Origin of the sequence: Pectobacterium polonicum (assembly GCF_005497185.1) — a bacterium.
In the GTDB taxonomy this organism is placed as follows: Bacteria; Pseudomonadota; Gammaproteobacteria; order Enterobacterales; family Enterobacteriaceae; genus Pectobacterium; species Pectobacterium polonicum.
In genome coordinates this window covers 130,953-220,400 of the sequence record NZ_RJTN01000005.1, presented here as the reverse complement: position 1 = coordinate 220,400, position 89,448 = coordinate 130,953, and the positions used below count along the sequence as shown (strand labels likewise).

At 51.9% G+C, this 89,448-nt stretch carries 89 protein-coding genes and 1 pseudogene; 56 read left to right on the top strand and 34 right to left on the bottom strand.

Annotated features, from left to right (window positions below):
• Positions 1 to 172: 172 nt before the first annotated feature.
• From EDI29_RS22730 to hlyD, 5 genes are all read right to left on the bottom strand, one after another.
• Complete coding sequence (locus tag EDI29_RS22730) at positions 173 to 340, bottom strand: hypothetical protein (RefSeq protein WP_167494493.1); 168 nt, start codon at positions 338 to 340, stop codon at positions 173 to 175.
• Positions 341 to 615: 275 nt separating this feature from the next.
• On the bottom strand, positions 616 to 1,752 hold the full coding sequence (locus EDI29_RS08665; RefSeq protein ID WP_137740571.1) for an ABC transporter permease: 1,137 nt from the start codon (positions 1,750 to 1,752) through the stop codon (positions 616 to 618).
• A gap of 9 nt (positions 1,753 to 1,761) precedes the next feature.
• Entirely contained in the window at positions 1,762 to 2,937 is a 1,176-nt protein-coding gene (locus EDI29_RS08660) for an ABC transporter permease (RefSeq protein ID WP_137740570.1), read from the bottom strand.
• A complete protein-coding gene (locus EDI29_RS08655; RefSeq protein WP_137740582.1) occupies positions 2,930 to 4,672 on the bottom strand; it encodes an ATP-binding cassette domain-containing protein in 1,743 nt (580 codons plus the stop codon). The genes EDI29_RS08660 and EDI29_RS08655 overlap by 8 nt, the downstream gene beginning before the upstream one ends.
• Positions 4,665 to 5,693 (bottom strand): secretion protein HlyD, encoded by a 1,029-nt coding sequence (hlyD, locus tag EDI29_RS08650; RefSeq protein ID WP_137740569.1) that lies wholly within the window; start codon positions 5,691 to 5,693, stop codon positions 4,665 to 4,667. Before hlyD ends, EDI29_RS08655 begins: the two co-directional genes overlap by 8 nt.
• A gap of 536 nt (positions 5,694 to 6,229) precedes the next feature.
• On the opposite strand from hlyD, the gene EDI29_RS08645 reads away from it, so the two are divergent.
• The 7 genes from EDI29_RS08645 to rhlE all read left to right on the top strand — a co-directional run bounded on the left by EDI29_RS08645 (position 6,230) and on the right by rhlE (position 14,679).
• Positions 6,230 to 8,335, top strand: a complete 2,106-nt coding sequence (locus EDI29_RS08645) for a TonB-dependent receptor (RefSeq protein WP_137740568.1) — start codon at positions 6,230 to 6,232, stop codon at positions 8,333 to 8,335.
• Positions 8,325 to 9,344 carry an ABC transporter substrate-binding protein gene (locus EDI29_RS08640; protein ID WP_137740567.1) on the top strand — a complete coding sequence of 340 codons (1,020 nt, stop codon included), beginning with the start codon at positions 8,325 to 8,327 and terminating at the stop codon, positions 9,342 to 9,344. Before EDI29_RS08645 ends, EDI29_RS08640 begins: the two co-directional genes overlap by 11 nt.
• Complete coding sequence (locus tag EDI29_RS08635) at positions 9,341 to 10,330, top strand: FecCD family ABC transporter permease (RefSeq protein WP_137740566.1); 990 nt, start codon at positions 9,341 to 9,343, stop codon at positions 10,328 to 10,330. The genes EDI29_RS08640 and EDI29_RS08635 overlap by 4 nt, the downstream gene beginning before the upstream one ends.
• The gene (locus EDI29_RS08630; RefSeq protein ID WP_137740565.1) at positions 10,323 to 11,354 is read left to right on the top strand and encodes a FecCD family ABC transporter permease; all 1,032 of its coding nucleotides are present in this window, start codon (positions 10,323 to 10,325) and stop codon (positions 11,352 to 11,354) included. Before EDI29_RS08635 ends, EDI29_RS08630 begins: the two co-directional genes overlap by 8 nt.
• 12 nt (positions 11,355 to 11,366) lie before the next feature.
• Complete coding sequence (locus EDI29_RS08625) at positions 11,367 to 12,218, top strand: ABC transporter ATP-binding protein (protein ID WP_137740581.1); 852 nt, start codon at positions 11,367 to 11,369, stop codon at positions 12,216 to 12,218.
• Positions 12,208 to 13,020, top strand: a complete 813-nt coding sequence (locus EDI29_RS08620) for an IucA/IucC family C-terminal-domain containing protein (protein WP_137740564.1) — start codon at positions 12,208 to 12,210, stop codon at positions 13,018 to 13,020. Before EDI29_RS08625 ends, EDI29_RS08620 begins: the two co-directional genes overlap by 11 nt.
• A gap of 222 nt (positions 13,021 to 13,242) precedes the next feature.
• Positions 13,243 to 14,679: an ATP-dependent RNA helicase RhlE gene (rhlE, locus tag EDI29_RS08615; RefSeq protein WP_137740563.1), complete on the top strand. Its 1,437-nt coding sequence runs from the start codon at positions 13,243 to 13,245 to the stop codon at positions 14,677 to 14,679.
• A gap of 38 nt (positions 14,680 to 14,717) precedes the next feature.
• Here rhlE and EDI29_RS08610 read toward each other — a convergent pair whose 3' ends face one another.
• Positions 14,718 to 15,617: a DMT family transporter gene (locus tag EDI29_RS08610; protein WP_137740562.1), complete on the bottom strand. Its 900-nt coding sequence runs from the start codon at positions 15,615 to 15,617 to the stop codon at positions 14,718 to 14,720.
• 115 nt (positions 15,618 to 15,732) lie between these two features.
• Between EDI29_RS08610 and EDI29_RS08605 the strand changes: the two genes are divergently transcribed.
• Positions 15,733 to 16,605 carry a helix-turn-helix domain-containing protein gene (locus EDI29_RS08605; protein WP_137740561.1) on the top strand — a complete coding sequence of 291 codons (873 nt, stop codon included), beginning with the start codon at positions 15,733 to 15,735 and terminating at the stop codon, positions 16,603 to 16,605.
• A gap of 42 nt (positions 16,606 to 16,647) precedes the next feature.
• On the opposite strand, the gene pepT is transcribed toward EDI29_RS08605, so the two are convergent.
• Positions 16,648 to 17,877, bottom strand: a complete 1,230-nt coding sequence (pepT, locus tag EDI29_RS08600; protein WP_137740560.1) for a peptidase T — start codon at positions 17,875 to 17,877, stop codon at positions 16,648 to 16,650.
• A 140-nt stretch (positions 17,878 to 18,017) separates the two neighbouring features.
• Here pepT and EDI29_RS08595 point away from each other — a divergent pair, with 140 nt between their 5' ends.
• Positions 18,018 to 19,613: an ABC transporter substrate-binding protein gene (locus EDI29_RS08595; RefSeq protein ID WP_137740559.1), complete on the top strand. Its 1,596-nt coding sequence runs from the start codon at positions 18,018 to 18,020 to the stop codon at positions 19,611 to 19,613.
• 196 nt (positions 19,614 to 19,809) lie between these two features.
• Here the strand turns inward: EDI29_RS08595 and EDI29_RS08590 are convergent, their stop codons facing one another.
• On the bottom strand, positions 19,810 to 20,481 hold the full coding sequence (locus EDI29_RS08590) for an epoxyqueuosine reductase QueH (protein WP_137740558.1): 672 nt from the start codon (positions 20,479 to 20,481) through the stop codon (positions 19,810 to 19,812).
• A gap of 215 nt (positions 20,482 to 20,696) precedes the next feature.
• Between EDI29_RS08590 and dusC the strand changes: the two genes are divergently transcribed.
• The 8 genes from dusC to pbpG all read left to right on the top strand — a co-directional run bounded on the left by dusC (position 20,697) and on the right by pbpG (position 27,710).
• Positions 20,697 to 21,629: a tRNA dihydrouridine(16) synthase DusC gene (gene dusC / locus EDI29_RS08585; protein ID WP_121265605.1), complete on the top strand. Its 933-nt coding sequence runs from the start codon at positions 20,697 to 20,699 to the stop codon at positions 21,627 to 21,629.
• Positions 21,630 to 21,802: 173 nt separating this feature from the next.
• Positions 21,803 to 23,215, top strand: a complete 1,413-nt coding sequence (mmuP, locus tag EDI29_RS08580; protein WP_137740557.1) for an S-methylmethionine permease — start codon at positions 21,803 to 21,805, stop codon at positions 23,213 to 23,215.
• Positions 23,208 to 24,143, top strand: coding sequence for a homocysteine S-methyltransferase (mmuM, locus tag EDI29_RS08575; RefSeq protein ID WP_137740556.1), 936 nt, complete (start codon positions 23,208 to 23,210; stop codon positions 24,141 to 24,143). The genes mmuP and mmuM overlap by 8 nt, the downstream gene beginning before the upstream one ends.
• A 16-nt stretch (positions 24,144 to 24,159) precedes the next feature.
• Positions 24,160 to 24,708 carry a hypothetical protein gene (locus tag EDI29_RS08570; RefSeq protein WP_137740555.1) on the top strand — a complete coding sequence of 183 codons (549 nt, stop codon included), beginning with the start codon at positions 24,160 to 24,162 and terminating at the stop codon, positions 24,706 to 24,708.
• 372 nt (positions 24,709 to 25,080) lie between these two features.
• Positions 25,081 to 25,623, top strand: a complete 543-nt coding sequence (cyaB, locus tag EDI29_RS08565) for a class IV adenylate cyclase (protein WP_137740554.1) — start codon at positions 25,081 to 25,083, stop codon at positions 25,621 to 25,623.
• A gap of 60 nt (positions 25,624 to 25,683) precedes the next feature.
• The gene (locus tag EDI29_RS08560; protein WP_137740580.1) at positions 25,684 to 26,040 is read left to right on the top strand and encodes an FMN-binding protein; all 357 of its coding nucleotides are present in this window, start codon (positions 25,684 to 25,686) and stop codon (positions 26,038 to 26,040) included.
• Positions 26,041 to 26,102: 62 nt separating this feature from the next.
• Positions 26,103 to 26,630: a DUF6622 family protein gene (locus EDI29_RS08555; protein ID WP_137740553.1), complete on the top strand. Its 528-nt coding sequence runs from the start codon at positions 26,103 to 26,105 to the stop codon at positions 26,628 to 26,630.
• A gap of 132 nt (positions 26,631 to 26,762) precedes the next feature.
• The gene (gene pbpG / locus EDI29_RS08550) at positions 26,763 to 27,710 is read left to right on the top strand and encodes a D-alanyl-D-alanine endopeptidase (protein ID WP_137740552.1); all 948 of its coding nucleotides are present in this window, start codon (positions 26,763 to 26,765) and stop codon (positions 27,708 to 27,710) included.
• A 74-nt stretch (positions 27,711 to 27,784) separates the two neighbouring features.
• Here pbpG and EDI29_RS08545 read toward each other — a convergent pair whose 3' ends face one another.
• From EDI29_RS08545 to EDI29_RS08525, 5 genes are all read right to left on the bottom strand, one after another.
• Entirely contained in the window at positions 27,785 to 28,471 is a 687-nt protein-coding gene (locus EDI29_RS08545; RefSeq protein WP_137740551.1) for a glutathione S-transferase family protein, read from the bottom strand.
• Positions 28,472 to 28,618: 147 nt separating this feature from the next.
• Positions 28,619 to 29,389 (bottom strand): DeoR/GlpR family DNA-binding transcription regulator, encoded by a 771-nt coding sequence (locus EDI29_RS08540; RefSeq protein WP_137740550.1) that lies wholly within the window; start codon positions 29,387 to 29,389, stop codon positions 28,619 to 28,621.
• Positions 29,390 to 29,420: 31 nt separating this feature from the next.
• The gene (locus EDI29_RS08535) at positions 29,421 to 31,073 is read right to left on the bottom strand and encodes an ABC transporter permease subunit (RefSeq protein WP_137740549.1); all 1,653 of its coding nucleotides are present in this window, start codon (positions 31,071 to 31,073) and stop codon (positions 29,421 to 29,423) included.
• Positions 31,070 to 32,080 carry an ABC transporter ATP-binding protein gene (locus EDI29_RS08530; protein ID WP_137740548.1) on the bottom strand — a complete coding sequence of 337 codons (1,011 nt, stop codon included), beginning with the start codon at positions 32,078 to 32,080 and terminating at the stop codon, positions 31,070 to 31,072. Before EDI29_RS08530 ends, EDI29_RS08535 begins: the two co-directional genes overlap by 4 nt.
• Positions 32,081 to 32,157: 77 nt before the next feature.
• Positions 32,158 to 33,177: an ABC transporter substrate-binding protein gene (locus EDI29_RS08525; protein ID WP_137740547.1), complete on the bottom strand. Its 1,020-nt coding sequence runs from the start codon at positions 33,175 to 33,177 to the stop codon at positions 32,158 to 32,160.
• Between the two features lie 414 nt (positions 33,178 to 33,591).
• Here EDI29_RS08525 and EDI29_RS08520 point away from each other — a divergent pair, with 414 nt between their 5' ends.
• The 3 genes from EDI29_RS08520 to idi all read left to right on the top strand — a co-directional run bounded on the left by EDI29_RS08520 (position 33,592) and on the right by idi (position 38,269).
• Positions 33,592 to 34,938, top strand: a complete 1,347-nt coding sequence (locus EDI29_RS08520; RefSeq protein ID WP_137740546.1) for an aspartate aminotransferase family protein — start codon at positions 33,592 to 33,594, stop codon at positions 34,936 to 34,938.
• 362 nt (positions 34,939 to 35,300) lie between these two features.
• On the top strand, positions 35,301 to 37,607 hold the full coding sequence (gene bglX, locus EDI29_RS08515; protein WP_137740545.1) for a beta-glucosidase BglX: 2,307 nt from the start codon (positions 35,301 to 35,303) through the stop codon (positions 37,605 to 37,607).
• A 122-nt stretch (positions 37,608 to 37,729) separates the two neighbouring features.
• Complete coding sequence (gene idi / locus EDI29_RS08510) at positions 37,730 to 38,269, top strand: isopentenyl-diphosphate Delta-isomerase (protein ID WP_137740544.1); 540 nt, start codon at positions 37,730 to 37,732, stop codon at positions 38,267 to 38,269.
• Between the two features lie 84 nt (positions 38,270 to 38,353).
• Here the strand turns inward: idi and EDI29_RS23310 are convergent, their stop codons facing one another.
• The 3 genes from EDI29_RS23310 to EDI29_RS08500 all read right to left on the bottom strand — a co-directional run bounded on the left by EDI29_RS23310 (position 38,354) and on the right by EDI29_RS08500 (position 40,086).
• A complete protein-coding gene (locus EDI29_RS23310) occupies positions 38,354 to 38,461 on the bottom strand; it encodes a hypothetical protein (RefSeq protein WP_005972753.1) in 108 nt (35 codons plus the stop codon).
• 91 nt (positions 38,462 to 38,552) lie between these two features.
• Complete coding sequence (locus EDI29_RS08505; protein WP_137740543.1) at positions 38,553 to 39,200, bottom strand: LysE family translocator; 648 nt, start codon at positions 39,198 to 39,200, stop codon at positions 38,553 to 38,555.
• Positions 39,201 to 39,252: 52 nt separating this feature from the next.
• Positions 39,253 to 40,086, bottom strand: a complete 834-nt coding sequence (locus EDI29_RS08500) for an AraC family transcriptional regulator (protein WP_137740542.1) — start codon at positions 40,084 to 40,086, stop codon at positions 39,253 to 39,255.
• Positions 40,087 to 40,267: 181 nt separating this feature from the next.
• Here EDI29_RS08500 and dinG point away from each other — a divergent pair, with 181 nt between their 5' ends.
• The 28 genes from dinG (at position 40,268) to EDI29_RS08360 (ending at position 68,213) form a co-directional block, all read left to right on the top strand.
• The gene (dinG, locus tag EDI29_RS08495) at positions 40,268 to 42,367 is read left to right on the top strand and encodes an ATP-dependent DNA helicase DinG (RefSeq protein ID WP_137740541.1); all 2,100 of its coding nucleotides are present in this window, start codon (positions 40,268 to 40,270) and stop codon (positions 42,365 to 42,367) included.
• A gap of 510 nt (positions 42,368 to 42,877) precedes the next feature.
• Positions 42,878 to 44,308: a serralysin family metalloprotease gene (locus EDI29_RS08490; RefSeq protein WP_137740540.1), complete on the top strand. Its 1,431-nt coding sequence runs from the start codon at positions 42,878 to 42,880 to the stop codon at positions 44,306 to 44,308.
• 103 nt (positions 44,309 to 44,411) lie between these two features.
• On the top strand, positions 44,412 to 44,723 hold the full coding sequence (locus EDI29_RS08485) for a protease inhibitor Inh/omp19 family protein (protein ID WP_137740539.1): 312 nt from the start codon (positions 44,412 to 44,414) through the stop codon (positions 44,721 to 44,723).
• Positions 44,724 to 44,740: 17 nt separating this feature from the next.
• On the top strand, positions 44,741 to 46,468 hold the full coding sequence (locus tag EDI29_RS08480) for a type I secretion system permease/ATPase (protein WP_137740538.1): 1,728 nt from the start codon (positions 44,741 to 44,743) through the stop codon (positions 46,466 to 46,468).
• Between the two features lie 27 nt (positions 46,469 to 46,495).
• On the top strand, positions 46,496 to 47,824 hold the full coding sequence (locus tag EDI29_RS08475; RefSeq protein WP_137740537.1) for an HlyD family type I secretion periplasmic adaptor subunit: 1,329 nt from the start codon (positions 46,496 to 46,498) through the stop codon (positions 47,822 to 47,824).
• A gap of 2 nt (positions 47,825 to 47,826) precedes the next feature.
• On the top strand, positions 47,827 to 49,194 hold the full coding sequence (locus EDI29_RS08470) for a TolC family outer membrane protein (protein WP_137740536.1): 1,368 nt from the start codon (positions 47,827 to 47,829) through the stop codon (positions 49,192 to 49,194).
• 219 nt (positions 49,195 to 49,413) lie between these two features.
• The gene (locus tag EDI29_RS08465; protein ID WP_010281025.1) at positions 49,414 to 49,743 is read left to right on the top strand and encodes a putative holin; all 330 of its coding nucleotides are present in this window, start codon (positions 49,414 to 49,416) and stop codon (positions 49,741 to 49,743) included.
• Between the two features lies 1 nt (position 49,744).
• A complete protein-coding gene (locus EDI29_RS08460) occupies positions 49,745 to 50,356 on the top strand; it encodes a transglycosylase SLT domain-containing protein (protein WP_137740535.1) in 612 nt (203 codons plus the stop codon).
• Positions 50,346 to 51,020 carry a hypothetical protein gene (locus EDI29_RS08455; protein WP_137740534.1) on the top strand — a complete coding sequence of 225 codons (675 nt, stop codon included), beginning with the start codon at positions 50,346 to 50,348 and terminating at the stop codon, positions 51,018 to 51,020. The genes EDI29_RS08460 and EDI29_RS08455 overlap by 11 nt, the downstream gene beginning before the upstream one ends.
• Complete coding sequence (locus tag EDI29_RS08450) at positions 51,010 to 51,339, top strand: hypothetical protein (protein ID WP_010294923.1); 330 nt, start codon at positions 51,010 to 51,012, stop codon at positions 51,337 to 51,339. The genes EDI29_RS08455 and EDI29_RS08450 overlap by 11 nt, the downstream gene beginning before the upstream one ends.
• Positions 51,332 to 51,643 carry a hypothetical protein gene (locus tag EDI29_RS08445; RefSeq protein WP_137740533.1) on the top strand — a complete coding sequence of 104 codons (312 nt, stop codon included), beginning with the start codon at positions 51,332 to 51,334 and terminating at the stop codon, positions 51,641 to 51,643. Before EDI29_RS08450 ends, EDI29_RS08445 begins: the two co-directional genes overlap by 8 nt.
• 261 nt (positions 51,644 to 51,904) lie before the next feature.
• Positions 51,905 to 52,372: a Gp37 family protein gene (locus EDI29_RS08440; RefSeq protein WP_137740532.1), complete on the top strand. Its 468-nt coding sequence runs from the start codon at positions 51,905 to 51,907 to the stop codon at positions 52,370 to 52,372.
• Positions 52,369 to 52,566 carry a hypothetical protein gene (locus EDI29_RS08435; protein WP_010281040.1) on the top strand — a complete coding sequence of 66 codons (198 nt, stop codon included), beginning with the start codon at positions 52,369 to 52,371 and terminating at the stop codon, positions 52,564 to 52,566. The genes EDI29_RS08440 and EDI29_RS08435 overlap by 4 nt, the downstream gene beginning before the upstream one ends.
• Entirely contained in the window at positions 52,556 to 53,983 is a 1,428-nt protein-coding gene (locus EDI29_RS08430; RefSeq protein ID WP_137740531.1) for a phage tail sheath subtilisin-like domain-containing protein, read from the top strand. The genes EDI29_RS08435 and EDI29_RS08430 overlap by 11 nt, the downstream gene beginning before the upstream one ends.
• Entirely contained in the window at positions 53,983 to 54,507 is a 525-nt protein-coding gene (locus tag EDI29_RS08425; RefSeq protein ID WP_010281046.1) for a phage major tail tube protein, read from the top strand. Before EDI29_RS08430 ends, EDI29_RS08425 begins: the two co-directional genes overlap by 1 nt.
• Before the next feature lie 142 nt (positions 54,508 to 54,649).
• Positions 54,650 to 54,970 (top strand): phage tail assembly protein, encoded by a 321-nt coding sequence (locus EDI29_RS08420; RefSeq protein ID WP_103860994.1) that lies wholly within the window; start codon positions 54,650 to 54,652, stop codon positions 54,968 to 54,970.
• Entirely contained in the window at positions 54,915 to 55,058 is a 144-nt protein-coding gene (locus tag EDI29_RS23155) for a GpE family phage tail protein (protein ID WP_094431851.1), read from the top strand. The genes EDI29_RS08420 and EDI29_RS23155 overlap by 56 nt, the downstream gene beginning before the upstream one ends.
• A 224-nt stretch (positions 55,059 to 55,282) precedes the next feature.
• Positions 55,283 to 57,778, top strand: a complete 2,496-nt coding sequence (locus tag EDI29_RS08410) for a phage tail tape measure protein (protein ID WP_137740579.1) — start codon at positions 55,283 to 55,285, stop codon at positions 57,776 to 57,778.
• Positions 57,778 to 58,707: a phage tail protein gene (locus tag EDI29_RS08405; RefSeq protein WP_137740530.1), complete on the top strand. Its 930-nt coding sequence runs from the start codon at positions 57,778 to 57,780 to the stop codon at positions 58,705 to 58,707. Before EDI29_RS08410 ends, EDI29_RS08405 begins: the two co-directional genes overlap by 1 nt.
• A complete protein-coding gene (locus EDI29_RS08400) occupies positions 58,697 to 58,909 on the top strand; it encodes a tail protein X (protein ID WP_010294901.1) in 213 nt (70 codons plus the stop codon). Before EDI29_RS08405 ends, EDI29_RS08400 begins: the two co-directional genes overlap by 11 nt.
• Positions 58,897 to 60,057, top strand: a complete 1,161-nt coding sequence (locus tag EDI29_RS08395; RefSeq protein ID WP_137740529.1) for a phage late control D family protein — start codon at positions 58,897 to 58,899, stop codon at positions 60,055 to 60,057. The genes EDI29_RS08400 and EDI29_RS08395 overlap by 13 nt, the downstream gene beginning before the upstream one ends.
• Positions 60,054 to 60,635: a phage baseplate assembly protein V gene (locus tag EDI29_RS08390; protein ID WP_137740528.1), complete on the top strand. Its 582-nt coding sequence runs from the start codon at positions 60,054 to 60,056 to the stop codon at positions 60,633 to 60,635. Before EDI29_RS08395 ends, EDI29_RS08390 begins: the two co-directional genes overlap by 4 nt.
• 58 nt (positions 60,636 to 60,693) lie before the next feature.
• A complete protein-coding gene (locus EDI29_RS08385) occupies positions 60,694 to 61,041 on the top strand; it encodes a GPW/gp25 family protein (protein ID WP_010294895.1) in 348 nt (115 codons plus the stop codon).
• The gene (locus EDI29_RS08380) at positions 61,032 to 62,135 is read left to right on the top strand and encodes a baseplate assembly protein (protein ID WP_039532760.1); all 1,104 of its coding nucleotides are present in this window, start codon (positions 61,032 to 61,034) and stop codon (positions 62,133 to 62,135) included. The genes EDI29_RS08385 and EDI29_RS08380 overlap by 10 nt, the downstream gene beginning before the upstream one ends.
• Positions 62,128 to 62,709: a phage tail protein I gene (locus EDI29_RS08375; RefSeq protein WP_039476227.1), complete on the top strand. Its 582-nt coding sequence runs from the start codon at positions 62,128 to 62,130 to the stop codon at positions 62,707 to 62,709. Before EDI29_RS08380 ends, EDI29_RS08375 begins: the two co-directional genes overlap by 8 nt.
• Before the next feature lie 2 nt (positions 62,710 to 62,711).
• The gene (locus EDI29_RS22965; protein WP_241664910.1) at positions 62,712 to 64,982 is read left to right on the top strand and encodes a hypothetical protein; all 2,271 of its coding nucleotides are present in this window, start codon (positions 62,712 to 62,714) and stop codon (positions 64,980 to 64,982) included.
• A gap of 310 nt (positions 64,983 to 65,292) precedes the next feature.
• The gene (gene ybiB / locus EDI29_RS08365) at positions 65,293 to 66,261 is read left to right on the top strand and encodes a DNA-binding protein YbiB (protein ID WP_137740527.1); all 969 of its coding nucleotides are present in this window, start codon (positions 65,293 to 65,295) and stop codon (positions 66,259 to 66,261) included.
• An 86-nt stretch (positions 66,262 to 66,347) separates the two neighbouring features.
• The gene (locus EDI29_RS08360) at positions 66,348 to 68,213 is read left to right on the top strand and encodes a M3 family metallopeptidase (RefSeq protein ID WP_137740526.1); all 1,866 of its coding nucleotides are present in this window, start codon (positions 66,348 to 66,350) and stop codon (positions 68,211 to 68,213) included.
• Positions 68,214 to 68,264: 51 nt separating this feature from the next.
• On the opposite strand, the gene glnQ is transcribed toward EDI29_RS08360, so the two are convergent.
• From glnQ to dps, 4 genes are all read right to left on the bottom strand, one after another.
• Positions 68,265 to 68,987 (bottom strand): glutamine ABC transporter ATP-binding protein GlnQ, encoded by a 723-nt coding sequence (gene glnQ / locus EDI29_RS08355; protein ID WP_129704245.1) that lies wholly within the window; start codon positions 68,985 to 68,987, stop codon positions 68,265 to 68,267.
• Complete coding sequence (gene glnP, locus EDI29_RS08350; protein WP_107167970.1) at positions 68,984 to 69,643, bottom strand: glutamine ABC transporter permease GlnP; 660 nt, start codon at positions 69,641 to 69,643, stop codon at positions 68,984 to 68,986. Before glnP ends, glnQ begins: the two co-directional genes overlap by 4 nt.
• Before the next feature lie 26 nt (positions 69,644 to 69,669).
• The gene (glnH, locus tag EDI29_RS08345; protein WP_107167971.1) at positions 69,670 to 70,416 is read right to left on the bottom strand and encodes a glutamine ABC transporter substrate-binding protein GlnH; all 747 of its coding nucleotides are present in this window, start codon (positions 70,414 to 70,416) and stop codon (positions 69,670 to 69,672) included.
• Between the two features lie 397 nt (positions 70,417 to 70,813).
• On the bottom strand, positions 70,814 to 71,317 hold the full coding sequence (dps, locus tag EDI29_RS08340) for a DNA starvation/stationary phase protection protein Dps (protein WP_137740525.1): 504 nt from the start codon (positions 71,315 to 71,317) through the stop codon (positions 70,814 to 70,816).
• A gap of 310 nt (positions 71,318 to 71,627) precedes the next feature.
• On the opposite strand from dps, the gene EDI29_RS08335 reads away from it, so the two are divergent.
• Complete coding sequence (locus EDI29_RS08335) at positions 71,628 to 72,179, top strand: AAA family ATPase (RefSeq protein WP_137740524.1); 552 nt, start codon at positions 71,628 to 71,630, stop codon at positions 72,177 to 72,179.
• Here the strand turns inward: EDI29_RS08335 and rhtA are convergent.
• The gene (gene rhtA, locus EDI29_RS08330) at positions 72,176 to 73,057 is read right to left on the bottom strand and encodes a threonine/homoserine exporter RhtA (protein ID WP_137740523.1); all 882 of its coding nucleotides are present in this window, start codon (positions 73,055 to 73,057) and stop codon (positions 72,176 to 72,178) included. The two genes, EDI29_RS08335 and rhtA, sit on opposite strands and share 4 nt — an antisense overlap.
• 377 nt (positions 73,058 to 73,434) lie before the next feature.
• On the opposite strand from rhtA, the gene ompX reads away from it, so the two are divergent.
• Together ompX and EDI29_RS08320 are read left to right on the top strand one after the other, a co-directional pair.
• Entirely contained in the window at positions 73,435 to 73,950 is a 516-nt protein-coding gene (gene ompX, locus EDI29_RS08325; protein WP_137740522.1) for an outer membrane protein OmpX, read from the top strand.
• A gap of 258 nt (positions 73,951 to 74,208) precedes the next feature.
• The gene (locus EDI29_RS08320) at positions 74,209 to 75,378 is read left to right on the top strand and encodes an MFS transporter (RefSeq protein ID WP_137740521.1); all 1,170 of its coding nucleotides are present in this window, start codon (positions 74,209 to 74,211) and stop codon (positions 75,376 to 75,378) included.
• Between the two features lie 43 nt (positions 75,379 to 75,421).
• On the opposite strand, the gene EDI29_RS08315 is transcribed toward EDI29_RS08320, so the two are convergent.
• Positions 75,422 to 76,825: an EmmdR/YeeO family multidrug/toxin efflux MATE transporter gene (locus EDI29_RS08315; RefSeq protein ID WP_137740520.1), complete on the bottom strand. Its 1,404-nt coding sequence runs from the start codon at positions 76,823 to 76,825 to the stop codon at positions 75,422 to 75,424.
• A gap of 373 nt (positions 76,826 to 77,198) precedes the next feature.
• On the opposite strand from EDI29_RS08315, the gene EDI29_RS08310 reads away from it, so the two are divergent.
• Positions 77,199 to 77,735 (top strand): rhodanese family protein, encoded by a 537-nt coding sequence (locus EDI29_RS08310; RefSeq protein WP_137740519.1) that lies wholly within the window; start codon positions 77,199 to 77,201, stop codon positions 77,733 to 77,735.
• 54 nt (positions 77,736 to 77,789) lie between these two features.
• On the top strand, positions 77,790 to 78,119 hold the full coding sequence (locus EDI29_RS08305; protein WP_137740578.1) for a DHCW motif cupin fold protein: 330 nt from the start codon (positions 77,790 to 77,792) through the stop codon (positions 78,117 to 78,119).
• Positions 78,120 to 78,345: 226 nt separating this feature from the next.
• On the opposite strand, the gene EDI29_RS08300 is transcribed toward EDI29_RS08305, so the two are convergent.
• The 4 genes and pseudogenes from EDI29_RS08300 to EDI29_RS08280 all read right to left on the bottom strand — a co-directional run.
• Positions 78,346 to 78,828 carry a cold-shock protein gene (locus EDI29_RS08300; RefSeq protein ID WP_107167980.1) on the bottom strand — a complete coding sequence of 161 codons (483 nt, stop codon included), beginning with the start codon at positions 78,826 to 78,828 and terminating at the stop codon, positions 78,346 to 78,348.
• A 293-nt stretch (positions 78,829 to 79,121) separates the two neighbouring features.
• Positions 79,122 to 79,661: a DUF2058 domain-containing protein gene (locus EDI29_RS08295; RefSeq protein ID WP_137740518.1), complete on the bottom strand. Its 540-nt coding sequence runs from the start codon at positions 79,659 to 79,661 to the stop codon at positions 79,122 to 79,124.
• 243 nt (positions 79,662 to 79,904) lie between these two features.
• Complete coding sequence (locus EDI29_RS08290) at positions 79,905 to 80,150, bottom strand: YmjA family protein (protein WP_137740517.1); 246 nt, start codon at positions 80,148 to 80,150, stop codon at positions 79,905 to 79,907.
• A gap of 510 nt (positions 80,151 to 80,660) precedes the next feature.
• Positions 80,661 to 81,902, bottom strand: a pseudogene (locus EDI29_RS08280) (integrase domain-containing protein); the annotation flags it as partial.
• A 291-nt stretch (positions 81,903 to 82,193) separates the two neighbouring features.
• Here EDI29_RS08280 and EDI29_RS08275 point away from each other — a divergent pair.
• Positions 82,194 to 82,394 (top strand): hypothetical protein, encoded by a 201-nt coding sequence (locus tag EDI29_RS08275; protein WP_137740515.1) that lies wholly within the window; start codon positions 82,194 to 82,196, stop codon positions 82,392 to 82,394.
• On the opposite strand, the gene EDI29_RS08270 is transcribed toward EDI29_RS08275, so the two are convergent.
• From EDI29_RS08270 to relB, 3 genes are read right to left on the bottom strand one after another with little or no spacing between them, the layout of a single operon-like run.
• Positions 82,395 to 82,745, bottom strand: coding sequence for a hypothetical protein (locus EDI29_RS08270; RefSeq protein WP_137740514.1), 351 nt, complete (start codon positions 82,743 to 82,745; stop codon positions 82,395 to 82,397).
• A 46-nt stretch (positions 82,746 to 82,791) separates the two neighbouring features.
• Entirely contained in the window at positions 82,792 to 83,076 is a 285-nt protein-coding gene (locus EDI29_RS08265; protein WP_137740513.1) for a type II toxin-antitoxin system RelE/ParE family toxin, read from the bottom strand.
• A complete protein-coding gene (gene relB, locus EDI29_RS08260) occupies positions 83,066 to 83,311 on the bottom strand; it encodes a type II toxin-antitoxin system RelB family antitoxin (RefSeq protein WP_010286544.1) in 246 nt (81 codons plus the stop codon). Before relB ends, EDI29_RS08265 begins: the two co-directional genes overlap by 11 nt.
• 293 nt (positions 83,312 to 83,604) lie before the next feature.
• Here relB and EDI29_RS08255 point away from each other — a divergent pair, with 293 nt between their 5' ends.
• Positions 83,605 to 84,093 carry a hypothetical protein gene (locus EDI29_RS08255; protein ID WP_137740512.1) on the top strand — a complete coding sequence of 163 codons (489 nt, stop codon included), beginning with the start codon at positions 83,605 to 83,607 and terminating at the stop codon, positions 84,091 to 84,093.
• A gap of 948 nt (positions 84,094 to 85,041) precedes the next feature.
• On the opposite strand, the gene EDI29_RS08250 is transcribed toward EDI29_RS08255, so the two are convergent.
• The 3 genes from EDI29_RS08250 to EDI29_RS08245 are packed head-to-tail and all read right to left on the bottom strand — an operon-like array spanning position 85,042 to position 88,005.
• Positions 85,042 to 87,648: a TOPRIM and DUF927 domain-containing protein gene (locus EDI29_RS08250; RefSeq protein ID WP_137740511.1), complete on the bottom strand. Its 2,607-nt coding sequence runs from the start codon at positions 87,646 to 87,648 to the stop codon at positions 85,042 to 85,044.
• Positions 87,645 to 87,812, bottom strand: a complete 168-nt coding sequence (locus tag EDI29_RS22720; protein WP_167494492.1) for a hypothetical protein — start codon at positions 87,810 to 87,812, stop codon at positions 87,645 to 87,647. The genes EDI29_RS08250 and EDI29_RS22720 overlap by 4 nt, the downstream gene beginning before the upstream one ends.
• The gene (locus EDI29_RS08245; RefSeq protein ID WP_137740510.1) at positions 87,805 to 88,005 is read right to left on the bottom strand and encodes a host cell division inhibitor Icd-like protein; all 201 of its coding nucleotides are present in this window, start codon (positions 88,003 to 88,005) and stop codon (positions 87,805 to 87,807) included. The genes EDI29_RS22720 and EDI29_RS08245 overlap by 8 nt, the downstream gene beginning before the upstream one ends.
• 189 nt (positions 88,006 to 88,194) lie before the next feature.
• On the opposite strand from EDI29_RS08245, the gene EDI29_RS08240 reads away from it, so the two are divergent.
• Positions 88,195 to 88,386, top strand: coding sequence for a YlcI/YnfO family protein (locus EDI29_RS08240; RefSeq protein ID WP_137740509.1), 192 nt, complete (start codon positions 88,195 to 88,197; stop codon positions 88,384 to 88,386).
• 139 nt (positions 88,387 to 88,525) lie between these two features.
• On the opposite strand, the gene EDI29_RS08235 is transcribed toward EDI29_RS08240, so the two are convergent.
• Both EDI29_RS08235 and EDI29_RS22960 read right to left on the bottom strand, forming a co-directional pair.
• The gene (locus EDI29_RS08235; RefSeq protein WP_137740508.1) at positions 88,526 to 88,741 is read right to left on the bottom strand and encodes a helix-turn-helix transcriptional regulator; all 216 of its coding nucleotides are present in this window, start codon (positions 88,739 to 88,741) and stop codon (positions 88,526 to 88,528) included.
• Positions 88,742 to 89,040: 299 nt separating this feature from the next.
• On the bottom strand, positions 89,041 to 89,448 hold a 408-nt coding region (locus EDI29_RS22960; protein ID WP_241664908.1), incomplete at its 5' end, for a tyrosine-type recombinase/integrase.

Genomic DNA, 89,448 nt, shown 5'->3' with positions numbered 1-89,448 from the left:
TAAATAACACTAAGGCGAATATTATCCATTTGTAAAAATATGTTTTATTATTCATTTGGTCTCCTGGCTATTTCAGTTCTATTTTATCAGTTACATATAAGATCATTACACACTGATACTCCACCGCCAGATGCAGCACAACTACTAATTACCAGCGCTGAACAAGGGATTGTTACTGTGCCAACACTAACCACACTGCCGGCGGCGCAAGATACTGCAACGCCGGCACAAAAACCAGCTCCTGCTGTCGCGCATGCGGCTCGGCAAACCACGGGATTAATTTTATCTTTATCATCACATTTTCCCGATTGGCATCCTTCCCCACAGTAATCTTTTCCATTTCCGCAATATCCGTATTGGCTACAACATAAACCCTCCGCGCATGATCCTCCGCCTTGACTGCCACATTGGTTTGCATAAGCCTGAGGTAATATTGAAATAATTAGTATGAAGGAAATCCTAATAAGAATATTCATAACCTTTCCCTGAATTATATTTCTTATTATCTTAATTTGGCTGTTGTTTTTATGTCCAATTCATATTTTAAGCATCAATATATAAAAATTATATTATAATTAATATATTATCAATTATGCATTAATAGCGCGCGTATGTTTAAGCAATATTCCGCCTAAAAATGGCGTAGGCTGCCGAGCCGGTGGTCAGCGTGATGATGAACAGCGGCCATAAGCTGCCCCAGATAATGCTGAAGTCCGCATCCTTGAGGTAAATCTGCTTGGTGATGTCGGTGAAGTGACGAATCGGGTTAACCCAGGTGATGTGCTGCAACCAGATCGGCATGTTCTCAACCGGTGAGACATAGCCGGAAAGCAGAATCGCGGGCATCAGGAAGACGAACACGCCGATAAACGCCTGTTGCTGCGTTGAACAGAGCGAGGAAATCAGCAGGCCGAAGCCGACCAGCGACAATCCATAGATCAGCATCGTGGTGTAAAACAGCAGCAGCGATCCGGCAAAGGGGATATGGAAAATGAGTATGCCCGCCAGCAGCACGATCGTGGCCTGAAACGTGGCGACAATCAGCGCAGGGATGGCTTTGCCAATGAATATCTGGCTAGTAGAGAGCGGCGAAACCAGCAGCTGTTCCAGCGTGCCTTGTTCCCGCTCACGTGCCACCGATAGTGCCGTAACAATCAGCACGCCGATAGTAGCGATCATGGCAATCAGCGATGGAACCACAAACCATTTGTAGTCCAGATTCGGGTTATACCAGTGGCGTACCACCAGTTCGCTGTTGTTATGAAATACATTGCTCTGATTGGGAGCGCTTTGAGCCGATCTGGTCGCCAGTAATTCCAACTGATAATCACGCACGATGTGCTGCACATCGTTGGCGGCGATCTGGGCGCTGTTGGAGCGTCTGCCGTCCAGAATCAGTTGAAGCGATGCGCTGTTCCCGCTGGCGATATCGCGCGAAAACTGCGGCGGGAAGCGCAGGATAAGAAGTGCATGCTGATTATCCAGCGTCGGCGCAACGTCCTGTGGACTATGCAGCATCAGCACGTGAGAAAAGGATTTTGCCTTGGCAAAGCGCTGCGTCAGTTCTATCGCATGAGGGCCACTATCTTCGCTGTAAATCGCAATGGTTGCATTGGTTACGTCGAGCGTCGCGGCGAAAGGAAACAGGGAAACCTGAAGGATAACGGGCAGCACCAGAATGGAGCGCGTTTGTGGATCGCGCAGCAGCGATTGCAGTTCCTTGATAATCAACGTCCACAGACGATGCAGCATAGTCACTCCCTAATCCAGCCTGCGCCGGGTTTGCCAGGCCGTCAGGCCAATAAAGACTATCGCGGAGAGAATGAGAAACAGTAGGTTCGTCATCAGCACCGTACCGATATTCCCCGCGAGAAACAGCGTTTGCAGCGTGCTGACAAAATAGCGCGCCGGAATGAGGTACGATACGCCGCGGACAAACTCCGGCATGCTGTCGATTTCAAAAATAAAGCCGGACAGCATGATGGCAGGGAGAAATGCGGCATTCAGCGCGACCATGGCGGCGTTGAACTGGTTGCGGGTGAGGGTGGAAATCAGCAACCCCATGCCCAGCGTGCTGGCAAGAAACAGGCTGCTGATAATAAACAGCAAAATCAGTGAACCGCGATAGGGCACCTGCATGATGAAGGTGGAGACCAGAATGCACAGCGCCATGGCTATCATGCCGAGGAAATAGTAGGGGATGAGCTTGGACAGCAGCAGCTCGGCGCGGGTGACCTGCGTGGAGAGTAGCGCTTCCATCGTCCCGCGTTCCCACTCGCGGGCAATCACCAGCGAGGTAAGGATCGCGCCAATCACCGTCATGATGATGGTAATCGCACCGGGAATGATGAAATGCTGGCTGATGGCGGCTGGATTAAACCAGTAGCGCGATTGCACCTCGATAAGCTGCTCAAAGATATAACCGCGATCTTCCGCCCGCTGCTGTTGCCACAGTAGCCAGATCCCTTCAGCGTACCCCTGAACGAAGTTTGCCGTGTTGGGTTCACTGCCGTCGGTAATGACCTGAATTGGCGCACGATCGCCCGGTCGTGCCAGCCGTTCGGCAAAATCGGTAGGGATGACAATCAGGCCGCGAATGCTGCCGGCCTGCATTTGTTGAATTAACTGCTGGCGGTTATTGCTGATGGTCGGCGAAATAAACGGCGAGGCCGCAAACGTATTCGCCAGATCGCGCGCGTCTTCGCTCTGTTGTTCCAGCAGAATACCAACGTGCAGGCGGCTAGAATCGAGATTGATGCCATAGCCAAAAATAAACAGCAGTAGCAGCGGGATCACGAACGCAATCAACCCGCTGCTGGGGTCGCGCAGGATTTGGCGCGTCTCTTTCAGACACAGCGCGCGCAGGCGGCGTGCAGAAAAATGCGTGCTACCGCGCTGGCTGGTTTTATCCTGCTCAACCTTATTTTTTTCAACCATGTTTCGCCTCCCCGTCGTAGGCCTGGATCAGCGCGATAAACGCTTCTTCCATGGTCGGTGAGGGCGTCTGTGTGCTGGCCGCCTGATGCTTCAGTTCATCCGGCGTGCCGCTGGCGATCAGTTTGCCGCGATACACCAGCCCGATGCGGTCACAGTATTCGGCTTCGTCCATGAAATGGGTAGTGACCATGACGGTGACGCCGCGATTGACCATGCCGTTGATGTGTATCCAGAACTCGCGTCGGGTGAGCGGATCGACGCCGGAGGTGGGTTCGTCGAGAAACAGAATATCGGGTTCGTGCATCAGCGCGCAGGCCAGCGCCAGCCGCTGCTTGAACCCCAACGGCAGGGCATCCGGCGTTTGGCGATAAATCGGCTGGAAGTTGAAGGCGTCGGTCATTCCGGCCATTTTATCGCGCTGTGCTTTGCCCTTAAGCCCATAGACGCCGGAGAAAAATCGCAGATTCTGTTCGACGGTCAGGTTGCCGTAGAGCGAGAATTTTTGCGCCATGTAACCTAAATGCTGGCGCGCTTTGCCTGAGCTGGTTTTCAGATCCATATCGAGCACCAGCGCCTTGCCGTCAGTCGGCACCAGCAGGCCGCACATCATCTTGAAGGTGGTCGATTTTCCCGCGCCGTTCGGACCGAGCAGACCGAAGATTTCGCCTCGCTTCACCTGAAAGCTGACGTGGTCAGTCGCGGCGAAATCACCAAATTTTTTCGTCAACGCCTGTGCTTCAATCACCGTTTCGCCGCCGCTGACGTCAATTTGCGGCATGATGCTCGCCAGCGAAGAGTCACTGGCCGGGCCGCCGCCCAACAGGTCGATAAAGGCATCTTCAAAGCGTGGATCGGTGTCGTGCAGGCTGCCAGCCTCCAGATGCAAGGCGGAGAGCAACGATGCCCGATCCGCGTCGGGCTTCAGCATCAACCTGACGTACTGCCCCTGAATCACGCCGTCGCTGACCTGTGGCAGGCGCAGTGCTTCCTGTAATACATCCCGATGTCGGCGATCGCCGGTATCAATCAAAATACAGCGTCCGGCCATGCGTGCGGTCAGATCGCGTGGCGCACCGCGATACAGCAGTTCGCCTTCGTTTAGCAGCAGCACATCCCGACACTGCTCCGCCTCATCGAGGTAAGACGTACTCCACAAGATCAACATGCCATCGTCAGCCAGCTCATGCACCATGTGCCACAGCTCACGGCGAGAGATGGGGTCGACGCCTACACCTGGTTCATCCAGCAGAAGCACCTTAGGCTGCCCCAACAGTGTACAGGCCAGCCCTAGCTTTTGTTTCATACCGCCAGACAGTTTGCCTGCCAGCCTGTCGGTAAAGCGGGTCAGGTCGGTAAACGACAGCAAACGGTCAAAGGCTTCTTTGCGCACATCGCCGGTGATACCGCGTAAATCGGCATACAGCGTCAGGTTTTCCATCACCGTCAGATCTTCATACAGGCCGAATTTTTGCGGCATATAGCCCAAAATGGCATGGAGCTGACGATCCTCGTTGATGGGGTCAAGGTTGGCGACGCGTAACGTGCCGTGACTGGGGGTTAGCAATCCCGCCAGCATACGCAGCAGGGTGGTTTTCCCCGCGCCGTCGGGGCCAACCAGCCCGGTCACGGCACCGCTGTATATTTCAGCGGTGAGGCTGGCAAGCGCGGGCTTTTCCTGTCCGGCAAAGCGTTTTTCCAGTCCGTTCAGCGAAATATGTGTGGGAGCGTCAGTCATGGCGAACGGGCTCGATAGCGCGATTGACCTCTTCATCACGCACGCCTTCAAAACGCAGCGTGACCGGCATCCCTTGTCGTAAGCCGTCATCGGGATCGTTAACCACGATGCGCAGTCGGTAAACCAGATCGGTGCGGAGATCTTCGGTTTCGACGCTTTTCGGCGTGAATTCGGCGCTTGGCGAGACAAAGCCGATTTTGCCATGGTAAGGCTGGTTTGGACGGCCATCGGTGTAAATCAGCATTTGGCTACCGGGCACAACGCGACCGAGATCTTTCTCGCTCACATAGGCGCGAACCCAAATCGGGCGAGTGAGGGATAGGGTGAAAACGGTACTGCCCGATGCCAGCATACTGCCTTTTTCGGCGGCGCGAGTGAGGATCACGCCGGGAGAAGGAGCCAGCAGTTCCGTGTCCTGCCTATCCAATTCCGCCTGCGCCAGTCCGGCTTCGGCCAGTGCTACCGTCGCCTGTGCCGCGGCGATTTCCTGTGGCCGATTACCGCGCTCAAACTGGGTTAATTTGTCTTTCGCTGCCTGTAGTGTCGCAAGCGCCTGATTACGTGCTGTTTTGGCGTCGTCCAGCATGTTGGCGGAAATGGCGCGTTTGTCCCACAGCCCTTGCTGGCGCTGGTAGAAGCTGTTGGCGTAATCATAGGCAGCCTGACTCTGGACGACCTGAGATCGCACCTGCGCGATCTCTTCCTGCCGGTAGCCTTCCTGCGCAAGCTGAAGCTGTGCCTGCGCACTGGCGAGATTTGCCTGCGCCTGATGTTGTGCATTCAGGTAAGGCGCGGCATCGAGCGTTGCCAGCGGCTGGCCGGCCTGTACGGCATCGCCTTCATCTACGTTCAACTCTGTCAGTCTGCCGCCGACGCGAAAGGCCAGATTGACGGTGCGAATATCGATATTGCCGTAGAGCGTGAGCGGTTTTTCCTGCTGCTTCTGATGGTGATAAAAGCCGTAACCCGCGCCGAGCAGGATAAGGACGAGGGCGGCGAACGCCAGTTTTCTCTTGTTCATCACGCATAGTTCCTTGTTTATCAAGCATAGTTCCTTGTTTGTCAGCGGTGTGCTTGTCGGCGGTAGCGATCCCGCAGGCCGTTAAGAGGGCAGGTCGTCTCTTATTTCTGGAGGTTATTAATCATATGACGGGTTACAGGGGTTTATGACGATTTATAGTGATCGAGTTCACAAAAATACGTCACATCCGGTCGATACTTTCAGATACCTCCGCTTGTGTTGTGATTATGTTTTTGATTTTAAATAAAATAATTGAAAATGTAGCAATATTGTAATTCATTTCATTAAATGATAATAATTATTATTAGCAATTATAGAGTGATCTGGTAGCACTGACGCGGCGTACAGAGGTGAGAAACCCTGTGTTCAATGTCTGAACGGATCATCACCCGCCAAGATGTTTCGCGTGAAGCGCAGCATTTTGGCATTTTTTTGTCCGTGTCGTGGTGCCTGTTTTTTAGATAAGCCACCCGTCACCGGTAATGGCTTTTATTGACGGTTGGATACTTAACCAAAGGGGAAGGACAGTGAACCAGATGCGCACTTTACTCGCATTGATGCCATGCGTGCTGATTGCTCCGGCGTATGCACAGGATGACACGACCAAAAAGGATGAGGCGAGCGGCGATGAGATGGTGATTACCGCCTCACGCTCGAATATCCAGCAGCAGAAAGCGCCGCAGGTGGTCACCGTCATTACTAAGGAGCAAATCGAGCAGCAGATGCAGGTCACCTCTGACTCGTCGCAAATTCTGAGCAATCTGCTGCCTTCGTTCTCCCCCAGCCGGCAGAAAATGAGCGGCAGCGGTGAAACTTTCCGCGGCCGTGCGGCGTTGGTGATGATCGACGGCATTCCGCAATCCAATCCTTTGCGCCCCACCGGACGTGAGATGCATACCGTCGACTACTCGATGGTCGAACGTATTGAAGTGATTCATGGTGCCAATGCGACTAACGGGATGGGGGCAACGGGTGGGGTGATCAATATCATCACCCGTCGACCGGAAAATGGTTCGTTTAATCAGCACGTCAACGTGCAAACAACAGTCCCAACCGAGAAGATTCGCGGTGAAACCGCCAGCTATAAAACCACCTATCGGGTTGATGGGCGTGAAGACTATCTCGATTACCTGTTCTCGATTGGCTATGAGAATCAGGGGCTGTATCTGGACGGCAACAATCGTCCCGTCGGTGTGGATAATACCCAGGGCGATACCATGGACTCCCGCGCTTACGACCTGTTAGCGAAAGTCGGGTACTGGCTGGATGACTATCAGCGCGTTCAACTGAGCGTCAATCGCTATCACATCAAAGGTGAAAATAACTACCTCAGCGTCGATGGCGTGCGCAGGCTCGGTATTCCTACCACGTCGGTACGCGGTACGCCGCCGGGTGAGGCACCGAATAACAGCATTTGGACAACGGGCTTAACGTATGAACACCACGATTTGGCGGGGATGAAGCTGTCCGCACTGGTGTTTAATCAACGCTATGAAGCGCTGTTTGGCGCAACGATTTCAAATACTTTCCAAGATCCAGCGATTGCCCCCCGGGGTACGCTTTATGAACAATCCCGATCGGTTGCCAATAAATATGGTACCAAGCTGGCGCTGACCAAAGATGACCTGCTGGACGACACGCTGAAAGTGACGGTGGGTTTCGATACGCTGTACGATAAGGGCAAGCAGGATCTCTACCTGACTAAGCGTACCTATGTGCCGGAGATGGAATACACCAACTATTCGCCGTTTATTCAGGGCGAATATCAACTGCTGGATAACGTTACGCTACACGCGGGCGTACGCCATGAAATTGCTAAACTCCAAGTCAACGATTATCAAACACTGGCGTCTAACAACAGCGTTACGGTACAAGGCGGTAGTCCGAAATTTAATGAAACGCTGTATAACGCCGGTATCGTCTATGCCGCGACGAATTCACTCAGTCTGTTTGCTAACTACTCGGAAGGGTTTGGAATGCCGGACGTGGGTCGCGCGCTGCGTTCCATCAACCGCACGGGTGTCAGCCTGAAAAATTTTGACGGTTTTAAGCCGATTGTGACGGATAACGTAGAGACGGGGTTCCGTTTTAAACGGGATAAGTTTGATCTTGAAGCTAGCTACTATGAGTCCAAATCGAAGCTGGGTGAGCGTGTTAGAGAGAGCGGTGGTGTATTTTTGTCCGATCGTCAGCGTACGCAGATTCGTGGTGTGGAAGTGAGTGCTGGTTATCAGATCAACGAGCAGCATAAAGTTAATGCCTCCTACGCGCACAGTGAAGGGAAGTATGACAACGACGGTGATGGTAAAGTGGATAAAAAATTCAATGGTCTGGATATCGCGCCGGATCGTCTGATCACCAGTTGGTCGGCGAACTGGAACGATAAATGGAGCTCGTTCGTGCAGGCAAATTATGCCTTTGGCCGCAGCTTTGACGATGCAGGCATGGCGTTTGACGGTTACCTGTTGATGGATGCGGCGGTGGGTTACAAGCTGCCATATGGTCGCCTCAACGTTGCGGTGGCTAACCTGCTGGATAAACAGTACATCACCTACTATTCGCAGGCGGGGCTTGTTAACGATACGCGCTATTTCTCTGGGCGCGGCCGCACGATGACGCTGGGTTATTCGATTGATTTCTAAGCTCAACCGATTTAACTCCGTCTTCAATTCAGCAACACGACCGCGTTTTGCGCTGGCCGTGTTGTTGTCTTTTTTACTGGTGACGTTGGCGCAGGCGGCGGAATCACCGCGTCAGATTCGGCATGCGCTGGGCGTGACCACGGTAACAGGGACGCCGCTGCGTATCGTGACGCTGTTTCAGGGCGCGACGGACTCTGCTGTAGCGCTGGGAGTCAAACCGATTGGCGTGGTGGAGTCGTGGACGGAGAAGCCGATTTATCGCTACCTTCGCCCCGCTTTGCAGGGCGTGACGCTGGTCGGGTTGGAAACGCAGCCCAGTCTGGAAACCATCGCGCTACTCAAACCTGACCTCATCGTAGCGTCTACGTTTCGGCATGAGAAAATCTACGGCCTCCTGTCGCAGATCGCGCCGACGATTGCGTTGGACAAGGTGTCTGAATTTAAAGAAACGGTGCAGATGATGGGGGTAGCGCTGAATCGGGAAGATAAGGCGAACGCGATGTTATCCCATTGGGATCGGCGCGTGGATTCCCTGCGCGACAGGCTGAAAGCCCGGTTTGGCGAACGCTGGCCGCTCAGCGTGTCTATTCTTGAATTCCGTGAAGATCACCTGCGTACCTATCTGCCCGCCAGTTTTGCTGGATCGGTGCTGTCGGAAATCGGTTTTGTCTGGTCGCGGCCGGAAAGCTACACGTCAGGCGTGATGCAAAAACTCACCAGCAAAGAGAGCATTCCGGTAGTGGATGCCGATTTGTTCTTTGTGTTGCTGCGGTCAGACAAGCCCGCGGTAGCGCAGAACTACCGCGACTGGCAGGCTCATCCGCTCTGGCAGCGGCTTCGTGCGCCTCAGCAGCAACAGGTTTATCCGGTAGATAACGTAGCCTGGAGCCTGTCTGGCGGTATTTTGGGCGCGAATCATATGCTGGATGATATCGAACGGCAGTTTGCTGGCAAAGCTGAGACTGCGGGTAAAAAAAGCGATATCGCAGAGGAGACTCCTACGCGATGAGACAGAGCATCGTGACGGCAGTGGGTGTCGTATTGCTGCTGCTAAGTATCGTCGCCAGCCTGATGCTGGGGCAAACCACTATTTCATTTAGCGCCGTGTTCAACGCGCTATTCCATTACGATCCGCAGCAGATCGATCACATTCTGGTGCTGACGACCCGCCTGTCGCGGACGGTGATTGCCATCGTTGTCGGTGCCAGCCTTGCCGTTGCCGGCGCGCTAATGCAGGCGCTGACGCGCAACCCGCTGGCCTCGCCGGGGATATTTGGCATTAATGCGGGAGCCATGTTTGCCATCGTCCTGCTGTCTTCGCTATTTGCCTTTTCCTCGCAGACAGCGCTGGCGTGGACGGCCTATCTGGGCGCGGCCGTTGCTGGCGTCATGGTGTATGTGCTGGGAACGCTGGGCAACGCTCGCTCGAGCCACTTACGCATTGTGCTGGCCGGAGCCGCCATTAGCGCACTGTTTATTTCGTTTACGCAGGCGCTGCTGGTGATCAATCAGGACGGGCTGGACAGCATGCTGTTCTGGCTGGCCGGGTCGGTGTCCGGCCGCAGTCTGTCAATGCTGTTACCGCTGCTGCCGTACTTTGTTATCGCGCTATTGCTCGCGCTGCTGCTGGCGCGTCACCTGAATATTCTGGTGGCAGGCGACGAGATCGCCAAAGGGCTGGGGCAGCGAACCGCGCTGATGCGTGCGCTGTCCGGGCTGTGCGTGATCGGGCTGGCGGGTGGCGCGGTGGCGATAGCCGGAAATATCGGTTTTGTCGGGTTGATCGTGCCGCATATTGCGCGCCGTTTACTGTCTGCCGATCATCGCTGGCTGCTGCCCGGCTGCGCGATTTTCGGTGCCACGCTGTTGCTGCTGGCTGATGTCGCCTCGCGTCTGCTGATCGTGCCGCAGGAAGTGCCAGTTGGGGCAATGACCGCGCTGCTGGGGGCACCCTTCTTCATTTATCTGGCGAGAAGGGGAATGCGGTATGGGTAAGGTATATACCGTGCGCGTGGGAATGGCATCGCGCCAGATTGAGCGCCGCACGTCTGTGGTGGCGCTCTTGCTCCTGCTGGTGCTGTTAGCCGTCGTGTTCCTCTCGCTGTCGTTGGGCGAGGTAGTGCTGTCGCCCGCGCAGGTGATGTTGGCGCTGCTGGGAAAAGCAGACAGCGGCGTGCATTTTATCGTCAACGACCTGCGGTTGCCGCGTGCGCTGTTGGCGCTGTTGGTGGGCGGCGCGCTGGCGATATCCGGTTTGATTCTGCAAAGCATTGTGCGTAATCCGCTGGCCTCGCCGGATATTCTGGGGATTACCAGCGGCGCATCAGCAGCAGCGGTATTCTTTCTCTCGTTTCTGGCGACGGCGATAGGCCAGCGTTGGCTCCCGCTCGCTGCGATGGGTGGGGCGTGGATTACCGCGATTGCCATTTACCTGCTGGCCTGGAAACAAGGCGCATCGCCACTGCGCTTGGTGCTGGTCGGCGTTGGACTGTCCGCCATCATGGGCGCGGCGGTCACCATGATGCTGGTGTTTAGCCCAATTGGAACGACGTTGACAGCCTATGTGTGGCTGACGGGCAGTATTTATGGCGCACAGTGGCAGCAGGTATCGGCGCTGGCGGGCTGGTTGTTACTCGGTGCACCGTTTTTAGTGGGGCTGGCGCGACACGTTAACGTGCATGAGTTGGACGATGCGTTGGCCTGCGGCGTCGGCCAGTCGGTCGGTCGTATCCGGCTTGCGCTGTTGACGCTGAGCGTCGCGCTGGCAGGGGCGGCTATTGCCTATGCGGGCGCGATGGCGTTTGTCGGGCTGCTGGCCCCGCACATTGCAAAAAAGTTGGCGAGCCGTTCATTCCCCGGACTGGCGCTGGCGTCAGCGCTGACGGGCGGTTTATTGGTGATGGTGGCCGATTTGATTGGCCGTACCGCGTTCCTGCCGTTGGATCTGCCTGCTGGTATTTTTATCTCCGTGCTCGGAACGCCTTTCTTTATCTATTTATTGCTTCGGCAACGTTACTGAGATTGCAAGATGATGCGAGAGAATGTGCCGCCAACACACGTATATCCAACTCACGGCGAAGCGATTGTCAGCCAGTCGCTGACGCTGAGTTACGAAAAACAGGTTGTGATTGATGCGTTGGATATCACACTGCCAGCCCGGAAAATTTCGGTGCTGGTGGGCAGTAACGGCTGCGGCAAGAGCACGTTGTTGAAGTCGTTTGCCCGCCTGCTGAAACCGACAAATGGGACGATTATTGTCAACGGGGTGGATATCCACCGGCAATCTACCGTTGAGGTGGCGAAGTCACTGGCGATTCTTCCGCAAACGCCGACCGCGCCGGAAGGGCTGACGGTGTATCAATTGGTGAAGATGGGGCGTTATCCACACCAGTCGTGGCTAACGCAGTGGTCGACAACGGACGAAGAAAAAGTGATTCAGGCGTTGCACAGCACTGGCGTGTTGGCATTAAAGGATCGTGCAGTAGATTCGCTATCCGGCGGGCAGCGCCAGCGCGTCTGGATCGCCATGACGCTGGCGCAGGATACCGATATTGTTCTGCTGGATGAACCGACGACCTATCTCGATCTGGCGCATCAGATGGAAGTGCTGGATTTGTTGCGGGAACTGAATGCTCAGCAGCACAAAACCATCGTGATGGTGCTGCATGATTTGAATCTGGCGTGTCGCTACGCACACCACATGGTGGCCGTGCATAACCGGACGGTGTTTGCACAGGGGAACCCGCGCGACATTCTTACCGAAGCTACGGTAAAAACGGTGTTTAACCTGAATTGTCGCATCATTGACGATCCGTTCTTCGGCACGCCGTTGTGCATTCCGTTCGGGCGCGATGCGGTGGAGGCTGCGACGGATGTCGGCTAACCGCCTGACGGCACCGCAGTGGGCGATGCTCTCTGGCACGCTGCAACTCACGGATGCCTCGCTGCGGGTCGGTTCTGACAGCTGCCCAAGCCGTAAGATGCTGGAACCAGACTATTGCCATTGGCTGCTGAACACCCTGACACCACCGTTGCTGTCGCCATCGATCAAGATTACCGCGTCACTGCTGGCGAAGCGGATCGGGTTCTTAACCACGGCCGCCAGCCTGTATGCGATGTCGGTGTATAACAAAGGGCTGAACATGACGCTGGATAACAGCGTGCTGGAATTCGGACACAGCCGCCTGTGGACATCGACCATGCCGCTTTACGATCTCACTGTGTCTCAACCAGAAGCAGGGCGGCGAGAGGCGTGGCGTGATAGCCTGTTCGACACGCTGTTTGCTCAACATCTATCGCCGATCTTACATACGCTGTCTGCGGTGTCAGGCGCGCCGCTGCGCATCCTGTGGGAAAACGTCGCGGTGCGGGTGTTTTCGTTATACGAACAGCGCATTGAATGGGACGATCCGGCAGCGGAGTGTTCACTAGGAATGACGTTGGCACAACAGGTGCAGCAAGATTTCGACGCTTTGCTGGCCGCGCCCGGCGAACGTTTTGGCTGTGATGATAATCCGCTAAGGCCGTTCTTTCGGGCGAAAACGCGAGTTCCTGCGGTGGGGAGTTCGGTGAACTTTCGCAGCGTACGCTTTCGCCGCACCTGCTGTTTTTATTACAAGGCATCGCAGCCGCAGGAATATTGCAATAACTGCCCCTTATTGCGCCCTGCCAGAAAAACGGGCTGACGCAGATAAAAATCCCTTAGTGGTCAGAATCTCTGCTACAATCGTCGGCAGTCATGCACCGTAGTTGTGCTCGTTCATCGTGGTTATTGCGTATGTCGTTGTTTACGTAGATTGTTACGTGAGTTGTTACGTATATAGTGGCTCAGCAAACCCGTCTTATTGACCCTCTGAAAACTACACCGGCTACTGTCCGGTCAGAGCGGATCTGGAGTTGTTCTTTTTATGTCATTTGATTCTCTCGGCCTGAGTGCCGATATTCTGCGCGCGATTGAAGAGCAGGGTTATCGCGATCCTACCCCCGTTCAGCGTCAGGCGATCCCTGTCGTGCTGGAAGGGCGCGATTTAATGGCCAGCGCCCAAACGGGTACGGGTAAAACGGCAGGTTTTACGCTGCCACTCTTGCAACTGCTCACTAGCCGCGAAGCGCAGAATAAAGGGAAAGGACGTCGTCCAGTACGGGCGCTGATCCTGACGCCAACTCGCGAACTGGCGGCACAGATTGATGAGAACGTGAAGGCGTACAGCAAATATTTACGCCTGCGCTCACTGGTCGTGTTTGGCGGCGTGAGCATTAACCCGCAGATGATGAAGCTGCGCGGCGGCGTGGATATTCTGGTGGCGACGCCGGGACGTCTGCTCGATCTGGAACACCAGAACGCCGTTGACCTGTCACAGATTGAAATTCTGGTGCTGGATGAAGCGGACCGTATGCTGGATATGGGCTTCATTCACGATATTCGCCGTGTACTGGCGAAGCTGCCGACTAAACGTCAAAACCTGCTATTCTCCGCGACTTTCTCGGATGAGATCAAAGCGCTGGCGAACAAACTGCTGACTAACCCAGCCTCAGTTGAAGTTGTGCGTCGTAATACGCCGTCTGAGCTGGTTACGCAGCACGTACATTTTGTCGATAAGCGCCGCAAGCGTGAACTGCTGTCACAGCTGATTGGTGAAAATAACTGGCAGCAGGTGCTGGTCTTTACCCGCACCAAACATGGCGCTAACCATCTGGCTGAACTGTTGGAGAAAGACGGTATTACTGCCGCCGCTATCCACGGTAATAAAAGTCAGGGCGCGCGTACGCGTGCGCTGGCGAACTTTAAAGACGGCAGCATTCGCGTGCTGGTCGCGACGGATATCGCCGCGCGTGGTCTGGATATCGACCAACTGCCGCACGTGGTGAACTATGAGTTACCGAATGTGCCGGAAGATTACGTTCACCGTATTGGCCGTACCGGTCGTGCAGAAGCGACGGGTGAAGCGCTGTCGCTGGTGTGTGTGGATGAACACAAGCTGCTGCGTGACATCGAACGTCTGTTGAAGCGTGAAATTCCGCGCATTGCTATCGAAGGCTACGAGCCCGATCCGTCCATCAAGGCCGAACCGATTGTAAATGGTCGTCAGGGTAACCGTGGCGGCGGTGGTGCGCGTAACGCAGCACCGCGTGCACAATCGGGTGCTCCGCGCGGTCAGTCCGAGCGCAGCGAACGTAGTCAAGGCCAGGGCGAGCGCCGTTCAGCCGAGGGTAATCGCCAACCGCGTAAACCGGGCGGTAATAGTGATAGCCCATGGGGGACTGGCGGAAAAGGCAAGGGCGGCGGTGAAGGTCAGCGTCGCGCACCACGCCCGCAAAACCGCAGTAAGCCAGCGGACAAGTAACAGCGAAAGGGAGCCAGATGGCTCCTTTTTTTATCGCGTTATTTTGCTGTTGCGGGGTGTGCAACGGGACGACGTGGGCGATAGAACATCGCTGCGTTGCCTGCCAGAATCAGCAGCAGGCCGATAAGCGCGTTGGGCCGCCATTGATAATCTTCAAACAGCGTCGAAATCGACAGCGCCACCAGCGGAAAAAGCAGCGTGGTGTAAGCCGCCTGACTGGCACCGATGCGACCGATCAGGCTGAAGTAGGCACCGAAGCCGATGACTGAACCAAAGATAGCCAGATAGAACAGTGACCCCAGATAGCCGGTGTTGTACTCCGGGGCGAAGCTATACCCCTGAATCAGGCTGAACAATCCCATCCAGAGCGCCCCATATCCCATGCCCCAGCCGTTGGTCGTCAGTACGTCGCGCCCCTGTCGCTGGTGTTGGGCGCTAATCATATTGCCGAGCGAGAAGCAGTAGGTACCCAGAATGCTCAATCCCACGCCCCACAGCAGATAGGGTTGCGCGTCGATTTGCGTCAGGTCATGCCAGAATAGCACGACGATACCGATAAGCCCGAGCGGTGTGGCGATCGCCACGTTGCGCGTTAACGGCTGCCCGAAGAAAAGACGGCTGTTAAAGGCGTTAAACAGTACCGCCATCGAGAAAATGATGGATTCTAATCCACTCGAAATCCAGGCGATGGCGTGGTAAAAACAGAGAAAGTTGACGCCGAATACGCACAGCCCCTGTACCATACACAGCAGGTGAGCGCGTGGCGAAAGCGGGCGCAGGCGGCGTGTCAGTGCCAGAAACGTCAGTAAGATGGCCGATGCCAGCGCAAAGCGCCAGAAAACGGACACTTCGGCGGCGACGTCGCCCTGTTGCAGGCTAATGGCGATCCAGGTCGTACCCCAAATCAGGACGACAGAAAAATAGAGTAACGTATTCATTGAGTGATTCCGCATGAGAACATGACGGCAGTATGGCGCGTGCGTTTGTCGCGGGCTTTCAGCCCCTTGCGGTGAATAACAGAATCTTGCGGTTAAGTGAGAAACGGAGGCAGCAATGCATCGTTATAAAGCGTTCGATACCATGCTGCATCATAAAACCGAGCTGCGCGACACCGTCGAGCTAACCTCCGGCGTGCGGCTGGCTGCATGGTTTAACCGCCACGATCGCGTCACGATGGAAAACACCGAACACCACACGCTCAGTCTTTATACCGCCGGTGGCTATGAGAGCTATCATAAAACAGCGGACGGCTGGCATAACGGCGGCGGGCCGGATCGTTTCTGCCTGATGCCGAAACAGAGTTCGTCGACCTGGGATATCCGCGGCGACCTCGATTTTGTTCACCTGTATTTTGACGATGCGCACCTGCGGCAGCTGGCCGAGCAAACCTGGGATCGTAGCCCCGCGTCGATCTGTACAGAAGAGCGGATATTTGGCAGCGATCCGCTGATTACGTCGCTGTACCGGCAGTTCTTGCTAAGTAACCGCTGGGACGACTCGGCGAATCAGCTTGTGCTTAGCAGCGCCGCGACGCTGCTGATGATTCAGGTGCTGCGTGGCTACACCCAATTGCAGTGGGAACTGCCGACGGTGCGCGGTGGGCTGGCGCCCGCAGTACTGCGGCGCAGCAAGATGCAAATTGAGGCACATCTCGATCGGCCGCTGACACTACAGGCGCTGGCGGCGGAAGCGGGGCTTAGCGAGTTTCACTTTGCGCGCATGTTTCGCCAAAGCGTGGGGATGGCACCGCATCAGTATGTCCTGAAACAGCGGCTGGTTCGCGCTGAAGCGCTCGTGCGTCAAGGTACGCAGTCGATCACGGATATTGCGCTGGCCTGCGGGTTCAGCTCCGCCAGCCATCTAAGCCACCAATTCAAAAAGGAATACGGCCTGACGCCGTCGGCGCTGCGGCTGGCGCAGAAGTAGGTGGGGCGGACGGATGTCCGCCTTTCTCTTTTCTGGACGCGATTATTTCGCCGCCAGCAGGCATAAATTCAGCGCCACTTCATACGATTTTACAAACGACGGCACGGGTAAAAATTCAAAGCGCGAGTGGAAATTGTGCGCACCGGTGAAGAAATTCGGCGTTAGCAACCCTTTGGCAGACAGCGCCGCACCGTCCGTGCCGCCACGCATTGGCGTCACTTTGGGTTCAATGCCCAGCGTGTCCAGTGCGGCAAACAGCAGGTCGATAGCCCGGCGATCGTCAGTGATGGCGTTGCTGATATTGCTGTAGATATCGGTGAGGGTGTAGGTCACGCTGCCCGTCGGATACTGCGCGCCAATCTTCTCTGCGATTGCGGCGATCTGCTGCTTCCGCTGTTCAAACGTGGCTAAATCAAAATCGCGGATAGACGCTTTGAGCTTCGCTTCATTAGCGTTCGCCGTCAGATCGTTAAACCAGACATAGCCCTCGCGTCCCTCCGTGTGCTCCGGCGTCTGCTGGCGATCGAACTGGCTGATAAAGTCATGTGCCATGAGCAACGGGTTAACCAGCACGCCTTTCGCCGACATCGGGTGCGCGGGCACACCGGTAAAGCGAATTTCTGCGGAAGCCGCATTGAAGTTCTCATACACCACTTCACCCAGCTCGCAGCAGTCGATGGTGTAGGCGAAATCGACATCAAAGCGTTTGAGATCGAGCGCTTTCGCACCACGCAGCCCAATCTCTTCATCCGGCACGAAGGCTACCACGATATCGCCGTGCGGCGTCGCGTTGGTCAGGTTCTCCATGAGCGTCATCACCACGGTAACGGCAGCCTTGTTGTCCGCGCCGAGTACGCTGGTGCCGTCGCTAAAAATAATGTCCTGCCCAACATACGGCAGAATTTCCGGGTGTTCCGCCGTGCGCAGCCAAATGTCCTGTTCGGCATTCAGACACAGGTCTTCACCGGTAAAGCGCAGCGTTTGCGGATGAATATGCGGCGACAGACCGACGTCAACCGTATCGATATGGGTAATAAAACCGATGCGCGGTGCGGACGGACAGTTGCCCGGCTTCAGGGCCGTCACGGTGGCGTGTTCATCGATGACGACATCTTGCAAACCCAGTGCTCGTAGCTCGTCCGCCAGCAGACGTGCCATTTCATGCTGTTCCGGTGTGCTGGGTAACGTTGTCGAACTGGCATCGCTTTGGCTGGTGACGGCGAGATAACGGTAAAAACGGTTGCTGAGTTGATGAGCCAGACTGTTTGTCATAACGAATCCTTTTTGTTCTCCAATACCTATGATGGCTATCCTAACGTAGAAATTATTTCATTTGAGGGTTTTATTTGTCATTTTATGGTCATGATTTTTATAGCAGTGTGGTGGAACATAAATAACAAGCGAGGACTGGGATGAAAAAAGCAGGAATACGATTGACTCTGGCTGCGTTGACGCTGGCGGTCGCCTCCGCGGCCTCGGCGAATACGTTGGTGTATTGCTCTGAAGGATCGCCGGAAAACTTTAACCCGCAGCTTTACACCTCCGGCACCAGCGTAGATGCCAGCGCCGTGCCGATTTATAACCGTCTGGTGGATTTCAAAGTGGGCACCACGGAGCTGGTGCCGAGTCTGGCGGAACGCTGGGACATCAGCGCTGATGGGCGCATCTATACCTTCCATTTGCGCAAAGGCGTGAAATTCCAGAGCAATAAATACTTCAAACCTTCGCGTGATTTTACCGCTGACGACGTTATTTTCTCCTTCATGCGGCAAAAAGATCCGCAGCATCCTTACCACAGCGTCTCGAAAGGGACCTATGCCAATTTTGAAAGCCTGTCCTTTGGCTCGCTGATCCAGAGTATCGATAAAGTGGATGAGCACACGGTGCGCTTTACGCTCTCCCATGCGGAAGCCCCGTTTCTGGCTGATTTAGCCTGGTACTTCGCGTCTATTCTCTCTGCGGAATATGCCGATGCCATGCTCAACGCCGGGACACCAGAGCGCGTGGATATGGAGCCGATTGGCACCGGACCGTTTGAATTAGCGCAGTATCAGAAAGATTCCCGCATTCTGTTTAAGGCGTTTCCAGACTATTGGGAAGGCAAGGCCAAGCTGGATCGGCTGATTTTCACCATCACGCCGGATGCCTCCGTGCGGTACGCCAAGCTGGAAAAGAACGAGTGTCAGGTGATGCCGTTCCCTAATCCTGCCGATCTGCCGCGCATGAAAGAGAACAAGGACATCGTGCTGATGCAAAAGGCCGGACTGAACACCGGCTTCCTGTCGTTCAATACCCAGAAAGCACCGACGGATAATGTGAAAGTGCGGCAGGCGTTAACGATGGCGATTAACAAGCCGGCGATTATCGAAGCCGTTTTTCAGGGAACCGGAACGGCGGCGAAAAACCTGCTGCCGCCGGGTGTCTGGAGCGCGGATAGTGAGCTGAAGGATTATGACTACGATCCCGAGAAGGCGAAGGCGTTACTGAAAGAGGCGGGTTTGGCGGAAGGCACTACCATCGAACTGTGGGCGATGCCGGTGCAGCGTCCGTATAACCCGAACGCTCGCCGCATGTCGGAGATGATTCAGGCCGACTGGGCGAAAGTCGGTGTGCAGGCGAAAATTGTCACCTTCGAGTGGGGCGAATACCTGAAGCGGGTGAAAGGCGGTGAACATCAGGCGGCATTGATGGGCTGGACAACGGCGACGGGTGACCCTGATAACTTCTTCGGCCCACTGTTTACCTGCACGGCGGCCAACGGCGGTTCTAACTCGGCAAAATGGTGTTATGCGCCGTTTGATAAAATCATTATCGAAGCGCGCGCTTCACAGGATCACCAGCAGCGTATTGCCCTGTACAAGCAGGCACAGCAGATGATGCACGATCAGGCTCCGGCCGTCATGATTGCGCATTCCACCATCTTTGAGCCAGTCCGTAAGGAAGTGACGGGGTATGAAGTCGACCCGTTCGGTAAGCATATTTTCTATCAGGTAGACGTGAAGAAATAAGACGCTGAGAGTCCGGTACTGTGTGCTGGGCTCAGACCGTTGACAAACTTATTTGTTGAACGAAAACGGTAGTAACGGAATAGAAGAGTAAAGCGTTTGCGCCATGGATGGCGCAATCCGAGCGTACAGGGATGTATTTACAGCGTCTTTACGATCTATCCGTTACTACCGCTCTACGGACTCTTGTGTGATGCGGTTACTCGGTTTCATCGCCGTAATACAGCTTGCCGATGCGAATAATATCGCGCCCCTGTGATTTGCGATGCTTATTAGAATCGCGCAGAGAATAAATGCAGCCGCAATACTCCTGTTGATAAAAACGTTCCCGCTTGCTGATTTCGATCATGCGAGCCGAACCGCCGCCTTTACGCCAGTTGTAATCCCAGTAGGTGACACCAGGATATTTCTGCGCCGCGTTCTGGCCGCATTCGTTAATCTGCTGCATGTTTTTCCAGCGGGAAATACCCAGTGAGCTGGAAATGACGCTAAAGCCGTTTTCTGCGGCGTACAGCGCTGTGCGCTCGAAACGCATATCAAAACACATGGTACAGCGAATGCCGCGTTCGGGTTCCCACTCCATGCCTTTGGCGCGTTCGAACCAGTTATCCGAATCGTAATCTGCATCAATGAACGGCACGTTATGCTGTTCGGCGAAACGGATGTTTTCCTCTTTGCGGATCAGATATTCACGCTGGGGATGGATGTTGGGGTTATAGAAGAAAATGGTGTAGTCGATACCAGAAGCGGTGATGGCTTCCATGACTTCACCCGAGCAGGGCGCACAGCAGGAGTGCAGCAGCAGTTTGTCTGCGCTGTTGGGCAGTGAAAGCTGCGGACGTTTGAATTCTGCGGTTTTGACGTTCGACATAAAAAATAGCCACTTCGTTGTGGTCCGTAAGGACGGTAGCATCACAAATTCGTAACGAATTATTGATGATATGCCCATAAGAGGCAACCTCTGAGCCTATCCGGCGTTATCTTTCCCGTTGCGTTATCCGTACAATACCCCCTAACATTGCCTGCTTTTTTTGGCTGTGTTATTTACGGCTGTCATCAACGATCGAAGAGTTATTGAGTAGCGTTATGCGTGTTTTGCTTGCCCCGATGGAAGGGGTTCTCGACTCATTAGTGCGAGAGCTGCTGACTGAAGTAAATGACTATGACCTGTGCATCACCGAGTTTTTACGCGTGGTGGATCAGTGCCTGCCGGTTAAATCCTTTTATCGACTTTGCCCGGAGCTACAGCATGCCAGCCGCACGCCGTCGGGTACGCTGGTGCGTGTGCAACTGCTGGGGCAATACCCACAGTGGCTGGCGGAGAATGCGGCGCGGGCGGTGGAACTGGGCTCGTATGGCGTCGATCTTAACTGCGGCTGCCCGTCGAAGCTGGTGAACGGTAGCGGGGGCGGGGCGACGTTGTTAAAAGATCCCGAGCTGATTTATCAGGGTGCCAAAGCCATGCGTGAGGCGGTGCCTGCGCATTTGCCTGTCACGGTGAAAATACGCCTGGGTTGGGATTCTGGCGCTCGGCAGTTTGAAATCGCCGATGCGGTGCAACAGGCGGGCGCAAGCGAACTGGCCGTGCATGGCCGCACGAAGGAAGACGGTTATAAAGCCGAATGCATCAACTGGCAGGCGATTGGGGAAATTCGCCAGCGCCTGCGGATTCCGGTGATCGCCAACGGCGAAATCTGGGACTGGCAAAGCGCACAGGACTGTATGGCGACGACGGGCTGCGATGCCATCATGCTGGGGCGGGGGGCGCTGAATGTGCCGAATCTGAGCCGCGTGATTAAGTATAACGAACCGCGTATGCCGTGGCCGGAGGTCATGCTGCTGCTACAGAAATATGTGCGGCTGGAAAAGCAGGGCGATACGGGAATGTATCATGTTGCGCGCATCAAGCAGTGGCTTGGCTATTTGCGTAAAGAGTATGACGACGCCACCGAATTATTCAGCGAAATTCGCACGTTGAAAACCTCAACGGACATCGCCCGTGTGATTGGTGAGCCATAGGCGCTCACCGTTTCCTCATTATCTGCCTTCTTACTCTTCGTGTTTTCATCACACTGTTCAGATTTAACGCACCTTATCGCTCTCCCGCTGGCCTGTACTTTACTTTACGAATCGGTTGACGGTATAACACTCCATCTATCTGGAAGTTTAGACGTCTATAACGAAAGGTCATCATGGAACAACACGCATCAGGCACGGAAGGGCAGTTTAAGCGCACTATGAAAGCTCGCCATTTGGTGATGCTTTCGCTCGGCGGTGTCATCGGTACTGGCCTGTTTTTCAATACGGGTTACATTATTTCCACGACGGGCGCGGCTGGGACACTATTGGCGTATCTGATCGGCGCGCTGGTGGTGTATCTGGTGATGTTGAGTCTGGGTGAACTGTCCGTTGCCATGCCGGAAACTGGTGCGTTCCATGTGTATGCGTCCCGCTATCTCAGTCCAGCAACGGGCTATACCGTGGCGTGGCTATATTGGCTGACGTGGACGGTCGCGCTCGGTTCCAGCCTGACCGCTGCTGGTTTTTGTATGCAGTATTGGTTTCCACAGGTGCCAGTCTGGATCTGGTGCCTGCTGTTTTGTGTGTTGATCTATTTGCTGAATGTTGTGTCGTCCCGCTTCTTTGCTGAAGGGGAATTTTGGTTCTCTATCGTTAAAGTCGTCACGATTCTCGCTTTTATCGTACTCGGCGCTGGCGCGATGTTTGGTTTTATTCCGATGCAGGATGGCTCCCCCGCGCCGTTCTTCCAGAACATTACCGCATCTGGCTGGTTCCCACACGGCGGTCTGCCGATTCTGATGACAATGGTGGCGGTGAACTTCGCTTTCTCCGGTACGGAATTGATCGGTATCGCGGCGGGAGAAACCGAGAATCCACACAAGGTTGTCCCGATGGCGATTCGTACCACCGTTGCGCGACTGGTGATTTTCTTTCTGGGGACGGTGCTGGTGCTGGCGGCGATCATTCCGATGGAAGAGGCCGGTATTGCTAAAAGCCCGTTTGTGCTGGTGTTTGAGAAGATTGGTATTCCTTACGCCGCTGACATTTTTAATTTCGTGATTTTGACGGCGATCCTGTCCGCTGCAAATTCAGGGCTGTATGCCTCGGGGCGTATGCTGTGGTCGTTGTCCAACGAAGGCACGTTACCGCGCCGTTTTTCTCGCCTGACGCGCCGTGGCATTCCACTTTTCGCCATTTCCGTCAGTATGCTGGGCGGGCTGCTGGCGCTGTTTTCCAGCGTGATCGCGCCGGATACCGTCTATGTGGCGCTGTCTGCGATTTCCGGCTTTGCCGTGGTGGCGGTGTGGTTGAGTATTTGTGCCTCGCACTATATGTTTCGCCGCCATCATGTCCGTGCCGGGAAACCCCTTTCCGACCTGCAATATCGCGCGCCTTGGTTCCCGATAACACCGATTTTGGGATTCCTGCTCTGCCTGCTGGCCTGCGTCGGGCTGGCGTTTGACCCAAGCCAGCGGATTGCACTGTGGTGTGGAATTCCATTTGTCGCGCTGTGCTACGGTGCTTATTATTTCACGCAGTCAATGAAGACGCGTGGATTAACGGGAGTGGACGATATTGCGTAAAAATACGGTGACCGACATGCTGGCGACGGCATCAACGATTGTGCTGGACGGCGCGCTGGCGACCGAACTGGAAGCGCGCGGCTGTGATTTAACGGACCCACTGTGGTCGGCGAAAGTGCTGGTGGAAAATCCGGCACTGATTTATCAGGTACACCTAGACTATTTCAAAGCAGGAGCGCAGTGCGCGATTACCGCCAGTTATCAGGCGACGCCGCAAGGGTTTAAGGCGCGTGGGTATAGCGAAGCGGAGTCGTTGATGCTAATTGCCAAAAGCGTACAGTTGGCGGCACAGGCACGGGATGATTATCGCCGTGACAACCCGCAGGCTGACGTGCTGCTGGTGGCGGGATCGGTGGGGCCGTACGGTGCTTATCTGGCGGATGGTTCAGAATATCGTGGCGACTATCAGTTACCGCAGGCTGAGATGATGGCGTTTCATCGCCCGCGTCTGGCGGCGCTGCATGAAGCGGGAGCGGATTTGTTGGCCTGCGAGACGTTGCCGTCTTTTGCAGAAATAGAAGCGCTGATTGCGTTACTGACCGAATTCCCTCAGGCGCAAGCCTGGTTTTCTTTCACGCTGCGTGACAGCGAGCACCTCAGCGACGGTACGCCATTAGGCACCGTGCTGGAACGGGTTAACGCCTGTTCGCAGGTGGTTGCCGTGGGCATCAACTGTATTGCGCTGGAGAATGTGACGCCAGCGCTGACGCACCTGTCTTCGCTGACGAATTTGCCTTTGGTGGTTTATCCCAATTCCGGCGAGCAGTATGATGCAGTAACCAAAACCTGGAGCAGTACGCATGATGCCGCATGCTCGCTGACGGCGTATCTACCCGAGTGGCAGGCGGCTGGGGCACGTCTGATTGGCGGCTGCTGTCGAACCACGCCTGCTGATATTGCCGATATTGCACGCTGCTGTCAGCACTAAATAGGGGGATGTCGTGATGGAAAATGAGGTGAATCTACAGCATAGGTACGCGCTTGCCAGACAGCGTGTCGCACCGGATATTCCGGTAACGGTGCTCTGTATTGGTGAACAGCAGACGACCGTCATTTGTGGGACGGCATCACAACCGTCGGCAATTCTGCCACTGACCATCGGTTTTGACAAAACCGCGGCGACGTTTTTCAAGCATCTTCCGCCGACCCCTGATGAGATGGAATTGGCGATCATGGCGGTAGAAGATGAAGTGACGCGTATCCGGCACGATATCCCGGCGGGTTCCGTTTTGTTCTCTTTCGACCCCGCATTGGTGACAGTTGCACAGATTTCGGGAGCAGAAGAAGAGGAAGTGGGATGGCGGCTGCCGCAGGATGATATGGAACGAACATTTAAACGTCTGGAACGTGTCATGCTGGGGAGCCCGGCTAGCTGGGAAGGGATTCCGCTAGAAAACGCTTTTTCCGCCCGGTTACTTATTTTACGTGAGTTTATGCACCATCACGGCTTTGATTCTGCACTGATCTTGCTGTTACCTGCGGTTGCTGCGTGAAGAACTAGCGGTTTTTTCTTTCTCAGCTACTATTAACGGCGGTCAGCGTCCAGTGCGATTCTGACCGCATTTTTTTCTGGAAAATGATGGGTGAATGGCCGTGCTTCTGCATGTCTTGGTAGGAAGGGTTCGTGGGTCTCCGGCGTTGTAAGGTAATAACACGATAATATTATCGCGGTGATAGGGACGTAGGGTGTTAATCAAGGAGGGTGAGAGGACGGCCATTTGGCCATATTATGTTACCTGTATGATCTATTTTGCGGATGACTGAATCATTATTTTCTTGAATTTCCGTATGACAGCGTAATAACGCGCTGAGCGATATGGCGGAGAGTCAATGTTATTTCAGGGAGTCCAGTGAGGGGAAAGAACATGGTTGAACATTTCACAGGGAAATATGAAGTTGAACTTAAATTTCGCATCGACGATATAGCCGTTTTTAGAAATACGCTTTTTAGTCTTCACCCAGAAGCTTTCGTCTTTGAAAATAAAGAACATGATATTTACTACGATGACTCAGAGAAGCGATTACGGCAGCAAAATATCAAAATGCTGGTGCGTCGCATGGAGCCATCGGGGATAAAGCTTTGGATTGTTAAAGGGCCTGGAGCCGATCGTTGCGAAGCGGTTAATGTCGAATCCTTTGAAAAAACTGACAGTATGTTACAGACGTTAGGGTATCAGCCCTTGTTTGAAATTCATAAAATCCGCAGCATCTATTTTTTAAATGCTTTCCATATTACCCTCGACTATATTGAATCGCTTGGGTATTTTGTCGAAATATCAGTGATGACCGATGATGAAACTCAGTTGAAAGCACTCAGAGATCGGTGTATAGAGTGTGCATTACGGCTTCAGTTGTCATTGGATAATATTGAAACGAAATCTTATTACCAATTATTAGGTTTTAACTGACTGTTCTTTTTTGGTTATTGAATTGTTGCTTTTGTTGTTTTATTTACATAGGGAAAAATGATGAAAAAATCTATTCCGGCGGTGCTGGCCACGGTGGTGATGGCTTTTTCTTTGTCCGTTCATGGCAGTAATGTGGCGCAATATAAAGACGGCACCTACATCGGTAAAGCACAGGGTAAGGCGGCGGAAGTTGAGGTCACGGTCAGCATCAAAGATGGGAAGATCGCTAATGCTGAAGTGCGCAAGCATGGCGATACCGAGGCGATGATGCTGAGCGCGACGGATCAAATTGTGCCGGAACTTCTTGAGAAGCAGGATATCAACAAAGTCGATGCGGTAACGGGTGCCACATTATCAAGCCAGGGCGTGATTAACGCGGTGAAACAGGCGCTAGAACAGGCAAAAATCACACCGTGATTGGGCAGCAACGTGGCTATCATCACTCATAAAGGCATCGTTGATAAAGGAATCACATTGCCGTGGAAAACCAGCTGATTATTCTGCGCCACACGCCTTATTGGGTGTGGGCTATTTTGGGTTACCTGATTTATGTTGGTGTAAAAGCCAGCCGGCCACGACAGCAATCGCTGGTGCGGATGTTAGTTGTGCCGATGGTTTTCATGGTGTGGGGTATCAGCGCGATTTTTCATACGTTGCGACTCCCGCTTGAGGCAGCGGGGGGATTTCTGCTGGCGTTGATCGTTGGGCTGGGCATCGGATGGGCGTGGGGGAAGACGTCAGGAACTTACCTACCCGAATCGCGCCATTTTCAACGCACCGGTTCGTGGTGGCCGCTGGTCTTGATGCTGCTGACGTTTTGTTCTCATTTCTACTTTTCCGTCCAGTTGGCTCTGTTTCCCGCTGTGGCGTATGAGCCCGTATTCTGCCTGCTATCCGGTGCGGCAAGTGGGATTACCGCCGGGATATTCAGCGGCGTCAGCCTGCGTTTGCTTAGCCAGATGTACAAAATAAGACCGCCTCTGGCGCAACACGATAAAAAACAGTAGGTTGCTATAATCGGCTGTCAAAATTTGTCACAAAGCTTTTTCTGCTGCATGAGTGCGTGGGGAGAAGCGGTAAATTATAATGCCGATGCCTATTCCTTTCATTTAACAGAATACTGTTTAAGTTATTGAAGAATGACTAAAAATTTTAAGCTTTCTCTTTTTGGCCTGTTGGTCCTGTCAACCCATGTTGTGATGTTGCCTCAGGCTGTGGCGAAAGCGCCGACGTATTCCGCCGGCACTGCGCATCAGGAAATTGCTTCTGGTAGCGCGATGGTGGTGGATTTGAGTGATAACCATATTCTTTATTCCAGCAATCCTGACGTCGTTGTGCCGATCGCGTCGGTGACAAAGCTGATGACTGCGCTGGTGGTGCTGGATGCCAATCTGCCGCTGGATGAAATTATCTCTGTGGATATCAGCCAGACGAAAGAAATGAAAGGAGTGTACTCACGTGTTCGTTTGAACAGTGAGATCAGCCGCCGTGACATGCTGTTACTGGCGCTGATGTCATCCGAAAACCGTGCGGCTGCCAGTCTGGCGCACCACTATCCGGGCGGCTATCAGGCGTTTATCCGTGCGATGAATGCCAAAGCTCGCGCACTCGGTATGGCACACACGCGTTATGTAGAGCCGACGGGCTTGTCCATTAATAATGTGTCGACCGCCCGCGATCTTACCAAGCTCCTGATTGCCAGCAAGCAATATCCATTACTGAGCCAGCTCAGCACGACACAGGAAAAAACGGCGACGTTCACCCATCCGGCGTATAGCCTGCCGTTCAGAAATACTAATCATCTGGTCTATAAAGCGGACTGGAGCATTCAGCTCACCAAAACGGGTTTTACGAATCAGGCCGGGCATTGTCTGGTAATGCGCACGGTCATTAATCAACGACCTGTTGCGCTGGTGGTGTTGGATGCATTCGGTAAGTACACGCACTTTGCGGATGCTAACCGCCTGCGTAAGTGGATTGAAACCGGTAAGGTTAGTGAGGTGCCCGCCGCCGCATTGAGCTATAAGAAACAAAAATCGCTGGCTTCTCGCCAACCGCAGAGTATGGCGAATATCGATACCGAATAAGAGATTGCTCCCTTCCCGTGTTCTGGGAGGGGACGTTTTGACGGTGGCCTGATGAACCACCGCCTGCGATTGCGTTAGGCGCGGGTGCGAAAATCCTCTACCACTTCACCTGCATTTGCTACATCTTCCTCGTGCGCGGCTTCGCGCCAGGTTTCTGCTAACGCGTCTTGCAGCCATTGCTGCATTGCGGGCAATGCCAATAAGTGTTCACAGTAAGCGGCTGCTTCCGGTGAAACGGTAAGCTGATAGGTTTTGATACGGAAAACGACGGGGGCAAAAAACGCGTCTACCGCTGAAAACTGTTTCCCTGCCAAAAACGGCCCGCCAAATCGTGTTAATCCTTCCTGCCAGAGTTCGCAGATACGCGCAATGTCGCTGCTGAGAGCAGGGGATATCTCGTTCAGTTTGACGCGCACGCCGCAGCTCATGGCGCAGGTATTGCGCAGTGCGGTAAAGCCGGAATGCATTTCGGCGGCGGCACAGCGAGCCCAGGCACGGGTTTTGGCATCGGCAGGCCAGACGGCGGAATGCTGTTCAGCCAGATACTCGGTAATCGCCAATGAATCCCAGACGGTGGTTTCGCCGTCGATCAGACAGGGGACTTTTGCCGTCGGTGAAAAAGCCTTAAACGCTGGCTGTGCCATACCTGGCGAAAAAACAACCTGCTTCTCCTCGAAAGGAATTGACAGCGTTTTCAACAGCACCCACGGGCGCAACGACCAGGACGAATAGTTCTTGTTGGCGATGTACAACTGATACATGTCTGAGGCTCCTTGCATTAGCGAAGCCTTAGCATTAGCACGAAAGACGGTAGAAATCACCCTGCATTTACCCACCCGTGTGGCGAGTATGCAAACCCAGTTTGAGGCCAGCGATGAACCACAGGAAAGGTGTTTCATCGCGGCTCATCAGGCGATGATAACCTGCTGACAATGCCTTTGGAGTAACGAGAGTTCGGGTTTGTCTGCGCTAAGCGTATCAGTCACGATCATGTCGATTTCCTGCATGGTGGCATAGACCACGCGGCTCGTGATACCAATCTTGCTATGATCTGCGAGGATCATTCGCGTTCTGGCATGTTGCACCATCGATCGGGCAATGGCCGCTTCGTGGTGAGCAAAACTGGTTGCGCCAGAGGCCGCATCCACCCCGACTGGGGAGAGGATCGCCACGTCGGCGCGGTAGCGTTCCAGTTCATTGATCGTGATATCGCCGCTGGTTGCCTGTGCTGAGGCGCCCATGTATCCACCGAGTAGTATCACGCTATGTTGTGCGACAGACTCCGTTGCGGTAAGTTTCTGCGCGACGGTGAGACTGTTGGTAACCACCGTCATTCCCGGCATGGAAAGCAGTTCGTCGGCGAACAGAGAGGTGGTGCTACCTGCGTCGATAAACAGCGTTTGCCCGGCCTGTAGCTGTTGTACTGCCGCGCGGGCAATGGCCTGTTTTTCCTTTTCACGCACGGTATTGCGAATGGACAACGGTGGTTCCGGTTCTTCCGTTGTGGCTACGATCCCACCATGAACGCGGCGTAACGCCCCTGCCGCTTCCAGCTTGAGAATATCGCGTCGTACGGTTTCGCGCGAAACACCGAGATGTTGAATAATTTTCTCGGTGCTCACCCGGTTTAATGTTGAGAGCAGGGCCTGTATGCGATGTAACCGCGTTTCTTCTAACATAGCTGTCCATTCGTTAATGTTGTGACACCGGTTACCATGATTGCCGCTTCTCTGTTACAAGGTGCAGAAGCAAGGCGGTCACCGCCACGATGCCCATAATACAGGTCGAAAAAGCGGCAGCCTGTGACGTAAAGCCTGCTTCATCCAGTCGCATCACGGTGACGGCACCTAAAGGCAACGACGGCGTGACCAAAAAAATCACGGCTGATAGTGTAACCATTGAGCGCATGAATAAAAACATAGCGACCGAAATCAACGTGACGCGCATGGCTGGCAGGTAGACATCACGTAAAATACGCACCACGCCGCCGCCTAGAACGGTGGTGGCATCTTCCATCGCAGGCGGAACGTTGCGTATCCCCATCATCATCGTGGTGTAGCCTTGCGTGTGATAGTGGTAATAATTACATAATGCCACCAGCAGCGCCGATCCATACAGCATCCCCCAGGGAAGATCGGCCGTATTGAATGTGAACACATAAGATAGCCCCAACACCAGGCCGGGAACGGCAACCGGCAATGCACTAAGCAGTACGGCGGTGTTGGCAACTTTGCCCGGTTGGCGGTGAATGCCGAAGGTGAGCAGGAATAACAGCGCGGTGCCGACCACTGCCGCCAGCGCCGAGATCCAAACTGACGTCCACAGTGGCGTATAGCCTCCCGCGAGATCGATATCGTAATGTTTTAGCGTCAGATCCAGACGATATGGCCATAGGCGGATCATGCTGGCAATAATGACGGTGCCGATAACGGTGACAATCATGAGTGCGATAGTCATGGTTGCCAGATAGAACGACACATCGCGTGTGCGTAGCGGTTGCGGAACATGCGGGATAGCGGCATGTGAGCCGATGGCTTTCTGCCGTCTTGTCGTGGCGCGCTCTATCCAGATTGATGCAGCCGCAGGCAGCAGGAGTAGAATCCCGACAACAGCCCCCATACCGAATTTCATTTGGCCACTGACCTGGCTATAGATCTCGGTCGCCAGTACCGAGAAGTTACCTCCGATGACAATCGCGTTGCCGAAATCGGTGATCGTGATGGTAAAGATGACAAAGGCCGCACTCAGCAGGCCATATCTCAGACCGGGGAGGGTGATGTCCAGAAACTGCCGCCAGTCAGAGGCACCCAGAACGTTAGCGGCTTCATACTGGCGCGTATCGCTATGGCGCAGTGTGGTGCGAATGATCAGAATCGCCTGTGGCAGAGCGTACAGGACGTTGGCGATCAACAGCCCCCAGAAACCATAAATATCTAATCGCACGCCAATAATGTTGCCGATGATGCCGTTTCTTCCCAGCAGAAAAATCAATCCCAATCCCAACACCAATGAAGGCGCAAGTATCGGCAGTGAGGTCGAAAAGGCGATAAAACGCTTTGCCGGCATTGCCGTACATTCCAACCCATAGGCGACAATAAATCCCAGCAAAAGCGTGACCAGCGTGGTGACGGTGCCAAGTAACAGGCTATTTGCGGTCGCCCGCCAGATACCGGGTGAGTCCATCAACGCCAAATAGTTTGATAATCCAACCGTACCGTTTTGATCGTTCAGCAGACTGTGCCAGACGATGCTTAGCATCGGTATGCCGAAAAACATGAGCAGCGCCAGCAGCGGAACCCACAGACACAGACGAGAAAGCCAGCGATCGCTGACCGTTTGCGGAGGGAGATGTGTCTGATTCATGCTTGCACCCAGGCGCAGTCTTCTGCGCGAATCGAGAGATGAATGGGGTCGCCAGGATTCCAGTTCACGGCGCTGCTGGTCTCGACTAATAGCGGCTGAGATTTCCATATCACCTGTATGCGTTGGATACTGCCGAGGAAACTGGTGTTGATGACCCGTCCTTCTGCACCTTCCGCTTTATGCAGTGCAATTCTTTCTGGGCGGATAAATAATTCGGCATCTTCCGGTAGCGCAGGCTCTTGCACAGACGGGAGGAGTTCTGGCATCCATGTGTTGACGACATCGCGTGACAGCAAATTGCTGTGCCCCATGAATTCGGCAACGAAACGCGAGCGTGGGCGGGTATAGAGTTCGTGCGGTGTCCCTTCCTGAATAATGCGTCCACCGTGCATACAAATGATTTTATCCGCCATGCTCATTGCTTCTTCCTGATCGTGCGTGACCATCAGAGTCGGAATGCCGAGCCGCTGCTGCACATCGCGTAATTCCTGACGCAATCCGGCGCGCACGCGCGCATCCAGTGCCGAGAGCGGTTCATCCAGTAATAGCAGGGAAGGGTTGACCGCCAGCGCGCGTGCAATAGCGACACGCTGCTGCTGTCCTCCTGAAAGCTGGTTGGGATAACGTTCACCGAATCCGCTGAGGCGCACGGTATCCAACAGATCGCTGACGCGTGCGGTAATTTCCTCAGCAGGCGTCTGGCGAATTTTGAGGCCATAACCAATATTTTGCGCAATCGTCATGTGGGGGAAAAGTGAGTAGGACTGAAAGACGATGCCGAAGCCTCTTTCCCTTGCCGGTACGTTAACCAGATCGCGATCGTCCAGCGTGATTTTCCCCCCGTCGCAGCTTAGTAGCCCGGCAATGATGCGCAGCAACGTTGTTTTACCACAGCCGCTAGGCCCAAGGAGGCAGACAAATTCGGCATTTTCGATCGACAAATTGATGCGATCGAGCGCGACATAACCGTCAAAGCTTTTATGAAGATTTTGAATAACCAGTGCCATGAATGCGACCTCTTAATGACGGCTGCCGCGACGCTAAACAGATTTTGCGCGGCAGCCTTTACTGCGAATACAGGCCGTTACCGGCCGATGGATTTTTGCCAGGTTGCCAGTGTGGCGTCACGATCGCTGGCGCTTTTGGTAAAGTCCACGGGGTAGAGTACGTGTGTGAGATCGGCCGGCAGCCCCGCCATTTGCGCGGCTTTGGACTGTTCAACGCCAGGAATAGTCACGATCTCTTTGTATTTGGTGTACAGCGCGGCGGCATGGCTGGAAAGTGTCCAGTCAAGGAAGCGTTTGGCGTCCGGTTTGTTCTTGGCTGCGGTCATCAGCGCGGAGGCTTCTAACTCATAGCCAGCCCCATCGTTTGGGATCACCATTTTGACGGGGTAGCCTTCTTCAATTGACTGCATCGCGGCGAAAGCCAGCGACACGCCGATGGCATATTCCCCCGTGCGTGCGGCTTTGCACGGACGTGAGCCTGATTTGGTGTACTGGGCGATATTGCCATCCAGCGACTTCAAAAATGCCCAGCCGTTTTGTTCACCTTTAGCTTGCAGTAGTGCGGCAATTTGCAGGTAGCCGGTGCCGGACGAGACGGGATTTGGCATCACAATCTCCCCCTTATAGATCGGGTTTGTCAGATCTTGCCAGGATGCAGGCACCGGAAGATTCTTGGCTTTTAGCGCTTCGGTGTTGACGCAAAAGGCGGCCATATAACCTGTTGCTGCGAACCACTTGTGATCCGGCGCGCGATAGGTGGCTGCGAGACTGTCACTGCCTTTGGCATCGTAAGGTTCCAATAATGCAGAGAGCCGTGGGTCCATCACGCTGGTCACTGCCCAGCCCCAAATGACGTCATGCTGCGGATTTTTGGATTCGGCCAGAATCCGTGGGCCAAGGTCGCCAGTGGACAAACGTAGTACGTTAATGGTCAGGTCGGGCAAGTCTTTCTTGGCCTGTGCGACGTAATCTTTGATCTCATCTTCTTCCAGCGAGGTATAGACCGTGATGGTGCCAGCGTGTGCCACAGCGTTAACCAGCGTGGCACAGGTGAACGCAGTAAGCAGACTAACGCGGCGAAATAAGGATCGGTTCATAAATGTTCCCCTACGGTTGTGGAAAATGTTGGCATCGGTGTTCCCCTCGTCTCGAATGGCGCAGAGCCACTTTGTGTATTTTTGTGTTTATGGCGAGTGGTATGAGGTTTTAGCACTAATCGTGCCATCTTCTGAGTTGATGAGGTTTTTTGTTATTATTGTTAATTTAATCAATGATTTATTTATTTTTTCAGTGCGTAAAGTGACTTGAATAACGAATGAATTGAATTGTGCATCTTTTTTTGTGATGAGTTTATTGCACTTTTTTGGCATTTTCGTGCATCAAAAAAGTGCATTTTTTTGTATTTGTGTATTTTATTGCTTTTGGTGTAGGGTGAGTGTTATCTGAACATGCGCGATGCGTTTTATCTACGTGATACGCAGTCGGGCCACAACCTTGATACAGGAGTCATTATGGCGACACGCTCAACCATTATGGATACCAACAGTTTTCGCACTGAGCATGCGGATGCACTGGATGAGTCTACGCGTAGGCTGACGAATAGGCGCACCGAGGTGTTAGGGGATTCTTATCGTTTGTTCTACCGTAATCCGGTGCATCTGGTTCGCGGTGAGGGACAATATCTGTGGGATGCTGCCGGGCATAAATATCTGGATGTCTATAACAATGTCGCCAGTATCGGGCACTGTCACCCTGCGGTCATCGACGCCGTTCACGAGCAAATGCGTCAGCTCAATACCCATACCCGCTATTTACACGAACGAATTCTGGATTACTCAGCGGATATTCTCAGTACGGTGCCAGCCGCTATCAATAAGGCGATGTATATGTGTACCGGATCGGAGGCTAACGACCTTGCGATCCGTGTGGCTCGAGCCTACAGCGGCGGAACAGGCATTATTGTGAGCCGAGAAGCCTATCACGGAACCAGTGAGTTGACGTCCGGTGCGTCACCGGCACTTGGAAGCGGGCAGCCTCTGGCGGCGACAACGCGTCTTGTACCTGCTCCCGATCGCTATCGAGTGAAGGCGCCCGATTTGGGCGCGTGGTTTGCGCAGCAAATTCAAATGCAAATTGATGATATGGCCGCGAACGGCATCAAATTTGCCGGTTTCCTGGCTGATTCCATTTTTTCCTCGGATGGCGTATTGCCGGGGCCGGCTGGCTACCTACAACCAGCGATAGAGGTGGTGCATGCCAACGGTGGGATTTTCATCGCGGATGAGGTGCAGCCCGGTTTTGCCCGCACGGGTGAGCATTTTTGGGGATTTGGCCGGCATGGTATTGTGCCGGACGTCGTGACATTGGGTAAACCGATGGGCAACGGCATACCGGTGTCGGCGTTATTGGCAAAAGCCGATGTGCTGGCGGCATTTAGCGATGAAATTCCCTATTTTAATACGTTTGGTGGAAACCCGGTGTCGATGGCGGCAGCGCAGGCGGTATTAAACGTTATTCGCGCGGAAGGTTTACAGGAACATAGCCGCATTGTCGGGGAAAAATTGCAGCGGGAGCTGACGTTGCTTGCCGACCGTCATGCATGCATCGGCGATGTGCGCGGGGCGGGGCTGTTTATCGGTTTTGAGCTGGTCAGCGATCGAGAAACCAAAACTCCAGATAAAGCGCTGGCGCTGGACGTGGTTGAACAGCTTCGTGCTGAGCGTGTCCTCACATCGGTTGCGGGCCCGCATGGGAATGTATTGAAGCTGCGCCCGCCGTTAGCATTTCAAGAGCATGATATTGACTGGCTGGTCGGATCGCTCGATCGAGCGTTAAGTTTGCAATCTCATCGGCGTTAATTCCCCCAGAGACACATGCGTCGGCGGCCGCCCGCCGCATGTGGTTCCACACTGTACGTTTTTTCCTCGTTACAGCCCATTTTGCGTAGGTTGAATGTGAATTATGCGTATCGTTTAGCATTATTCTTGCAGTTTTTATTAAATGAAATCTCAACAAATGCACTATATTACGCGCTGTGCATTTGAGTGCGTCGGTGCGGCAACCTCTATCGGGAAACCTTATTTGCTTAAGGCAGGAGAAGGTGTTTTTCGCCTTGTCAGAGAAGGGATGTGACCGTCGGAATCTTCAACCTGTCTTGTGCTTCAGCGCCTCGTTTTGATCTGACGCTCTGACGCCTGGATTGACTGGGTCTTTATAACGAATGAAATGGCTTACTTCACTGACTATAGCAATTGGACTTGCCTGTAATCCGGCGTTTGCGCAGGAATTGACGTCTGTGCCGGCATCAGTATCGCCTTCACATCAGCAGCGTGATGCGTTTGTCACGGACTTACTGAAGAAAATGACGCTGGAAGAGAAGATCGGCCAGCTCCGATTGATCAGCGTCGGAACGGATAACCCGAAAGAAGCCATCCGCGAAATGATTAGAAATGGTCAGGTCGGCGCGATTTTTAATACGGTGACCCGCCAGGATATTCGTGCAATGCAGGATCAGGTCATGCAACTCAGCCGCCTGAAGATCCCGCTGTTTTTCGCCTATGATGTGGTGCACGGCCAACGCACTATTTTCCCTATTGCTCTGGGATTAGCCTCCAGTTGGGATATGGACGCGATCGCGAAAAGTGCGCGCGTGGCGGCTTATGAAGCGACGGAAGACGGTCTGAACATGACCTGGGCGCCGATGGTGGATATCACCCGCGATCCGCGCTGGGGTCGCGTGTCGGAAGGCTTCGGTGAAGACACCTGGTTGACCAGTAAAATTGCTGGTGTGGTAGTGAAATCCTTTCAGGGCGATGACGTAACCGGACGCCACTCGCTGATGACTAGCGTCAAACACTACGCGCTTTATGGTGCGGTTGAAGGTGGACGCGACTATAACACGGTGGACATGAGCCCTCAGCGCATGTTCCAGGACTATATGCCGCCATACAAAGCGGCGATTGACGCGGGCAGCAGTGGCGTGATGGTCGCACTGAACTCCATCAACGGTACACCGGCCACCTCAAACAGCTGGTTGCTGAAGGAGGTGCTACGCGATCAGTGGAATTTCAAAGGCATTACCATTACCGATCACGGTGCGATTAAAGAGCTGATTAAGCATGGCGTTGCCAGCGATCCGCGTGATGCATCGCGTCTGGCGGTGAAATCCGGTATCGGCATGAGCATGAGTGACGAGTATTTCGTGCGCTATCTGCCTGAGCTGGTGAAAAGCGGTGCAGTGAGCGTGCAGGAGATCGACGATGCCTGCCGTCAGGTCTTGAACGTGAAATATGATATGGGGCTGTTTGAAGATCCGTATCGTCATTTGGGCGTTGCGAGTTCCGATCCGGTGGATACCAATGCGGAAAGCCGCTTACACCGTCTGGATGCACGTGATGTGGCGCGTAAAAGCTTGGTGCTGCTGAAAAACCGTCTGCAAACGTTGCCGCTGAAAAAGCAGGGCACGATTGCCGTCGTTGGGCCATTGGCTGATAGCCAGCGCGATACGATGGGAAGCTGGTCTGCGGCGGGCGTTTCGAAACAGACAATTACCGTTTATCAGGGTCTGAAGAATGCGGTCGGCGATAAAGCGACCATTCTTTATGCTAAAGGTGCCAACGTCAGTAATCACAAAGGCATCATCGATTTCCTGAATCAGTATGAGGATGCTGTGCAGGTGGATAAACGTCCACCTCAGGTGATGATCGATGAAGCTGTAGAAGCTGCGAAGAAAGCGGATGTGGTGGTGGCAGTCGTCGGTGAAGCCGCTGGGATGGCGCATGAAGCGTCCAGCCGCTCGAATATCGATCTGCCGCAAGGCCAGCGCGATCTGATCGCGGCGCTGAAAGCCACGGGGAAACCGCTGGTGCTGGTGCTGATGAACGGCCGCCCTTTGGCGCTGGTGCGTGAAGATCAGCAGGCCGATGCGTTATTGGAAACCTGGTTTAGCGGCACGGAAGGTGGCAATGCAATTGCCGATGTGCTGTTTGGTGACTATAACCCATCAGGCAAGCTACCGATGTCCTTCCCGCGCTCTGTCGGGCAGATTCCGATTTATTACAATCACCTACCGTCAGGCCGTCCTTATACGCCGGAAAACCCAGGTAAATATACCTCTCACTATTACGATGAAGCCAACGGGCCACTCTATCCGTTTGGCTATGGCCTGAGCTATACCACGTTCAGCGTGTCAGATGTGCGGTTGTCCAGCCAGACGATGAAGCGCAATGGGACGATTAACGCTAGCGTCACGGTGAAAAACACCGGCAATCGTGCAGGGGAAACGGTAGTACAGCTGTATCTCCACGATGTCGTGGCTTCCATCAGTCGCCCACTGAAAGAGTTACGTGGTTTTGAGAAAGTGATGCTACAGCCGGGAGAATCCCGCACGGTCACCTTCACGCTCGATCAGGAAGCGCTGAAGTTCTACAATGCCCGCATGCAGCAGGTGGTGGAACCTGGCAAATTCGACGTGATGATTGGTCTGGATTCGCAGCGGGTGAAGAGCGACAGCTTTACACTGCTATAATAAAGTCCGTCTCGCCGCCGGTGCTTCCGGCGGCGAATACATGAATGGTTATTACCGAAATACAGTGTGATTTTCGAAATAAAGCGTGATTACCGGAGAATAAGCTTTTGCAGGAACAAGGTATGCCGTTGACTGAAGTCGTGCTGGTTGATGAAAATGACAGGCCAACTGGCGTCATGGAAAAGCAGGAAGCGCACGTAAAAGGTGCGTTACACCGTGCGATTACCGTCTATATTTTCAACTCTCGTCAGCAGTTGTTATTACAGCAGCGGGCAGAAGAGAAATATCACAGCGGTGGTTTATGGAGTAATACCTGTTGCAGCCACCCTGCACCCGGTGAAGAGACGTTACAGGCGGCACACCGCCGTTTGTATGAAGAGATGGGGTTACGCTGTGCGCTGACGCCGATGTTTACGTTGACCTATCGCCTGCCGCTGGATAACGGGTTGATTGAGCATGAACTGGGACATGTGTACTTTGGCGTGACGGATGACGTTCCGCAGATCAATCCCGATGAAGTGTCGAGCTATGAATACCAGTCTCTAGATGAGATAGCAGGGCGAATGGTGGCAACACCTGAGCAATTTACGGCCTGGTTCCAGCTGACTTTCGCGCGTATTCCTGAGTATTGGCAGACGTTTCAGTCTGAACAATCCGGTTAATTAAGGCGAGGTTAATTGCCGCGTTTCCGTGCGGCACTGTTTCGTGCACTCGTGCCGTAGAGGCAGCGTTGTGGGTCGAAAGCCTTAGCCCGCGTGCTCGATAATAATGTAGCCCACCAGCATCATGCCGGACATACCGCCTAAGGCGAGAAAGGCAAAAAGACCGATAATGCCGATTTTTTGAAGAGTCATCAGGTTATCCTTTTGTTAACTGCTCCGAATTATAATGCCTTCAGCCCATGAAACAAGGCCGAAACGCTTCTCACTTTTTAAGTACACTTTATTACCGAAATAAAAGCATCAGGCCGAAAAACAGTAAAATGATGCCAGCACCGCGCTCAATTGGGTTAATCCAGCGCGTTAAACGCTGCTGAACTCGCGGACGAGCGATCAGCGCAGCGATGAGCAGATCCCACACCAACACCATAGAAAACATCCAACTTCCGCTGACAAATTGTTGCGCAGGTGTCACATGCGGCCCAAGAATACTGGTCATCAGGCTGATGTAGAACAGCATGTTTTTAGGATTCAGCAGTGACGAACCGAGCCCCAGTAGAATTTGTTTGCGCAGCGTTGGACAACCGTTGGACTGCTGCTCTGCCTGTAGCAACGGGACAGAACGACTTTTCAGTAGCTGGTAGCCAATCCAGATCAGATAAGCCGCACCGCCCAATTCGATGACGGTAAAAAGTGTTGGCGAATGCTGGATGCCTGCCCAGCCGATCGCCGCCAGCAGGATATAAATGCCATTTCCCAGCGCGATGCCCAGACAGATTCCCGCGCTACCACGCAGCCGGTAGCGAATGGCGTAGGCCGTCAACAGAAAGAAATCCGGGCCAGGGCTCAATAGCGCCACAAAATGTGCCAGCGCCAGTGCAGGAAAATGGGTAGGGAAAAGAGAATCGGCGGAAAAAAGGGGATTGATAAACATGATATTTCTGACCTCGATAAATAATCGAAGCCAGTCTAGACAAGGTTTTCGGCTATTTATTGTCAAATATTGATCGCGCGTACTGACCCGGTGTGGCTGCGGTGTATTGCACAAACGTTTTGTGAAAATGGCTTTGATCGCAGAAGCCGCTTTGATAGCTGGCATCAACCAGCGGCGTACCTTGTTTCATCAGCGATTTGGCATACTCAATACGCGCGTTATTAAGGAATGCCATCGGTGTAATACCGGTATCGTGACGAAACTGCCGCACGATGGTTTCGCGGCGTAGATTCAGCTCATCTGCCAGCGTTTCCAGTGACGGGGATTCTTGTAAATTATTCAACAGACGTTCGCGTACGTGCAGCGTTGTGGTTTGCGATGGGTGATGGGCTAATAAGGGTTCTGGCAGGCAGTATTGTTGCCAAATGGGCTCCAGCATCGTTTTTAGCTGGTTGTCTGCCGACGTGATGTCGCCCTGATACAGCAGGGTGACTACGTGCTGATAGCGTATAAACAGCGCCGGATCGTGCAGTACGATACAGTTGCAACGCACGCTATCTGCCTGATAGCCACAATGCGTTGCGATCTGGTCGAGACACCACTCTGCATCCAGATAAAGCATGTGGTAGCTACGCGTTTTCCCAGGAAGCGGGTTACAGCTGTGCGGCTGCTGGGGATCGATAAAGATCAGATCGCCAATCTGTAGGTGATGCGTTTCGTTGCGGTAATGGCAAAGCGTTTCGCCGTGTTCGATCGCGCCAATCGAGAATTGCGCATGACTGTGTGTTTTATAGGCCTGGCGACTGTTGCGCGTGGTACGGCTTTCAACATGCGGTAATCGAGAAGAAAACCAGTACGACTGGTTGATAGCATGAACTGAAGACATAATTTACCGAAGCTATTGTTTATCGAAGATAGCGTTTACCGCTCATGGCAAGGGCAGGGTTTTACCCTAATCGCTGGACGAAAGATTGTCGAGGCCGGAATCATTGCGAACGTGATATCGGCTGACGCCGCCGGGCGTCTGTGGGACAATGGTGGTCAGATTACATAGATATAGAGTATGCATGACGCTGTCCCCCGCAATAAAGTTGCAGATTGGTCAATGGTATAAGGCCCTGCAAGAGCAAATCCCGGATTTTATTTCCCGCGTTCCCCAGCGACAGATGATTGCCGAAGTGGCGAAAACGCTGGCGGGTGATTACCCGCGCCATCTGGCTATTGAAGCACCTACTGGCGTCGGGAAAACGCTTTCTTACCTTATTCCTGGGATTGCTGTCGGGCGTGCGGAAGATAAAACGCTGGTGGTCAGCACCGCGAATGTGGCGTTGCAGGATCAGATTTACAGCAAAGATTTGCCGTTGTTGCAGAAATTTATTCCCGAACTGAAATTTACCGCTGCATTTGGCCGGCGTCGTTATATTTGCCCGCGTAATTTGGCAATGCTGGCAACCGATCCCGACGCGCAGGGGGATTTACCGCTCTTCCTGGATGATGAACGGCTGTCTGCCAGTAAAGAAGAAGAACGCGTCTGTGTAAAGCTTGAAAAAGCACTGCAAGGCCACGTCTGGGACGGGCTGCGCGATCATTATCAGGACTCGATTGATGATAGCCTGTGGCAAAAACTGTGTACGGATAAAGCGAACTGCCTTGCGCACAACTGTCATTATTACCGCGAGTGTCCGTTTTTCATCGCACGGCGTGAGATCGAACAGGCGGATGTCGTCGTCACTAACCATGCGCTGGTGATGGCGGCGATGGAGAGTGAGTCGGTACTTCCTCCCCCTAAGAATTTACTGCTGGTGCTTGATGAAGGGCACCATATTCCCGACGTTGCCCGCGATACGCTGGAGATGTCCGGTGATATTCATCCTGCCTATATGATGGCGCAAATGGAACAGTTGGTGCAGCTCATCGGGCAGTGTATGGCGCAATTCGCGCCAAAATCGCCACCGCGCCTCGCTAACAGTGAACGGCTAACCAGCCACTGTGAGGAGATCCGTGAATGTGTACTGTCTTTCTCACAAATGTGCGGGCTGTTTTTGCCGCATGACGGGCAGGAAACAGAATACCGCTTTGCGATGGGAAAAATGCCCGATGAAATGCGTGAGCTCTGTGTGCGATTGTTCAAGCTGACCGATACGCTACGAGCGTTGGTGGAGTATATGCTCAACGACCTCAGCGAAAAAACCGGCAAGCATGACGTGGTGCGGGTCTATCACGCGTTGCTGAAAATGAGCCGCCAGCAAGGTTACTTTGAGTCGATGAGCAAGCTATGGCGGCTGGCGGCGATGGAAAAATCGTCGAACGCACCGGTTTCTAAATGGATTACGCGGGAAATGCGTGATAACCAGCCGCATCTTCACCTGCACTGCGCGGGAATTCGCGTTTGCGATCAGCTTGAAAGGCTGCTGTGGAGTAAGGTGTCGCATGTGGTGGTGACATCGGCCACGTTGCGTTCGCTGAACAGCTTTGCGCGCATACAGGAACTTTCCGGTTTGGGCGAACAGGAAGGGGACACGTTTATCGCGCTGGACTCACCGTTCAATCACCGTGAACAGGGGCGTCTGGTCATTCCCAGGATGCGTTATGAACCGCTGATGGAATCAGAAGCGCAGCATATTGCTGAAATGGCACAATTTTTCCGCGCGGAGTTAAAACAGGATAAGCATAAAGGTATGTTGATGCTGTTTGCCAGCCAGCGTGCCATGCAACTCTTTCTGACACAGGTCACCGATTTACGCCTGATGCTACTGGTTCAGGGAGATAAGCCGCGCTACAGACTGGTCGAGTTACATCGTCAGCGGGTACAAGAAGGCCAGACCAGCGTGCTGATTGGCTTACAGTCGTTTGCGGAAGGGTTGGATCTGAAAGGGGAGCTACTTTCTCAGGTGCATATCCATAAAATAGCGTTTCCGCCCATCGACAGCCCGGTGATTTTGACGGAAGGCGAATGGCTAAAAAGCCTCAAACGGCACCCGTTTATCGTACAGAGTTTGCCCAGCGCATCGTTTAATCTTATCCAACAAGTTGGGCGTCTTATTCGTAGCCATGATTGCTTTGGTGAAATTGTCATTTATGACAGGCGATTGCTGACGAAAGGTTATGGTGCACAACTGCTGGCTGCGCTGCCTGTCTTCCCGATTGAACAGCGGGATATGCCATAACAAATTCCTCTAGACCTGTTCACTGAATAAGGGGGGGAATTAGTCCCTATTTAGCGCTATATTTTTTTATTCTTATTTGTTAGATTTGTCTCAGAACAGCAAGGATGCCGTTAATACGTGTGACAAACGCTGTCATTGCGCAGTGCGGTTTTTATCAACCAAGGATAGGTATCATGATGAGAATTAACGCAGTTAATAAAAATTCCTTCCTTTTCGAAAACGAATGCTGTCTGGCACCAGCCCTCTTTGCTTTTTCTATTTATCTCAATAATAAAAATTAGTCATTAGTACCTTATTGTTTTTTATTTAATAATAACGAAGATAATTATCTCGTGTTCTTAATTATTTCCTTATGAGAATAATTTTTATTTATATGAGTTTTTTTGTATATAAATAATTTTTGATCAATTTTATCTCACCAGAAGCCATTAGTTCGTGGCGTATGTGATTCATATGCCTGAAGGGATTTAGGATTCTGATCATCCCGATCAGACTTATGGAGAAGAAAAGATGGCTTTACGAGATCAAGATAAGGATACCGCTGAATCAGCATTACATGCCGCAGGTACGGGGTATAGCGATGTATACGATCTGTATAATTACCACTCCCGTGGTGAAGGACAGCTTAATGGCAAACCCTCGTTCACCAGCGATCTGGCCGCGAAGGAAATTGTCCGTGACGGCCTAACCTGGAATGGAACGAACGTATTCGGTAAATCCGCTAATTTGACCTATTCGTTCTTACAGAACGTGCGGTCTATCCCTTCTGGCGATCAGGGCTTTGTGAAATTTAGCACAGCCCAGGAACAACAAGCCAAACTGTCTCTGCAATCGTGGTCAGATGTCGCCAATATCACGTTTACTCAGGTTAGCCCTACCCAAAAGGCTACCATCACGTTTGGTAACTACACCCGTGATTCAAGCGGTCGGATGGACTACGATACTCAGGCTTATGCTTATATGCCGGGTAACCACTCTGCGGCGGGTAGCGCCTGGTTTAACTACAACTCTGACACGGTACGTAACCCGGCAACGGAGTATGGCAAACAGACGCTGACGCACGAAATCGGTCATGCGCTGGGACTGAACCACCCAGGTTCTTACAATGCGGGTGAAGGTAATCCGACCTACCGTGATGTGACCTATGCGGAAGATACGCGCCAGTTCAGTTTGATGAGCTACTGGAGTGAGCAAAACACAGGAGGCGATTTCCAGGGACACTATGCTGCCGGTCCGCTGATTGATGACATCACGGCGATCCAATATCTTTATGGCGCAAACATGAACACGCGTACTGGTGATACGGTATACGGTTTCAACTCCAATACTGGCCGTGATTTCTATTCAGCGAATAGCAGCAGTGACAAACTGATTTTCTCCGTTTGGGATGCGGGCGGTAATGATACGTTTGATTTCTCTGGTTACCGAAACGATCAGCGCATCAACCTGAATGAAGGTGGATTCTCTGATGTTGGCGGCCTGAAAGGTAACGTGTCTATCGCTCACGGCGTCACGATCGAAAACGCCATTGGCGGCTCCGGCAACGATATTATTATCGGTAACGATGCGAATAATATTTTGAATGGTGGTGCAGGTGATGACGTCATTTACGGCGGCGGCGGTGCAGATACGCTGACGGGCGGTGCGGGCAAAGATATTTTCGTCTACGCCAGCGCGAGCGACTCTTCCTATAAGACAGGTTATGACACCATCACGGATTTCCAACGCGGCATCGACAAGATCGATCTGTCAGTGCTGAATCAAAATAAAGATTTGCAGTTTGTTGATGCTTTCACCGGACGTGGCAATGAGGCATTGCTTGACTGGGACGCGGGCAGCAACACGACCAATCTGTGGCTGAATTTTGCGGGTCAGACCACACCAGACTTTGTTGTGCATATTGTTGGTCAGCCTTCTGCGGCAACCGATTTTATCGTGTGATGTAGCAAGGGCGGGGAAACCCGTCCTTTTCTGTTATCGAGTTGGGGCCACTATGAAAAAATTAATCATCGCGGCGCTGTTAAGTGCAATAAGCGGAGGATGTATGGCAAGTAGTCTGAAATTACCTTCAGCAAGTGAGCTAAGCGGCGTATGGCAATTGCGTGGCGGGGAACAGCAGTGTGAGGTTGTGCTGCACAATACGCCGTTAGTGGATAGCACCTGGCGTCTTGACGGTGATGCTCAATGTTTAAAAGCGCTGTTATCCGATGTTCCCGTAGGCTGGCGGCCGACGCCGGATGGTATCACGCTGACGAAAGAGCAGGGGCAGTCCGTCGTGTTCTTTAGCAAGGAAAAAGAGGGCTATACGCTGATATTGCCTGATGGTAGTACACGGACGATGCACAAACAGTCCTGACAGGAGAGGCAAACGCAGTGAGTCAACTATCAAATAAGGAACGTTCGTTGTTGAGTATACTGCGTCCTTTCCGGCGCAGCTTTTGGAGCATTGGGATGTTCAGCGCCATCGTTAATATACTGATGCTGTCGCCTTCTCTCTATATGCTTCAGGTTTACGACCGCGTACTGGCTTCAGGGAATGGTACGACCTTGCTGATGCTCACGCTGCTGATTGCTGGTCTGGGTATATTCATGGCGGCGCTCGAATGGGTGCGGAGTCTGGTTGTCGTTCGACTCGGTACGCGGATCGATCTACAGTTGAATCAGCAGGTCTTCAACGCCGCGTTTGAACGCAATCTTGAGGCTGGCGAGGCAAAAGCGGGTCAGGCGCTGAACGATCTCACGCTATTACGGCAGTTTATTACGGGCAATTCACTGTTTGCTTTCTTCGATATTCCCTGGTTTCCCTTCTTTTTATTAGTGCTGTTCCTCATTCACCCGGTTCTCGGCTTTCTGGCGTTAGGGGGAACGGTGGTTCTGCTGCTGCTGGCATGGTTAAATCAGTATCTCACTACGTCGCCGTTGGAAGAAGCAAACCATGAAGCGTTACAGGCGACTCATCTTGCGGATACGCAACTGCGTAATGCGGAAGTGATTGAATCAATGGGGATGCTGCCTAACTTACGTCGGCGCTGGTTGGGGCAACATTATCGCTTTATTACCCTGCAAAATCTGGCGAGCGAACGAGCCGCGGTTGTTGGGGCGGCGTCAAAACATGCGCGCATTTTTCTGCAATCGCTGATGCTTGGCGTGGGGGCGATGTTAGCGATTAAGGGTGAAATCACGCCGGGCATGATGATCGCCGGATCAATTCTTGTCGGGCGCGTGCTGAGCCCTATCGATCAGTTTATTGGCATTTGGAAACCGTTAAGCAGCGCACGGCAAGCCTGGCATCGCCTGAATCGAATTATGACGGCGTATCCGCCTAAAGCAGAGGTGATGGCGTTGCCAGCGCCTGTTGGCCAGCTTAGCGTCGAAAATGTGTTATTGCAGACGCCGCAAGGGGCATCAAGATTGCAGGATATCCATTTCTCGCTTCATGCGGGGGAAACGCTGGCGATTCTGGGCGCATCAGGCTCAGGAAAATCCACATTGGCACGTTTACTGGTCGCGACGCAAGCACCGACTCGTGGCAAGGTTCGACTGGATGGTGCCGATCTCAGCCAGGTAGATAAGACGGTGTTTGGTCCGGCAATGGGTTACCTGCCACAAGATGTACAGCTGTTTAAAGGCACGCTGGCGGAGAATATTTCCCGCTTTGGCGAACATGACGCAGAAAAAATTGTCGCGGCGGCGAAGCTGGCAGGCGTCCACGAGATGATTCTTAGTCAGCCACAGGGATATGACACGCCTCTTGGCGCTGACGGCAACGGACTGTCGGGGGGGCAACGGCAGCGTATCGCGCTGGCACGTGCGGTGTATGGCGAGCCCTGCCTGCTGGTACTCGATGAGCCGAACTCCAGCCTCGACAACGAAGGTGAAATGGCGCTGGCGCAGGCGATCTCGCATCTTCAAAAGCGGGGAGCGACGGTGGTACTGATTACGCATCGTCCTGCATTAACCACGTTGGCGCATAAAATTCTGGTTCTTAACCAAGGCAGACAACAGCGTTTTGGGCCTGCACGCGACATTCTAAGCGAATTGCAGCCGCGTCGTGCCGCTAATCAAGCACAAATGACACCTGCTGCCGCTGTCCAGCCGTAACAGGGAATGACGAATACAGGGAAAGACATGTCCGCATCAGAAATAAGCGAAGATAGTATGAACCAGACGGCGCGGCGCGATGAAAAACGTGCCGTGCGTCTGGGATGGTTGCTGGTGCTCGCCGGGTTCGGCGGTTTTCTCCTGTGGGCACTGTTTGCACCGCTGGACAAGGGCGTCATGGTCAATGGCAGCGTCGTGATTTCTGGCAATCGCAAAGTTGTTCAGCACAATCAGGGCGGTATCGTCGATAAAATTCAGGTTAAAGACGGCGACAAGGTGGAGGTCGGTCAGATTTTGTTAACGCTGAATGAGGTTGATGCACGTTCGGCGAGTGAAGGTCTGGATGGTCAGTATTTACAGTTAGTCGCGCGGGAAGGTCGGCTGCTTGCTGAACAGCAGCGCTTGAATGACATGGTGATGACGCCCCGTCTGCAACCGCTAGCGGAAAAGCCAGAGATGAACGTGATTACGGCATTACAGCGCGATTTACTGCACAGCCGCCAGCAGTCGCTTAGGCTTGAGGCAGAAGGGATGCGCACGAGTATTGCGGGTATGGAGGCATCGCTCAGCGCACAGCGTCAGGTGATGGCCAGCAAGCAGAAGCAGCGGGAAACGCTGGAACAACAGCTACAAGGGCTACGTTCACTGGCGGCGGAAAACTATGTGCCGCGCAACAAAATGCTGGAGAACGAACGTCTGCTGGCGCAGCTTAACGGTGATATCGCGCAGTTGGCGGGAGAGATTAATCGCACCCGCCGTGACATTGAGCAACAAACGCTGCTGATCGCCCAGCGCCAACAAGAATACGACAAAGAAGTAAACAGCGAGCTGGCAGAAGTCCGGGCACTGCTGAGCGATGTGGGTAGCAAGAAGGAAAAAGCCGATTTCAATTTGGCGAATATCCAGATGCGTGCGCCCGTTTCCGGGACGGTGGTCGGGTTGAAGGTATTTACAGAAGGTGGTGTTATTGCGCCGGGACAGACGCTTCTGGAGATCGTACCGGACGATCAGCCTTTACAGGTGGATGCACGCCTTCCCGTTGAATTGGTCGATAAAGTCTGGCCGGGGTTACCCGTTGAGCTTCAGTTCGTTGCGTTTAACCAAAGCACGACGCCGCGCGTAGCGGGAACCGTCGAACTGTTGTCCGCCGATCGCCTGCTGGATGAACGGGACGGCTCTCCCTATTACAGCCTGCGCGTTCAGGTGGATGAGGCAGGGAAACGTGCTCTGGAGGGGCTGGAAGTCAAACCGGGCATGCCGGTACAGGGGTTTGTCCGTACCGGAGAGCGGTCGTTCGTCAATTATCTCTTTAAGCCTTTAATGGATCGCCTGCATCTGGCACTAACGGAAGAGTAATCATGCAAAGGATCGCGATAATCGTGCTGTTTGGGCTCCTTTCTTCAGGCGTTAACGCATTAGGGCTGCTTGATGCCTGGGAGTTGGCGCTGCGCAACGACGCCCAGTTTCGTGCGGCGGGGTTCGAGCGAGCAGCCGGCCAGGAAGAGGAGACGATCGGGCGGGCTAATCTGCTCCCAAATCTCCAATATGGATATAGTGCCAACAGTAGCCACTCCAAAGTCACCCAAACGGATAGCTTCACTGGCAACACGTTAAAACGCGATTATAACAGCTACACGTCGACGCTATCGCTGCGTCAGCCGCTGCTGGACTATGCGTCCTGGGCGCGTTATCAACAGGGTGTTGCCCGCACGTTGATGGCCGATCAGCGTTTTCGCGATCGCAGCCAGGACCTGATGGTGCGGCTATATCAAGCCTGGAGTAGTGCGCTGTTGGCGCAGGAAAAGCTGCAATTGCTGGATGCGCAGCAGCGTGCCTATCAGGAACAGCTGGCGCTGAATCAACGCCTCCTGCTGGCGGGAGAAGGCACGTTAACGGATGTGCGTGAAACGGAGGCGCGCTTTACGCTGACTGAAGCGCAGCGCATTGAGCAGCAAGACAATCTGGATGCTGCAATCACCGATCTGGAAAATATGACAGGCACAACGCTGGATATTGCAGCGCTACATCCTCTGACGCTCGCGCAACTGCCGTCTGTGGAATCAGATAAGCAGACGTTAGCGCAGTGGCGCGATCTTGCCGTGCAGCACAATGCCAAACTGGCGACGCAGCGCGAAGGGCTGGCGGTCAGCCGTTATGAAATCGAACGCAGTCGAGCTGGCCATTTACCTACGCTGTCGCTGGTGGCATCGTCGCGCAATAGCCGTTCGGAAAGTGAATATAACTACAATCAGAAATACGACACACAGAGCGTTGGTTTACAGTTGAATGTCCCGCTTTATTCCGGTGGCTCCGTCTCGGCATCGATGCGGCAGGCGGCGGCGGAATATCAGCAAAGCCAGGCGGAGTTGGACGATCAAACCAAGCAAACGTTGGCGGAGTTGAAAAAATATTACAATCTGTACAATAACGGTTCGGCGAAAATCAAAGCCTGGCAAATGACAGCCTCGTCGGCGCAAGAAGCCGTTAACGCCACACGGTTGAGCGTGGCGGGCGGTGAACGTATTAATCTGGATATCCTGCTGGCTGAACAGGATTGGTATAACGCTCGACGAGAGCTGGCGGAAGCGAAATACAGTTGGCTTCAGGCATGGTTATTACTGCGCTATACGGCGGGTACGCTGAACGAGAAAGATATTCTGGAACTGGCGGCTCGGTTTCAGCCTGCAACAACGTCATTAGCCAATAACAAGACCATCAGGCACTAAAACAGATGATAAAAATCATATACGGATAATTGGCTATGATTTTTATCAGCAGGAAGTCTACGTATGGGCAACGTGAAGGATGAAGAGTAGAAAGGGATGACGAATAGAAATGGTTCAATTTTGTGGGATCTTGTGCCTTAGTAATACTTAAACTCCTTTAAAATCATCAAACCCCTGCATTTTGCATAATGGCCTCCATTCTTATCAGGAGGCTTTATCGTGAAAAAAATCAAAAAACCGCGTCTTACCGGCTGGATTGTGACATCCGCTTTTCTCTTTGCTGTTATCGGGCTGATTTCACCGCAACAGCTTCCCGTCACCGTCTATAAGCTTTCGCTTATTTCACTCGCCGCGGTATTAGGTTATTGGCTGGATCGCTCGCTGTTTCCTAAAGCGCGTCCCGGTCTGTTCCTCGAACAAGGTGATGAACCTGTACCGCGTGGACGTTTTCCGGTTCGGGACGGTCACCATACCGTATTTGCCGCTGCAATGTTACGACGAGCGCTGATTGTGTCAGCCGTTTGCATCGGCGTAGCGATGGGGCTGTGATATGCGACACCTCCTCATCACGTTGTTTTTTAGCCCGCTGCTTTTTAGCTCGGTGGTCTGCGCCGACACCATCCCTCGTGCCGCGCAGGCGTACCGCAGTGATGTGATCCGCAGTGCACGGTTGGATTGGGGCATGAATGCCCCGATTGCTGACTTTGCGGCGCAGTTGCATCAGGAAAGCGGTTGGAATCCTCGGGCCGTTTCACCCGTCGGTGCGCAGGGGCTGGCGCAGTTTATGCCGACCACCGCCGACTGGTTTAGCGGTATTGTCCCTGAACTTCGCGCGAATCAACCGTTTAATCCTGCCTGGGCTATCCGTGCTCTGACGGGCTACGATCGCTGGCTGTGGACGCGAATCAGCGCCAGCAACGACTGTGAACGCATGGCAATGACCTTGTCGTCCTACAACGGCGGACTTGGCTGGTTACAGCGTGATAAGCAGCGTGCGAAGATCGCCGATAAGGACATACTTCGTTGGTTCGATCATGTAGAAACCGTCAATGCCGGACGTAGCGCCGCCAACTGGCGTGAAAATCGCCATTACCCCGACCGCATTTTGCATCAGTTGGCACCACGGTATTTGAGCTGGGGGAGGGCGAGCTGTGTGGAATAGTCTGTTTCTCAATAGCCTGAAATCCTTTCTTTCGCCACGCGTGGTCGCGGTCCTGCTTGTCGTGGTGTTGCTACTCGCGGTCTATCTGACTGGCCATAATCAGGGTTATCAACTGGCGCAAGCACTGGGGGATGCCGCGCTGGCGAAACAGCAGGCGGCATTCAATTTGCTACAGCAGCAGCAGGCCGAAACCCAGAACCAGCTACTACGCGCGGCGGCGGAGCAATACCAGCAGCAGGTAGAGCGTGGGAATCAACTCGAACAGCGCTATGTCGCGGCGCGTCAAAAACTGTCGGCGGATAACGCCGCTCTGCAACGGAAAATTGACCATGTTACTCAGCAATACATTGACGAAAAAGGCAAAGTTCAGCCTGTGCAGTGCGTGTTTACTCGCGGCTTCGTGCAGCACTACAACGCCGCTTTCGGTCTGTCCACCGACGGTGCCGCAGACATTACCGCCGCTGCCCGCCGCACTGGCGCAGCGTCCGATCTCGGCACAACCGCTGACGCCGAATTACAACTTTCAGGTGTCTCCCAGCGCGATATCCTCGCCAACATCAGCGACAACGGAGAGCGCTATCAGGCGCTGAGTGCGCAGGTTAACGCGCTGCTGGATTATATCGAAGCGTTACAACAGACAGGGGAGGTAACACGTGAAGATTGAAGTGGAGTTCTGGTCGCTGGTTGGCCTGTTGCTATCGTTTATGAGCTTCCTGTTTGCCGCAGGGAGGATTCTGCTCACGCAGATTGAAAAGCGGCTGAACGAGCGTTTTGCCGCTTTGGAAAACGCACGACAGAAGAGCGAGCAGGGATGGACGCGGCTGGAACGTGAGTTTCTGGAGTTCCGCGCCGATTTACCGCTGGTTTATGTAAGACGTGAGGATTACATCCGTGGTCAGACGGTCATCGAAGCCAAACTGGATGCGCTTTATAACAAACTGGAGTTAGTGCAGCAGCGGTATTCGGGAGGAAATCATGGCTGATACGCAGTGTATTCGACAGGCATCGATGCGCTGGCACTTGCTTGTCGCATTAAATAAAACACGTCCTTATACCGCGAATGAAATGTTTCTGTTGGCCGTGATGCAGCGGTTGTATGCCGACGCTTCAGAGTCAGAGTTGCGTCATGCACTGGATTATCTGGCCGATCGCAAAATGGCGGTATTGACCAAGGAGGCGGGCGGCGTCTGGCTGGCGAATCTTACCCGCCTTGGTGTGGATGTCGTGGAATATGCGGTTGATTGTATGGTTGGCATCGCTCGGCCGGAAAAATATTGGGATCGGTAATCCCATTACATTGCTTTCACTTCTGTCTTTACGCGTTATCAGTCTCGTCATCTTCCTTTGCGCCAGCACGGTTGTGCTGGCGTTTTTTTTATCAAAGTAATTTTTATTTTTCAGTGTATTAGGCGTTTTTTTCAAATAAATCACGTCGCTGTTTTTTCTAAAACAGATTAAAAGCCGCAGCCAACCATTATCCGGATACTAGCGCCATCAACACGATGTGCCACCAAAACAGTGTGCCATCAATACAGTGGGTGAACGGATATGAATACCAGACCAATTATCGATGCGGTGATAGCCCGCCTCCAACAGCACTTACCGGCACGGCGGATTGCGTCCTGTCCAGAAAACATTCTGATCGGGCCAGACCTTCTGACTGCTGGCGATGTGCTGGTGGGGTATCGCGGTTCCGAATTTTCCGCACCGGAAGATGTGGATTCTCCGGTTCAGATGCAGCGACCACAGCTGATGGTTGCCGTGCTGCTGCCGGAGCTGGATGGCGAAGACGGCGTACTGGCGACACTCGATACCGTCCGTCAGGCGCTGGGAGGATACCGATTGCCTGACTGTCATCGCGGTATTCGGCTAGTACGTGACCGCTACGTTGGTTACACCGGAGGACGCTGGCATTACGCCATCGATTGCACCACAGAAACCCTTTTTATCGAAGACCGCGAGCAGACGGATGGTCCGCTGCTTACCACGGTTAATTATGAGGAGAAAGACGCATGAAATACCGCTACACCGGCCCCGCCAGCGGCGTCACGCTGGCAGATGGTCAGGAAATTCTGCTTTGGCCCGCTCAGGTGACTGAACTGCCAGCAGATCATGAGTATGTGAAAACGCTGATCGCGCTGGGCTATTTGCTGCCTGTCGCGGATCAGGTTCTGGCTGATAGCGCAACGGAGGTGACCCTTGGCCGCTAATTATTTGCATGGTGTAGAGACAATTGAAGTTGAAACCGGTGCTCGTCCGGTGAAAACCGTCAAATCTGCGGTGATTGGGCTGATTGGTACGGCACCGCAGGGTGCGGTAAATGACGTTACGCTGTGCCTGTCTGAAAAAGACGCGGCGCAGTTTGGTAGCCAGTTCGGCGGCTATACCATCCCGCAGGCGCTGGATGCAATTTACGATCATGGTGCGGGTACGGTTCTGGTCATCAACGTGCTGGACCCGGCGAAACACAAATCGTCTGTGAGCGCAGAAAAAGTCACGTTTGACAAAGCGACCGGTACGGCACAACTGGTAAACCGTGTGGTTGCCAAGCTGGTGCTGACAGCGGCAGAAGGCGGTCAGCCGTTTGTCGAAGGTCAGGACTATACGCTGGATGCGCAAACCGGCGTCCTGAAAAATCTGGGTAAAAATATTGATGTTGCTGCCGTAGTTAGCGCGTCTTATGACTTTGCTGATGTCACGAAAGTGACCGCCGCCGACATCATCGGCAGCATCAATGCCGCGGGCAAACGTACCGGTATGAAGCTGCTGAACGATACCTACAACCTGTACGGCTTCTTTGCCAAGATTCTGATTTCGCCGGTGTTCTGTACGCAAAATAGCGTAACGACCGAGCTGATCTCGCTGGCTGACAAACTGGGCGCGATTGCCTATATCGATGCGCCAATCGGCACCACCTTTGCGCAGGCTCTGAGCGGCCGTGGCCCGGAAGGCACGATCAACTTCAACACCAGCTCTGAACGTGCTCGTCTGTGCTATCCGCACGTAAAAGTGTACAACGCCGAAACCAACAGCGAACGTCTGGAGCCGCTGTCGGCGCGTGCCGCCGGTCTGCGTGCCAAAGTCGATCTGGAGAAAGGTTTCTGGTGGTCATCATCCAATCAGGAAATCAAAGGGATCACCGGCGTAGAGCGCCAGCTGTCGGCGATGATTGACGATCCGCAGAGTGAAGTGAACCTGCTGAACGAGCAGGGCATCAGCACCATTTTCAACAGCTATGGTTCCGGCCTGCGCCTGTGGGGCAATCGCACTGCTGCTTGGCCAACCGTGACGCACATGAAGAACTTCGAAAACGTGCGTCGTACTGGCGATGTGATTAACGAATCCATCCGCTATTTCAGCCAGCAGTACATCGATATGCCGATCAATCAGGCGCTGATCGATGCGCTGGTGGAATCCGTCAACGCCTACGGTCGCAAGCTGATCGGTGACGGCGCATTGCTGGGCTTCAAATGCTGGTTTGATGCCGCGCGTAACGAACAAACCGAACTGGCGGCAGGGCACCTGTTGCTTAACTACAAATTCACTCCGCCGCCGCCGCTTGAGCGTCTGACCTTTGAGACGGAGATCACCTCGGAATACCTGGTAACGCTGGAGGGCACTAACTGATGGCCGGGAAAATTGAAGTAAACCGTATTACCAACGCCAACATCTACATCAACGGCACCAACCTGCTGGGGCGTGCGCAGGAAATCAAACTGCCGGATATCTCCATGATTATGCAGGAGCACAAGGCGCTGGGCATGGTCGGCAAGATCGAATTGCCTGCGGGCTTCGACAAACTGGAAGGCGAGATCAAATGGAACTCCTTCTACCGTGAAGCGATGCTGGCGGCGGCGAATCCTTACCAGTCGCTGGCGTTGCAGTGCCGCTCCAGCGTGGAACGCTATGGCTCTCAGGGCCGTATCGAAGAAGTGCCGCTGGTGACTCACATGACCATCATGTTCAAAAAGAATCCGCTGGGCACGTTCAAGCAGCACGAAAACCCGGATTTTAGCAGCGCGTTCAGCTGTACCTACATCAAGCAGGTGATGAACGGTGAAGACCTGCTGGAGCTGGATTACCTGTCCAACATCTTCATGGTGGGCGGCGTGGATCAACTGAACAGCTACCGCGCTAATATCGGCGGTTAATTTGGTATTCATTGATTAAGTAAGGAATGAGAGGGGCTTCGGCCCCTTTCTTATGCCCGCCATTTTCGTTTTCTAATTCACTTTAAAATCGTTATTCCCCGCCGCACGCGATACTGCTCCCGACATTTACTAAGGAGCCGTTATGCACACTGAAACCTATTCTCTGCAATTCCCCTACACCACTTCTGCCGGTCAACGCGTGGAGTCTATTTCTCTCAAGCGTCTGAAAGTCAAAGACATCAAAGCGGTGAAAAAAATCAGCGATGACCCAAGCAACTGGGACGACGCGCTGCTGTCGCGTATGACCGGTCTGGTGCCGGAAGACATCGATGAGATGGACGCGCAGGACTATATGGCGCTGCAAAAACGATTTCAGCAGTTACTTGGGTTGGATAACGCAGCCGGCGCTGCTGTGGAAAGCACAGGCCCTGCTGGCGAGGTGGTTTCGCTTTCAGCCGAGTGAGATTGATGCGCTGGAATTGGACGACTTTGAACGCTGGTTGGATGAAGCCAGCGAACAGATAAAACGTGAGAACGGTGAGGAAGACTGATTACTGATTGGATTAATGAGTCCACCATCCACCCTAACCCGGCCAGCGATAAGGGAGCTGGCCGTTTTTCTCCCTCACCACCTGTCTTCTTCTCCCACTTATCACCCGTCCTTTGCCTCGTTTTATCCCCGGTTTGTGATGGGGAAACCACACTGGAGCGGCGTAAGCCGCCGTCTCCGATCCGCCCCACAAGGGGCTTTTCTGAATGAGAGTGAACCGTGGATATGCTTTTAAATGGTGTCATGCTGGGCAGAGTGTTTGGCGCCACGCTGGATGACACAAAAAAATCGCTGCAGCCACTTAGCGATAGCCTCAAACAAGCGCAGGAGCGGCAGCGGCAGTTTAATCAGTCGCTGGAGCGCTTTGGCGCTATTAGCACGCAAATTGTGTCTCAGTTAAACCAGTCGTTGGAGCGTTTCGGTGCTGTTTGCACACAAACCGTATCCCAATTAAATCAGTCGCGGCTTGAACTGGAAATCAATCAGGAGCGGCTGGCGAGCAGTCAGTCACGTAAGGAAACGCTACGTGAGAGTCATGCCGAACGCACCGAAAGCTTCCAGGAAATAAAGGAGACATTTGGTTCAGTGATGGCACCTATTGTGGCGTCGGTCACACGCTATGCGTCATTTGAGGCGCAATTGCGTGATATCAGCGTTGCACATGGGATGTCGAGCGAGCAAGAAAAAGAGATGGGGCAGCGCCTGCGTCAATATTCTCAACAGGTGAACCAAACGCCGGATGCGTTGCTCAGCAGTGCCGGACAACTGCTTGATAACAGAATGTCGCAGCAGCAGGCAACGGATGTTGCGGCAGTGTTGGGGAAAACCTCAACGGCATCCGGCGCGGCGTTGTCCGATCTTACAGAACTTTCGGTCACGTTGGATGACGTGTTTAACCTGAAAGGCGCGAAGGCGCTGGAGGAATCCTTCTCCCGCATGCTGGCGGGCACTAAACAGGGTTTCTCCATGGCGTCGATGACACAATACGCGACTGCGCTGGCTCCAGGATTTACGGCGATGGGGGCGACGGGTAATCAGGCGCTGAGCCAATTGGTTTCCAGTTTGAGCGCGACAAAAGGTGCGGATACGGAAGCGAACACAGCTGCTCGGCTGGGGAGTTTCATGAATTCGGTGGGACGAACCGACATTGCCGACAGCTACTACAACGCGGGCGTAGATTATAACGCGTCACTAAAAAGCTACATGAAAGGTGGATATTCACAGTACGACGCTGCGGTTCAGATTAGTAACCGATTCATCGACAGCAAAGGCAGTCAATTCCAGCAACTGTGGGATAAGGCCAGTAAAGCGGGCAACGCAGACGCACAGCAAAGTTTAATGCAGCGCTACGGGTTGCAGGAGGTGTTCCGTACGCCAGAAGCCGTCAATCATGCGATGTCGATGAAGCAGAACTGGCAGAGCTATCAAGCGAACCAACAGAGAATGGACAGCCCGGCAGCCACGCAAACGCTGGGGCTCGACTTAGCCCAGCAGAATGACACATTGACCGGACGCTGGCAGAAAATGACAACGTCAGTGGTGAATATTGCACTCAATGTGGGTGAAGCGCTGACGCCAGTATTGGTTTCCTTGAGCGACATATTGATTCCTATTTTGGATCAACTGGTGACCTGGACGGCCGCGAACCCTGAACTGGTTCGCGGCATTGTGGTGACCGTTGCGAGTTTCTTTATGTTCGGGAAAGCGGTGAGTGGCGCGAGGCAGGGGATTCGCACGCTGTTATCTTCGTTTCAGGCATTCAAGGACGGTATTTTACAGATTAAGACGGGCTGGCAACTATTTTCCGCAGGGCTAAGAACAACAGGATTCTTACAGGGGCTTGGAGCGGCATTGAACTGGCTGGTTGGTGGAGCCGGGACATTAGCACGCATGCTTGGCGGTGTGTTACGTAGCGGCTTGATGATGGCGGGCCGAGCTGTTTTGTCTCTGGGGAGTATGCTGCTGACGACGCCAGTGGGTTGGGCGATTATTGCATTAAGTATTATTGGGATACTGGTCTACCGCTATCGGGAAAAAATTGGCGCTTTCTTGAAAAATTTGTGGGCGGATCTCAAAGCATTTTGGGCCGATCTCAAAGATGGAATGTCTGGAGGCGTGGCGGGTGTTCTCGCTGTTCTGGTTGATTGGTCGCCATTTGGTACGTGGTATTCAACCTGGGCTAAAGATGTTAATGAGTTAGGAAATAAGTTACCTGAACGTTTAAGTGAGGTGGGGCGACTATGCATTGATGCGTTTGTGAACGCATTGTCGAGTGAATTTCCGAAAGTCTCTGGCACTTTTAACAAAATGGTGGAGTTTATTCCCGATGGCGTTAAAGACTTTTTGGGTATGGGTTCGAAAACCGTGTCTATCGAAGCTAGCGGTCAATCTGTGGCTGCCAGTGCTGTAGCCCCGCCAGTTCTAAAACCTACGCCGATATCTGCATTGTCGCTACATGAACCTATTGCTGAAAAGGGCACTGCGCCAACGCCGCAACAACGTGTCGCAATGACCTCCCCAGCCGGAGGAGCGAAAGGCAAGCTCGTTAGTGCGGCTTCTTCCGAGCGTGTTCAGGTCGCTTTCTCACCCACCATTTATCTCAACGGCCAGAAGGCAGCGCCAACGCCTGAAATGACGAAGACGCTGACGCTTAGCATGAATGAACTGGAAAATATGTTGAACAAGCTGCTCACCCAGCGTGAGCGCAGGGGGTACGCCTGATGTTTGCAGTATTAGGAAATATTGAATTTAAAGTGACCGCCTACTGGGACGGCTTTAATTCGTCATTCGGTGCAGATTATGCCGAGCATGGCCGCATTGAAGGTAAACCCGGCCTGCAGTTCATCGGCGCGAAGCTGGACGAGATTAATATTAGTCTCGTGTTTCACAAGCAGTACTGCACGCCCGATACGGAGCTGAAGCGGTTGGCTGAGGCGATGCGGGCGCATCAGGCAATGGCGTTAGTCTTCGGCAATGGGGATTATCGCGGCTGGTTTGTGATTACGGCACTGACCTCGACCAGCCAGCATACTGACGCGAAGGGCAACGTATTGGCCATGAATGCCGAGCTAACGCTGCGAGAATACATTGGCGATCCGAAGAATCCGCTCAAGCCGCCAGCGATAGAAACCCCTGTTCCTAACGTCAGCGCCATCACCAAAGCAGTCGATAAAGTGAGCAATTTTGCAGCTTCACTACGCACGGCTGTCACGTATGCCAAGAAGGCGCAGTCTGCCGTTAAGGCGGCGAGAACCACCGTGCAGATTGTAAAACGGATGAAAAACAATCCCGAAACTGCGCTGTTGCAAATTCCCGGACTGCTAACACAAGTCGGGAATGTATTGACGCCGTTAAGTGAGGTGGAACCGGCGTTTAAAAAAGCGGCAGAGGCCATATCTGATACAGCGGTTCAGGCAGAGAAGATGATGCCTGAAATTACAGCGGTTAATAAAGCGGCGAATGAAATGCTGAAACAGGTCAAGCAAGTTGCCGCCTTGTTGCAGGACGTCGACAGCAAAAATGTTATCGAGAAGCTGGAAGCCATCAGCAAACATGTTGATGCCGCGAGCGACACATTTAAAGGCGCTGAACCTGCGCTGAGCAAACTGACGGCGGAAATCGTGAAGAGGGTTGAAGCATATGCACCTTGAACATATCACTACACAGGGCGAACGCTGGGATACCTTGTCCTACCTGTATTACGGCGATCCGCTCGGCTATCCGCGGATCATTGCGGCTAACCCGCATATCCCCATCGTGCCGCTGTTGCCATCGGGTGTGGTGGTGCTGATTCCGATTATTGAACAGGCAGAGGCCAGTAAAGCGGAGGACACCCCACCATGGCTGCGTTAACGGAAGAACTCAAGCTGATCTCTCCTGCGGTGTCGGAAGTACTGCAACCGGCGTTTACCCTGTGGTATCAGCAAAAAGACATCACCAATGATATCGCACCGTATGTTACCAGCGTGACGTATACCGATAGCATCAAGAATGAATCGGATTCGATCGAGGTTAGGCTCGATGATACAGATGGCCGCTGGATGGATAAGTGGTATCCCGGTACGGGCGATACGTTATCGCTCAAGCTAGGGTATCTCGGTGAAATGCTGTTTGACTGCGGCACTTTCTCGATTGATGAAATTGAGGTGAGTTCACCGCCTAGCGAAGTAATGATTCGCGGCGTCGCGACATCGGTCAATCGTGCATTGAGAACCAAATCAAACCGCGGTTTTGAAGATACAACGTTAGCCGCGATTGCGACACGTATCGCGAAAAAGCATCAGTTGATGCTGGTAGGGAAGATTCAAATCATCAAGATCGATCGCGTTACGCAATATGCGGAAACCGATGTTGCTTTTCTAAAGCGGCTCGCCAGTGAATATGGCTATGTCGTGAAGGTGGTCAGCGACCATCTGATTTTTTCCCATCTGGCGACGCTGCGCAATCAGGCGTCTGTTCGACAAATTAAGCCAACGGACGTCGCGCGTTTTTCACTGAGCGACACGATCAGCCACGTCTATAAAAACGCCAAGACGAAGTATCAGAAAGGGAGTGAAAAGAAACTGATGGTTTATGAAGCCAACGGTGGCGCGAACAACGAAATGAAGCCTGCCGGTGCTGAGACCAGTGCGGATACGTTAAAAGTTAACGTGCGCGCGGCGGATGCTTCTGGAGCGAGGATGAAAACGGATGCCGCATTGGATGCGCACAACGAAAAGCAACAAAAGGGGTCGATGACGCTGATGGGCAGCCCACAGTTGGCGGCGGGTAATAAAGTAGAGCTGGTGTCGTTCGGCCAACTTTCTGGCCATTGGTTGATCGAATCGGCTCGCCATGCTCTGGAACGTGGCAGTGGCTACACCACGGAGATTGGGTTGATTCGCGGGCCAATTACGGCGGGCAAGCGGAAATCGGACGGCGGAAAAACGCTGGTGACTTACCACCCGGATGGCAGCCAGACAACACAGACGGTCAAGAGTAAAAAGGATATAGGTTTATGAGTTTATTTCGTCGAATTGGCACGATCAGTGCGGTAGATGAGGTTCGCGTCATGGTGCGCGTTCGTCTACCAGAGTGCGATAATCTGCGTACGGCCTGGCTTCCGGTATTACAGCGTAATACGCAGAATAATAAGGATTATTGGTTGCCGGATATTGGCGAGCAGGTCGAAGTTCTGCTGGACGGCAACGGCGAAGATGGCCTAGTGCTAGGGGCGATTTACTCCGCCGTTGATGTGCCAATGCTGGCAAATAAGGACAAAAGGGCGGTAACGTTCGCTGACGGCGCACATATTGAATACGATCGTCTAACGCATACGTTAACGATCAACGGCGGCGTGCAGCATATTGCGATTAGCAGCGGTGCTGACGTGGTGGTTAACGCCCAGCGGGTCACCATTAATGCGCCAGAAACGACGGTGACGGGCAAGCTACTGGTGCAAGGGCAACTCACCTACGAGAGCGGGATGTCCGGTTCCGGCGGTGCCAGCCTCAGCGGTGATGTCAGTATCTCCGGCAACGTCAGTGCCAGCGGCAGCGTCATGGATGCTGGCGGCAACTCCAATCACCACTCGCACTAACGTTTCCCTAAACCGCTTTAATATTCCTTTCTCTCACCGGGGGCGACAATAGCCCCCTATGAAAACTCAATCTGTTTTTTGGCAACCGGCGCTGCAACGTCCCGGCGACATCGTCGAAGGAACGGCAGATATCATGCAGGCGATTCACATCATCCTGCGGACACCCTGCGGCAGCGACCCACATCGGCCTGACTTTGGTAGCAATCTACATCTGTATCTCGATTATCCGATCGATCGTGCGATTCCGCATGTCGTCAGGGAATCGGTAGAAGCGATCAAACGATGGGAACCTCGCTGCCAGCTACTGGCGGTTAAACCTTCTGTGAATGGGGCTCACCTGACGCTGCACGTTAGCTGGAAGACCGCTAATGGCGCGACACAGACCACGGAGTTGTTATGGCGCTGACAGAACCCAATTTTATTGAACGTGATGCGGCGAAGATTACCGCCGAAATGATCGCGAAATATGAAGCTGATTCGGGGAAAACACTCTATCCGGCGCAGGCCGAACGCCTGCTGATTAACCTCTTTGCCTACCGGGAAACTTTATTGCGTAGTGCGGTCCAGGAAGCCGCCAAGCAGAACCTGGTTGCGTTTGCGCGTGCACCGATGCTGGATTATCTGGCAGAACTGGTCGGCGTCTATCGTTTGGCGGCGCAGCCAGCGCGTGCAGAACTTCGCTTTACCCCTGAAACGCCGTTAGTCAGCGATCTGCTGATTCCTGCGGGTACTCGCGTTAGCGCATCAGACAGCGTGATTTTCACCACCGACAGCGACGCGCTGCTGAGAGCGAGCGGCAGCGGGGTCACCGTGCTGGCGACCTGTACCGAAAGTGGCGATGTGGGCAATGACTGGCTGCCTGCTCAGATCAGTACTCTGCTGGATGAGATTGGCGACAGTGATTTAAGCGTCGTCAATATCACCAAGAGCAGCGGCGGTTCCGCCGAGGAAGATGATGATCGCCTGCGTGAACGTGTTCAACTGGCACCGGAATCGTTCAGTACGGCGGGATCGAAACTGGCATATCGCTTCCATGCGATGCGGGCACACCAAAACATTGTCGATGTCGCGGTGATGTCGCCCGAACCGGGCGAAGTGGTGCTTTATCCGTTGCTCAGCACTGGCCTGCCGGACAGCAGCATGCTTTCGCTGGTGGAAAGTTTTTGCTCCGACGAACAGGTGCGTCCACTGACGGATTTTGTTTCCGCCAAATCACCCACGCAGGTGGATTACGCCATCAGCGCCAAATTGACGCTGTTTAACGGCGAACAGGCTGGCGTCGTTCAGGCTGCTGCAGAAAAAGCGGTGCAGGCCTGGGTGGAAACCCGTACCGCCACGTTGGGGCGTGACATTGTCCCAAGCCAGATTATTGCCACGCTTTCCATCCCCGGCGTGTATCAGGTAGAGCTCGTTTCGCCGTCATTGATGGTGCTTGATGACAGTGAATGGGCGAACTGTACGGGCATCAATGTCAGCGTCGTCGGGGTGTCGAATGGCTGATTCACTACAACTGTTGCCACCGCCGTTGGCGGCTGACGCCAGCTTTCGTTCGCTGGCGGAATTGGCCGACCGCTTTGATGACATCGATTTGAATGCTTTGCTGGTTTATCTGATCGATATCGCTGACGGCAGCGTGTTGCCCTGGCTGGCAGAACAGTTCTCGTTGTTTGGCGACGGCTGGGAATTGGCTGAATCGGATGACTCCAAACGTGCGCTGATCAAGGCCGCTATCGATCTGCATCGCAGCAAAGGTACGCCCTGGAGCATTAAAGAGATCATCCGTCGTTTCGGATTCGGCGAGAGCACGCTGATCGAGAATATTGGCCGCCTGAGCTACGACGGCGAAACCACCTACAACAACCTTTATGTGCACGGCGACAAAGCGGCGTGGGCGGTTTATCGCGTGCTGCTAAAACAACCGATTACCAACGATCAGGCCAGAATGCTGCGCAATGCCATTGGGATGTTTGCCCCGGCACGGTGCCACCTAGCCAGCATCGAATATTGGGAAGTGCCTATCCGCTACAACCGGACGGCAATATACGACAGTAACTACAATCATGGGAGCGCTTGAATATGGCGAATTTGTCAGAGAATCCACAGTGGGTTGACAGCATTTACCAAATCGAAACATCAGATCCGGTCGTAGGTGGACCGGATGGTGTTTCAAACCGACAGGCTAAAGAACTGGCCAGTCGTACCCGCTATTTGAAAAAAGAGCAGGAAAAAACGGGCAGCGATCTGGCGACACACGCCGCCGCCGCCGATCCGCATACGCAATATGCGCCAAAGGCGAACCCAACCTTCACCGGCATGCCTAAAGCACCAACACCTGCAACCGACAACAATAGTCAGCAGGTTGCGACGACGGCATTTGTTAAGTCCGTTGTTGCTACACTCATTAATGGTGCGCCTGCGGCATTGGATACATTGCAGGAATTAGCGAAATCATTGGGTAATGATCCCAATTTCTCGGCAACGGTGTTGAATGCTATCGCTGATGTAAAAGCAGAGGCTGCGAATAAACTGAATGCGCACAACGTAGCGGCTGACCCACATACGCAATATGCACCAAAAGCGAGCCCAGTATTGACGGGTAAGCCGACGGCTCCAACGGCTGCGCAAGCATCTAATGATACGCAGGTAGCGACAACGGCATTTGTTAAAGCGGCTGTTGCCGCATTGGTGAATGGTTCACCTGCGGCGCTGGATACGTTGCAGGAATTGGCCAATGCGTTGGGGAATGATCCACAATTCTCAACGACGGTATTGAATGCATTAGCTGGAAAGCTGGCAAAAGATCAGAACGGTGCAGATATTGCGGATAAGAATCTGTTTGTTAAAAATATTGGTGCTGCCCGTGCTTTTCACGGAGCGATAAATATTGGTGGCGATAGTGGTGCGTGGAAAACCTCTGATTTCATTGCTTGGCTGAAGAACCAGGGCGCATTTAACCATCCTTACTGGATATGTAAAGGCAGTTGGAGCTATGCGAATAATAAGATCATTACAGATACGGGTGTTGGTAATATCCAGTTAGCGGGTTCGGTCATTGAAGTATTCGGAGTGGAAAGTGCGACAACTATTCGCGTAACCACACCTTCAACGGTGAGCGCTGCCGGGGCGATACCTAATGCCAATTTTACTTATATTAATCATGGTGATAATTACTCTCCAGGGTGGCGTCGTGATTATAATACGCGGAATCCGCCTACGGCGATTGATGTGGGTACCTATACCAAAGCAGAGACAGATACCCGTGTCACGGCAGCAACTGCGATTGCGAATAATGCAGCGACATCCGCGACGAATGCCAACACAAACGCTAACGGGCGTGTGCCTTCAGGACGGATGGTGAATGGAAAAGCGCTGTCGGCTGATATTAGCCTCGCTGCTGGGGATGTGGGAGCCTACACCAAGGCAGAAACGGACACCCGCGTAGCTTCTGCAACTACTGTTGCTAACAATGCTGCAACTGCCGCAGTTAACGCTAATACTAACGCTAACGGGCGTGTACCATCGGGGCGGATGGTAAACGGAAAAGCGCTGTCGTCTGATATCGCGCTGAATGCGGGAGACATTGGGGCATTATCTGCAAATGGAACTGCTGTTGCGGCGGCTAAATTAGCGACACCGCGCAAAATTAACGGCGTGGCCTTTGATGGTTCGGCAGATATTAACTTTAACCTTGGCCTCAAGTTGAAAGCATTAGGCCAATTTTCCCCAATGAATGGTGTTGGCGTTGAATTCACCGCGGTGAATGCAAACATATTACGTTGCTACATTACGCGTCAGGATCAGGGATATTATGTAGAACTGGGTATGACAAAGATGGTTTTGGTTGATGCAACCCTTACTGATGTTATCAGTGCACCATATGTCCGTCGTCGTCTGGCCGGAAGTTTCCCTGTAACAAAGATCACAATGGACAATGGCCTGAATGCGTCTAATGGTATGTGGGAAATAAATTACCCCAACCACGGGATTGCGACTGGTTCAAAAAAATCTTTCTATATTATGGGATTGGTTTACCGTGAAGTGGGTATGCGCGCGATTGGACAGGTTGCTGATATTGATGGGCTGAACTATCAGATGAACGTGGAGTTAGACACTCCAGTTTCAAATCCCCGGGTACCCATCATTGCTTATGCCGAGTCTGAATTAAGCGCATATTTTGCAATTCCTATTCAAGTATATGGCCGCAAGAATTTTGTTAATCAGCGGTTTGGTTCTATTGCACATGCGGATTTTCTTGATAACAGCCATATCTCGGTTTGTGTGTCAGATAACAACACGGACGGTATTATCACTCCTTCGATGGTTACTATTATGGTTTACGACCTCTAATAGTGTCTAAATTGGATAACTGCTAATAGAAACGAGTAGCACCTAATTTTGTAGTTTGTTTTCAATATGAATAACAGTGTAAACGTTTAATTTATTGAGCAGGATGTGCCGCGCTTATCGTGCGGCACATACCCTTTTTTTTCGCAGCCAGGCGGACAGTATTGATACCTCTATGACGTGCACATTCCCGTCATTGGCTAAAAAGCCGCGCGATAGCAATTTCCTCTGCGCCAGAGTGACCAGAAACTCGGTAAACATGTTATTTTCATTGATAAGTTCTTTACTGTGTCGCCGCAAATGAGAGGCCAGCATGGATTACACCAAAATTATCAAAGAAGTTGGGCGCGGGAAAAATCATGCGCGTGATGTCGATCAGGCAACGGCTTATGAACTGTATAGCGCGATGCTGCACGGTGACGTGCCGGAGTTGGAGCTCGGTGGGCTGTTGATTGCGTTTCGCATCAAAGGCGAATCGGAAGCCGAGATGTTGGGGTTTTATCAGGCAATGAATGAGCATGTATTGCGCCTGACCCCGCCTGCGGGCTTTCCTATGCCCATCGTGGTTCCTAGCTATAACGGTGCTCGGAGGCAAGCTAACCTGACGCCGCTGCTGGCGCTGCTGCTGGCAAAACTGGGTTTTCCAGTGGTTGTGCATGGCGTAAGTGACGATCCGACTCGTGTTACCAGCGCGGAGATTTTACGTCATCTCGGCGTGACGATTGCGGAGAACGCTGGGCAGGCTCAGCAGGAGCTTGATAACGGCAGTCCGGTATTTATTCCCGTCTCTGTGCTGTGTCCAGCCATCGATCGCCAGCTACAGTTACGTTGGCGTATGGGGGTGCGTAACAGTAGCCATACGCTAGCCAAGGTGGCGACGCCATTTGGTGAAAGCGACGCGCTGCGCGTTGCCAGCGTTTCCCATCCTGAGTATGTTTCCCGCGTGGGGACGTTTTTTAATGACATCAACGGGCGTGCGCTTCTGATGCACGGTACAGAGGGCGAGGTTTATGCCAATCCGCAGCGCTGCCCGGAAATTCATTTTATTCATCAGCAACATACTAAAGTGCTGCAACTGCGTCAGGAGATCAGCGTCGCGCCCGACGCTCTGCCTATTGCGAAGGATGCTGCAACCACGGCGCGCTGGACGGTACAGTGCCTGACGGGCGAAATTGCCATCCCACAGGCGATTCGTCTGCAATTGGCGTGCTGTCTGGTGGCTGCTGGCGAAGCAGCCACCATGGAACAGGCTGTCGCCACGATTAAGAAACGCCTTGGCTGATTGGTTTGCCGAGGCGGAATTGGGCGCGAATTACCGCGCCACTTCACACAGCCAGACGGCTGTCATTTGAAGAGAGAAGGAATAGCATGCAACAGGTAGCGGACTATTTTGACGCATTGAATCGTGACTATCTCGCGGTCCATCAGGCGAAAGAAGAACTGTTTTGGCAACTGTATATGGGAACGGGCAACGATGAGGTGTCTGAGCGTTTCTCCGCCGCAGAAAGTGCGTATAAGCGCTTTATTTCACAGCCGCAGCGTCTGGCTGAGCTGAGAACCCATATTGCAACACTGGAAAACAGCCCGCGTGATGAACAACAGGCGCTGTTACACGGTTTGCAAGGCTGGTATCGGTTTTTTGACTGTAATGTGATTGAAGATCCGCAGGCTCAGGCGCTGATGGACGAGATTATTGCGGCAGAAAGCGCGCTATACGCCAAGCGTAAATCTTATGAGATGACGCATCTGGATGCCAAAGGAGAACGCGTTTCCGCCTCGCTCGGAGAACTGCTGACCAATCAGGCGACCAATGATACGGAAGCCTATCGTCACAGTTCTCAGCAGGCGCTGCGCGATCTCGAACAGTGGTTGTTGCAGAACGGTTTTCCTGAGCTGATTTCACTGCGTAACCGCTTTGCCCGTCAGATGGGCTACCGGAACTATTTTGACTATAAGGTCAACAAGACGGAGCGGATGACGCCGGAGCAGCTTTTTGCCATCCTCGATCCTTTCGAAGAGCAGACCCGTGAAGCAAATGCCCGTAGCCTAAAAAATCTGGCTGATGAAAAGGGTGAAGACGCGCTGCAACCGTGGAATATTCGCTATGCCAGCGCGGGGGACGTGACGCGCCAGCTCGACCCTTATTTCCCATTCTCTGCGTCGCTTGAACGTTGGCTCAACAGCTTTAAGCGTTTGCGTATCGGGTTTAACGGTGCAGAAATGCAGCTTGATTTGCTGGTGCGCAAAGGCAAATACGAGAACGGCTTTATGCATGGTCCGGTGCCGCCATTTGTACAGGACGGAAAATGGGTTCCTGCACGGATTAATTTCACTAGTTTGGCAAAACCCGATCAAATTGGTAGCGGCGCCAGCGGTATTAATACGTTGTTCCATGAAGGTGGACATGCCGCACATTTTGCCAATATTAAGCAAAATGCTCCCTGTTTTTCACAGGAGTTTCCACCAACGTCGATGGCCTACGCTGAAACACAGTCCATGTTCTGCGACAGCCTGTTGGGTGATGCCGACTGGCTAAAACGCTATGCAAAGAATGCGCAGGGAGAGGTGATTCCTGACGAGTTGATCCGTGCAGATATCAGCACACAGCAACCGATGCGAGCCTTCAATGAGCGACACATTCTGTTGGTGCCATACTTTGAGTGGCAGCTCTATTCTTGGGATGAGGAGGCGCGCACGCCAGAAGCAATGACTAAACTGGCACGCGATACCGAGCAGCGTATTTTGGGGATCAGCGGTAGCCCGCGCCCGACGTTGGCGATTCCACATTTGTTGTCTATGGAGTCAGCGTGCTCTTATCAAGGATATCTGCTGGCGCTGATGGCGGTAGAGCAGACGCGCAGCTATTTCCTGCAACGCGACGGCTATTTGACAGACAACCCCGCTATCGGCCCTGATTTGGCACAACACTATTGGCATCCAGGCAATAGCGTAAGTCATGACGATACGCTGCGTAGCCTGACCGGTGAGGGCTTCAATCCCGCTTATCTGGCGCAGGCCTGTAATCTGACGGTTGATGAAGCCTGGCAACAGGCGGAAAGCACGATGGCGCAGGCAGCGGGTCGTCCTCAGCCTGCTGCTGATTTCGATCTGGGCGCACGTATTCGCGTGGTCGATGGCAGTCGCGTGCTGGCGGATAATGAACAGAGCGACGAGAAGATGTGTCAGGATTTTGCGGCGTTTATTGAACGAGAATATCCGCGTTCGCAGGCATAACGTTCGCTGACATTGCGAGTAAGAGTAAGGGGGCGAAAGCCCCCTTGTTGATCAAGATACGTGTTGCAGGAATTCACGCAGACGGTCGCTGGGTGGATTTGTAATCAGCGTTTCCGGGTCGCCATCTTCTGCGATGCGGCCTTTATCAATAAAGATCAGACGTGAAGCCACTTTATGGGCAAAGCCCACTTCGTGAGTGACGATGACCATCGTCATGCCTTCTTCGGCCAGATCTTTCATGACGGTCAGCACTTCATGGCGCAGTTCTGGGTCGAGTGCCGATGTCGGCTCATCAAACAGCATCAGTTTCGGTTTAACCGCTAAAGCGCGGGCGATGGCCACACGCTGCTGTTGACCACCGGAAAGCTCGGAAGGGTAATGATGCGCGCGTTCTGACAGGCCCACTTTCGCCAGCAATTCCAGCGCCAGTTTCTCAGCATCGGCTTTACTCGCGCCGCGTACCCGAATAGGGCCGAACGCGACGTTTTCCAGCGCGGTAAGATGCGGGAACAGATAAAACTGCTGGAATACCATCCCGGCTTCCTGACGGATTAAACGCTCGTCAACGCGCGGATCGTTTACTTTAAGGCCGTCAACAATCAACTCGCCGCTGGTAATCTCTTCCAGCTTGTTGATGCAGCGCAACAGCGTGGATTTACCCGAACCTGAAGGCCCGATGATGACCACAACTTCACCCTGACCGATGGTGAGATCGATATCGTGTAAGACCTGTGTCTTGCCAAAGTGTTTGGATACGTTTTTAAATTCAATCATATAATCTTAAGTCTTCTTTCCAGACGACGCAGAATAAAGCTGAGGACCAGCGTGATGCACAGGTAAATAATGGCAACCGCAGTCCAGATTTCCAGCGCCCGGAAGTTGCCCGCGATGATTTCCTGGCCTGAACGCGTGAGTTCAGCCACGCCGATAACAATAAACAGTGACGTGTCTTTAATGCTGATAATCCACTGGTTACCCAGCGGCGGCAGCATGCGGCGTAGTGCGAGTGGGGCAATCACATGGCGTAACGTCGCGCGGCGAGACAGCCCAAGTGCCAGACCCGCTTCACGGAAGCCGTTATGAATGGATAATACCGAACCGCGAGTAATTTCCGCGATATACGCACCGGAGTTAATCATGATGGTCACCACGGCGGCGGCAAAAGGGTCAATCCGCACAGATGTGAAAATCATCGGCAAGGCGAAATAGATAAACATCACCTGCACAACGATCGGGGTACCGCGAATAATTTCAATAAAAACGAGCGAAATGCGGCTGGAAAACCAGCCGCCGTAGGCGCGAGCAAAACCCGCGACCACGCCAATCACCAGGCCGCCAAGCAGACCCAGCACAGAAATCAACAACGTCATTTTTGCCCCTTCCATCAGGAGGGGCAGAGAAGGCCAAATGGCGCTCCAGTCAAACTGCATGGAATATCTCCAGATTAAATCGGCAATTACTTAGGTTCTACGCCAAACCACTTCTTGTAGATCTCAGCATAAGTGCCGTTTTCACGCAGTGTTTTCAGGGCGCCATTCACTTTTTCACGCAGCTCGTTGCTGCCTTTCGGGAACGCGATGCCGTATTGTTGGGCTTTAATAGAATCACCTACCGCTTTAAACTGGCCATTGCCTGCGGTTTTGATGAAGTAAAGGATATTTGGCGTATCGTGCAGCACGGCGTCAGCACGGTTGGTGCCCAATTCCATATAGGCGTTGTCGATGTTAGGGAACTGACGCAGATCTTTGGTTTTGATATTGGCTTTTGCATAATCAACGGAACCTGTGCCGCTCTTCACCGCAACCACTTTACCGGCCAAGTCCTGCTCGCCTTTGATGTCGTTATTGTCCGCTTTGACCATCACCAGCAGGCCGCTGTTGTAGTAACCATCAGAGAAATCGATTGCTTTTTGACGCTCTTCGGTAATGGTAATGCCTGCGAGCGCCAGATCGATGTTACGCGTTTGCAGAGCAGGAATAATACCGCCGAAGTCCATTGGCTTCAGGGTGTACTTCAGGTTGAGCTGTTTAGCGATAGCATCCCAGAGGTCAATGTCAAAACCGACGTATTTGTCGCCTTGTTTGAATTCAAAAGGGACGAAAGCGGTGTCGGTTGCGACAATCAATTCTTTCTCAGCGGCATAGCTGGATACGCTCATCATTAGCGTCAATGCAGCCAAAGAGGCCTTAAGTAGTGATTTCATCAAATCCTTCCTATTTAGCAGTTGTGGGAGCTTTTTGTTTTACAGGCGTTTTAAGCATAGTACGAAAGTGACACCTATTAGAACATTAGGTCAATTATCATGCGTTGTGCTTAACCTGTTGTTTTTATTTTATTACCTTGCAGGCGGTGAAATTTTCATCTCCGATTCGCTTGGGCAAGGCGCTGTTATGATTAACTGATTTATACGAGGGAAACAACCGTTGATTGGCGTTATGGCCAATTAATGGAGGCAAAAGCTAATTTTTTGAGCGTCTTAACGGATAAAATGCGTAGTTTGTGCGGATTACACGAAGAAAGAGGGCGCTTGAGTGGATGGAGTCGGCAGTAAAAAGGCTGCCTGAGCAGCCTTGCGAGTGTTCGCGGGACGATAGCGCAAATTATTCAATATTGGCTTCAATAAACCACAGGAACTGATCCAGATCGCGTGATGCCGCGGTCAGAATGTCCGCAGAGGCCTCATCTTCCGTTTTACCAATAGCATGTCTAACGTTGTTCGCGACAATGGCATAACGCTCGGCCAGCGCTTTTAGATGATCCTGAACGCTATGAATGTTAGTCGGGTAGCTTTTCAGCGAAGTTTGTTTACCGACAATTTGCACAGTACCTAACGCAACACCGCCTATCTGCACGACGCGTTCGGCGATGGTATCCTGATGATCAATAATCGAGGTACGGAAGCCGTCCAGCATTTCATGAACGGCGATAAAATTTGCACCGCGCATGTTCCAGTGCGCCTGTTTGGTAATCAACGACAGGTCGATAAAATCAACAACCAGTTGGTTTAACAGTGCGATCGTCGAGGTCTTAACGCTATCGTCCAAATCATTGCGAGTGTAAAGCAGTTCGGACGGTGCTGATTTCACGAGTTTGGCAGTAGACATAATATTATCCTCTCTTTAATTTCATAATCTGACTGTTTAACGTGATTAATTATAACAGCGATAAAAAGTAATATTGAAAAGAATTGCCTATCAAATGAATAGCCACAGCATAACGATATTATGGCTATTTGTAGTCAGGATTTATCTGATATCAATAATGTGTAAATGACGAGTGATGGAAATATTTTATATTGTCCATGCAACACAAGTACACATATTGATAAATATCATTACTACTGAGGTGAAAATAGTTATTATTCTCTTGTTTTTTCTTAAAGCATATAATGTGTTATTAAAGGCGTTATGAAGAATGAGAATCAATCTTATTGGTACTAGCGGAAGTGGAAAATCTACGCTCGCTCGTCGTTTGTCTGAGAAGTTGGATGTACCCTACGTTGAAATGGATGCGTTGTTTTGGCTGAGCGACTGGCAAGGAAGAACGGATGCCGACTTCTTTCAACGGCTTGAAAACGCGCTGGAGCCAGACAGTTGGGTACTGGATGGCAACTATAACCGAACGCGAGATATTAAATGGCGCAATGTTGATGTCGTGATTTGGGTCGATTACTGTTTTACCCGCACGCTTTTTCAGGCGATGCGGCGCGCTTATCTTCGGGCATGGCACAAAGAGGAGCTCTGGAGCGGAACGGGCAATAAAGAGTCCTTTATTCGCAGTTTCTTTAGCCGAGATTCGATTATCCTCTGGACGATAAAAACCTATTCAAGAAACCGAAAACGGTATCTGGCGGATTTAGCTGACCCTCGCTATCGCCATATCCGTTTTATCATTCTGCGTTCACCTCAGGAATGTGAGACTTTTCTGCAACATTTTCCCGAGGAAATAAGTACGCATTCTATTTAAGTTCTCTCTTCCTTTCGTACCTCTGCTGATTTTATTGTCAACGTTGCGCCTAGTGATGCGGTGATAATAAATATCAGCGCCATCCACTGTATGAATGAGAGGTGTTCGCCGAGGAAGAGTATCCCAGATAAGGCGGCAATCGCGGGTTCCATACTCATTAGCGTGCTGAACGTTCTGGCGGGTAGACGCGTTAATGCCACCATTTCCAGAGAATAGGGCAGCGCGGTGGACAGAATAGCGACGGCAATGCCGAGTGGGAGTATCGTGAGTGAAAACAGCGTGCTTTCCGCGTAATACGCACCGATAGGGCAAAAGATCAGTGCAGCAATACAGGAGCCAATAGCAACAGTTCCTGGCCCGTGATTTGCCCCTGCTTTTTGCCCAAATAGAATATAGAACGCCCAGCAGGCGCCTGCACCGATGGCGTAGGCGGCACCTGTTAAATCAACATTTCCGATATTGTGGCCCAGCGGTAATAAAAACCACAGCCCAGCAACGGCAAGACAGACCCATAGAAAATCAATCGGCCGACGTGAGGCTAACATAGCGACGGCAAGTGGGCCGGTGAACTCCAATGCGACAGCAATGCCAAGCGGCACCGTCTGCAACGAGAGATAGAATAGAAAATTCATACCGCCCAACGTAATGCCATAAATCAACAGCGGCAGACGGTTGCTACTGAAGCGCATACGCCATGGTTTAAAAATGATGCACAGAATGATCGTCCCAATTCCCAGACGTAACGCCGTGACGCCAGTGGCACCGATGAGCGGAAACAGGTTTTTGGCCAGAGCAGCTCCGCTTTGGATCGATAGCATCGAGATAATGATGAGCAATACCGGGATGAATGATGATGAACGGTGGGGAAATAAGGTCATTCTTTTGGCCTTAAAAACAGGTATAACATTCTGTTGCTATCATATCCAATTGTAAACAATTTGTCTGGTATGAATTGACTTTTATTGACCTTTATTTACGCATCATTTAACTGGTTTTTTTTCATTCAATACAATTAGCATACAAACTGAGCGGGAAATTAAGAATTGTCTGTTTTACCGCCCTGTGGTGAATTTATTTTTAATCCAACTGTCACAATGGAAAGTTCAATGTAATTAGTATGATAGCTTCTATTTGACAATATTTGTTACATCTAAAGCCTAATTGATAAATATTTATAGGGCGGCAAGCATCGCACTTCTTTGTTATATTTACTGCGTTAGTTAGTCTTTCATAAAATGAATTTGAGGCTGTAAATATGAAAAAAATCGCGTGTCTTTCCGCTCTGGCTTGTGTATTAGCCGTTGGCGCAGGTTCTGCATTTGCTGGTCAAAGCACTGTAACTGCTGGTTATGCTCAAGGTGATGCTCAGGGCGTACAAAATAAAGTTAAAGGCTTTAACCTGAAATATCGTTATGAGCAAGATAATAACCCACTGGGCGTTATTAGCTCATTCACTTACCTGGAAAAAAATGGTAGCGATGGCAGTGACTACAACAAAGGCCAATACATGGGCTTCACTGCTGGTCCTGCTTATCGTCTGAATGACTGGGCAAGCCTGTACGGTGTGGTTGGTTTCAGCCACGGTAAAGTAACGAATAACGCTACTAACGGTTTGAACAATAGCAGCAATGACGATTACGGCTTCACCTACGGTGCTGGTGTTCAGTTCAACCCAATCCAAGATGTAGCTCTGGATGTTGGTTACGAACAAAGCCGTATCCGCAATGTTGACGTTGGTGCCTGGGCTGTTGGCGTAGGTTACCGTTTCTAATCTAACGCTATAGGTTTTTTACCCTCAGCGTTGGTGTTAGTTGTGTCAAAAAATCCGCTCTTTTTAGAGCGGATTTTTTTATGATTTTTTGCCTACAGAATTTTATTAGTAACTTTCCAATCGAACACTATTCACTTACCCACGTTGATCGTATGCAGTGCTCGTCTGTTAGAAGATTTTATCTTGACGTTAAGATTCTTTGTGTGAAGATAATGATCATCAGTCAGCAGTGATTTGTTCAAGCTATTGAGGTTATACATGGTAGTGACATCGACGGCCCGCGCGCGGGCTTTTCTTTTCTTCACAATTATCCTGTTGGGATTGAATTTACGCCCTGTTCTGGCGGGGATTGGTCCGTTGCTGAATCAGATTCAGGCTGCGACGGGTCTGGATGACAGCATGGCCGGGATGTTAACTACGCTTCCGGTGTTCGCTATGGGCTGGTGCGCGTTGTATGGCGGGCAATTACAGGCGCGTCTCGGCGAGTATCGCGGGATCACACTCGGTATCGTGGTCATTGCCTTGGCGTGTAGTGCTCGCTGGTGGCTGAATAGCGGTATCGCTCTGTTGGTTAGCGCGGCGTTTGCTGGAATCGGGATTGCCTTGATTCAGGCGCTGGTGCCGTCGTTTATCAAGCTCCATTTCGGTCGTCATAGCAGCCTTCTTATGGGCTTTTATACCACGGCGATTATGACCGGTGCGGCATTTGCGGCGTCATCGGTTTCTCCACTGGCAAATGCGTGGGGTTGGCAAAGTGCGTTGGCCTGCTGGGGAATTGTTGCGCTGGTTGCGACGGTGGCTTGGAAATGTATTCCTAGAGCCTATACCGTGAAACAGGATGCCGTGCGCGTTTTAACCACGTACCGAAGCGGAATGGACTGGTTGCTGATGGTATTCTTCGGCATTGGGACGGGAGCGTATACTTTGGTGCTGGCGTGGCTGCCGCCGTATTACATGCAACTAGGGGTAAATGCGACGCAAAGTGGCCTGATGCTAGGCGGATTAACGATGACGGAAGTGATTTCCGGTCTGCTGGTATCCACATTTATCAACCGTTTTCCCGATCGGCGCAGGCTGCTGCTTCCTATCCTGATCGTGATGCTGGTGGGAATGATTGGGCTGATTGTTGCACCGCTGACGTTTACGTACCCCATCATTATCATGTTGGGGATTGGGATTGGTGCGCTGTTTCCATTGTCACTCATCGTGGCATTGGATCAGGTGACAGAACCGCATAAAACCGGTTCACTGATGGGTTTTGTGCAGGGCGGTGGTTATATCCTCGCCAGTTTAATGCCGCTGCTCGCCGGGTTTATACGTCAGCATACGGCGGGTCTGGAACAAGCCTGGATGATTATGACGGTTGGCGTGGTCATATTGATTATCATGGCGACCCGTTTTACTCCGCTTAAAAACCCAGGTCGCTAAGTTCGTTACTGTGTTGTACGCGAGCGGATTTCCCCGCTCGCTGTCATGAATCAGCCGGCGAGCGATAACGCCATAGCCAGCGGCCACTCATCAGTCGGCGGTAATAGAAGAACCCACGTACAATCCAGTCAAAGAACATCCCCATCCACACGCCGATCACGCCAAATCCGAGCATCACACCGAGTATATACCCCGCGATGACTCGACATCCCCACATGCCTGCCATTGCTACCCACATGGTGTAGCTGGCATCTTTTGCGCCTTTTAGCCCAGCGGGCAATACCCACGATGCCGCCCAGATTGGCATAAACAGCGCGTTGAGCCACAGGAGGTGTTTTGCCACCTCGATCACTTCCGGCTCATTGGTATAAAACGACGCTAAAAAGCTGGCGCTGGGGACCGACAGTACGGCAAGAACACATAGCCCAATGTTGGATAACCAGAAAATGTGTTTTAGCTGGCGGGTAGACTGCATGATCTGACCTTTTCCCAGTCGCGTACCAACGATGATCGTGGCAGCTGCGCCGAGCGAATTACCGGGCAGGTTAATCAACGTCGAGATGGAGAAAGCAATAAAGTTTCCTGCAATGACTTCGGTTCCCATGCCCGCCACAAAGCGCTGTGTGATGAGCTTGCCGATGTTAAACATCACTGATTCGATGCTGGCGGGAATCCCGATACTGAGCACTTCATAGAGAATCGACACGGTAAAAGGTGCAAAATAAGACCTGAAGGGAATGCGCAACGCACCGTTAAAGCCGTGCATCAGCGTCAGAATCACGAGTATCGCCCCAATATAGCGTGAAATGGTAATCCCGATGCCTGCACCGATAAAACCGAGGCCATTCCAGGAGAATGCGCCATAAATCAGCAGGCTACTGATGGCAATATTAAGAATATTCATCCCAATATTAATGACCATCGGCAACTTAGTATTGCCCGCGCCACGGAGCGCGCCGCAGCCGACTAGCGCGACAGCGACGGCGGGATATCCCCACACTGTCCAGCGAAGGAATGTGAGGGCCAGTGCTTTCACCTGTTCATCGGCTTGCCCAGCAATCAAGTCGATAATCGTGGAACCGGCGAATTCAACCAGTGCGACCAACAGAAATGATGAAAGAACCAACAATGACATCGATTGACGGGCGGCAGATCGCGCTTGCTTTCTATTGCGCTGCCCTAGGCTGAAAGCAACAACCACTGCGGTCCCCAATGCGACCGCAGTGAAGAACGCAATGATGACCATGTTGAAGCTATCAGCCAGACCGACGGCGGCCATAGCCTCTTTCCCCAGCCAACTGACCAGAAACGTACTGAAAACCCCCATCAACACGACGCAGAGGCCTTCAATAAAGATGGGGAAGGCGAGCGGTGAAATTTCTCTCCAGAAGAGAACGCGGTTGGAGTAACGCTTTTTATACCAGTCTGTATCTTTTAATTTTTTCATGAAACGGTCTTGGAGATATCTCAAGTTTCCCAGTCAGCAAAGTAAACAAAGCCATAGAATGGCTCGCAAATAGCATCATTTTTGCACGGTGCACTTCTCTATTTTGTGCGATCGCGGCAGCATGGCTGTTTTTAAAATAGCGTTCCTATTTACAGAGTATCAGCCGCGAAATCGATGTCCAGCCTCGATTGCCTTCCCGGCATGGAAAGTTATTGCATGCGCATATTATTTAATTTAGATTATACTTAATTAGATTTTTCTAAATTAATAGTGGCACGCGTACAATCAGCGGTATCACCTTTCTTGCTGGCTGAACACCGCGCTGAGTGACGCATTATGACGGGTTTCAACGGCTCAAAAGAGGATCAGGATCATGTCAACACCACTTGCTATTTCACCCATACAGGCTCACCGACTAGTAGATGAAGGCGCGATACTCATCGATATTCGTCAGCCGGAAGAGTACGCTCGCGAGCACATCGCACAGGCGAGGTTGCACCCGCTTAATCCCGCGGCGGGATATGCACTTCCTGAAGAAGATAGGGAAGGGAAAACTATAATTTTCCATTGTTTGTCTGGTATGCGTTCAGCACAGAATGCTGAGATTCTGATGCAGTCTGCGTTTCCGGCAACAGTTTTTTTACTTAATGGTGGAATGACTGCCTGGAAAAAGGCGGGTTTTCCGACAGAAATCAATAATAAACAGCCAATTGACGTCATGCGTCAGGTTCAAATCGCCGCTGGCGTCCTTATTCTGAGTGGTGTATTACTGGGGTACAGCGTCAACAGCGCTTTCTTTCTGCTCTCTGGATTTGTGGGGGCGGGGTTGCTGTTTGCAGGGGTTACAGGCTTTTGCGGCATGGCAAGGTTGTTAATGAAAATGCCGTGGAACCGTGCTGCCAAACGCTGATTTGCCGGGATAGTAAGCGGAGTGTTAACTAACAACGTTAAAGAGGGCAGTAATATGGACATGAAGAACATTCCGTTTGATACAACTGATTGGTCACAAATAGAACCGACTGAGCATAAGGGAGAGTCGGGGATCGCATATTGGCGGACGCAGCGTTTTGATAATATCCGCGTTCGTATTGTTGAATATACGCCCGGCTATCTGGCCGATCACTGGTGCTCAAAAGGACATGTCCTGCTGTGCCTTGAAGGCGAACTTCATACGGAATTAGATGATGGTCGTGTTTTTGTTCTCAAACCTGGAATGAGCTATCAGGTCGCAGATCATGCGGAAGCGCATCGTTCCTACACCGAAACCGGCGCTAAGCTGTTCGTTGTGGATTGATGTCATGGGCTAACGTGGTGCTGCGGAGAGAGATTGTGCGGTTGTTTCATCATTCAATCGAACTAGCATGATGCACAACGTAATACCTAAATGGACTGACTTGTGATTGCTGGCGGCGTTTGTGAAAGAACGGCATATGACAGCGTACTGAAGTCAGTTAGCGATGCCGAAATCTTGCTTATGAATAATGGTGCAGGATTTCGGCACAGGAGCAGTCTTAATTATTTCACATCTTGAGCTGTTTCACCGTGGCATCTACATCTATCTCATCTTCCGAGAAAATTAACGTCGTTCCCTGGAAGGTGGTGATCGCCAGTTTTTTCAGCGAGCGCATTTCACCAGGTTTAGCGCTTGATTTCGGTCTGATGCTATTCATCAGTACACCCACAGACAGCACCACATTGTCTTTATCAATACGGGTATCGGCAGGCACTTCTTCGCTGTAGACCACGAAAGACTTGAGCGACGTGAGCTTTAAACGCTCGCCTGCGATATAGATGTATTTACTTTCCGGCACAACTTTCACAGCATACGCTGATAGGCCCTTGTTATTCGTGGTAGGTTCGAAGGTCACCGCCGCATCTTTCTTAATCAGATCAGGGTTGGCGACTTTAATCACATGAAAATAACGGTTATCACCGTTTTCATCTTTGATAAATCCAAAACCTTTATCTTTAAACCAGGTTGTGATCGTTCCGTTCATCGCCATTACCGCCTACTTAATCGTTTATCTACTCAATTTTTGCAACGCGCAGTGTAAAACACATTTCCTGCGTAGACTACGCCTTTGATTTAAGTCTGGACGATAAATTTCTGGTATGCGAGGGGGCTATGACGATATAAGCGATGGAGAGTAAAACGCTACGTTCACAGTGGCGGAAACGCTAACCGTGTCGGCGACTATCTAGGATACCCCTGCGCTTTTCATTGGCTGACTGAACATAACATCTGAATGAAAAGCCCTGAGGGACTTTTCATTCCTAAGTATTTGTAAGACGTTGATTACCACATTAAATCATCGGGTACTTTAAAATCAGCATAGGGATCTTCTTCGTCTTGTTCTTCCTGACTAAGCGCACTATTCAATACAATGCTGTCCGCATCTCGTTGCATAATTTTATCGGCTACAATCGCGGGGATAATAGCGTATTCACTTTCACCACTGCTATCGAGAACCAAACGCGCGATGGCGAGACGACCGCTAATCAGCTGAGCTTGAGTCAGCTTATCCACATCTATTTTTTTAATTAAATTATTATCTGTGAAATTAAAGCCAATATCGCCTTTTGAAATGATGATTCTATTCATTTCAATGAGCTGCTTAACCTGAGCTTTATATTCTTTAGATAACGTCGCTTGTTTTTGTTGTTCGCTTAGCTGTTTATCACGCTCAAGTTGTGCCCTTTTATTTTCTTCTACAGCCTCTCTTGCCTCACGAGCCTGAACTCGTGATTTTTTAGCTGTTCTTTGGACTTTGGCCATTTTTTTGCTGGTGACTAATCCAGCTTTTAGCATCTGCTCTTGTAAGGTGAGTTTTGTCATCTTCGTTTCTAAACCAGTTGAATAATGTGTGGGATTATACCTGTAATTTTTGAGGCTGTACCAGATGGCAGGAATTGATGACTGTATTGCTTGAGTTTGGCGGGGCTATCAGCGATCGGCATGAGCTGACTTCAATATGGGATATACATTCAGCGTTGGGCACTATCCGTCCGTGAGCAGTGCCTGGATTTTTGGGTGCTAAAGGTACGATCAGAACATCGCGACGTTGTACCTTTTTAAAAACTACTCATTGCCCCATTGATTCAGAAACATCGCTATCTCATCAATACGTCGCCCGTCTATGCCTGCTTCACTGGCCATCTCTCTCTGCGAATCCTCGCTGATTTCTTCGTTATTCATTAAGCGGGTGATCAGCAACTGGAAATAGCGAGCCAGAGATTCACGTTCTGACTCGCTCACTGGCTCCGCAGATTCCGTCGAATATTCATCAGCGATGTCATAATATTTAAGTGGTATTTCATTGTTCATCAGTAGTCCTCGGGGTTAACGCCTATGCCATTTGCGGTCAGTATTGTCTGGCCTTGATAATATCATTCTTATTCCATGAGAGTCATTCCAGTGGCGCGAATTGCTCATTATCACCAGCCAAAGAAAAGATTGCCCGGTAGTTGCTGTTCTACCTATTGGTGTTGCCAACGGACTGTTTCGTGACGTAGCCATTTAATTTCGATCTCTTGCCGTACCTAACTTTTTAAACAGGTTGCACATTTCATCTGGTGAGACAAAATCACCGGCCTCTGATTCTTTAATAGCTTGCTCTATCTCTAAAATTTGTCTGAATTGCTGCGCACGCAACATAGCCTTCAATGTTCTGTCCAGCTATTTTCAGCATAGTCCCTCGACTGGTATGCCAAATAGCACAGCTCCTATATAAAGGGGCTGGTAAACAGTGTGGGTTTCTTTCGGTTTGTACCGGATAACGACATTTTAGGAGGGCAATTAACAGGAATTAATAATTAACTGTATATAAACGCAGTATCAGCCGTTGGCGACGCGTAAACCTCTGGCTCCTTCCGATGCCATCACTTTCCCCGTTGCGGCTGTTTCGACAAATTCCCCCCACCAGCACATCAAGACTTTACGCTGTTCCAGATAGGTGGAACGGTTGTAGGCGCGGCGCACTTCGTTGGTGTCTACGTGGGCGAGGGCAGCTTCGATCACATCTGGCGGGAAGCCTTCTTCATTGGCGGCGGTGCTGAAGATGGCGCGTAGGCCGTGGGATACCAGTACGCCTTTGTACCCCATACGGCGCAATGCGGCGTTAGCGGTTTGGCTGTTCATCGGCTGCTTGGGATCTTTACTGGATGGAAACAGGTATTCACGGTGTCCGCTGATGGGCTTCATGGCGTCCAGAATAGCTAATGCCTGTGGGGGCAGGGGAATAATGTGATCACGACGCATCTTCATACGGCCAGCGGGGATCGTCCAGGTGTTATCTGTAAGGTTTATCTCGCTCCAGCGGGTTTCAGCGGCTTCGGCAGGGCGGGTAACGGTGAGTAGCTGCCATTCAATCAATAAGCGGGTCTGTAACTCAATGCTGGCGACCGATAGCGTTTTCATTAAGCCAGGTAATGCCTCTGGCCGAATGGTCGGCATATGGGTTTTCACCGGCGTCTGAAAGGCTTTGCGGATCTTGGCGGCGGGGTTCGCGGGAATCAGCCCAGAGTTAACCGCATAATCCATCACCTCGTTAATTCTCTGGCTTACCCGCTTGACGGTTTCCAATTTACCGCTGGCCTGTATCGGTTCCAGCGCGGTGATGAAGTGACGAGCGGTAAGCTGGGTGATCGGTAAGGTTCCGATGAACGGGAAGACGTATTTTTCCAACGAGCGCCAGATATCTTTAATGGTGTCCTCGGCCAGTGGTTGTGACTTTTTCACTTCGTACCAGTCGGCGGAAACTTTGGCGAACGTGTTCAGGTTGATGGCTTGTTCTTGTTCGCGCTGCTGTTGCTGGTGGAACTGTGGATCGATGCTTTTTTCTAAGAGAGCTTTGGCTGCTTCCCGCATTTGTCTGGCATCAGCTAAAGAAATTGCCGGATAGCTGCCAAACGTCAACGTAGTGCGCTTTTTAGTCTGTGGGTGGTAATAGCGAAAACGCCATGTCTTTGTGCCGGAAGGTTTGACGAACAATAGCAGCCCGCCACCATCATGTAGCGACAATTCTTTGTCTATTGCTTTAGCAGCTTTGACTTCCGTGTTTGTGAGGGGCTTTGAACGAGAGAAATTGAATTTGTGTTATAAATATTTGTTTTTGTTGTTTATTCTGTGATTTAATTTTTATTAATATAACTAAACGTATAACTAAAACGAAAAGTCATCCTGAAAAATGACGGTGGTGAGTACGATTTTATCGCTTAGTAACCCCTAACAGAATCAGCCAACTGTTATCTTTGGTTACATGATTCGTGGGCGGCGTTGCTTCTGATACAGTGTGTGGCTGATTAAAAGCATATAGCATTTGGTCGCATGTTATCTGAATTTGAGGTGTTTATGTGCATTGGCTACAACATGGAAAACGGCTGGCATATTGAAGTTAGTTTTGACGATTCACAAAAGCAGGTCGTCGCGGTTGCCAAAAACAACGATCAGCAGATAAGGATTACAGGTGTTGATTTTGATGAACTGATTGCGTCATTGAAAGATGCTGGTGTTCCTGGCTATGAAAGTAATTGGCGTGAACTGCGTTTCGTATTGTCAAAATATCTTTGATTATGATGCATGGTTTGCTTTTGCCTGGCGAAGCTCTAATACCATCATTTTTCGGGTGTGTTGCCATAAAATCCCATCGAGCAACATAAACTCGCGCCACTCGGCTGTACCCAAAGAAAGAGATCTGTGCATCAACTCGCCGACACGTTCAGCAAGGAGTAGGTTTCTTACACGCAGTAATTGCAACGGCGTGAATCGCCCATCATCACCCGCCAAAGGAAAGAATGCCTGGCGGCTGCGTTCCCCATGTTTCACTGCATTGGTGTTACCAATTGGAGCGCCTGCACCGGTGCGTTTTCCTCCCCAGCTAGATGATCTTGATTGTTGGTTGTGTTTTTTGTTGTCTTTCATGACTGCGTGGAGGTTAGTTGATGGATGTACGTTCGTTAAAGGTTGTTCACCATTTTGACGGTAAACGTCTGTGCGTATGAAAGATGCGCAGAATCTGGAGCATGTTATCTTTCACACGGTAGGGGATGATGTAGGGATAGTGCGTTAACACCAGCTCACGCGTCCCTGGCACACGGCCTGGCCTTCCCATTGCTGGCTGTTGCGGTAGTAATTCCGTCAACCTTTGGACTTCATCTACGAATTGGCTGGCAGCTTGTGGATCGTCCTGCGCGATATAGAGGTACTCGGCTTCCAAATTGGCCGCGGCTTTACGCAGCCATTTAATTTCCATGTCTTGCCGTACCTAATTTTTTAAAGAGATTGTTCATCTCATCTGATGAGACAAAATCACCCGCATCAGCCTCTTTTATAGCTTGCTCGATCTCTGCTATCTGCCAGGCTTCCCGCGCAAGGTAGTCTTCAATGGCTTGCCCGGCCAGAAAAGAGCGGGTACGCCCCGTGGCTTTAGCCAGCGCATCAAGTTGCGCGGTTGTTTCATCATTTAAGCGAACGGACATGACGCCCATATTCTCACCTCACTACGTTGTGTGTTTTGTATACATTGTAGTTGTTGGCAGATAGGGAAACAAGTGATCGACCAGTTGAACTTACCGCAAAAGTGGGCGTCATCCAGCCAACAGTGAAGTAGTTGAGGATCATGTCTTCTGGTCTGTGATTCAATGCTCATTTAGTATGTTTCGAATAGCTCAGTACTCTCAATGTTAGATTTGAAAAATGCCTTAAAATTCTCTCTGATATCTAATGCTTATATAAATTTTACTGTAAGATATCGGTCATAATCTTATAGTGGGACGTTTGGATGGCGGGTAACTCATACAAGTTCAAGCATAATGAACTGCAAGGTTTTGAAGTGTATAGATATACGGATGTGATCTTTACCTTTTCTGGCGATGTTACTAGGCAAATAACCCTCCGTTTAGTCTTTTGTAAAGAAGGCAACAGCAAACTTTTGACAGATCTTTATGGTGATGAACTCGCCACACTTACTGTTAGCGTTGTTAGCTTCTACAATGTAGATGCTGAAGATAACGAAGAATGTGATACGATGTTTGATAAGCCGCCCGGTGCGCCAGATCTAACTGCGGTAGAAGCTCGTTATCTTTACACTACGTTGGTTGACATCATTTTAAAGATAGCTGAAACTGAATCCATACAAATTTTGACTTTTCAAGCGTACAGTGAATCCCTAAGAAAAATTTATACTAGATTAGTGCTTAGGTATTCCAAATCCAAGAACCTTGCATCTCATATAGAAGGGGCTTGTTATGTTATACGAACGGAAAACTGAGAAAATGAACCTGAATATTGACTACGATGCAATCAAAGCACAGAAAAATGAGATGCTTCAGCGTTTTCTTATTGCTAAAAAGAAAGCTGAGCAAGCTGGGAAAATCGTAGCAAAACCGATCTGATGTGTTTTCTTATTAAGAAAGAGGTTCCCTTGAGGAGCCTTTTTTGTTAGTGGTTATCTATATTTTTATTCATCCACTAAGTGTTGAGCTATCTCTTTATCATAAACACAGTTGTGTCAGCAATATCTTGCGTCTGGCAGTAGCCTATGGTTAGACCTAGCCGAGGCAAATACACCTAAAGAAACTCTCAGCAGAACCTAAACTCAGTAATTTTTTGGTCATAGATTGAGGTTGCCCATGGTTTACTATTTTAGCCTCACTCCCCACACCGTTTCCCGCCGTTCCGACATCCCAAAAAACCTTAGCATTTCGATACATGCGTACCGACCAAAAAATTGATTTCAAATTGAATAAAATGAGGCGTGGTACGGGTTGCAGCGTGGTACGCAGTTCGCACAGTAATGCGTACCACTGCGTACCAAACTGTGAACCACATTGCGAATTTTTCCGTAACCACTCAGTTTCGTTTTGCGCACTTTCACGCTGGCAATGGTTCAACCCATCATGATTATGGTGTGCGCAAATGCTTATAGATAAGCAAAAGTGGGTCGGTTCGGTAGGTTCAGTCGGTTCACGTAGTCAACTTGTTGATAGATAAAGTGATTACTTTCAGAATTGAACCGACCTAGGGGTAGGTTCACGCGGTGTGAAAGTCGGTTCATCAAGCAAGCCAGAAAAGAGGCATTTGGTTAGGTCGGTTCAAAATGGCTAAAGTCGGTTCAGAGTCGGTTCACTATTCAAATAAAAATAGCCATAAATCAATGTATTAAAATAATGAACCGACTGAACCTACCGAACCGACCTTATTTTACCTTACGCGAGATTTACTCTTCCTCGTCGTCGAGCGTCATGAGCACCACAAAGCGCGGCTGCTTACCGTCAATGCGCAGTGATTTACGTGTAATGCCTTTGGCGGGTTTGTCCAGCATTCCGGCATCGGCCAGCACCTGCGCAAACGCAGCGGCATTGGCACCAGTGGCAATCTCGTTATTGAATACGGCGGGGAAGGTGTGAAACACCAGCGTATCGGCTCCTGGCTTTTTCACCCGATACCCTGCCAAATCCTTGATGGGTAAATCACGCGGATCAGGATTGGGATGCGGTAAATAACGGCTATAGCCAAACTGGTGCAAAAAGGTGTCGGCCTGTTCTACCCAGGCTTTGGCCTCACGGTTGCCCATGCCAAATTCATTTACCCAGGCATAGAAGCTATGCTGTAACGCATCGTGGCATTCCTGAACCGTCCAGCCAGTAAAAGAGGCCGAAAGTAATAAAGCGGTTTCCAATACAGCAAAACGTGATGCTACACGCCGCACTTGTTCGCTGGCATCATCGGGTAACAGTGACAACCAGCGCCGCTCTGTTTCGCGGTAGGTTGTCAGCGCGTTTTCTTTCTGGCTGGAGAGGTGAACAATCCACGCCCGGCCAACCGCGCCATAATGCGCGTTGCTGGCATCACGGATCGCGTCAGCATGGGCTTTGCCATCCTGATAGCTATGAAATACCGTCGCTTTGGTGATCGGGACATTCAGCAGGCGCACCAATTGACCAGCATTTACCCGTCCACCGTCAGCGCGGATATAGCTTTCCAGATCGATCTCGCCGGTACTGAACGCCATTGCCCGCCAGCGTTTTAGCTCTCGGTTGCCGCCTTCTCTGGCTCCCTGAATTTTACCCACGCCGTTAAACAACGCATAGGCGGCATCGGCCACGGCTTTGCGATTGCTGCCTTGCCCGATTTCATCCAGCGGCATAAAGCCGTCATTGTGGGCGGCGGCTTCGTTCACCAGTCCTAGTGCGGTGGAATACCACGTTAGTTTAAGCGTGTTAGGATCACCATAGACAGAAGAGGCGATATTGCCGGTTGTGGTTTTACCCGCAGAGGAACCGCCAAACAGATGGACGCCGAACCCGTCCGCGTTTACCAGCCCAATGAGCGGCGCAGCAAAGGCGCAGGCGATCCCCAACATCATGGAGGGATTCCCCTGTGCCAGCGCTGCGACGTTTTCGCACCAGCTTTGCGCCGTTCCGCTGGTGGCATAACCTCTGGCGGCACCCGATTTACCGTTGAACAAGACAGGAATGCTCGGTGTGCCGATAACAGAACCGTCCGGCATCAGGTAAGCGCCATGCTGCCAGCCGGTCGCGCTGGCGATTGACCAGCGACAACCTGCATGACTGCGACACAAGTGATCGGCCAGTATTGCCCGTAACCCGCCTTTGGCCGTGACTGCCAATCCACCCGCACGTAATCGCGCCCAGCCTTCACGTTCGCCAATATCTCGCATTGGAATCGCTTCGGTACGGGGCTGGCTTTCACCGCTTGGCGTCCAACTTAGAACCAGATAACGCTCTGACTCATCCGATCCAATCCCCGCCACCGTAATAGGATCAGACAGCCAGCTTTCACGCTCGATAATGTCGCCGCTGTCATGGTCAGTCTTCGGCTCTACCCAATACAGCCCGCCATGACGAATGTCTGCGTAAGGTTTTAAGGGGGAATTGGAAGACGGCAGCGGTTTTTGTCCTGGCTGATAAAGTGAGGCGGCAAAGGCCGATATGGATACCGCCGCGCCATGTTGCTGGTAGTAATCATTCCAGTCGGCTTTTTCAGTTGTCGGCGGGAGCGCCACCCAACCGTTTACCGCCTGTGCCGCTTTTTCAGCCGCGATTTTTCCAGTGTTACTACCATCGGATTTGCTGTCGTTATCCGCAGCAAGGATGATTTTGGCGTCCGGCCAGACAGCACGGCAAGATCGTGCAATGTGAATCAGATTCCCGCTATCTAACGCGCTGATAGCGACACCCTGTATCAGTAACGATGCCGTAATTGCTGTGGCGTAACCTTCGGCAATGATCACCGTGTCCGCGTGTTCAGGTAGGGTACTAACGGGAATGAATGCGCCTTTCTTGCGGCTACCGGCAATCAGCTTTTTCTCGCCATTAGGTTTGATGAGCTGTGCGCCGGTGGTGGTGCCGTTCATGTTTTGCAGCGCCAGCAACAGGGAACCATCATCCAGCAGTAGTGAGGGGCGTTGCAGCCCCTTATTCAGCAGATAGTCAGATTGACCCGATACCGCTTTCGCCACCAGCGAATTTACCCGCTCGGCAATCAGACGATGATCAGGCTTTTCACTGGCGGGGGGAACGACTGGCAACGGAAGCGCCAGCACCTCGGCGACCCGTTCCGCTGCTTGCCACGCATCGCACTTATTCACTTTCATCACCAGATCCAGTCCGGTTCCTGCGCCGCAGTGAGAACAAAAATAGGTGCCACGACCTTCTTTATCGTCAAAACGGTAGCGGGTATTCCCGCCACAGTTGGGACATTCACTTTCCTGCCGATTGGTTGGGATGCCTAACCGCTGCAAAATCCCCTCCCAATGGCCGTTGGCTTTTGTCCGCACGTCTTGAATAAACGTGTTGCTCATGCTGCCTCGTCCTCCGGCGCACGGTGGAGCGCATCAAGCCGTTCGGCAAGAATGAACATCAGGATCTCTTTTGCTTGCGGCTCCCTTAACTCCACGATGGCATAAGCCAGCGCACGGCACTGATCGATCAGTTCTTCCTGTTCCAGCGGAGTTTTATCAAACATGGCGCACCTCTTGAACGGGAAGGCGAGCAGCGAAAGCGAATGTGAAACACGGAGACAGCATTTGCCGTGCTTCCTGCTCTGAATAGGCTTCAACGGATAGGCGACAAAACGTTTTTGCCTGCGGAGAGTAGGGCAGTACCAGAAAGCGATACTGAAATTTAAGGCGAGTTTGGGTAGACTGTGAATCAGCCATGACGTTACTCCTTTTAACGCTGTGGTCAGAAGCCCGGTACGTGTTGCTGCACTGCCGGGCTTCGTTATGTTAACCTTGAATTCAATCAAGGTGTGCATACAGGATAATTCTTGGTGTGCGCACACGTCAAGTGCTTTAAATTTCAATTTTTCAGGCAGAGTACCGTCAGTGTCTTTAACGGAGTTAGGCATGGCTACAGGTAATAACAATAGTAAATCCACTAAAAAGGGAATCCGTTTCCCACACGAACTGATTGATGAAATTGATGCCAGCGTAGCGCGTGAAAAAGTAGACAATCCCAACGCTAATTTTTCTGCGTGGGTATTGGAAGCCTGCGGGCGTAAGTTAGAAGCGGAAAAAGACGATAAATCAAAACCGTGATTTGAGCGTTTTTCTAAATAGCTGATGTGCTGATTTTGGGCGTAGCAATGCCCGTTCCAGCCAGTGCCAGATTTTTGGATCATCATATTTTTTGATTCCGATATGCCGCTATCGCGGCAATAAAAATGAAGGTGTCGGCTTATACGGTTTCGGTTTGCTGGTCACGTTCGGCAATACGTTGCTTTAACCAATCGCTAACTTCATCCTCGAACCAGCCTACGCGCCGTAAGCCAACTCGAAATCCTTTGGGGAATTCTCCGGCATTGATCATTTCCTGAAAGCTGCTGTCTGAACTAACGCGCAGAATGGCTTTCACTTCTTTCTTTAACAGGATTTTTCTGTCTAACAGGTTCATACGTGTTTATCTCCAATGAAACCGGCGTTGTCCGGTCAGTGCAGATAGTTAAACGGTTCTATAGGGCGGTGTATGATAATTAAGGTTTAAAATTGGAAGGTAAGTAAATTTTTGGAATAATGATATGAGCTAAATAATTCGAGTTTCAGGGATAGAGAAAGTGAAAAAATCCAGAATCACTTACTCAAATAAATGATTCTGGTGATTGAACGCTGTTTTGCAATCAGTTTATGAAAAAATTCATTCTTATTCCGCGTGTTTTTCTGGTTCCGTTTATTGCCCCATATGTAAATACAGTGTCAGCCATTAACTGCGCGTAAACCTCTGGCTCCTTCCGACGCCATCACTTTTCCCGTTGCGGCTGTTTCAACAAATTCCCCCCACCAGCACATCAATATTTTGCGCTGTTCCAGATAAGTGGATCGGTTATAGGCGCGGCGCACTTCGTTGGTGTCTACGTGGGCGAGGGCTGCTTCAATCACATCTGGCGGGAAGCCTTCTTCATTGGCGGCGGTGCTGAAGATGGCGCGCAGGCCATGAGACACCAGCACACCTTTGTAACCCATACGGCGCAATGCGGCGTTAGCGGTCTGGCTGTTCATCGGCTGCTTAGGGTCTTTACTGGAAGGAAACAGGTATTCACGGTGTCCGCTGATGGGCTTCATGGCGTCCAGAATAGCTAATGCCTGCGGGGGTAGGGGAATAAC

Coding starts and splice junctions, on each gene's coding strand:
- EDI29_RS08485 (WP_137740539.1), top strand. CDS start 44,412: ATGGCAAGTAGTCTGAAATTACCTTCAGCAAGTGAGCTAAGCGGCGTA.
- EDI29_RS08390 (WP_137740528.1), top strand. CDS start 60,054: ATGAGTTTATTTCGTCGAATTGGCACGATCAGTGCGGTAGATGAGGTT.
- EDI29_RS08385 (WP_010294895.1), top strand. CDS start 60,694: ATGAAAACTCAATCTGTTTTTTGGCAACCGGCGCTGCAACGTCCCGGC.
- EDI29_RS08380 (WP_039532760.1), top strand. CDS start 61,032: ATGGCGCTGACAGAACCCAATTTTATTGAACGTGATGCGGCGAAGATT.
- EDI29_RS08435 (WP_010281040.1), top strand. CDS start 52,369: ATGAAATACCGCTACACCGGCCCCGCCAGCGGCGTCACGCTGGCAGAT.
- EDI29_RS08660 (WP_137740570.1), bottom strand. CDS start 2,937: ATGGTTGAAAAAAATAAGGTTGAGCAGGATAAAACCAGCCAGCGCGGT.
- EDI29_RS08560 (WP_137740580.1), top strand. CDS start 25,684: ATGAAAAAATCTATTCCGGCGGTGCTGGCCACGGTGGTGATGGCTTTT.
- hlyD (WP_137740569.1), bottom strand. CDS start 5,693: ATGAACAAGAGAAAACTGGCGTTCGCCGCCCTCGTCCTTATCCTGCTC.
- glnP (WP_107167970.1), bottom strand. CDS start 69,643: ATGCAGTTTGACTGGAGCGCCATTTGGCCTTCTCTGCCCCTCCTGATG.
- EDI29_RS08525 (WP_137740547.1), bottom strand. CDS start 33,177: ATGAACCGATCCTTATTTCGCCGCGTTAGTCTGCTTACTGCGTTCACC.
- EDI29_RS08545 (WP_137740551.1), bottom strand. CDS start 28,471: ATGTATCAGTTGTACATCGCCAACAAGAACTATTCGTCCTGGTCGTTG.
- bglX (WP_137740545.1), top strand. CDS start 35,301: ATGAAATGGCTTACTTCACTGACTATAGCAATTGGACTTGCCTGTAAT.
- EDI29_RS08570 (WP_137740555.1), top strand. CDS start 24,160: ATGGAAAATGAGGTGAATCTACAGCATAGGTACGCGCTTGCCAGACAG.
- EDI29_RS08410 (WP_137740579.1), top strand. CDS start 55,283: ATGCTTTTAAATGGTGTCATGCTGGGCAGAGTGTTTGGCGCCACGCTG.
- EDI29_RS08360 (WP_137740526.1), top strand. CDS start 66,348: ATGCAACAGGTAGCGGACTATTTTGACGCATTGAATCGTGACTATCTC.
- EDI29_RS08235 (WP_137740508.1), bottom strand. CDS start 88,741: ATGAACCTGTTAGACAGAAAAATCCTGTTAAAGAAAGAAGTGAAAGCC.
- EDI29_RS08250 (WP_137740511.1), bottom strand. CDS start 87,648: ATGAGCAACACGTTTATTCAAGACGTGCGGACAAAAGCCAACGGCCAT.
- EDI29_RS08505 (WP_137740543.1), bottom strand. CDS start 39,200: ATGTTTATCAATCCCCTTTTTTCCGCCGATTCTCTTTTCCCTACCCAT.
- EDI29_RS08335 (WP_137740524.1), top strand. CDS start 71,628: ATGAGAATCAATCTTATTGGTACTAGCGGAAGTGGAAAATCTACGCTC.
- EDI29_RS08605 (WP_137740561.1), top strand. CDS start 15,733: ATGCATCGTTATAAAGCGTTCGATACCATGCTGCATCATAAAACCGAG.
- EDI29_RS08620 (WP_137740564.1), top strand. CDS start 12,208: ATGTCGGCTAACCGCCTGACGGCACCGCAGTGGGCGATGCTCTCTGGC.
- EDI29_RS08590 (WP_137740558.1), bottom strand. CDS start 20,481: ATGTCGAACGTCAAAACCGCAGAATTCAAACGTCCGCAGCTTTCACTG.
- EDI29_RS08270 (WP_137740514.1), bottom strand. CDS start 82,745: ATGAAAGACAACAAAAAACACAACCAACAATCAAGATCATCTAGCTGG.
- EDI29_RS08635 (WP_137740566.1), top strand. CDS start 9,341: ATGAGACAGAGCATCGTGACGGCAGTGGGTGTCGTATTGCTGCTGCTA.
- EDI29_RS08265 (WP_137740513.1), bottom strand. CDS start 83,076: ATGGAAATTAAATGGCTGCGTAAAGCCGCGGCCAATTTGGAAGCCGAG.
- EDI29_RS08630 (WP_137740565.1), top strand. CDS start 10,323: ATGGGTAAGGTATATACCGTGCGCGTGGGAATGGCATCGCGCCAGATT.
- EDI29_RS08315 (WP_137740520.1), bottom strand. CDS start 76,825: ATGAAAAAATTAAAAGATACAGACTGGTATAAAAAGCGTTACTCCAAC.
- EDI29_RS08275 (WP_137740515.1), top strand. CDS start 82,194: ATGGAAAACGGCTGGCATATTGAAGTTAGTTTTGACGATTCACAAAAG.
- dusC (WP_121265605.1), top strand. CDS start 20,697: ATGCGTGTTTTGCTTGCCCCGATGGAAGGGGTTCTCGACTCATTAGTG.
- EDI29_RS08520 (WP_137740546.1), top strand. CDS start 33,592: ATGGCGACACGCTCAACCATTATGGATACCAACAGTTTTCGCACTGAG.
- EDI29_RS08320 (WP_137740521.1), top strand. CDS start 74,209: ATGGTAGTGACATCGACGGCCCGCGCGCGGGCTTTTCTTTTCTTCACA.
- EDI29_RS22965 (WP_241664910.1), top strand. CDS start 62,712: ATGGCGAATTTGTCAGAGAATCCACAGTGGGTTGACAGCATTTACCAA.
- EDI29_RS08375 (WP_039476227.1), top strand. CDS start 62,128: ATGGCTGATTCACTACAACTGTTGCCACCGCCGTTGGCGGCTGACGCC.
- EDI29_RS08310 (WP_137740519.1), top strand. CDS start 77,199: ATGTCAACACCACTTGCTATTTCACCCATACAGGCTCACCGACTAGTA.
- EDI29_RS08245 (WP_137740510.1), bottom strand. CDS start 88,005: ATGGCTGATTCACAGTCTACCCAAACTCGCCTTAAATTTCAGTATCGC.
- EDI29_RS08405 (WP_137740530.1), top strand. CDS start 57,778: ATGTTTGCAGTATTAGGAAATATTGAATTTAAAGTGACCGCCTACTGG.
- EDI29_RS08300 (WP_107167980.1), bottom strand. CDS start 78,828: ATGGCGATGAACGGAACGATCACAACCTGGTTTAAAGATAAAGGTTTT.
- cyaB (WP_137740554.1), top strand. CDS start 25,081: ATGGTTGAACATTTCACAGGGAAATATGAAGTTGAACTTAAATTTCGC.
- EDI29_RS08500 (WP_137740542.1), bottom strand. CDS start 40,086: ATGTCTTCAGTTCATGCTATCAACCAGTCGTACTGGTTTTCTTCTCGA.
- EDI29_RS08255 (WP_137740512.1), top strand. CDS start 83,605: ATGGCGGGTAACTCATACAAGTTCAAGCATAATGAACTGCAAGGTTTT.
- EDI29_RS08440 (WP_137740532.1), top strand. CDS start 51,905: ATGAATACCAGACCAATTATCGATGCGGTGATAGCCCGCCTCCAACAG.
- EDI29_RS08475 (WP_137740537.1), top strand. CDS start 46,496: ATGTCCGCATCAGAAATAAGCGAAGATAGTATGAACCAGACGGCGCGG.
- EDI29_RS08395 (WP_137740529.1), top strand. CDS start 58,897: ATGGCTGCGTTAACGGAAGAACTCAAGCTGATCTCTCCTGCGGTGTCG.
- EDI29_RS08625 (WP_137740581.1), top strand. CDS start 11,367: ATGCGAGAGAATGTGCCGCCAACACACGTATATCCAACTCACGGCGAA.
- EDI29_RS08665 (WP_137740571.1), bottom strand. CDS start 1,752: ATGCTGCATCGTCTGTGGACGTTGATTATCAAGGAACTGCAATCGCTG.
- EDI29_RS08240 (WP_137740509.1), top strand. CDS start 88,195: ATGGCTACAGGTAATAACAATAGTAAATCCACTAAAAAGGGAATCCGT.
- dps (WP_137740525.1), bottom strand. CDS start 71,317: ATGTCTACTGCCAAACTCGTGAAATCAGCACCGTCCGAACTGCTTTAC.
- EDI29_RS08655 (WP_137740582.1), bottom strand. CDS start 4,672: ATGACTGACGCTCCCACACATATTTCGCTGAACGGACTGGAAAAACGC.
- EDI29_RS22720 (WP_167494492.1), bottom strand. CDS start 87,812: ATGTTTGATAAAACTCCGCTGGAACAGGAAGAACTGATCGATCAGTGC.
- EDI29_RS08540 (WP_137740550.1), bottom strand. CDS start 29,389: ATGTTAGAAGAAACGCGGTTACATCGCATACAGGCCCTGCTCTCAACA.
- EDI29_RS08490 (WP_137740540.1), top strand. CDS start 42,878: ATGGCTTTACGAGATCAAGATAAGGATACCGCTGAATCAGCATTACAT.
- dinG (WP_137740541.1), top strand. CDS start 40,268: ATGACGCTGTCCCCCGCAATAAAGTTGCAGATTGGTCAATGGTATAAG.
- EDI29_RS08595 (WP_137740559.1), top strand. CDS start 18,018: ATGAAAAAAGCAGGAATACGATTGACTCTGGCTGCGTTGACGCTGGCG.
- rhtA (WP_137740523.1), bottom strand. CDS start 73,057: ATGACCTTATTTCCCCACCGTTCATCATCATTCATCCCGGTATTGCTC.
- EDI29_RS08290 (WP_137740517.1), bottom strand. CDS start 80,150: ATGAACAATGAAATACCACTTAAATATTATGACATCGCTGATGAATAT.
- EDI29_RS22730 (WP_167494493.1), bottom strand. CDS start 340: ATGGAAAAGATTACTGTGGGGAAGGATGCCAATCGGGAAAATGTGATG.
- pepT (WP_137740560.1), bottom strand. CDS start 17,877: ATGACAAACAGTCTGGCTCATCAACTCAGCAACCGTTTTTACCGTTAT.
- EDI29_RS08460 (WP_137740535.1), top strand. CDS start 49,745: ATGCGACACCTCCTCATCACGTTGTTTTTTAGCCCGCTGCTTTTTAGC.
- EDI29_RS08470 (WP_137740536.1), top strand. CDS start 47,827: ATGCAAAGGATCGCGATAATCGTGCTGTTTGGGCTCCTTTCTTCAGGC.
- mmuP (WP_137740557.1), top strand. CDS start 21,803: ATGGAACAACACGCATCAGGCACGGAAGGGCAGTTTAAGCGCACTATG.
- EDI29_RS08295 (WP_137740518.1), bottom strand. CDS start 79,661: ATGACAAAACTCACCTTACAAGAGCAGATGCTAAAAGCTGGATTAGTC.
- EDI29_RS08400 (WP_010294901.1), top strand. CDS start 58,697: ATGCACCTTGAACATATCACTACACAGGGCGAACGCTGGGATACCTTG.
- EDI29_RS08445 (WP_137740533.1), top strand. CDS start 51,332: ATGGCTGATACGCAGTGTATTCGACAGGCATCGATGCGCTGGCACTTG.
- ompX (WP_137740522.1), top strand. CDS start 73,435: ATGAAAAAAATCGCGTGTCTTTCCGCTCTGGCTTGTGTATTAGCCGTT.
- EDI29_RS08645 (WP_137740568.1), top strand. CDS start 6,230: ATGCGCACTTTACTCGCATTGATGCCATGCGTGCTGATTGCTCCGGCG.
- EDI29_RS08610 (WP_137740562.1), bottom strand. CDS start 15,617: ATGAATACGTTACTCTATTTTTCTGTCGTCCTGATTTGGGGTACGACC.
- rhlE (WP_137740563.1), top strand. CDS start 13,243: ATGTCATTTGATTCTCTCGGCCTGAGTGCCGATATTCTGCGCGCGATT.
- EDI29_RS08535 (WP_137740549.1), bottom strand. CDS start 31,073: ATGAATCAGACACATCTCCCTCCGCAAACGGTCAGCGATCGCTGGCTT.
- EDI29_RS08530 (WP_137740548.1), bottom strand. CDS start 32,080: ATGGCACTGGTTATTCAAAATCTTCATAAAAGCTTTGACGGTTATGTC.
- relB (WP_010286544.1), bottom strand. CDS start 83,311: ATGGGCGTCATGTCCGTTCGCTTAAATGATGAAACAACCGCGCAACTT.
- glnQ (WP_129704245.1), bottom strand. CDS start 68,987: ATGATTGAATTTAAAAACGTATCCAAACACTTTGGCAAGACACAGGTC.
- idi (WP_137740544.1), top strand. CDS start 37,730: ATGCCGTTGACTGAAGTCGTGCTGGTTGATGAAAATGACAGGCCAACT.
- EDI29_RS08420 (WP_103860994.1), top strand. CDS start 54,650: ATGCACACTGAAACCTATTCTCTGCAATTCCCCTACACCACTTCTGCC.
- EDI29_RS08425 (WP_010281046.1), top strand. CDS start 53,983: ATGGCCGGGAAAATTGAAGTAAACCGTATTACCAACGCCAACATCTAC.
- pbpG (WP_137740552.1), top strand. CDS start 26,763: ATGACTAAAAATTTTAAGCTTTCTCTTTTTGGCCTGTTGGTCCTGTCA.
- glnH (WP_107167971.1), bottom strand. CDS start 70,416: ATGAAATCACTACTTAAGGCCTCTTTGGCTGCATTGACGCTAATGATG.
- ybiB (WP_137740527.1), top strand. CDS start 65,293: ATGGATTACACCAAAATTATCAAAGAAGTTGGGCGCGGGAAAAATCAT.
- EDI29_RS23310 (WP_005972753.1), bottom strand. CDS start 38,461: ATGACTCTTCAAAAAATCGGCATTATCGGTCTTTTTGCCTTTCTCGCC.
- EDI29_RS08305 (WP_137740578.1), top strand. CDS start 77,790: ATGGACATGAAGAACATTCCGTTTGATACAACTGATTGGTCACAAATA.